The organism is Ensifer sp. GW101-20A05 (assembly GCF_059424735.1).
The window spans coordinates 115,128-230,470 of record NZ_JBWKZT010000005.1 but is presented as its reverse complement, the minus strand read 5'-3'; the positions used below and the strand labels follow the sequence as shown (position 1 = coordinate 230,470).

Here is a 115,343-nt window from a genome sequence, read left to right as displayed (position 1 = left end):
GAGGAGAAGCTGAAAAGCGCATCCTATCGTTCGCTGCCCGATTTCGGCGTTTCGGCGGAAGAGAAACTGCGCGTCAACGATATCATGAGCGTGCGTGCGACGGCACCGCAGATGGTCAAGCATATCGACGGCCACGTGCGCGCCTTCATCCAGGTCCAGAACGGCTGCGATCATCGCTGCACCTTCTGCATCATCCCCTATGGCCGCGGCAATTCCCGCTCCGTGCCGATGGGTGCAGTGGTCGACCAGGCGCGCAAGCTCGTTGAAACAGGCTACTGCGAGATCGTGCTCACCGGCGTCGACGCGACCAGCTACGGCGCCGACCTACCGGGTGCCCCGACGCTCGGCCTGCTTGCCAAGACGCTTTTGAAGCAGGTGCCGGAGATCCTCCGCCTGCGCCTTTCCTCGATCGACGGCATCGAGGCCGACAAACATCTCTTCGACCTGATCGCCGACGAGGCGCGCTTCATGCCGCATCTGCACCTGTCGCTGCAGCATGGCGACGACCTGATCCTGAAGCGCATGAAACGCCGCCACTCAAGCGCCGACGCCCGCGCCTTTACGGATGAAGTCCGCCGGCTGCGGCCCGAGATCAGTCTTGGCGCCGACATGATCGCCGGTTTCCCGACGGAGACCGAGGAGATGTTTGAGAATGCGACGAAGCTCGCCGAGGATTGCGGCATCGCCCATCTGCACGTCTTTCCCTATAGCCCGCGTCCTGGAACGCCGGCAGCACGTATGCCACAGCTCGATCGGGCGCTCGTCAAGGATCGCGCCGCGCGTCTGCGCGCGGTTGGCGCAACGCTCTACGCCCGCCACCTCGCAGGCATGGTCGGCAGCGAGCAGACGATCCTGGTCGAAAACAACGGGCTCGCCCACACACAAAACTTCACGCTCGTCGATGCCGCCGGCCTGAAGGCCCGCGCGCTTGTCCCGGTCTTAATCACCGGCCACAATGGCAAGCATCTGACGATGCAGGTAAAACAGATGGCTGCGGCCTGATTTATGCGGAATTCCTGAATGGCAATGGGTTTCATCAAGAGGATCTTCACCTTCGGCAAGGGCGCGGTGGAGGAAACGAAGCCGCCGGAAGGTGTGCCCGAGGAGACGATTGTCTCTTCGCCAGAGGTGGAGCCAAGTGTCGAGGCGGTGGAACCGTCTGCGCCTGTCGCCGCGGCTGAAATTGCCGAAGAGACCCCGGACGCCGCCTTCGAGCCGCCTGTCGATATCGAGACGCTGCCGCTCTCCGAGGACGATCCGGTGCTCGAAGCCGAGATCGAGACTGCGGGCGGTCCGGCTTCCGACGATGCCGAAGAGCTGACGCGTGACGAGGCCGGGGCCACACCGTTTGAGGACAGCGTTGCGATACCCCCTTCTGTCCCTTCGGGACATCTCCCCCAAAAGGAGGGAGATCAGACGGAGACCAAGGCAGCCATCGACGATGCGTCTCTAACCACCGAGACCGCGGAAGCTGTTGCCGACGAGAAGCCAGCGGATTCCCCAGCGGATTCCATTGAGATCGTCGTAACCTCCCACGTGGCCGAGACCATCGAGGGCACCGCAGAAGCCTTGCCAACTGCGGACGATGCCGAAGCGGAACTACGCGACATCACGACAGCCGAAACGCCCGTAGCTGACGCCGTGGGCGAGCCCAGCGCAATCTCCCCCCCTGTGGGGGAGATGCCCGGCAGGGCAGAGAGGGGTGAAGCCGCAGCCCTCCCCAAAAGCTTCGAAACCACAGAGAGCGACGCTGCAGAAGCAGTGGCCGAAGTCGCGCCGACCGAGGCCGGCGAAGCAGAGGTAGCCGCCGCAGCCCCTGCCCTTCCCAAGGGCTTCGCGACCACCGACAACAAGCCCAAGGACGAGCCCCTCGCCGCGCCGAAGGAAAAGCTCACCTGGTACCAGCGCCTGCGCCGCGGCCTTGCCCGCACCTCGTCGCAACTGACCGGCCAGATCGCCAGTCTCTTCACCAAGCGCAAGCTCGATGAAGCAACGCTGCAGGACCTTGAAGACCTGCTGATCCAGGCCGACCTCGGCGTCGAAACCGCGATGCGCATCACCGACACGCTCGCCTCCGAGCGCTATGGCAAGGATGTCTCCGGCGAGGACGTCTCGCGCATCATGGCCGGCGAGATCACCAAGGTGCTCGCTCCCGTCGCCAAGCCGCTGGAGCTCGACCTCAGCCACAAGCCGCATGTCATTCTGGTAGTCGGCGTCAACGGCACCGGCAAGACCACGACGATCGGCAAGCTCGCCGCCAAGCTTTCGGGCGCAGGCCTCAAGGTCATGCTTGCCGCCGGCGACACCTTCCGCGCCGCGGCGATCGAGCAGCTGAAGATCTGGGCGGAGCGCACCAAGTCCGACATCGTTTCCTCCAAGCTCGGCGCCGATGCCGCCGGTCTCGCCTATGAAGCGTTCCAGCAGGCGCGCGAGAAGAAGTCCGACGTGCTGATCATCGACACCGCCGGCCGCCTGCAGAACAAGGCGGAGCTGATGGCCGAACTTGAGAAGATCGTGCGCGTGCTCGGCAAGCTCGATCCGGATGCACCGCACACGGTGCTCCAAACGCTCGATGCCACGACCGGACAGAACGCGCTGCAGCAGGTGGAGATCTTCCGCAATATCGCCGGCGTCAGCGGTCTGATCATGACCAAGCTCGACGGCACGGCGCGCGGCGGCATCCTCGTTGCCATCTCCGCCAAGCACAAGCTGCCAGTCTATTTTATCGGCGTCGGTGAAGGCATCGACGATCTGGAGCCTTTCGAGGCCAAGGATTTCGCCGAAGCGATCGCCGGCGTTGCCGCCTGACGAGGCCGTTCTGCGCCCGCGCATTTGCGCGGGGCCGTTGCCTTGATATGGTTTTGCCGCAAAGCTGGTGTTATGAGCAGCAGGCACATGCAGAAACAGGACCCGGAAATGTCGTCGATCGAGGCTACCAAGCCGCAGAAGGAAGTCAGCCCCTTGCTCAAGATGGTGCTGGAGCTTGGACCGCTGATGGTCTTCTTCTTCGCCAATTCGCGCGGCGAATGGCTGGCCGGGCATTTCCCGGCGCTCGCCGAGCTCGGCGGTCCGATCTTCATCGCCACCGGCCTGTTCATGGCCGCGACCGCGATCGCGCTCGCCGTCTCCTGGATGCTGACCCGCACCCTGCCGATGATGCCGCTGATCTCAGGCATCGTCGTCTTCGTCTTCGGTGCGCTGACGCTGTGGCTGCAGAACGACACCTTCATCAAGATGAAGCCGACGATCGTCAACACGCTGTTCGGCGCGATCCTGCTCGGCGGTCTTCTCTTCGGTAAGTCGCTGCTCGGCTACGTCTTTCACTCCGCCTTCAAGCTCGACGAGGACGGCTGGCGCAAGCTCACGCTGCGCTGGGGTGTGTTCTTTGTGTTCCTGGCCGTGCTCAACGAAGTGGTCTGGCGTTCGTTCTCGACCGATTTCTGGGTCGCCTTCAAGGTCTGGGGCACGATGCCGATCACCATCCTCTTCACGCTCGCCCAGATGCCCTTGATCATGAAACATTCGCTTGACCAGGAGAACGCCGAGTGAGCACCGCGCTTGAGGAGAATGACAGCCGCAACCGGCACGCACTCCTCTGGCTCGCCGCCTGTTTCGCGGTTCTGCTGATACAGATCGTCACCCAGCATCTGATGGGTCGCATCTGGATCTGCGACTGCGGCTACGTCAAACTCTTCGAACCCGTCGTCAAATCCAGCGGCAACTCGCAGCACATCGCCGACTGGTACACACCCTCCCACATCATCCACGGCTTCCTGTTCTACGGCCTCGGCCACCTGCTTTTGCGCCGCAAGCCGCTGACGGCAAAGCTCTTCCTGGCGATGGCGATCGAATCCGCCTGGGAAATCGCCGAAAACACCCCCATGGTGATCAACCGCTACCGATCGGCGACGATCTCGCTCGACTATTTCGGCGACAGCATCCTGAATTCGACCATGGACACCCTGGCGATGGTCGCGGGCTTTATGTTCGCGGCCCGCATGCCCGTCTGGCTGACGGTCACGATCGCCATCGTCTTCGAGCTTTTCACTGGTTGGCTGATCCGCGACAACCTCACTTTGAACGTGCTGATGCTGGTCTGGCCGCTCGATGCCGTCAGGGATTGGCAGGCGGGGATTTAGTCGGGCTCGGCGTATAGGCCAACCTTTCACATCCAGATATCTATCGGAAGCGAACCGTTCCCTCAGCCTCCCTCATCCCTGTGCTTGTCACAGGGATCCAGCAGCGCCGCGTCCGCGGCGCTGGGGAGCTCTGTTCCGACTGGAAAGTTCCGGCCGGAAGCGAACTTTTCAGAAATGTGCCGCTAGGCGAGCTGTGGCTGCTTCTGGTCGGGATGTCATTCACGGTGCAGACGCACCGTGGCTGGATCCCTGTGACAAGCACAGGGATGAGGTGGGTGAAGTAGCCCCCGGCGAAAAACTGCCCCGGTTCTCGGTCAGGTTTTACAGCCCCAACTGCTCTCGAAATGGCCCGAACCACTCACGAGCCGGCGGTAGCCTTCTCGATGGCCGGCAGCAGTCCATTCTTGACGCTGTTCTCGTCGAACGGGCCGACACGCTTGTAGAGGATCGTGCCATCGGCGCCGACCAGATAGGATTCCGGAATACCGTAGACACCCCAATCGATCGCCGCCTTGCCGCGGGGATCGACGCCGACGGCGGAAAATGGATTGCCGAGCTCGCCGAGGAAACGCAGCGCGTTTTCGTTCTGGTCCTTGTAATTGATGCCGACGACGGTGAGCCGCGGGTCCTTCGACAGTTCCAGAATGAAGGGATGCTCCTGACGGCAGGGCACGCACCAGGAGGCCCAGACGTTGACGAGCGTCAGCTTGCCTTTGATCGCCACGTCGGTCAGCGCCGGCATCGGCTGGCCATCGCGGGTCGCCCCTTCGAGTGCAGGAAGGTCGAGTTTCGGCGCCTTCGTGCCGATCAGTGCGGACGGGATCTCGCTCACGTCCTTGCCGGAATTGAGTTGGCTCCAGAAGATCGCCGCAAGCCCGGCGAAAATGATGAGCGGCAGTGCCGCGAGCACGAAACGCATCGGCCCCGGTTTGCGCTCGTCGCTGCCGGGCGCAGGAGTGCTGGTCATCGTGTCTCTCCCGACGCCGGTTCGGCCGAGCGCCTGCGGATGCCGGATGCTTCGAGCTCGGCAAGTTCGCGCCGGCGCGCGCGCCCATCCAGAACCACCCAGCCGATCAGGCCGAGGACGGTCAGCGTCGCTATTCCATAACTCGTGAAGACGTAAGCGGCGTGGCTCATCATTTCGTGCGCGCTCCCCGGCCAGCGCTGCGCGCCGCCAGACGGCGCAGCGCAGTGACCCGCCGGCGCAGGATTTCGTTGCGCATGGCGGCGATGTGCAGCGTGAAGAACAGAAGCGTGAAGGCAACCGCCATCACGATCAGCGGCCACAGGAACTCGGGATCGATCGTCGGCCCGTCGAGCCGCATGACGCTCGCCGGTTGATGCAGCGTGTTCCACCATTCGACCGAGAACTTGATGATCGGGATATTGACGAAACCGACCAGCACCAGCACTGCGGAAACCTTGGAAGACCGTGCGGGGTCGTCGATCGCGCGGTTGAGCGCCATCAGTCCCAGATACATGAGGAACAGCACAAAGACCGACGTCAGCCGCGCGTCCCAGACCCACCAGGTGCCCCACATCGGCTTGCCCCAAAGCGAGCCGGTGACGAGCGCCAGGAAAGTGAAACAGGCGCCAATCGGCGCGGCCGCGCGCGAAGAAACATCTGCCAGCGGATGGCGCCAAACGAGCGTGCCAAGCGCTGCCAGCGCCATCACCGAATAACACATCATCGACAGCCAGGCAGCGGGCACGTGCACATACATGATGCGCACCGTCTCGCCCTGCTGGTAGTCGCCTTCTGTGGCGAAGGACAGCCAGAGGCCGACGGCGAAGAACAGCGCGGTCAGGCCGGCAAGCCACGGCAGCAGACGGTCGGCCAGCGCCAGGAACCGTGTCGGGTTGGCGAGGTCGCTGAATTTGCGGATGGCCAGGCTGTTTTCGCTCATGATGGCTCTTTAACGCTTAAGTCCCCCTGCTGCAATTGATCCGCGTCAATCGACCGATCACGATCAGTTTGGGCCGCCAATCATAAACGTGATCGATCTGAAGGACTTAGCGACGGCTGCGACGGAAAACCGCAAACTGTTTCAGCCGTTCCGCTCTCATTGCGTCAATCGGACGCGTGCCGAAGTGCTGCGGCGGCGGCAACCGGCCCGATGACGGCAAAGAACAGGGTGATCGCCGCGAGGATCATCAGGGGCGGCAGGAACGGCGCCGGGTCCTCGATCGCCGCATAGACGGCGCTGACGCCGAAGATCAGCACCGGGATCGCAAGCGGCAGCACCAGGATCGACACCAGCAGCCCGCCCCGTGGCAACGACACGGCGACGGCAGCGCCGACCGCACCGATGAAGGTGATCGCCGGCGTGCCGATCAGAAGCGTCAGCATGGTGGCGCCGATCGCGATCTCGCGCATGTTCATGAAGAGACCGAGCAAGGGCGAGGCGATCACCAGCGGCAGGCCGGTCGCTGCCCAATGGGCCGCGCATTTGACGAAGACGGTGAAAAGCAGCGGCGTCTCCTGCATCAGCATCAGGTCGAGCGAACCGTCGTCCCGCTCCGCCTGGAACAGGCGGTCGAGACCGAGTAGCGAGGCGAGCAGCGCGCCGATCCACAGGATCGCCGGGCCGATGCGCGAAAGCAGGTTCAGATCCGGGCCGACGCCGAAGGGAATGACCGCGACCACGGTCATGAAGAAGAGCACGCCGATCATCGCGCCGCCGCCGGCGCGTATCGACAGCTTCAGATCGCGGAAGAAGAGCGCGATCATGCCGGCACTCTCCCGGCAGCGAGCACGGACGCGCTTTTACGCATCATGCCAGAGCCCTCCCGCGAAATGCTCGAAGCCCTTCATGTGCAATTCCCTCGTTTGATCGAGCCCCAGCGGTTGATGCGTCGCTGCGATCACGATGCCGCCCTTCCCGAGATGCGCCTTTACCAGGTCGGCAAACAGCCGATCGGCGCCGGCGTCGAGTGCCGCGGTCGGCTCGTCGAGAATCCAGATCGGACGATGGGCGACGAGCAGCTTCGCCATCGCCATGCGGCGCTGCTGGCCGGCCGAGAGATATCCGAAGGGCAGATGCGCGATATCAGGCAGGCCGACCGCTTCGACCGCCTCGGTAAGAGCGATTCCGACGCCGCCGGGCGAATCGCCCATGAAACGCTGCCAGAAGGAAAGATTTTCTGCGACGGTCAATTCGCGCTTCATCGCGTTGCGATGCCCGAGATAGTGGCTGAGCTCCGATGGGTGAGCTATTTCTGGGGGGGCGTTCTCAAGTTTCAAATGTCCGCTTTCGGGGCTCAGCAACCCGGCCAGAACCCGCAGCAAAGTCGACTTTCCCGAGCCGTTCGGACCCGTCACCACAAGGGCCTCACCGGTATCGAGCGCAAAGGAAATATCGTTAAAAATCAGATCCTCGCCGCGCTTCGCACTCAAACCTTCAGCCAGCAGGCGCATGAATATTAGACTTCCCTTCGCGTGTCTTCCGCAGAGCAAAAAAAGTTCCAATTGGACCTTCGTTGCTCTGGCACGTTTTGGAGAAATTATCTATAAGGCGGCCAACACGCCAGCGGTCGGCGTGAATTTCATCCTAGCGCCGAACATGGAATGAATTTCCACGTACGGACAGCGGAAATGGCCGCACCCGCATCCCAATTCGCGCTTCATTGCGCTCGGGCGTTCGTACGTCAGTTTTTGGCGATCAGACGGAACGGGGTATTATCCAGTGTCCAAATCCCTAGACAGCTTCAATTGTCGCTCCACGCTCACCGTCAACGGTGTGGACTACGTCTATTACAGCCTGCCGAAGGCGGAGGCGAACGGTCTCGCCGGCGTTTCCAAGCTGCCCTACTCGATGAAGGTTCTGCTCGAGAACCTGCTGCGCAATGAAGACGGCCGCTCCGTCACCAAGAAGGACATCGAGAACGTTGCCGCCTGGCTCAACGACAAGGGCACGGCTGAAAACGAAATCGCCTACCGCCCGGCCCGCGTGCTGATGCAGGACTTCACCGGCGTTCCCGCCGTGGTCGACCTCGCTGCAATGCGCGACGCCATGGTCTCGCTCGGCGGCGACCCGGAAAAGATCAACCCGCTCGTTCCCGTCGACCTCGTCATCGACCACTCCGTCATCGTCGACGAATTCGGCACGCCGAACGCCTTTGCCCGCAACGTCGAGCTCGAATACCAGCGCAACGGCGAGCGCTACCGCTTCCTGAAGTGGGGCCAGCAGGCGTTCAAGAACTTCCGCGTCGTCCCGCCCGGCACCGGCATCTGTCACCAGGTCAATCTGGAGTATCTGGGCCAGACCGTCTGGACCCGTGAAGAAGATGGCGAAATCACCGCCTACCCGGATACCTGCGTCGGCACCGACAGCCACACCACCATGATCAACGGCCTTGGCGTTCTCGGCTGGGGCGTTGGCGGTATCGAAGCTGAAGCCGCGATGCTCGGCCAGCCGGTCTCCATGCTTCTGCCTGAAGTCATCGGCTTCAAGCTGACGGGCAAGCTGAAAGAGGGCGTCACCGCGACCGACCTCGTGCTCATGGTCGTTCAGATGCTGCGCAAGAAGGGCGTCGTTTCGAAGTTCGTCGAATTCTTCGGCCCGGGCCTCGACAACATGACGCTCGCTGACCGTGCGACCATCGGCAACATGGGTCCGGAATACGGCGCCACCTGCGGCTTCTTCCCGGTCGACAGCGAGACCATCAACTACCTCACCATGTCCGGCCGCGAAGAGCAGCGCATTTCGCTCGTCGAAGCCTATTCCAGGGCGCAAGGCATGTGGCGCGACGGTGACGGCTCGGAGCTTGTCTTTACCGACACGCTGGAACTCGACCTCGGCGACGTCGTTCCCGCTATGGCTGGTCCGAAGCGTCCAGAAGGCCGCATCCCGCTCGAAAGCATCGCGTCGGGCTTCGCAACCGCGCTCGAAGGCGACTACAAGAAGCCGGGCCAGCTTTCGAACCGCTACGCCGTAGAAGGCACCGATTTCGATCTCGGCCATGGCGACGTTGCCATCGCTGCGATCACGTCGTGCACCAACACCTCCAACCCGTCGGTTCTGATCGCCGCCGGCCTGCTCGCCCGCAACGCCGTTGCCAAGGGCCTGAAGTCCAAGCCCTGGGTCAAGACCTCGCTCGCACCGGGATCGCAGGTCGTCGGTGAGTACCTGGCCAAGTCCGGCCTGCAGAAGGACCTCGACGCGCTCGGCTTCAACCTCGTCGGCTTTGGCTGCACCACCTGCATCGGCAACTCCGGTCCGCTGCCGGCGCCGATCTCGAAGACGATCAACGACAAGGGCCTGATCGCCGCCGGCGTTCTCTCCGGCAACCGCAACTTCGAAGGCCGTATCTCGCCGGACGTCCAGGCAAACTACCTCGCCTCGCCGCCGCTCGTCGTCGCCTATGCACTCGCCGGTACGGTCCAGAAGGACCTGACCAACGAACCGCTCGGCGAAGACAAGGACGGCAACCCGGTCTTCCTCAAGGACATCTGGCCGACCTCCAAGGAAATCCAGGAGTTCATCTTCAAGTACGTCACCCGCGAACTCTACGCGACCAAGTACGCGGACGTCTTCAAGGGCGACGAAAACTGGCAGGCCGTTCAGGTTCCTCCGGGCCAGACCTACGCCTGGGACGATGGCTCGACCTACGTGCAGAACCCACCCTACTTCGTCGGCATGGGCAAGTCCGGCTCGGGCATCTCCGACATCAAGGGCGCGCGCGTCCTCGGCCTATTCGGCGACAAGATCACCACCGACCACATCTCGCCGGCCGGTTCGATCAAGGCTGCCTCGCCGGCTGGTGCCTACCTCATCGGTCATGGCGTCGGCGTTGCCGACTTCAACCAGTACGGTACGCGTCGCGGCAACCATGAGGTGATGATGCGCGGCACGTTTGCCAACATCCGCATCCGCAACCACATGCTCGGCCCGAACGGCAAGGAAGGTGGCTACACCATCCACTATCCGTCGAAGGAAGAGATGTCGATCTACGACGCCGCCATGCAATACAAGGAAGAGGGCGTTCCGCTCGTCATCTTCGCCGGCGTCGAATACGGCAACGGTTCGTCGCGCGACTGGGCTGCGAAGGGCACCAATCTGCTCGGCGTCAAGGCCGTCATCGCGCAGTCGTTCGAGCGTATCCACCGCTCGAACCTGGTCGGCATGGGCGTCATCCCCTTCGTCTTCGAAGAAGGCACGACCTGGGAATCGCTGGGCCTCAAGGGCGATGAAATCGTCACCATCGACAACCTCGCCAATGTCCAGCCTCGCGAAAAGCGCGTTGCCAAGGTCACCTATGGCGACGGCAGCGCGAAGGAAATTCCGCTGATCTGCCGGATCGATACGCTGGACGAAGTGACCTACGTCAACAACGGCGGCATCCTGCAGACGGTTCTGCGCGACCTCGCCGCCTGATCGCCAGACCATCGCGAAGCATTGGAGCCGGGACGCCGAGAGGCGACCCGGCTCTTTCTTTGGTTGTCAAATCCCAAAACGTCCCAACACAAGCCTGTGCTCACCCGCCACCTCACTCCAACGTGACTTCCCGTTGATGCGTGGCCGGCGTATGTAATGAACTCCCCCATAAGGAGTAGGCCGACGGCCCCCAACGAAGTGACGCCATGACATCCGCAGACCGTTCTTTCATTCGCCCTTTTGCACTGGCTTTCGGGCTGTTCGCAGCCGCTGGTGCACCGGCCGGGGCACAGGACGGACAGGTGATCAAAGGCGTCGTGGAACTGTTCACCAGCCAGGGCTGTTCCTCCTGCCCGCCGGCCGATGCGGCGCTGAAGGCGCTTGTCGATGGCGGTGATGTCGTGGCGCTCGCCTACCATGTCGACTACTGGAACTATCTCGGTTGGGCCGACACACTGGCCTCCAAGGAAAATACCGAACGGCAATATGCCTATGCCCGGATGCTCGGTCGCAATGGCGTCTATACGCCCCAGGCGATCCTGAACGGGCGCGACCATGTCAACGGCGGCAATCTTCAGGCGATCAAAACGCGGCTGGAGACAATGAAGGCCGAAGGCAAGGGGCTTGCCGTTCCCGTCGAGGCGAAGATCCAGGGCGAAGAAATCCAGATCAACGTCGGTAGCGGCATCGGCAAGGCGAACGTCGTCGTCGTCTATTTCGACCGCGCGAAAGTGGTGAAGATGGAGAAGGGGGAGAACAGCGGCAAGGAAATCCCCTACTGGCATGCCGTGCGCGACATTCAGACGATCGGCATGTGGGACGGAAAGCCGGCAACCTTCACCCTTCCCGCAACAGTTCTGACCGAGCGCCCCGGCAACAGTGGCTGTGCCGTTCTCTTGCAATCGATGAAGGACAAGGAAACGCCGGGCGCGATCATCGGCGCCACGGCGGTGCTCGCCGGCCCGCAAGGCAAGTTGTAAGCGGGCGCGGCGCAAGGGGGTGGTTCGGCCCGGCAGCATCGAGGGGCTGGGGCTGAGGGTTCGAAGTTACCGGACCGAACCGGCCATGGCTGCGTTCGGTGAACTCCCGCAGCATGACGACCTGACCGGACATACGGTGGCAACGACTCTGTCCGTCAGCGCTCGCGAGTTTTGCGGTGAATTGGGGCGGCGATTTGACTGAAATGGGGCAGAGGTAAGAAATGCCCTCTTCGTCCAACGGCTTCCGGCTTGCTTTTCGGCTCACGTCAGGCACACTGTTATCGTTCTGTCACAACAGAAGGCCGGATTGCCGATGACCGATGAGCCGGATTTGCCGCAAGGCGAGGCGCGCCATCAGCGCGAGACCACTTCCGAAGTGGTCGTCCATCTTCACGAATACAAGAACGCCAAGAACCCTCCCCCCATCACTTTCCATCGCCGCGAGTTGGACCAGATCCTTTGGGTCTACGGTCGAATGGTCGGCGAAGGCGAATGGCGGGACTACGCCATCGACCACCTGAAGGACCGCGCGGTCTTCTCGGTGTTCAAGCGTTCGGGAGAAATGCCGCTCTACCGGATCGAGAAGAACCCGAAGCTGTCGACGAAACAGGGCGCCTATAGCGTGCTGAACATTCACGGCACGATCCTGAAACGCGGCCACGAGCTCGCCCAGGTGCTCAAGGTGTTCGACAAGGTCCTGAAGCTGGTGGAAACCTGAAGCAGGTCGCGCAAAACTGCGCAGCGGTTTTGCAATAACGACCTGCGAAATATCAGAAGCTTGAAGCGCTGGGAGCGGACCTGCAAGATCGCGACGCGCCTTAAGACCTGATCCGCACCGGCGTCCCGGTGAGATGCGCGGCGACCTCTTCCGACGCAGGGCTTTGACCCGCCCCGGGACGGCCGACTGCAATCAGCGCATGTCGGGCGTCCGCGAGGCGACGATCAGTTCTGATAGAGCGTGTCTGGATAGACGTCTTCCGGCGGATCGCTCTTCTGGCCCTCGCCAAGCGCGAGCTGCATGATCGCCGTGTCGAGCCAACGGCCATGCTTGAAGCCGGTCGCTTTCATCGTGCCCTGATGCTCGAAGCCGAGCGAACTGTGTACGGCGATCGATGCCGGGTGGGCACCGCCGATCACCGCAACCATCTGCCGGAAGCCGAGCTCGGTGCAACGACGAATGAGTTCGACGAGCAGCGCCTTGCCAGCACCCTTGCCGCGCGCTTCCGGCGCCAGGTAGATCGAATCCTCGACCAGAAAGCGATAGGCCGTGCGCGTCCGGAAGGCGGACGCATAGGCATAGCCGACGATCGATCCGCTGCCATCGCATGCGACCACATAGGGGTAGCCGTTGCCGATGATCGTCTCGAAGCGGTTTCGCATCTCCGCTTCGGAAGGAGGTTCGATCTCATAGGTGGCGACGCCGTTCAGTACGGATTCGCGATAGATCGCTGCGATGGCAGGAAGGTCGGCCAAGGTGGCGTCACGCAGACTCAGGGACATGGCGGTAAACTGCATCTCGAGGTTTCGTCGTCCTTTACTCCCATGGGGGCCGGGACGCGATCAACTATTTCCGGCAACAAAAAAGGCGGCCGAGGCCGCCTTTTCCGCTATTCGTTTCAAGCTTAGTTGTTCCGGTTGCCCATGAACTGCAGCAGGAACATGAACAGGTTGATGAAGTCGAGGTAGAGCGTCAGCGCGCCCATGATCGCCTTGCGGCCGGCAACGGTGCTGTCATCGGCTTCGTAGTACATTTCCTTGATCTTCTGCGTGTCGTAGGCGGTGAGGCCAGCGAAGATCAGAACACCGATCACGGAGATCGCGAAGCCGAGGGCCGACGAAGCAAGGAAGATGTTGACGATCGACGCGATGATCAGGCCGAAGAGGCCCATGATCAGGAACGTGCCGAAGCCCGACAGGTCCTTCTTGGTCGTGTAGCCGTAGAGCGACAGAGCGCCGAACGAAGCGGCCGTGACGAAGAACGTCTGCACGATGCTCTGGCCGGTGAAGACCAGGAAGATCGACGACAGAGACAGGCCCATCAGGGCGGCATAGATCCAGAACGTCGTCTGTGCTGCGGAGACGCTCATCGAATTAATGCGGAAGCTCATGAAGAAGACCATCGCCAGCGGCGCCAGCATCACGACCCACTTCAGGGGCGAAGCGTAGATGAGCTGGGCGAATGCCGGATTGGAGGCGGCAAGCGCATAGGTTCCGTAAGCTGCCACGCCGGTGATCGCCAGGCCCAGGGCCATCAGGTTGTAGACCTTCAGCATGTACGCGCGAAGGCCCTCATCGATCACGGCACCCGCCTGAGCGCCGGCGGGCGACATTCGGGTTTGGTAGTTTCTCAGATCAGCCATTGTTTCCTCATTTAAGCTCCGGTGGAAGTTACGGTGTCGGGCGGCGAACAGTCTCGCTTTGGAAGGCTGGCTTCCACGCCCAGGCGCCGCTGCGGAGCTCCAGCATGCCTGTGGATAAATATGATGCCGAAACCCGTTGCGTACAAGACCCGAAGCCCCTGGATTCGAACGCATCCGGCCGTTTCCGGCATGCACGACAGGGATTTACGGTTAACTTCACCGCTCAAAGCTCCCGCAGGACCGGCGCCGCCTTCTGCCCGAGAATACGCCAGGTACCGGCAAGACCGATGCCGACGGTCATCACCAGCGCCCCGACGACGGTCAGGATCGCGACATCCGGCAGGAAGTCTGACGGCAACTTCATGATGCGGCTGACGACGAACCAGGCGGCAACTCCGCCGGCAAACAGGGCGAAAACCGCCGTTGCGAGGCCGAGAATGGCATATTCGTAGCTGAACGCCCGGATAAGGGTCGCGCGCGTCGCACCCAGCGTTTTCAGCACCACGGCGTCGTGGACGCGCGCCCGGTTGCCAGCGGCGAGCGCACCGGCAAGCACCAGGACGGAGGCGACGAGCGCCACTGCGGCCGCCGCCCGGATGGCGGTTGCCAACTGTCCAAGCAGCCCGTTCACGATGTCGAGAGCATCCTTCACCCGCACGCTTGTGATCGTCGGATAGGCGTTGGTGACGGCCTTCAGCACCGCCGCCTCCTCTTCCGGCGTCGCTGCCGGATCGATGACGGTTGCCAACCACGCATGCGGCGCACCGGCGAAGGTGTTCGGCGAAAACACCATGACGAAGTTGATCGAAAGCGATTCCCACTCGACGTTGCGGAAATTGGCGATCTTGGCGGTGATGTTGCGGCCAAGCACGTTGACGGTCACGGTGTCGCCGATCTTCAGGCCGAGTTCGCCGGCCTCTTCCGCCGAGAAGGAAACCAAGGGCTCGCCGCTATAGTCGGCCGGCCACCACGCGCCCGCGGAAAGCGTCGAGTTCTCCGGCTTGTTCTTGGCATAGGTGATGCCGCGGTCGCCGCGCAGCACCCATTGGCCGCCGGGCGGCACGTTGCGGCTGTTCACGTCCTCACCGTTGAAGGCAATGATCCGGCCGCGCAGCATCGGCACCTCGATGACCTTGCCCTTCGGGATCGTCCGGTTGAGCACCGAGCGGAAGCCTTCGATCTCGTTGCCCTGAATATCGACGAAGAAGAAGTTCGGCGCGCGCTCCGCCATGCTGCCGGTAAGCTCGCGGCGCAGATTGCCGTCGATCAGAGCCAGCGTCACAAGCAATGCCAGCCCAAGACCCAGCGACAACACGACCGAGGACGTGAGGGCGCCGGGGCGGTGGATGTTGCCGATCGCCAGTCTGAGGGCCGGCGAGTTGACCCGCGGGCTGCGGCGCGCAAGCCAGGCGATCAGCAGCGCGACGACGCGCAGGACAATGAAGGCAAAGGCGATCGCGCCCAGGAACACCAGCGAAATATAGCGGTCGTAGGCCGTCCAGATCGCAAGCCCCGCAAGTGCAGCAAGACAAGCGACGGCGCCCAGCAAATAGGGCCATGCCGGAAAGCCGGAGGGGTCGAAGCCCTGCTGGCGGAAGAGCGCGATTGCCGGAATGGCCCGTGCCCGGCCAAGTGGCAGAATGGCGAAGGTCAGCGCCGTCAGCACGCCGAAGAGCGCGGCAAGACCGAGCGCACCCGGATAGAGATGAAACTCCGTCGAGATCGGCAATAGATCTGCCAGGAACTGCGCCGCGATGAAGGGGATCAGCATGCCAAGCAACAGGCCGATCACGATGCCGATCAAGGCGATCATCAGGATCTGCGCGAGATAGATCATCGCCACCAGCGAGGCAGGAGCGCCCAGGCATTTGAAGGTCGCGATCACGCTGCGCTTCTGGTCGAGATAGGCGCGCACCGCGTTGGCGACGCCGACGCCGCCGACGATCAGCGCCGTCAGCCCGACAAGAGTCAGGAACTGCGAGAAGCGGGTGATGTTCGCCGTCAGCGACGGCGCGGCGTTGGCGCTGGTGCGGATCGACCAGCCGGCCGCCGGAAAGCGCTTCTCGGCATCCGTGCGAATGGCCGCGAGCTGCGTCGGGTCGGCGACCTTCACCTTGTAGCTATGCTCAACAAGGCTTCCTGTCTGCACCAGGCCGCTCACGGCCAGCGCCTCGGCCGAGACCATCAGGCGGGGAGCAAAGCCGAAGCCGTCGGACAAGGCGTCCGGCTCGCGCACGATCGTGCCGGCGATCCGGATCCTGGCGTTGCCGAGAAGGATCTCATCTCCCACCTGCACGCCAAGACGGTCGAGCAGCAGCGGTGCCACGACGGCGCCAAAGGTCTCGCCATCGCGCGCCAGCAGCTCATGCAGCGGACGGTTCGGCTCGCTTTCCAGCGCGCCGTAGAGCGGGTAGGCGACATCGATCGCCTTCAGTTCGACCAGCGCCTGGTTGGATCCGTCGGGCAACCGCGCCATCGAGCGCAAGCCGGCGGAAACCGCGACGGTTCCGAGACTGTCGAGATAGGCCCGCTCGTCGGACGTCGCGACGCGATTGTTAAGCTCAAAGCGGATGTCGCCGGCGAGCAGTTCCTGCCCCTGCGTGGCGATCGTCGCGGTGATCGATTGCGACAGCGAATTGACGCCGGCAATCGCCGCGGTCCCGAGCGCGATGCAGGCGAGGAAAATGTAGAAACCTCTAAGCCCGCCACGCATTTCGCGCAGTGCCAGGCGAAGGGCAAGCAGCGGCCGCAGCCGAACCGATGACGCGCCGCTCATGCCGAGGCCGCCTCCTGGCGCGGCGTCACTGCAAGCGGCCCCGCCTCGCCGCCGGCGACGATCTCGCCGGAGCGGACGCGGACCTGCCGCACGCAACGCGCGGCAAGTGCCGCATCATGCGTCACGAGCACGAGTGTCATGCCGCGGTCACGCTGTTCGGCGAAAAGCAGATCGGCGATCTGGCGTCCGGTGTCGGCGTCGAGGTTGCCGGTCGGCTCGTCGGCGATCAGCAGTTTCGGCGAAGGCGCCAAGGCGCGAGCGATCGCCACACGCTGCTGTTCGCCGCCGGAAAGCTGGCCGGGATAGTGGCTGAGCCGCTCGCCGAGACCGACGGCGACGAGTTCCTTGCGCGCGATCTCGAAGGCGCCGGCCACATTGGCGAGTTCGAGCGGCACCGCGACGTTTTCGAGCGCGGTCATGTTGGGGATGAGGTGGAAGGACTGAAAGACGATGCCGATGTTGCGCCCGCGGAAGTCCGCCACCCGGTCCTCGTCAAGCCGATGCAACGGCGTACCGTCGATGACGATCTCACCGCTATCCAGCCGCTCGAGCCCGGCAAGCACCATCAACAACGTCGACTTCCCCGAACCCGACGGACCGACGATGCCGACGGACTCGCCGGCATCGATCGTGAGGCTCATGCCCTTCAGCACGTGCACCGAGGCCGCCGCCTCCCCGAGGGTCAGATCCGCGTTTTTGAGTTCGATGATGGTGCTGGCCAAGCGAAACAACCCTATATGAACGAAATGGGGAACAGAAACGGCATTCGGGATTTAGGAACAGGCCCATGGCATTAAAAGGATTTCAACGGGTTTTCTTGGCACTGACGATGACAATTGCGTTATCATCGGCAGCACGCGCCGAGACGATCAGCCTCGTGGGGTTCGGCGACAGCCTGATGGCGGGCTATCAGCTCCCGCCGCAGGACGCCTTCCCCGCTCGGCTCGAAAAGGCGCTGAAGGAAAAGGGCCTGGACGTGACGATCGCGAACGCCGGCGTTTCCGGCGACACCTCATCCGGCGGTCTTGCCCGCATCGACTGGTCCGTGCCCGATGGCACAAAGGGCGTGATCCTCGAGCTTGGCGCCAACGATGCGCTGCGCGGTATCCCGCCGGAAGAGACCCGCAAGAACATCGAGGCGATGATTACGCGCCTCAAGGACCGTGGCATTCCGGTGCTGCTCGCGGGCATGATGGCACCGCCGAACATGGGCGCCGACTATGCCGCCCGCTTCAACCCGATCTTCCCGGAGCTCGCCGAAAAATATGGGCTGGAACTCTACCCGTTCTTCCTCGACGGCGTGGTGACCGAGGCGAAGCTCAAGCTCGAAGACGGCATGCATCCCAATGGCGACGGCGTCGGCGTAATGGTCGAGAAGGCACTGCCTATCGTCGAACGCTTTCTGGCAACCTTGAATAAGACGGAGTGATGACATCGTCCACAGTTAAGGGAACGTTAATATTCGTAAGTGTCAAATACTAGTTGCGTGCAGACTCGATGCGTGATTCGCTGAGACATCTGCAAGAGATTCGGGGAGCTCGCCATGCCGAGACTATTCACCGCCCTCGAAATTCCGCGCAATGCAGCAATGAGTCTTTCGTTGCTGCGCGGAGGACTTCCCGGAGCTCGCTGGATAGATGTGGAGAACTACCACATCACCTTGCGCTTCATCGGTGACGTCGACTGGCGCACCGCCGACGAGATCATCGACAAGCTCGATCGGATCGAAAGACCGGAATTCCAACTGCAGCTGACCGGCACCGGCGCTTTCGGCTCGAAGAAGCCGCATTCCGTCTGGGCCGGCGTCAGCAACCACCCGGAAATGTACGCCCTTCAGGCCGAGATCGAGCGCATCTGCCAGCGGCTCGGGCTCGGGCCGGATCCGCGAAAATTCACGCCGCATGTGACGCTCGCCCGGCTGCGCTCAAGCCGCGTCGAGGATGTGGTCGAGTACCTCTCCGGACGCGGTAATTTCATGACTTCGCTCTTCACCGTCTCGCGCTTCGTGCTTCTGTCATCGCGCGACTCGGTCGGTGGCGGGCCATACCTCACGGAAGAGGTCTTCCCGCTTCACGAGGCGCGGTCACCGAACCTTTCGAGCAACGACGAGCACCCGGCTTCGAGCATCTGGTAGAGCGCCTCGAAGGCTTCTGGCCCTTCGTAATAGGGGTCCGGGACATCCTGATTGCGGGCGGACGCATAGTCGAGGAAGAGATGCACCTTCTCGGCCGCATCGGCGGGCGCCAAGCGCTTGAGCGTGCGGACATTGTTTTCGTCCATGCCGAGGATCAGGTCGAAATCCCGGAAATCGTCCGGCCGAACCTGGCGCCCGCGCAGCGCAGAGATGTCGATCCCGCGCCGCCGCGCCGCCTGGATCGAGCGGTTGTCGGGCGGATCGCCGATGTGCCAGGCACCGGTTCCGGCCGAATCCACCTGCAGCGCTGGTGCCAATCCCTTTTGCTCGGCCAATGCGCGCAGCACACCCTCGGCCAGCGGCGACCGGCAGATATTGCCGAGACAAACGAAAAGAACTCTGACCGGTTTCATGCTATTCAATTTCGACAGGACTGGAGATTGATGCGCATTTATACGCAGCAGCTCGGCCTTCGAACAGGTCGATGTGTGGGAGAGAGACGATGACTGCGGAAAAGCTCGACGAGGCAACGATTGCCGAAAACCTGCACAAGATGGAAGGCTGGGTGCGAGCCGAAGACGGCAACTCGATCTGGAAGGCGTTCCGCTTCAAGAACTTCGTCGAAGCCTTCGGTTTCATGACCGAGTGCGCGATCGTCGCCGAAAAATTCAACCATCATCCCGAATGGTTCAACGTCTACAATCGCGTCGACGTAACCCTGACCACCCATGATGCCGGTGGGCTGACGGAACTCGACTTCAAATTGGCGGCGCGCATGGACAAGGCGGCGGCCGGCCGGATGCCGGATCATTTGAAATAGCACGGCCGATCCCCATATTGAGAAACGCCAGAGCATCCCGCTTTCAAGCGGAAAGCGGATAAGATGCTCTGGAATCAAAATGCTAGAGCGCCGGAAGCGGGACGATGGACGACATCAAGATCGGTGAAATTCTCTTGCCAGGCGAAGAATCCGAGCAGGAGCGCCGGGAAAAGCGCGTGAAGCGACGCTTCTGGCCGACCTTTCGGCGCGCTGCCCGGCAGATCCCGTTCAGCCGCGATCTCGTCGCCGCCTATTACTGCGCGATTGACCCGAAGACGCCGACACGCACCCGCGGCATTCTGCTCGCAGCGCTCGCTTATTTCGTGCTGCCGCTCGACTTCCTGCCCGACGTGCTGGCAGTGGTCGGTTTCTCCGACGACGTGGCGGTGCTGACCGCGGCCTTCGCCGCCATCAGCGGACAGATCAAGGAAACGCACTATACCAAGGCCGACGAGACGCTGGCCGACACGCCCGAGGGCTGATGTTGAAAGCCGGCCGCCAGGTTGTGGCGCCCCATTCCTGCCCGAAAGTCAAACTCTTGCCCGAATCTTTGTGGCATAGACTTGCAAATGACGCTGGTCGCACGGTTAGGCGCGGCTGGCGCCATGTAATGGCTTGGGGCAGGAAACCTTCTGGAACAGCATTCCGAGGCGACGCGCATCCGGCATCGACCCTTGGTTCGCTCACCGCGAATCATCGGGTGAAAGACGCTGGGGCAGATGGGGCAAACCGCCCCATTTCGGGGCTAAACCCGCGGTTTTCAGCCTTCGTTGACGGTTTGGTAACCTGAATTAAGTCAAAACAAATCAAATCATGACTACGCGTCGCCCGTCTGACCTGTTTCGGGTGATCGAAAAGCAAGAAAAGCGGCAGGACCTCATGTTTGTAAGAAAGATCGCAACCGCAATCGCACTCGTTCTGGCAACCGCCAGCATGGCTGCCGCTCAGTCTCCGACGCGCATCCAGCAGTTCAACGCCTGGGGCGCCTATTCCTACAACGCCGGCGGCGGCAAGGTCTGCTACGTCCTCTCGGTTCCGAAGGAAAAGAGCCCGGCCGGCGTCGACCACGGCGACATCTTCTTCCTCGTATCCCAGCGCCCGGGCCAGAACATCAGCTATGAGCCGCAGGCGATGATGGGCTACCCCCTTCAGGAAAACTCCAAGGTCAACGTCGTCATCGACGGCCGCACCTTCGTGATGTTTACCAAGGGCAACTCCGCCTGGGTGGAAAACGCGGCGGAAGAACCGGCGCTCGTCGCCGCGATGAAGACCGGCAAGGCCATGTCGGTCAACGCCAAGTCGCGCAAGGGCACGGCCACCTCCTACTCCTATTCGCTCTCGGGCATCTCGGCTGCGCTGAAGCAGATCGAAGCCTGCAAGTAATCCAGGCATGTCACGCAGTGTGCAGCGGTCTTGCGGCACAACAGGCGTGAAAGCCATGGCGAAGAACCAGACATTGGGCCGGCTGCGAAGCCGGCCTTTTGCATTCAAAGGGTCTGCCTCGTGACTCCGGGCCAAAACAATGCTAAAGCCCGGCCCAACTTGAGAGCCTCCGCGCCCTGATTGGCCGCTTTCGATGGCTCGACCGATTTCAATTCGCGCATCAGGACGAATTCCGGACCCGCTCTCCGGACGGCCTCACGCTGTACGACAGGACATCAAGAGCATGGCAGCCACTGAAATTCTGAACCGGGTGGAGATCGCTAGGGCACCGCAGGTGCGCGCAGCGCCCGAAGCGGAGAAGCCGTCGCTGATCGGCCTCCTGCGCGAGGACATGGCGAAGGCCCTCGTCGAAAAGGGCGTGCCGGAGCGCCAGGTCAAGATGCGCGTCAGTCAGCTCTGGCACTGGCTCTACGTGCGCGGCGTCTCCGACTTCGACCACATGACGAACGTGTCGAAGGACATGCGCGAGATGCTGAAGCAGCATTTCACCATTGCCCGGCCCGAAATCGTCGAGGAGCAGATCTCCGGCGACGGCACCCGCAAGTGGCTGCTGCGCTTCCCGGCACGCGGTGCCGGCCGCCCGGTCGAGATCGAGACCGTTTACATCCCCGAAGAAGGCCGCGGCACGCTCTGCATTTCGAGCCAGGTCGGCTGCACACTCACCTGTTCCTTCTGTCACACGGGCACGCAGAAGCTGGTGCGCAATCTGACGGCCGAAGAAATCCTGGCGCAGCTGCTGCTTGCCCGCGACCGGCTCGGCGATTTCCCGGAGCGCGACACGCCACAGGGCGCGATCGTGCCGGCCGAGGGCCGCAAGATCACCAACATCGTGATGATGGGCATGGGCGAGCCGCTCTACAATTTCGAACACGTCAAGACCGCACTGCTGATCGCGTCTGACGGCGAGGGCCTGTCGCTCTCCAAGCGCCGCATCACGCTCTCGACCTCCGGCATCGTGCCGGAAATCTACCGCACCGGCGAAGAGATCGGCGTCATGCTGGCGATCTCGCTGCACGCGGTGCGCGACGACCTGCGCGACATGCTGGTGCCGATCAACAAGAAGTACCCCCTGAAGGAACTGATGGACGCCTGCCGCGCCTATCCGGGTCTCTCGAACGCCCGCCGCATCACCTTCGAATATGTGATGCTGAAGGATGTCAACGACAGCCTCGAAGACGCCAAGCAACTGGTGAAGCTCCTGAAGGGGGTACCGGCGAAGATCAACCTCATCCCCTTCAACCCGTGGCCTGGCACCAACTACCAGTGCTCCGACTGGGAACACATCGAGAAGTTTGCTGACTTCATCAACCAGGCCGGTTATGCCTCTCCGATCCGCACGCCGCGCGGTCGCGACATTCTCGCCGCCTGCGGCCAGCTGAAGTCGGAATCCGAGCGCATGCGCAAGGTCGACCGCCTTGCCTTCGAGGCGATGATGATCGCCAATCACGGCGAGGACTGAGACGAACCGCCTGCCCCGCGGCGGTTTTCCGGTCCCGGCTCGCCGGGATCGATGAAGAACTTTGATGGGTGATGCAGTTCCTATCGATTGATTTCATTCTCCCGGTTTCCTAAGAAAGCGGGAAATCAATTCAGGAGGACAACCCATGCGCTCACTTCTCATCGCCCTTGCCGCCACGGTGGCATTCACTCTGCCGGCCCGTGCCGATGAGGTGACCGTCGCCGTGACCGCGATCGTCGAGCATCCGGCGCTCGATGCCGCCCGCGACGGCGTGAAGGATGCGCTGGCTGCCGCCGGCTACAAGGAAGGCGAGAACCTCAAGTTCATCTACGAGTCGGCCCAGGGCAACCCGGCAACCGCCGCCCAGATCGCCCGCCAGTTCGCCGGCGAGGCACCGAATGTGATCGTGCCGATCTCGACGCCGTCGGCCCAGGCCGTCGTCTCCTCGACCCGCGACATTCCGGTTGTCTTCACCGCCGTTTCCGATCCGCTCGGCGCGCAGCTCGTCAAGGACATGGACAAGCCCGGCGGCAACGTCACCGGCCTCTCCGACATGTCGCCGGTTGCCGAACACGTCGCGCTGATCAAGGAAATCCTGCCGAACGCCAAGTCGATCGGCTATCTCTACAATTCCGGTGAAGCCAACTCCGTTTCGCTGCTTGCAGTTCTCAAGACCGAAGCCGAAAAGGCCGGCCTGACCGTCGTCGAATCCGCCGCCACCAAGTCGGCTGAAGTTCAGGGTGCGGCCCGCGCCCTCGTCGGTCGCGCCGATGCGATCTACGTGCCCACCGACAACACGATCATCTCCGCGCTGGAAGGCGCCGTCGCTGTCGCTGAAGAAGCCAAGCTGCCGCTCTTCACCGCCGACACGGATTCGGTTGCCCGCGGCTCGCTCGCAGCCCTCGGCTTCAACTACTACGACGTCGGCAAGCAGACCGGCGAAGTCGTCGTGCGCATCCTCAAGGGCGAAAACCCCGGCGACATCGCCGTGAAGGTCGCCGCCGGTTCCGACCTGGTGATCAACAAGAAGGCCGCCGAGAAAATGGGCGTCACCCTTCCGGAAAGTGTCGTAAAGCGCGCAACGCGCGTCGTTGAATAAGGCTTTCTGCCTTTTCAGGTTCAAGTTTGTTGCGTTTTGCCCGCCTCCGTTCCATACGGGGGCGGTTCGCTATGAGGGGCCTGCATCCTTGGGATTGAGGGGCCGCTCCGAAGTTCTAAGCCGCACATGCGCCCGGCCACAGATGGCCCCATGTGCCAGGCGGGAGCGTCGCATAAGGACAACCACGCGCGACACGTAGAAAAGAGGGTCTGGGGTTGAGTCTAATCGCTTTCTGGGGAGCCGTGGAACTGGGGCTGGTCTACGCCTTTGTTGCCGTCGGCGTCTTTCTTGCATTCCGGGTACTCGATTTCCCCGACCTGACCGTCGACGGATCGTTTCCGCTGGGCGCCGCCGTCACCGCCGTTCTGATCATTGCCGGCGTCAACCCATGGCTTGCCGCCTGCGTGGCGATGGTCGCGGGGGCTGCCGCCGGTATCGTCACGGCGATGCTCAACGTGCGCTTCAAGATCCTCAACCTGCTCGCCTCGATCCTGACGATGATCGCGCTGTTCTCGGTCAACCTGCGCGTCATGGGCAAGCCGAACGTCGCGCTGATCAATGCCGACACGATGCTGTCGCCCTTCTACGGTCTCGGTCTTCGTGATTTCTACGTCCGGCCGCTGTTCATCGGCGTGCTCGTCGTCATCGCCGTCATCATCGTCTGGCGCTTCCTTGAGAGCGATGCCGGTCTCGCGATGCGCGCCACCGGCGCCAATGCCCGCATGGCTCGCGCGCAAGGGGTCGACACCAACCGCCAGATCTATCTGGGCATGGCGATCTCCAACGCGCTCGTCGCCTTCGGCGGCGCGCTCTTTGCCCAGACCAACGGTTTCGCCGATGTCACCTCGGGCGTCGGAACCATCGTCGTCGGCCTTGCCGCCGTCATTATCGGCGAGACGCTGCTCGGCGCGCGCGGCATCCTGATCGCACTGATCGGCTGCGTGCTCGGCTCGATCCTCTACCGCATCGCCATTCAGTTGGCGCTGTCGACCGACATGCTCGGGCTGCAGGCCTCCGACCTTAACTTCGTCACCGCCGCGCTCGTCACCTTCGCCCTCGTCCTTCCCCGCCTGCGTCGTGGAGGTGCGGCATGATCAGCGTCAACAACATCCAGGTCGTCTTCGGCAAGGGTACGCCGCTGCAGAAGCAGGCGCTGAATGGCGTTAGCCTGACGATCGAACAAGGCTCCTTCGTCACCGTCATCGGCTCCAATGGCGCCGGCAAATCGACACTTCTCGGCGTGCTCGCCGGCGATGTGCTGCCGAGCGAAGGCCAGGTGATGATCGGCAAGACCGATGTCAGCCGCAAGGGCACCGCCGCCCGCGCCGGCCTCGTCGCCCGTGTCTTTCAGGATCCGCTGACCGGCAGCTGCGGCGCTCTCTCCATCGAGGAGAACCTGGCACTTGCCGCCAAGCGCGGCGAGGCGCGCGGCCTGACTGCCGCGCTCGGCCCCAAGCGCCGCGAGCATTTCCGCGAGCGCATCGCCGAACTCAACCTCGGCCTTGAAAACCGCATGGGCGATCGCATGGATCTGCTCTCCGGCGGCCAGCGCCAGGCGGTTTCGCTGGTCATGGCGACGCTCGCGGGTTCCGAAGTGCTGCTGCTCGATGAGCACACCGCAGCGCTCGACCCGGGCATGGCCGAGTTCGTGATGAACCTCACCCAGAAGATCGTCTCGGAGCGCAAGCTGACGACGATGATGGTCACCCATTCGATGCGCCAGGCGCTCGATTACGGCCACCGCACCATCATGCTGCACGGCGGCGAGATCGTACTCGACGTCGCCGGCGACAGCCGCAAGGAATTGCAGGTCGAGGACCTGATCGCCATGTTCCGCCGCATCCGCGGCCAGACGCTCGACGACGACGCCCTGCTGATCGGCTGATCCGGTCTGCCTGTCTCGCGGTCACAGCCGGCCCCTCATCTGCCTGCCGGCATCTTCTCCCCGTTGCCACGGGGAGAAGAGACAAGTGGCAGTCTCTCAGTCCTTTTTCGGCAGATGGCGTGGGTTGCAACCTATGACCGCTTTACACTTCGCCTGAAAGCACCCCCAACAATCACCGTTTCCGCCGAACAGTGCGGCACGTGTTCTTCTCCCCGCAAGCGGGGAGAAGATGCCGGCAGGCAGATGAGGGGCGAAACTGTCCGCTTACCGCGCCGTCGTCATGAAGATCTTGACCGCAAACACCGAAAAGACCCCGGCGAAGCTGTAATCGAGCGCTCGCATCACGCCCCTGTTGCGCTGCAGCCAGGAGGCCAGCCAATCGGCGGTGAACACCACCAGCATATTGACCGGCATGCCGATCAGGATGAACAGCAGGCCGAGGAACAAAAGCTTGCCGGTGACCGAAGGATCGTCGGCGCTGACGAACTGCGGCAGGAAGGTCATGAAGAAGATGATGACCTTGGGATTGAGCAGGTTCACCCAGAAGCCGGCCGAAATGTTGGCAAGCGCGGTGCCCTCCGTGACCTCGACCTTCTGAACGGAAATGCTCGAACCAAAGCGGATCGCCTGCACCGCAAGCCACAGAAGATAGGCGGCACCACCGGTCTTGAGGATGGTGAAGGCGGTGGGCGAAGCGGTGATCAGCGCCGAAATGCCGAAGGCGACGAGAAGCGTATGCACGACGATGCCGAAGCTGGTGCCGAGCACCACGAAGAGTGCCGCCTTCTTGCCCTGAGCCAGAGCCCGGCTGATCGAAAGCGTCATGTCCGGGCCGGGCGTCGCCGCCAGAAGCAGCGTTGCGGCGGCGAAGGTGGCGAGGGTCGGCAGGCCAGGAATGAAGTCCATCGTCAGTCACCTCGGGGCAAGATCGCCCCCTCTAACGCCACGCCTTCGCTTTTGCCAGCGGATTCGCGCCATGGCGCGTTCTAGCGCTTGTATCGCCGCAGGTTCTGGCTAAAGTGCCGCAGATTTGCACGCGGCATCGCCGCCCTCCCCAAGACCAGACGGACGGAAACCATGGCATCGCATAAAGACGTGAAAAAGGTCGTTCTCGCCTATTCGGGCGGTCTCGACACCTCGATTATCCTGAAGTGGCTGCAGACCGAACTCGGCGCGGAAGTCGTCACCTTCACCGCTGACCTCGGCCAAGGCGAAGAGCTCGAGCCGGCGCGCAAGAAGGCCGAAATGCTCGGCATCAAGGAGATCTACATCGAGGACGTCCGCGAGGAATTCGTCAAGGATTTCGTCTTCCCGATGTTCCGCGCAAATGCCGTCTATGAAGGCGTCTACCTGCTCGGCACCTCGATCGCACGCCCGCTGATTTCCAAGCACCTGATCGACATCGCCAAGAAGACCGGTGCCGACGCCATCGCCCATGGCGCCACCGGCAAGGGCAATGACCAGGTTCGCTTCGAGCTTTCGGCCTATGCTCTGAACCCGGATATCAAGATCATCGCTCCCTGGCGCGACTGGTCGTTCAAAAGCCGCACCGACCTGCTCGAATTCGCCGAGAAGCACCAGATCCCGGTTGCCAAGGACAAGAAGGGCGAGGCGCCGTTCTCCGTCGACGCCAACCTGCTGCACTCCTCCTCCGAGGGCAAGGTTCTCGAAGATCCGGCCCAGGAAGCCCCGGAATACGTGCATATGCGCACGATCTCGCCGGAAGCCGCTCCGGACCAGGCGACCGTCATCAAGATCGGCTTCGAGCGTGGTGACGCCGTCTCGATCAACGGCGTGCGCCTGTCGCCCGCCTCTCTGCTTGCCAAGCTTAACGAGTACGGCCGCGACAACGGCATCGGCCGTCTCGATCTCGTCGAGAACCGCTTCGTCGGCATGAAGTCGCGCGGCGTCTATGAGACCCCCGGCGGCACGATCCTGCTCGCCGCGCACCGCGCGATCGAATCGATCACGCTCGACCGGGGTGCCGCACACCTCAAGGACGAGCTGATGCCGCGTTACGCCGAGCTGATCTACTACGGCTTCTGGTTCTCGCCGGAGCGCGAAATGCTGCAGGCAGCGATCGACAAGAGCCAGGAGCATGTCGAGGGCGAAGTGACGCTGAAGCTCTACAAGGGCAACGTTATGACCATCGGCCGCGAAAGCGACAAGTCGCTCTATTCCGACAAACTCGTCACCTTCGAGGACGACCAGGGCGCCTACGACCAAAAGGATGCCGCCGGCTTCATCAAGCTCAACGCGCTGCGCCTGCGCACGCTGGCTGCGCGCAACCGCTAAGTCGGTAAGCGCTGAAAGACAAAGCCTCCGCGATCCGTTCGCGGAGGCTTTTTTGTTTCCGCTACTCCGCCGCCTCCAGCAGCGGATCCTCGCGGTCAACGGCCGCCGCCAGCGGCTTCAGCCGAACCGTCCGGCGATACCAGACATAGCTGAGGATAGAGACGAGGCCGAAGCTCGGAATGATCGTGCCGAGTGCCAGCACCGGGACCCCCACCGCAGCGGCGATCGCGCCACCGAGCAGGCCTGAGCCCATCTGGACGAAGCCCATCATCGCGGATGCCGTGCCGGCGATATCGGGAAAGGGCGCCATCGCCGCCGTCATCATGTAGGGCATGACGAAGGCGATGCCGAAGGCATAGACGCCGATCGGCAGCATGACCGAAAGGAAGCTCGGCGACAGCGCGTGCATGCTGTAGGCGAGGATCAGGCTGGCGAGACCGATGAAGACGAGGCCTGCCGGTACCAGCGCCTGCGGCGTGAACCGGCGCATCAGCAGCCGTACCACCACCGTTCCCGAAAAGAACAGCCCCGACTGCATCAGCATGCCGACACCGAACTCGGTCGGCGTCAGGCCGACTTCGTTGATCAGCACAAAAGGCAGCATCGTCGCCCAGGCATAGAGCGCGCCGACAGCTCCGCCGATGACGAGCGTCGAGGAGACGAAGCGGCTGTCGCTCACCAACCTGCGATAGGCCGCCAAGATCGGCCTTAGGTGTCCCTTGCTCGGATCGGGCGTCGCGGTCTCGGCCATAAAGAACTGCACGGTGATGCAAGCCATGGCGGCAAAGCCGACCATCAGCAAGAAGATCGACTGCCAGCCGAAAAGGCCGAGCGCCAGACCGCCGAGCGTCGGCGATAAGGCTGGCCCCAGCGCCAGCATCATGCCGATCATGTTCATGATCCGCGCCGCTTCGGTCCCGGTGAACTGGTCCCGCACGATCGCCCGCGCCACCGTCATACCGACGGAAGCACCGATACCCTGAACCAGGCGCCCGGCAAGCAGCTCCGCAACCGACGGCGCAAAGGCAGACATCAGGCTGCCGACGAGATAGATCGCCATGAAGATCAGCGTCGCGCGGCGGCGCCCGATGACGTCGGATAGCGTGCCGGAAACGAGCTGGGCAAAGGCGAAGCCGGCGAAATAGAGCGACAGCGTCATCTTGATCGCCGCTTCGCTCGACGAAAACGCCCGCACCAGCTCCGGCATCGCCGGCGTATAGAGCGCCATGGAAACTGGCCCGAGCGCCACCAGGAACGCCCCGATGATGCTGGTGCGCCGCTCGCTCATGCGACGCGTCATTGCGAGGCTCCAGGCTGGTCCTCGGACTTCTCCGCTGTCTCCTTGCCGGCAAGGCACGGGTCAAGCTCACGCAAGTTGTCGCGCAGGATGCGCAGATTGGCGCAGAGAACCTCGCGCGTCGCCTCGTCGAGCCCGGCAGTATAGGCGTTCATCATCTCCCTGAGCCCCGTCATCAGCTCGGTGAGCAGCGGACCGGCCTTCTCGGTGATGGCGACGTTCTTGGCGCGGCGATCCGCCGGATCCGGTACGCGGGCAACAAGGCCCATCGCCTCCAGCCGATCGAGATAGGCCGAAAGCGTCATCGGCTCGATGCCCATGCGGGTGGCGATCTCGGCCTGCTTGATGCCCTCTTTCAGCGCCACCTGGATCAGCGTGCGCGCCTCGCCGGGGGTGATGCCCAGGTCCATGGCATTGACCTTGCGGTCGAAAGCCCCGCGCAAAAGGCGCGAGACGTCCGTGAGCAGCATTCCGATGGTTTCGGATTCAAGTTTGAAGGGCATCAGGATCATTCACAAATGATATAATAAGTTTTTCTTATCATATCTCCTGACGCTGTTCAACGCGCCACTGGTTGCGGCTAGCCTTCGAGCTCCTCGCGCAGCATTTCGAGCTCCAGCCATTCCTCCTCCATGCGGGCGAGATCCGCACGTAGCTTCTCCAGTTCCTGCGCGAGCTTCGCAAAGGCGTTTGGATCTTTTGTGAAAAGCTTGGGATCAGCCATCTTTTCTTCGCGCTTGGCGGCCTCGGCCTCTGCCTTGGCGATCTCCTTCGGCAGGTTTTCGAGCGCGAATTTCTGCTTGTAGGAAAGCTTGCCCTTGGCGGCCTTCGGCGCATCGGCGGAGGGTGCAGCGGCGTCGGCTTTGGCCTTTTCCGCCTTCTCTGCCTTGCGCTTTTCTTCAATCGCGCCCTTGCGCTGCGCCATCATGTCGGAATAGCCGCCAGCATATTCGATCCAGCGGCCATCCGGCTCCTCCGGGTTTGCCGGCGCGATCGTCGAGGTGACGGTGCGATCGAGAAAGTCACGGTCGTGGCTGACGAGAATGACCGTTCCGGCAAAGCCGGCGACGATCTCCTGCAACAGGTCCAGCGTCTCGATGTCGAGGTCGTTGGTCGGCTCGTCGAGGATCAGAAGATTGGTCGCCCGCGAAAGAATGCGCGCCAGCATCAGCCGAGCGCGCTCGCCACCCGAGAGCTCGCGGATCGGCGTGCGCGCCTGTTCCGGCTGGAACAGGAAATCCTTCATGTAGCCGGTAACGTGGCGCTGCTCACCGTTGACAAGCAGGTTGTCGCCGCGCCCGTCGGTCAGGTAATGGGCCAGCGTGTCGTCCAGGTTGAGGTCTTCGCGCTTCTGGTCGAGCGTCGCCATTTCGAGGTTGGTGCCGAGCTTGACCGTGCCTGTGTCCGGCTCGATCTGACCGGTCAACATCTTGAGGAGCGTCGTCTTGCCGGCACCGTTCGGACCGACGAGACCGATGCGGTCACCGCGATGGACGCGGATCGAGAAGGGCGCGACGATGGTGCGGTCACCATAGGCCTTGCTGACCTTTTCGGCCTCGATCACCAGCTTGCCGGACTCCTTGGCGTCAGCTGCCGTTGCCTGCACGGTGCCTTGAGGCCCCTTGTGGCCGCGATAGACCGCGCGCATGGTCTGCAACTCGCCGAGGCGGCGCATGTTGCGCTTGCGCCGCGCCGTCACGCCGTAGCGCAGCCAGTGCTCCTCGCGCTCGATCGCCTTGCCGAGCTTGTGCTGCTCCAGTTCCTCGGCCTCCAGCACCTCGTCGCGCCAGGCTTCGAAATGGCCAAAGCCGCGATCGAGCCGGCGCGACTGGCCACGGTCGAGCCAAACGGTCGCCGTCGAGACCTTCTCCAGGAAGCGCCGGTCGTGCGAGATCAACACCAGCGCCGAACGGCTGCGGGTAAGCTCCTCTTCCAGCCATTCGATCGTCGGCAGGTCGAGATGGTTGGTCGGTTCGTCAAGCAGCAAGATGTCAGGTTCCGGCGCCATGACGCGCGCCAGTGCGGCACGGCGCGCCTCACCGCCCGAAAGGCGCGTCGGGTCTTCTTCGCCGGTCAGGCCCAGATGCTGCAGCAGGTAGGCGACGCGATAGGGATCGTCGCTCGGTCCGAGGCCGGCTTCGGCATAGGCCTGCACCGTGTCGTAGCCGTCGAAATCCGGCGCCTGGTGGAGATAGCGGATGGTCGCTGAGGGATGGCGGAACACCTCGCCCGACTGTGCCTCTGAAAGGCCCGCGGCGATCTTCATCAAGGTCGACTTGCCCGAGCCATTGCGCCCGACAAGGCAGATGCGATCGCCCGGTTCCACTTGCAGATTGGCACCGGCAAGCAGCGGCGCGCCGCCGAAGGTCAAGAAGATATCGTCGAGTTTCAGAATTGGGGGCGCCAAGGCTCAGGCTCCGGAAAGATCATAGGGGCGGGCAAGCACGATGGCGCGTCCGCTCTTGAGGCTGAAGCGAAGGGGACCCTCCGCGACGTTGGAAACGGTTCGGGACGATCCGAACGGCAGGGTGAAATCGTCAAGCGGATAGCGCGCATTGACGATCGAAAGGCCGGTCAGCTCGGTCAATCCCAGCACGGAAAAGAGACAACCTTTCGGCAGGTCGAGATCGAGCGTGCCTGCCAGCAGCGGGTAGGCTTCTTCCTCGCCCGAGGTCATCAGCACCGAAAGCCCGCGCTCGGCAAGCGCTGCGGCCTGCAGCAGGTGCAGGAAGGCATGGTCGCTGCGGCTGCCGCCAAGCGCGCCGGCAAAGATCAGCCGATCAGCGCCGCGGGACAACGCAGCCTCGACCGCGATCTCGCCATCCGTCGCAGCCTTTGCCGCCGGGTAGGGCTCGCGTGGAACGGAGGCGAACTCGGACAGCAGGGCGTCTTCGGTCGAATCGAAATCGCCGACCCAGACATCCGGCACGACGCCGAGCAAGCGGGCATGGCGCATGCCGCCGTCAGCGGCAACGAAGCGGCTGCCGCTGAGCTGCTCTGTCAGCCGGCTGGTCACCGAGAGGGCGCCGCCAAGCAATATGGTGAAGGTCGATCGAGCCATGGCAATGCCCATAGCGCAAAGGATCGCGGAAGGAAAACGAAGAAAACCGCAAACCGCTGCGATCGCAGCAATTTGCCGAAGCCGTCAGTGTCCTTCCGGCACCGGTTCCGGGAATAGCATGCCGGCATAGATCCCGGGTGTTGAATCGGGAATTTCGATCGCGCCGGCCACGCGCTCGTAGAACTTCGCCGGGCCGACGCCACCGATGACCGCATAGCCGTAGCCCGCCTCGCGCATCGCCGTCAGGCTTGCAAGCAGCAGCGCCTCGCCGATGCCCTGCCCACGCATACCTTCATCGACGCCGGTTGGGCCGAAGAAGCCGAGCGCTGTCACGTCGTGGCAGGCAAAGCCGACGATCTTTTCGTCGTGCACCGCGACGTGCATGCGTGTCGGGGTCGAGGAGAAGGCAGCTTCCGCTTCGCCTGCCCAGCCGGCGCCAAACGTCTTTTCGATCCAGGAGACCACCAGACGGCGTTCCGGCGCCATGGCGCGACGGATGCTGATGCCTGAACCAAGCCGCGACTGGGGCTCTGCCGGAAGGGCATAAAGGCGAACTAGCATATCTGGCATGGGATTTCCTCCTTGCGGCCAAGCGTGATGGTGTCATAGCGCAGTTGCCGGTTGGCGAAAACGCCCGACAGAAAATGGGCTCGCCCCATGCGTCGCCCATTCCAAACACCGCTTGCCATGAAGCCGCCGCAGCGGTAAATCTCTTGCCGCTCTAACGGGGTGCCTCCCGACCGCATGGCGGCCGGAGGCTGAGAGGCGTCAAAACGCCAACCCGCGGAACCTGATCCGGCTCATACCGGCGGAGGGATTAGACGCGATCGCACCGATACGCCCTTTTCCCGTGCAACAACGAACTTTGGGAGAGGTGCTTCGCATGTCCAATTCATCACAGCTCAAAATACTTAGCCGGCTAGCGCTGGCCGCAAGCGCAAGCCTTGTTTTCACCGGTTATGCCGCCGCTGCCGACAAGACGCTGACCGTCTACACCTATGAAAGCTTCATCACCGAATGGGGGCCGGGCGCCAAGGTGGCGGAAGCCTTCGAAAAGACCTGCGAATGCAAGGTCAACTATGTCGGTGTTGCCGATGGCGTCGAACTCTTGACGCGCCTAAAGCTCGAGGGTGCTGCCTCGAAGGCCGACATCGTGCTCGGTCTCGACACCAACCTCGTGGCGGAAGCAAAGGCAACGGGCTTCTTCGCACCGCATGGCATCGAAGCGAAGGACCTGAAGGTGCCCGGCAACTTCTCCGACGACACCTTCCTGCCCTATGACTACGGCCATTTCGCCGTCGTCTACGACACCGAGACCCTGAAGACACCGCCGAAGAGCCTCAAGGAACTGGTCGAAGGCGACGCGTCGCAGAAGATCGTCATCGAGGACCCGCGCACCTCGACGCCGGGCCTCGGATTGCTGCTTTGGGTCAAGGCGGTCTATGGCGACGAGGCGGGTGCTGCCTGGGCGAAGCTCAAGGACCGTGTTCTGACCGTCACCCCCGGCTGGTCGGAAGCCTATGGCCTCTTCACCAAGGGCGAAGCGCCGATGGTGCTCTCCTACACCACCTCGCCCGCCTACCACATGGTCGCTGAGAACACCGAGCGCTACCAGGCGGCCACCTTCTCGGAAGGTCACTACATCCAGATCGAAGTCGCCGGCATGACCAAGAGTGCCAAGGAGCCGGAACTGGCAAAGCAGTTCCTCGCGTTCATGACCGGTCCGGAATTCCAGTCGATCATTCCGACAACCAACTGGATGATGCCGGTCGCAGCAACCAAGGAGCCGCTGCCGGACGCCTTCAACAAGCTGGTCAACCCGGAGAAGACCTTCCTGCTGCCATCGGAAGAGGTCGCGAAGAACCGCAAGGCCTGGATCGACGAGTGGCTTGCTGCCATGAGCAAGAACTGAGGCCGGATTGTTCGCACTTCGCGAAAACCGCATGACTGTTGTCGCCGGGGCGATTTGCCTCGGCGCCTTCCTGCTCTTCGTCGGCCTGGCGATCGCCGCCTTGCTCGCCCAAACCGGCGGCACGGACGAAGGCACTCTGTTCGACGCCTATATCTGGCGCGTCACCCGCTTCACGCTGCTGCAGGCAAGCCTTTCCACTCTGCTGTCTGTGCTCTTCGCGATACCGGTGGCGCGGGCGCTGGCGCGGCGGCCGCGTTTCTTCGGCCGGATCTGGCTGTTGCGGCTGATGGCGCTGCCGCTCGGCCTGCCCGTTCTCGTCGGCGCACTCGGGCTGATCGAGATCTGGGGACGCCAGGGCTTCCTCAATTCCGGCCTGCGCTGGCTCGGCCTCGAGCAACCGATCAGCATCTATGGCCTGTTCGGCATCCTGCTTGCCCATGTCTTCTTCAACATGCCGCTTGCGGCGCGCCTGTTCCTGGCCGACCTCGAGCGCATTCCCGCCGAATACTGGCGCAGCGCTGCCAATCTCGGCATGCCCTCCCGAGCGCTCTTCCGCTTCATCGAATGGCCCGTCCTGCGCGGCCTGTTGCCAGGCGCGGCCGGCCTCGTCTTCATGCTCTGCGCCACCAGCTTCACGCTCGTGCTGACGCTTGGCGGCGGGCCCGCTGCCAGCACCATCGAGGTCGCGATCTATCAGGCGCTGCGCTTCGATTTCGATCCGCCACGCGCCATCGCGCTGTCCGGCCTGCAGATCGCCATGACCGGCGTCCTGCTTCTCATCCTCAGACGTCTGGCAACGGATCCGGAAGAGGGCATGACCGGCGGCCGAACCGTTCGACGCTTCGATGGCACAACCACAGCGGCGCTGTTCAACGATGGCGCCTGGATCATCCTGGCATTGCTCTTTCTCATCGCCCCGTTGATTGCGGTGGTCGTCTCCGGCCTGCAGGCCGATCTTCTGAAGCTCGCGCGCGATCCGAGCGTGCACCGGGCACTGATGACGAGTGCGGCGATCGCGCTCGCCTCGGCACTCGCCTCCGTCGCCATGGCGGCCGTGATGATCCGCGCCGCGGCGACGGTCACCGCGCCACGCCATGCGGGCGCGCCGGCACACGGCCTTGCCGGTGCGATCGGCGCCAGTACCTCGCTGATCCTGCTGGTGCCGCCTGTCGTGCTCGGCGCCGGCTGGTTTCTGCTCCTTCGCCCCTTCGGCGATGTCGCGCGCTTTGCGCCTGCCATCGTCGTGGCAATCAACGCCCTGATGGCGCTTCCTTTCGTCCACCGCATCCTGGCGCCGGCCATGGCGACGCACGCGGCGCGTTCCGAGCGGCTGACCGCGAGCCTCGGCATCCGCGGTTTTCATCGCCTGCGATGGATCGACCTTCCGGCGCTCCGAAGGCCACTGCTGATGGCGCTCTCCTTCGCCATGGCGCTATCGCTCGGCGATCTCGGCGCCGTCGCCCTGTTCGGCTCGCAGGACATGGTGACGCTTCCCTGGCTGCTCTATAGCCGCATGGGCAGCTACCGCACCGCCGATGCGGCCGGCCTCGCCCTCTTCCTCGGGCTTCTCTGCCTGATCTTCACCATCCTCGGCACAACGGAAGACGTCCGCCGGCGGGAAGGACGCAAAGCATGACCGAGCCCAACGCTGCCATAGAACTGCGCAATGTCGAGATTCGTTTCGAAACGACCACGCTGCACTTCGATTGCACTATCGCTGCCGGCGGCATCGTCGCCGTTGCCGGCGCCTCCGGTTCCGGCAAGTCGACGCTCTTTCACCTCATCGCAGGCTTTGAAGATGCCGACCACGGCGAGATCCGTGTCCTCGGCCAGAACGCTGCCAACCAGGCACCTTCGGAGCGTCCGGTCTCGATGATCTTCCAGGACAACAATCTCTTCGCCCATCTCGATGTCGCGACCAATGTCGGCCTCGGTATCGACCCGGCACTTCGCCTGACGGACGAAGATCGGAAGAGGATCGAGGACGCGCTTCGCCGCGTTGGGCTTGAAGGCTTCGGACGAAGGCTGCCGCCTACGCTTTCCGGCGGCGAACGCCAGCGGGTCGCGCTCGCCCGCGCACTTGTGCGGCACCGCCCCCTGCTCTTGCTGGATGAACCATTTGCGGCCCTCGACCCCGGGATGCGCACCGGCATGCGCACGCTTCTTGGCGAACTGCACGCGGAAGAAGGCAACACCATTCTGATGATCACGCACCATCCCGAAGACGTGAAGGCGTTGGCCGATAGCGTGCTTTTTCTCGACCAGGGGCGTATCATTGCACACGATACGCTCGACCGCTTCCTGGAGCGGCGCGACAATGCGGCAATCGACCGCTTTCTTGGCAACGCGTGACGGTGGGGCCGGTTTCTCCTCGCCCTCAGCCGATCGCCACAATTTGACCGCGGCGCCGTGCGACGCGCGAAATATCCGGCCGGGAGCGCGAATATTCGCGCATCCGTTGCCGTGATACCACGGGGCAACTATTTCTACCGAGACAAACTAGGCAGGTGGCGCTGAAATCAGATACAGCAAGACCAGGGCTGAACAGTCGCGGCGGAGCAACGCTGCCGGACTGAAAAAGTAGGACTTTCAACGCTGTCGTTCCATTGCCCCGCTGCATGCGGGTGGAGCGACAGACGGGAAACGGGCTGAGGCATGGAGAGGCATACAGTCACACACGACCGGTTCCCGCCGAAACGCGGACGGCTGCGTGCACGCGCCGTGGTTGCACTGATCGCGACCGCGCTTCTCTCCGCATGCCAGTCGGTGATCGAGCAATCCTACGAGCCGACAGTTTCGCCCTCGTCCAATCCGCAGATTGTCGACGAGGTCCAGAAGAACGATCCGCGCGCGAAGATGGGCGCACGCGAACATCCGCGCATCGTCGCAAGCTATGGCGGCGAATACAAGGACGCGAAGACCGAACGGCTGGTCGCCCGCATCGCCGGAGCGCTGACCGCCGTCTCGGAGAACCCGCAGCAGTCCTACCGCATCACCATCCTCAATTCGCCGGCGATCAACGCCTTTGCACTGCCGGGCGGCTATCTCTATGTCACCCGCGGCCTGCTGGCCCTTGCCAATGATGCCTCCGAAGTCGCCGCCGTACTCTCGCACGAGATGGCGCACGTCACCGCCAACCACGGCATCGAACGTCAGCAACGCGAGGAAGCGGAAGTCATCGCCAGCCGCGTGGTCTCCGAGGTGCTGTCGTCCGATCTCGCCGGCAAGCAGGCGCTCGCCCGCGGCAAGCTGCGGCTTGCGGCCTTCTCGCGCAACCAGGAGCTCCAGGCCGACGTCATCGGTGTGCGCATGCTCGGCGAAGCCGGCTACGATCCTTACGCCGCCGCACGCTTCCTGGACTCGATGGCAGCCTATAGCCGCTTTACCGCCGTCGATCCGGAATCCGACCAGAGCCTCGACTTCCTGTCGAGCCACCCGAATGCACCGCAGCGTGTGGACCTTGCGCGCAGGCATGCCCGCGCCTTCGGGCCGGAAGGCACCAGCGGCGATCGCGGCCGGGACTATTACCTCGCCGGTATCGACGGCCTGCTCTACGGCGACAGCCCCCAGGAAGGCTATGTCCGCGGCCAGACCTTCCTGCACGGCCAGCTCGGAATCCGTTTCGACGTGCCGACCGGCTTCCAGATCGACAACAAGGCAGAAGCGGTCCTTGCGACCGGACCCGGTGACATCGCTGTGCGCTTCGACGGCGTGGCGGATACGGGCGGTCGCAGCCTGACCGACTATATCGCCAGCGGCTGGGTCACCGGCCTGCAGCCCGACACGATCAGGCCGATCAACATCAACGGTCTGGAAGCCGCGACCGCGCGTGCCTCGGCCGATCGCTGGGATTTCGATGTCACGGTCATCCGCATCGACACCCGCATCTACCGCTTCCTGACCGCCGTTCCCAAGGGTTCGAACGCGCTCGAGCCGACAGCGAACCAGCTGCGCAGCTCGTTCCGCCGCATGACGCAGGGCGAGGCCCAATCGCTGAAGCCGCTGCGCATCCGCGTCGTAACGGTAAGGCCCGGCGAGACGATCGCAACGCTTTCCGCCCGCATGATGGGGACGGATCGCAAGCTGGACCTGTTCCGGGTGATCAATGCGATGCAGGTCACCTCGACAGTGAAGCCGGGCGACAAGGTCAAGATCGTTTCCGAGTAAGCACGGCAGCCTCACCGCACCTGCACCAAGGCGCATATGCTGCTGAAGGCTCCGGCCTTCGCTGCTGCGCCAGACCTCGATGTTCGAACACAGGGCAGTGCCTCAGATTGAGGTCCGAGCCCGTACGACTATGCCCCTGAGGCCTACAGCGCCGCGCGTCCTGTCAGACACGCAAAGGCACTTTGAAGTGCTGCATGGTTTTGTCCTTTGACCGGCTACGGCCAAAGAAAACATGCACGGCTAAAGCGCGTCGCGATCTTTCAGATTCACTCCTTGCGCTTTAAGCCCTCGACATTTCGCAGGTCGTTATCACAAAACCGCTGCGCACTTTTGCGCGACAAGCTTTAGTGAATGCCCGCAGTCAGGGCCGGCGCTTTGGTCGCGAGCGCCACTCTGAGCTTTTCGAGCGCCCGAGTTTCGATCTGTCGCACCCGTTCCTTGGAAATGCCGAGATCGAGGCCGAGCTCTTCCAGCGTCGCACCGTCCTCCGACAGTCGTCGTGCACGGATGATCCGCATCTCCCTTTCGGTCAAGGCACCCAGCGCATCGCGGAGCCACACACGGGCCCGCTCGCCGTCGATCATGTCGCTGACCTGTTCGTCCGGAAGCGGCGCATCGCTGGCCAGGAAATCCAGCCGCTCGCCGCCATCGGAATCGGCGCCGCCAACGGGGGCCTGCAAGGAAGTGTCGCTGCCGGAAAGCCGCGCATCCATGGTCTGCACATCGGCGATGCTGACGCCGAGCGCCGCGGCAATTTCCTCATGCATAGCCTGCGATGTAAGTTGCCTGTCGCCTTGCGCCAGACGTGCACGCAACCGCCGCAGATTGAAGAACAGCGCCTTCTGAGCCGAACTCGTGCCGCCCCGGACGATCGACCAATTGCGCAGGACATAGTCCTGCATCGATGCCCGGATCCACCAGGTCGCATAGGTCGAAAACCTGACCTCACGGCTGGGTTCGAAGCGGGCCGCCGCTTCCAGGAGGCCGATATGGCCTTCCTGCACCAAGTCGCCCATGGGCAGGCCGAAGTTGCGGAACTTCGCTGCCATCGAGATCACGAGCCGCATATGCGACATGGCGATCTTGTTGCGGGCTTCCTGATCATGGTCGTTCCGCCAGGCCTGTGCCAGCGCGTGCTCCTCGTCGCGCTCGAGATAAGGCGCCTCCATTGCGATCTTGATCATCCGCCGGTCTGCAGTGAGAGTTTTCATCGATCACTCCGTGACTGGCGCCCGGGCGCCATTGCGTGTGAAGTCTAAAAGGCCGGACAGATGGCGCGTCCGGCAGCAGGGGCGTCTAGATCACGATGATTTGGATCGGATCGATCCAAATCATCGTGATCGGTTCTTTTAAGTCAGAGCGGGATGGGCGCGGAAAACCGCATGATCTTTTCCTTCCCCGCTCAAGAGCCCCGGCGCCGAACTTGAAGAAACGACGCGGCGCCCTAACTTCAAAATCACGAACCTGAACGGTGACGGATCACAGAACCAAGATCGCCCGGCGCGAAAGCGGCGCGTTCCTGCCGGCTAATGTAAATGCGCGTGGCGGGCAAAAGTTCCATCAGATCAAAGAAAAAGCCCGGCGCGATGGCCGGGCTTTTTTGCAGTCTCACTGCGGGTTGGAAGCTTATGCTGCTTCGTCCTGGGCGTCGTCTTCGTCGATCGCCTTGCCGCGCTTCGGGCCCTTGCTGAGGTTGGCCTCGACGAGGCGCACAGCTTCGGTCTCCGACATTTTGTTCACGGCAGCGATTTCGCGCGCCATGCGGTCGAGGGCAGCTTCATAGAGCTGGCGTTCGGAATAGGACTGTTCCGGCTGGTTTTCGGCGCGATAGAGATCGCGAACGACTTCCGCGATGGAAATCAGGTCGCCGGAGTTGATCTTGGCATCGTATTCCTGGGCGCGGCGCGACCACATGGTGCGCTTCACGCGAGCCTTGCCCTGCACAACCTTCAACGCACGATCGACGAAATCGGTTTCAGACAGCTTGCGCATGCCGATGCTGACAGCCTTGGCCACCGGCACCTTCAACCGCATCTTGTCCTTCTCGAAATCGATGACAAAAAGCTCAAGCTTCATGCCCGCGACTTCCTGCTCTTCGATCGCCACGATCTGGCCAACGCCGTGGGCCGGATAGACGATCGATTCACCGGTCTTGAAGCCCTGGCGTGTCGAAGATTTTTTCTGCTGGGTCGTCATTCGTTTCAAAAACTCCCTGTTTCGCGCCGGCCATTCTGGCCGGGGCCGGGTCAGTGAGGCCCGGGATAGACGGGGATACCGCCGGGTGGGTACATCCTGGTCCGTCCACGGAACGCAAACAGCCTCATGAAATGCGGTCGCAACAGAGCAAAGCCATGTTGCGTAATAGGGAGAAACCGCCTTTTGGAGATCGTTTGCTTTCGTGATGGTTTTCGGGCGCGCAAAAACACCCTCTGTGGATCAGTAGAAGGAACCTATCACAAAAAAGTGCCGAAATCAATAATTTGCTGCATGGCAGCCATCAAGCCACCATTCTCGCACCTGCGAGCGCAGTGCGGGTTTTTCCCCAGGTTTGGCGCGCTGGGTCGCGCTCGCTGCGTCAGCCTCGACGAACGATAGAGATCGTCCGTCTCAGTCGCCCTGTCCCGGCTCGGCGGAGAAGAACTTCTCGTACTTGCCTTCGACGCCGTCCATCTCCTTGGCTTCCGGCATCGGGTCGCGCTTGACCGTGACGTTCGGCCACTTCGTGGCAAAATCAGCGTTCACTTTCAACCACATATCAAGGCCCGGCTCGGTGTCCGGCTTGATCGCCTCGGCAGGACATTCCGGCTCGCAAACGCCGCAATCGATGCACTCGTCGGGATGGATGACGAGGAAATTCTCGCCCTCATAGAAGCAGTCCACGGGGCAGACTTCGACACAGTCCATATACTTGCAGCGAATGCAATTGTCGGTCACGACATACGTCATGAGGTACTCCAGCCAATGCTCACGTTTGATGGCAGACGGCAATCAATGGTGATGCTCATCGTCCGCGCATGCTAGGAATGTCCGGCGCGCATAGCTGCCGAAGCAAGACCGATGCACCCAACGTGGGTCTGTCAGGTAAAGGCTTTATGGACCCTTTGCAAGAATATTCAATGCGCGAAACGCCGCGGCAAAGGCAGAGTTTTCTAATCCTCGCGCGGATCGAAATCGGGTTTTAGCCGATCGGTATCCCGCCGCTCTTTCTTGGTCGGGCGTCCCGCCCCACGGTCGCGTGTGGCGAGATCAAATGCCGAGAGTTTCTCCTTAGGCAATTCCGGCGTGAGATCATCATAAAGAAGCCGCGCTTCCTCGTAGGGGCCACGTCGTTCCCCTGGAGCAAGCACGCGCACGGTCACGCTGCGGCGGTCGAGGACGAGCTCAAGCAGGTCCCCCGTCTTGACCTGAAACGACGACTGCGTCACGCGCTGCTCGTTGACGGCCACGCGGCCGTCCTCGATCGCTTTTTGCGCAAGCGAGCGCGATTTGATCAGCCGCGTGAAAAACAGCCACTTGTCGAGACGCTGGCGCGATGCCGGGTTGGACGTGGGCTGTTTTTCCATGACCTGCCTTACTTCTTCATCTGCTCCTTGAGCGCCGCGAGCTTGGCGAAGGGCGAATCCGGATCCACCGGCTTCTCGCGACGCGGCGGGCGCGCCTCGAACTTGCCCTGGCCGGGCTTGCCGCCGCGGTCGTGGCGATCATGGCGGTCACCACGGTCCTGGCGCGGACCGCCTTCCGACTTGCCGCCGTCATGGCGCTTGCCGCGCACCGGCTGGCCGCCCTTGCGTCCGCCCTCACGTCCCTCGCCCTGGCCTTGGCCTTGGCCATGTCCATGGCGCTGGCCGCCGCGACGCTGGTCGCCCTGGTGGCGACCGCCGCCCTGGCGCTGGTTATCCTGGCGGGTGCCGGGACGCCACAGCAGCACGGGCTTGGCTTCGACCGGTTCTCCGGTCTCGGCGACTTGAGCTTCGGCTGGTTGCACGTCGCTGGTGGCGACTTTGCCCTCAGCGTTCTCGGCCTCGGCGGCAGGTGCCTCAATGGCTGCGGTCTCGGCATCCGTCGCGCTGTCAGCAGCGTCCGCGTCATCGACGGCGGCAACCGGCTCGGAGGCGGCGGCAGCAGAGGCGGGCGCACCGTCCTGGCTGGCGAGGAAGGCCGCAGCCTCCTCGGCCTTGACGCTGTCGGCCCGATAGCCAAGGCCCTTCAGGATCTCTTCCATATCATCAGGCGTTGCGCCGAGGATCGAAAGCATCGAGGTGGTGGCGGTGAAACGACGGCCGTCATAGGCGCCTTCAGGACGCGGCTGCGCGCCGGGCTTCCACTGCAGCAGCGGCCGGATGAGATCGGCCAGGCGCTCGAGGATGTCGATGCGCACGGCGCGCTTTCCGAGGAAGCGGAAGCCGGCAAGCTTGTAGAAGGTGCGCTCGAAGGACGGATCGGTGACGACCGACGTACGGCCGGCAGCGAGCATCGGGATGAGGTCGCCATAGCCGGGCTTGTCGAGGCCGTCGTTCTTCAGCGCCCAGAGCAGCGTGATCAGCTCGGCCGGAGCCGGCTTCAAGAGCGCCGGAAGGAAGATGTGGTAGGCGCCGAAGCGAACGCCGTATTTGCGGATCGACGCGCGACCGTCCTGGTCCAGCGACTTCACGTCGTCGGCGACATCGCGGCGGAAGAGCACGCCGAGGTTCTCGACGAGCTGGAAGGCAAGGCCCTTGGCGAGGCCTTCGAGGTCTTCAGCGCGCGAGATATCGTCGAGCGGCTTCAGCACCGTACCGATGTGATGGTTCACGAAACGCTCGATGCGCGCCACGACATGCTCGCGGGCGTTCGCCTGCAGCTGATCGTCGGCAAGCAGGATGACGCGCGGACGCATGACATGGTCGCTCGCTGCCAGACGGGCGACGGGATCGCCGAGCCAGCGCACGAGACCATCCGACGAAAGCGCCAGGTCGTTGTTGCCCGAGGCGTGCAGACGTGCGGCCCGCGCCTCGAACTCGAGCGCCAGCGCCTTCTGGGCAGCGCCCTGCACGGCCTTGGCATCCGGGCCGTCGCCGCCGGTCGCCAGCGTAAACCGGAAACCGGTTAGTTGTCCTACGTGGTGTCCTTCGACGAAGACATCACCATTCACACTGATTTCAGCTTCCAGCATAGCATTCTCTCTCAGGCGCTTCATGAGCACAGATGTCCTGCGATCAACAAAGCGTTTCGTCAACCGTTCATGTAGTGCGTCGGATAATCGATCTTCAATTTCCCGCGTCTTTTCTTGCCAGTGTGTCGGATCGGCCAGCCATCCCGGCCGGTTCGACACATAGGTCCAGGTTCTGATCTGCGCGATTCGCGCCGAAAGTGTGTCGATCTCACCGTCGGTGTGATCGGCACGCCTGACCTGTTCGGCCATGAAGTCCTCGTTCACCGTACCCCGGCGAACGAGATCCGCGTAGATCGTCGAGATCAGATCGGCGTGCTGGGCGGGCGTGATGCGCCGATAGTCCGGCAGCGCGCAGGCTTCCCATAGTTTTTCGACGCGCTCGGCATTGGTCGTAATGTCGACGACCTCCGGGTAGCGGGCCAGATGCTCGAACGCCTGCTGGTCTACCGCAGGTAGCGCCCGGGCAAGGCCGGGAACTTTCGGCGCGGCATCGAGGCTCTTCTTCAAGGCGGTAAGCGAGGAATAGTCGAACGCCTTCGAGCGCCATTGCAGCACCTTGACCGCATCGAACTCGTGCGACTCGATGCGATGGACGAGCTCGTTGTCGAAAGGATCGACGCGACCCGTGACGCCGAACGTTCCGTCACGCAGATGTCGCCCGGCGCGCCCGGCGACCTGCGCCAGTTCCGCCGGGTTCAGGTTGCGAAACTGGTAGCCGTCGAACTTGCGGTCCTGCGCGAAGGCGACGTGATCGACGTCGAGGTTGAGACCCATGCCGATCGCGTCGGTCGCCACCATATATTCGACGTCGCCTTCCTGATAGAGCGCCACCTGCGCATTGCGCGTGCGCGGCGAAAGCGCGCCGAGCACGACGGCGGCACCGCCGCGCTGGCGACGGATCAGTTCGGCGATCGCATAGACTTCGTCGGCCGAGAAGGCGACGATCGCCGAGCGATGCGGCAGGCGGGTGATTTTCTTCGAACCGGCATAGAGCAGTTGCGACATGCGCGGCCGCTCGACGACGGTAATGCCGGGCAGGAGGTGCTCCAGGATCGGCCGCATCGTTGCAGCCCCCAGAAGCAGCGTCTCGCCACGCCCCCTCAGATGCAGGATCCGGTCGGTGAAGATGTGACCGCGCTCGAGATCGCCGGCAAGCTGCACTTCGTCGATCGCCACGAAGGACGCGGTCGTCTCGCGCGGCATCGCTTCGACGGTGCAGACCGAATAGCGGGCGCGATGCGGAGTGATCTTCTCCTCGCCAGTGATCAGCGCGACATTGTGATGGCCGACCCTTTCGACCAGGCGCGTATAGACCTCGCGCGCCAGGAGGCGCAGCGGCAGGCCTATGACGCCGCTATCATGCGCGATCATGCGCTCGATCGCGTAGTGCGTCTTGCCGGTATTGGTTGGCCCGAGCACCGCGGTTACGCCGCGGCCGCTCAGGATCATGGGGTGAACGGACACGTCATCGATCCCGGGCATTCAGAAATTACGACAGCGTCTTTTCACGCTGGCGGCAAACACATGCCCACGCACCGAGCCAAACGCAAGGGGCGCCGACAACTAAAACCATGTTCGGCGTCTCCCAGCCCATTGCACCACCTGTTGTGGTTGGCGCAATCGAGAACAGGAACAGCCATGGAACGAATCGGCGACGAATCGAAGACTCATCGCGATTCACTGTATGTTCACGACTACATATAGATTTCAACACCGAACGTTGCACCACATGCTGAATCTGACGCCGCGCGCTTGTGTTAGAGCCCACGACTCGCCTCAATTCTGGCTGTCCCATTGCCAGACAGGTCAAAGGATTCCGAATCCAAGACTCTGGAAAGCCTAGAAAATTTTTAACGAAATTCATCGCAGATTCGCTGGGCAGAGAGAATGAGAATCGCACCGAGCACCCTCGACCAATACGGGAGGATCCGATGGCGACTCGTGATACGCGCATCATTCCGCTTTTGTTCTCCACAAGATATAGTGTCTGCGCCGCGCGCCGGCAACAGAATCACGGGCGCAGCTTCGGGTCCAAATGCCGGGGGAACAGCCGTTTCTTCTCTCCGCCCTACACAAAAACGGCGCCCCGAAGGGCGCCGTTCAAAAGCAATGATGAGATCAAAAGGTCAGACGAAGAACTGTCCGCCATTCGCCGAAATCGTCGAGCCGGTGATGAAGCCGGCGTCGTCGGAGGCCAGGAACACAACGCAGCGGGCGATTTCTTCCGGCTCGCCGAGGCGGCCAACCGGGATCTGCGGGATGATCCGCTCGTTCAGCACCTTCTCCGGCACCGCCCGCACCATTTCCGTGCCGATATAGCCCGGGCAGATGGCGTTGACCGTGATCCCCTTCGCCGCACCTTCCTGGGCGAGCGCCTTGGTGAAGCCGAGATCACCGGCCTTGGCCGCCGAATAGTTGGCCTGGCCCATCTGGCCCTTCTGGCCGTTGATCGACGAGATGTTGATGACGCGGCCGAAACCGCGGTCGCGCATGGCGGACCAGATCGGATGCGTCATGTTGAAGAGACCGGTGAGGTTGGTGCCGACCACCTCGCCCCATTGCTCGGGCGTCATCTTGTGGAACATCGCGTCGCGGGTGATGCCCGCATTGTTGACCAGCACTTCGACCGGGCCGAGATCCGCCTCGACCTTGGCGATGCCTTCGGCGCAGGACTGATAGCTGGAAACATCCCACTTGTAGACCGGGATGCCGGTTTCCTGCTTGAAGGCCTCAGCCTTTTCGTCATTGCCGGCATAGTTTGCGGCCACCTTGTAGCCGGCATTCTTGAGTGCGATGGAGATTGCCGCGCCGATGCCGCGCGACCCACCTGTGACCAATGCTACCCTGCTCATGCACGCCTCCCACTTGATCAGTTCAGTTTCTCAAAGGCCTTCTTCATCAGCTTTTCGCCGACCTGTCGTCCGTAGAGCTCGGCGGCAGCCTGGAACTGAGGCGTCGCGAGCATTGACATACCCACCTCGCACTTGGTGAGCGCGAGGTTCATCATCAGACTGGAGAGCTGAACGAGCGACGCTTTCAAAGCGCCACTGTCATCGTTCGGGGCCGCAACCATCATGTCCTTGAAAACGGCCTCGTCGTCCGAGGTCGTATGTTCCAGCATGCACTGAACCAACCGCGCCTCGTCGAGAGGCGCGGGATTGGCATGTGCGGAAACGATCGGCGAACCGGCCAGAAGAAGGGAAAACGGAACCCACCTGGCGCTGTTCATGCCGCCAAACCGATTAGAGCCGTTCGACGCACATGGCGACGCCCATGCCGCCGCCGATGCAGAGCGTTGCAAGCCCCTTGGAAACGCCGCGGCGCTTCATTTCGAAGAGCAGCGTGTTGAGCACGCGGGCGCCGGAAGCGCCGATCGGATGGCCGATGGCGATCGCGCCGCCATTGACGTTGACGATCGACGGATCCCAGCCGAGGTCCTTGTTGACCGCGCATGCCTGTGCCGCGAAAGCCTCGTTGGCCTCGACCAGTTCGACGTCGCCGATCGCCCAGCCGGCTTTCGCCAACGCCTTGCGCGAAGCCGGGATCGGGCCGGTGCCCATGACCTGCGGATCGACGCCGGCCGTTGCCCAGGAAACGATACGGGCGAGCGGCTGGATGCCGCGCTTGGAAGCCTGCGCTTCGGTCATCAGCAGAGTGGCCGCGGCGCCGTCATTGAGGCCAGAGGCGTTGCCGGCGGTGACCGTGCCTTCCTTGTCGAAGGCCGGACGCAGCTTCGTCATCTGGTCGAGCGTTGCGCCATGGCGGATATATTCGTCCTGGTCGACGGTGACGTCGCCCTTGCGGCCTTTGACGATGAAGGGAATGATCTCGTCGGCGAACCGCCCGGCCTTCTGGGCCGCTTCGGCCTTGTTCTGCGAGGCGAGCGCGAAGGCGTCCTGCTCTTCACGGCTGAGCTGCCACTGGCGGGCGACGTTTTCGGCGGTGATGCCCATGTGATAGCCGTAGAAGGCGTCGGTCAGACCGTCCTTGATCATCGTGTCGATCATCTTGAAATCGCCCATCTTCACGCCGCCGCGAAGATGCGAGCAATGCGGCGCCATCGACATGGACTCCATGCCGCCGGCGACGATGATATCCGCATCACCGGTTGCAATCTGCTGCATGCCGAGCGCCACGGCACGAAGACCGGAACCGCAGAGCTGGTTCATGCCCCAGGCGGTTTTCTCCTGCGGAAGACCCGCCTTCATCGCCGCCTGGCGCGCCGGGTTCTGGCCCTCGCCGGCCTGCAGGACCTGGCCGAGGATCACCTCGTCGACCTCGCCTGCCTCGACGCCTGCGCGCTCGAGCACGCCCTTGATGACGGCGGCGCCGAGTTCGTGCGCCGGTGTGTTGGCGAATGCACCGTTGAAGGATCCGACCGCGGTACGGGCGGCGCTGGCGATCACGATGGAGGGATTGCTCATGGGACGTTTCCTCAGATCTTTCTTGCCTAATGGAAGCAGACTGGCAAAGCGCGCGGCGCAAGTCAAACGCCTTGATGCGGTGCCACAAAACCGTCACCCAAGACGCAACCGCAAGATTTCGCACTTGCGTCGCCGCAACGCACAAAGACATTGTCAGCGGCGCTCTTTTGCGGATACTCTGAAAAACGCAATAAAGACGGGATGATGGGTGAGAGGAGACCCTGATGGCGAAGCACGAAGGCCAGATCGTTATAAAAAAATATGCGAACCGGCGGCTCTACAACACCGGGACCAGCACCTATGTCACGCTCGACGACCTGGCTGTCATGGTGAAGAAGGGCGACGATTTCATCGTCCAGGACGCAAAGTCCGGAGAGGACATCACCCATTCCGTGCTGACGCAGATCATCTTCGAGCAGGAGTCCAAGACCGGCAACACGCTGCTGCCGATCTCCTTCCTGCGCCAGCTGATCTCGTTCTACGGCGATCAGATGCAGATGGTGGTGCCGAGCTATCTCGAGCATTCGATGCAGGCTTTCACCGAGCAGCAGTCGCAGATGCGCGAGCAGATCAACAAGGCCTTCGGTGACACGCCGCTCGGCAAGAACCTGCAGGTTCCGCTGCAACTTGTCGAAGAGCAGGTCCGCCGCAATACCGAGATGTTCCATCAGGCGATGCAGATGTTCTCGCCCTTCATCACCGCCCCGCCGGTGAAGGAAACCAAGAAGGCCGAAGCCAAGGATATCGACGAGCTCAAGGAACAGCTTCGCGCGCTCCAGACCAAGCTCGACAATCTCGGCTGAGCGCATTCTCCTTGCAAAGGCGGGTGTGAGTCACCCGCCCAATTCCCGTCCAGCAAACCATGTTTTGAATTGGGCCAACGCCCCGGGATCGATCGTGACCTAAAGCGCGTCGCGATCTTTCAGATTCGCGCCTTGCGCTTTAAGTTCTTGATATTTCGCATGTCGTTGTCGCAAAACCGCTGCGCACTTTTGCGCGACAGGCTTTAAAGGCCGATCGACACGTCCCGTCCGGCCGAGCGCATCGAGACGGCGAAGCCGGCGATGACGTCGATGAAGCTGATCGTCATCAGGATGAAGAAGAGCTGGGTTGCCGCCGGCGCCAGCAGCAGGAATTCGATCAGGAAGGCGATGAACAGAATCATCGACAACAGGTGATCCATCAGCGCACGCGTGCTCGTGCGGGTCGCCTTCAGCAATTCGACGAAGAGCAACAGCAGTGCGACGACGATCAGGAGGTCGCCGAAGCGCATCGTCCAGGTCGCGCCCGACAGCATGGACAGCGACAGCATCTCGGCGCTCAAGCCGGCAATACCGCCGAACATTCCGATCATCGCGAGATTGTAGACAACGAACGGCAGGATCAGCAGCGGAACGGCAGCGAGCATCGGGCACGAACTCCTTTGCCGCGTCTTGCGGCGTCTTCAGGCCTACTGCATGTTTCCTTTAATCGTAGCCGGTTAAAGGACAAAAACATGCAGCAATTCAAAGTGCTACAGCGACCTTTGCGCGTCTGATAAGACGCGCGGCGCTGTAGAGCGCTGTGCGTTCGCATGAACGCACCAAGGACGCTCCAGCACTTAGGGTCTAGAGCATCTCTCCGCTTCCAGTGACTTCACCTTGGCGCGTGATGCTCTAGCTCCTGCGGATAACACAGGGTCCAAGCGAGAAAATGTCAGACGCAAAACAAAAGGGCCGGCAGAGCCAGCCCTTTGAACCATTCCACGAACGGAAACGCTTATGCGTTTTCCTTCGGGGTCAGAACCTGACGGCCACGGTACATGCCGGTCTTCAGGTCGATGTGGTGCGGGCGACGCAGTTCGCCGGAGTTCTTGTCTTCGACGTAGGTCGGCGTCTTGAGAGCGTCAGCGGAACGGCGCATGCCACGCTTGGACGGGCTCGTTTTTCTTTTAGGTACAGCCATTTCATTCTCCACTTATCGGGCAAACACTGTTCAGCAGCCGAAATGGCCGTGTTAAACAGATGTCAATCACGGAAATTTGGCGCGCTTATACATGGGCAACTGCTGTTTGACCAGTCCCCAGCCGCAATTTTTCGACTCAAGATCTGGCGGCGCCGATTCAGACCTCGTCATCGGGAACGACCCACGGCTCGGCGCGGGCAGCCTCTTCCCACTTCCGGAAAGCGAAATGTGCCTTCACCCGTTGCATGTAGCCGAGCGTTTCTTGATCCGCAACGAGATCGTAGACGTCGAAGCGGTTGACCACAGGCGCGTACATTGCATCGGCCGCGCTGAAGGATCCGAAGAGGAACGGCCCGCCGGAGTGGGCAAGCGCCTCCTTCCAGATCTGCTCGATGCGCACGACATCAGCGCGAACGTCGGCATCCACCTGAAGCGCCCGCCTCTCCCGGCGGATGTTCATCGGGCAGGCACCGCGCAGCGCCCTGAAACCGGAGAGCATCTCCATGGAATAGCTGCGGGCCCGGGCGCGGGCCTGGCGATCGGACGGCCAAAGCCCGGCGTCGGGAAAGAGCTCGGCGACATATTCGATGATCGCCAGCGATTCCCAGACGAGCAGATCGCCGTGGCGCAGCAGCGGCACCTTTCCGGTCGGCGAGATCGCGCGGATATCAGGATTGCCGGCCGCGAAATCGAAGGGAATGACCACGTCCTCGAAGGCGATGCCCGCGGCGGTCATCGCCATCCAGGGCCGCATCGACCAGGACGAATAGTTCTTGTTGCCGACGTAAAGGGTAAGTCCGGTCATCTACATTCCTTGATGCTGGCCTTAATTGCTGGCCGTGATTGCTGATCTGTCCGAGAAAACGATCAGTTCCTCGAAATGGTTCATGTCCTCGAACGAGCAGAAGGCCGGCGGATCGAGCTCGATCACGGGCGCCCGCTCCCTGAGGCAGGCGAGTTGTTCGCTCAACATTTCCTGCCAGCGCGGCAGTGCCGCGTCATCGAGCCAGTCGATGACATAGGCGAAGGTGATGTGAAACGCATAGTCGTCATGATCAGGATGGCGATAGCCGAAGACTTCGGCGAAAGCATCGCGCCAGGCCTTGAGGCAAGCCCGATCGGCGACGCTGTCGCCTTCAAGCGCGAGACCGGTTGGCGTGATCTCGGTCACGCGGGCACGGAAGGGCTGCAACGGCGCAAAGTGCCTCAGCCGCGCACAGTAGTGTTCGGTCATCACATCGATCGGTGTATCGAGCGCCATATCGACGGGCCAATAGGGTAGCCTGCGACGATATTCGATGATGCCCTGGAAGATCGTCATGTGCAGGCTGGACGGATGCGTGAAGGCGAACTGCCCCGCCTCGGGCATCGCCATCAGACGCTCGCGCACGGCAAGCACGGCCGTCTCGGACGGCGATCCGGCGGTGACGTGGGAGACGACCGTGTTGCCCGGCTCACGCAGGAAGCGGCCGTCCGTGGCGTAGCGGGTTCCGAGATGCTTCGGCGGAATGGTGTCCGCGTTGCGGCCAAAGGCGAGAAGCGAAGGGGAAATCGAGGTCATGGGAGCGATCGGGCCTTTTGAATGGAGAGAGGGCCCAGATGGCAGAACTCTACGAAGCCAGGATGACATCCCCCGGCAACCGCATCCAATGAAAAGGTCTGATCTCAATCATAAAGGCAGGTGATGTAGCCGCCGGAGCGGCTGGCGCGACGCTCGATCAAATTCGCCAGACGCTTGAGCCCACGGCCGGGTTTGCCGGCATTGCGCTCTTTCGGGTTGGGCAGCGAAACCGCAAGCAGTGCGGCCTGCCGGCGCGAGAGCTTCGCCGCGGAAACGCCGAAATGGTGGCGGGCCGCCGCCTCGATACCGTAGATCCCATCACCCCATTCGGCGACGTTCAAATAGATCTCCATCATCCGCCGCTTGCTCCAGACGAAATCGGCAGCGACCGCCAGCGGCAGCTCCATGCCCTTGCGCAGGAAGGAGCGGCCGTTCCAGAGGTAGAGGTTCTTGACGGTCTGCATCGGGATGGTGCTGGCGCCACGGGTCGATTCCCCTTCAAGCGCATCCTCGACCACGCCGCGCATCTGGCCCCAGTCGACGCCGTCATGGGCGCAGAACTGACCGTCCTCTGACATCATCACCGATTGGACGAGCACCGGCGAGATGTTTTCGAAATCGACCCATTGGCGGTCGTAGCCGCGAAGTAGAACGAGATCGCGCAGCATCAAGGTGGAGACCGGGTGGACGAACTCGAAGAGATAGAGAACGATCAGCACATAGGGCAGGGCAACGAAACCCAGGACAGCCAGGATGATCTGGCGGCGTTTCGTGCGCAACGTCCGGCGAAGCGACGACCAGCGACTGGAAGGCACTTCGCCCTCCTCGCGCGCTTCCGGAACGACGTTCACGGCCTGACTGTTCACCTCGCTGTCCATCCGCTTCTCTTAGTGTATGGTCCGGCAAAGTTGAACGGGCTTTCTGGTAAAAGGCAAGGCGCCCAGGCGGCTGTCCCAGGGAAAGCGCGCCGCTGCGACACGAATCCCCGTTGAAAGCCCTCTTCGCCCGTGCCAAAGAGCGCGCATGAGCCAGGACACATCGCCCTTCACCCGCCGCCTCACCGGCAATGCCCGCGCCGTCGAAGCTCTGCTCGAGCGCCTGCTCGGCTCGGCGACGGCGGTCGACGAGATCACGCGACCGACAAACCTGCTCGCGGCCATGCGGCACGGCGTGCTGAACGGCGGCAAGCGTCTGCGCCCCTTCCTGGTGATCGAATGTGCGGATCTTCTCGGCGGCGGCCTCGATGCATCCTTGCGCGTCGGCGCGGCACTCGAATGCGTACATTGCTATTCCCTCGTCCATGACGACCTGCCGGCGATGGATGACGACGATATCAGGCGCGGCCAGCCGACGGTGCACAGGGCCTTCGACGAGGCAACCGCGATCCTCGCCGGCGACAGCCTGCTGACCTTCGCCTTCGACATCATCGCGGCCCCCGAAACGCTGTTGACGGACGGCCAGAAAGTGGAGCTGATCCTGGCGCTCGGACGCGCCGCCGGCCACGGCGGCATGGCTGGCGGACAGGCGCTCGATCTGGCAGCAGAGAAGTCGCCGCCCGACGAGGCCGGCATCGTGACGCTGCAGGCCATGAAAACCGGCGCCCTCATCCGCTTCGCCTGCGAAGCGGGCGCCATCGTCGCCGGCGCATCGGAAAACGACCGCGCCCGGCTTCGCCACTTCGGCGAAAAGATCGGCCTTGCCTTCCAGCTCGCCGACGACCTGCTCGACCTCACCGCTGACGCAGAGACCATGGGCAAGGCGACCGGCAAGGACGCCGCTCGCGGCAAAGGCACGCTCGTCGCGCTGCACGGCCAGGTCTGGGCAGAGGAGCGGCTGGAGCAACTGGTCGCAGAAGCCGAAGCCCTGCTCGCGCCCTATGGCGAGCGCTCTGCCATTCTCGTCGATACCGCCCGCTTCGTCGCCAACCGCAGGAACTAGCCCCGTGAGCAAATTCTGGTCGCCGATCGTCTCCAAGCTCAAGCCCTACGTCCCGGGCGAGCAGCCGCGCATCGCCAATCTGGTGAAGCTCAACACCAACGAATGCCCCTACGGTCCCTCGCAAAACGTGCTCGACGCGATCGGTGCTGCAGCAAGCAGCGATCTCCGCCTTTATCCCGACCCGCTGGCGCTGAAGCTTCGCCAGGCGATCGCCGCGCGCTATGGCGTGACGGCGGAAGAAGTCTTCGTCGGCAACGGCTCGGACGAGGTGCTGGCCCATATCTTCGCCGGCCTCCTGAAGCACGACTCTCCGCTGCTCTATCCGGATATTTCCTACAGCTTCTATTCGACCTACGCTCGGCTTTTCGAGATCGACACGGTCGAGGTCCCGCTCAACGACGCCTTCGAGATCGACATCGCCGACTATGATCGCCCCTGCGGCGCGATCATCCTGCCGAACCCGAACGCTCCGACCGGCATCGGCCTGCCGCTCGCCGAAATCGAGCGGCTCGTCGCAAGCCACCCGGACCAGCCCGTCGTCATCGACGAGGCCTATGTCGACTTCGGCGGCCAGTCGGCAGCAGAACTCGTTTCGAAATACGAGAACCTGCTGGTCGTCCAGACCTTCTCCAAGTCGCGCGCGCTTGCAGGCCTTCGTGTCGGCTTCGCCATCGGCCAGCGGCCGCTGATCGAGGCGCTGGAGCGGGTGAAGGACAGCTTCAACTCCTATCCGCTCGGCCGTCCGGCGCAGGCAGGCGCCATCGCCGCGATCGAGGACGAAACCTGGTTCGAGGAAACGCGCGCAAAAATCATCGGCTCCCGCGAACAGCTTGCGGCGGACCTCGCTCAACGCGGCTTCGAGGTATTGCCATCTCAGGCCAACTTTGTGTTCGCCCGGCATCCGGGCCATGACGGCGAGGCATTGATGAAGGCGCTGCGCGAACGGGCCGTGCTGGTCCGCCATTTCGCCAAGCCCCGCATTTCCGATTTCCTACGCATCACGATCGGCACCGATCAGGAATGCGCGCGACTGATCGAAGCGCTGGACGAGATCCTCTAGAGCGTCTTTCCGCTTCGAGTGATTCCACCTGAGAGCGGGCTGACGTCGCGGCGATAGGCCCCAAGCCGCGCGCTTCCGGGCGGCAGGAGCCTTGTACGTCGCTTGGAACTGCCCGGAAGAAACCGCCTATTCGGCAGCCGCCTGGCCGCGGCCATAACGCTTCTCGATATAATCGGAAACCAGCGTCTCGAAGTCCGCGGCGATGTTCGGGCCGCGCAGGGTCATCGCCTTCTGGCCGTCAACGAAAACTGGGGCGGCCGGCATTTCACCGGTGCCCGGAAGCGAGATGCCGATGTCCGCATGTTTGCTTTCGCCCGGGCCGTTGACGATGCAGCCCATCACCGCGACCTTCAGGCCTTCGACACCGGGATATTTCTCGCGCCAGACCGGCATGTTGCGGCGGATGTCGTCCTGGATCTTCTGCGCGAGCTCCTGGAACACGGTGGACGTCGTGCGCCCGCAGCCGGGACACGCTGCAACCACCGGAATGAACTGGCGGAAGCCCATGACCTGTAGCAGTTCCTGCGCCACCTGCACCTCGCGGGTGCGGTCGCCACCGGGCTCCGGCGTCAGCGAAATGCGGATCGTGTCGCCGATGCCCTGCTGCATCAGGATGCCGAGCGAGGCCGAGGAGGCGACGATGCCCTTGGTGCCCATGCCGGCTTCCGTCAGCCCGAGATGCAGCGCATGGTCGGAGCGTGCCGACAGCATGGCGTAGACGGCGATCAGGTCCTGGACACCCGAAACCTTGGCGGAGAGAATGATGCGGTTGCGTGGCAGGCCGATCTCTTCTGCGAGATCCGCCGACAAGAGCGCCGACTGCACGATGGTCTCGCGCGTCACCTGCTGGGCCGTCAGCGGAAAGCCGTTCGCCTGGTTCTCGTCCATCAGCCGCGTCAGCAGTTCCTGGTCGAGCGAGCCCCAATTGACGCCGATGCGCACCGGCTTGTCGTAGCGGATCGCCATTTCGACGATCTCGGCGAACTGCTTGTCCTTCTTGTCCTTGAAGCCGACATTGCCCGGGTTGATGCGGTACTTGGCGAGCGCTTCGGCGCAGGCCGGATGATCGGCGAGCAGCTTGTGGCCGATATAGTGGAAGTCGCCGACGAGCGGCACATCCAGACCGAGGCGCTCGAGGCGCTCGCGGATCTTCGGCACGGCGGCGGCACTTTCGTCGCGGTCGACGGTGATGCGCACCAGTTCCGAGCCGGCCTTGTGGAGGGCCGCCACCTGGGCCACCGTTCCGTCGATATCAGCGGTATCGGTGTTGGTCATCGACTGGACGACCACCGGCGCGCCACCGCCCACTATGACCCCGCCGACATCGACGGCGACGGACGCGCGGCGGGGCTGCGGATCAAAATCGAAGGCGGCAGACATGAAGGCCTCTTGGTCCCCAGGTCACGCCAGTGACCTGGTCTCATCGTTTCAGCGCGGGATGCGGGCGGAAAACCACATGGACTTCTGCCCGTCCCGCTCTTGCTTTTCGTCCATCAGGTGGATGAGGAAAGCACCGTTGTCAACGGCGACATCATGCCCTGACGGCGATTTGATGGCAGGCGGCCGCCGTCAGTGTCCCTTTGCGTGGTCGGCATGATGAGCATGATGCGACAGCATCAGCACGACGATGAACAGCACCGGCACCGAGGCAAAGACGATGGCAAAGCCCGTATGCTCGGCGACGAAACCGATCACCGATGGCGCAAACAGCATGCCCGAATAGCCCATGAAGGTCGCGACCGAAAGGCCGATGCCAGGCTGCAGGCCCGGCATGTTGCCAGCCGCCGAAAAAGCGATCGGCACCATGTTGGAGATGCCGACGCCGGCAATCGCAAAGCCGAGGATGGCGATATAGGCATTCGGCGCCGTGCCCGCGATGATCATGCCGATAAGCGCAGTGACCGTGCAGATGCGCAGCGTCTTCTTGGCGCCGAAGCGGTCGCGCACGAGGTCGCCAGCAAAGCGCATGGTCGCCATGGTGGCGGAGAAGGCGGCGAAGCCGAAGCCGGACAGTTCCACCGAGGCACCAAGCTCGTTGCGCAGGTAGAGCGCGCCCCAATCGAGCACCGTGCCCTCCGGCACCATCGAAAACAGCGCCATGATGCCGATCAGCCAGGGAAGCGGCGTCATCGGCAGGCGGAGCTTTTCCTTGGCGGCGGCCGGATGCGGCTTGTCGGCAAGGATCATCGGCCAGGCAATCGCAATCAACGTCAGGCAGATCACGGTGACGACGAAGACATGTGGCAGCACGCCGACGCGCGCCATGAGGAACCCGCCGATGCCGGCGCCGATCAGGCCGCCGAGGCTCCAATAGGCGTGGCAGGAGGACATGATTGCCCGCCGCATCGATTTCTCGACCTCGACCGCATTGGCGTTCATGGCGACATCCATCGCGCCGACGAAACCGCCGAGCACGAACATGCCGATCGCCGCCGCCCAGACGTTTGGCACCAAGGTCAAAAGCAGAAGCAGCGGCGACAGGATGATGGCCGTGACCTTGACGACCTTCTGCGAGCCGATGCGGGCGATGTAGCCGCCGGCAATCGGCATCAGCACCAGCGAGCCGATGCCAAACATCAGGATCAGGAGGCCGAGTACGCTTTCGCTGATGCCGAGCCGGTCCTTGAACTCGGGGATCTTCGGCGCCCAGCTGCCGGTGACGAAGCCATTCATCAGAAAGAGCAGGGAAACCGCCAGCCGGTTGCGGGTCATATAGCCCTGGCGGACGGTTGCAGTGGGAGAACGTTGGTCCATGGTATTGCCTCTGTGCCGGATCGGGCCGGCTCAAACAGTGATTTCGATCAGATTTCCATCGGGGTCGCGCAGCACCGCCTCGTAGAAGCCGTCGCCGGTCCAGCGCGCCTTCGCGACCAGGATGCCCTCGGCCTCGGCGCGCACAGCAATGGCATCGACCGCCTGTTCGCTGCCGAGCGACAGCGCGACATGGGCAAAGCCTGCGCGCTCGAGCTCGGCCGGATCACCCGGAGCGACCCAGGGACCTTCCATGATCTCGATCGCCGGTCCTTTGCCGAGTGTCAGGAAGCGCGAACGGAAGCCAGGCCGCCGCCGGCTTTCGTAAACGTCGCCGACCTCCGCACCGAAGAACGCCGACCAGAATCCGGCAATCTTATCGAGGTCGTGGGTCCAGAGAGCCACATGGGTTATCGTCATTGTTCCACCCCTCCCGCAATCAGGATGTCTGCACCCGCTGCCTCGAATGCCGCGCGATGCTCAGCAGGCGCGTCTGCCTCGAGAAGCAGCGTCGCCTTGTCGTCGATATCGACGATCCCATGAGCGGCAGCCGTCCCGAGTTTGTCGCTGGTGATGGCAACGACCAGACGGCGGCTGCGCAAGGCGACGAGCCGCTTGAATTCGGCGTCCTCGAAATAGATCGCCGTCAGGCCCGCTTCGGCATCGGCGCCGCAGGTGCCGAGAAAGCAGAGATCGGGCCTGAGCAGTTCGGCGTCGCGCTGCGCCCGCGCGCTGATGGCCGCACCGACCGCACGGTTGAGTGGCCCGCCAAGCAGGATGAGATCGACGCCAGGCTTCTCCATCAGCGCTGCAGCGATCAGCGGCGTATTGGTGACAATCGTGACCTGGAGCTCCGGCTCGATCAATTGCGCGATGGCGAGGTTTGTGGAACCGGCATCGAGGAACACGGTCATGCCCGGCTTGATCAATCCGACCGCCGTGCGGGCAAGTGCTGCCTTGCGCTCCGGCGCCATCGCCGCCCGCTCGCTCAAACTGCTGTGTGCAGCAGGAACGACCGGGAGCGCGCCACCATAGACCCGCTCGCAAAGCCCCGCTGCCGCCATTTCGCGCAGGTCACGGCGGATCGTGTCTTCGGAAACATTGAGCTCGGCAGCAAGATCCGCAGCCAGCACCCGGCCCTTGGCCTTCAGCCGCTCCTGGATCAGCGTCTTTCGTTCACGAAGAAGGAGTTCACCGGACATTTTTACCAATCGTGCATAAACGTGCATGAATCGCCATAAATGTGCATAGCGAATTTTGAAACCGATTTCAAGTCGCGGAGTCAGCCAAATCACCGCGGGCCAGCAATTCGAGCAAACCGTGCCTTTTGCGCGTGGTCGACGCCATTTCGAGGAAAATTCTTCATCAAAACGCTCGGGAATTGGTGTTTTATACGCTCAGATCGCCAATCTTTTGTGCGATTGTCCGCTCAATCCGGACGACGGGCCGGACCACAAAGAAGATGGAAATCACGATGAAGCTCCTCCCCACGCTGTTCGCCGCCGCTCTGATGCAGGTTGCCGCCCTCGCCTCCGCTGAAGCCGGCGAGAATCTCGACGCGGTCAAATCCGCCGGCGTCCTGAAGATCGGCACCGAGGGCACCTATGCGCCCTTCACCTATCACGATGCCTCCGGCGCTCTTGTCGGCTTCGACGTTGAGATCGGCCAGGCCGTCGCCGAGAAGCTCGGCGTCAAGGCCGAATTCCTCGAAGGCAAGTGGGACGGCCTGATCGCCGGCCTCGACGCCAACCGCTACGACACGGTCATCAACCAGGTCGGCATCACCGAAGAGCGCAAGAAGAAGTACGACTTCTCCGAGCCCTACATCGCCTCGAAGGCCGTGCTGATCGTCAAGACCGACAACGAGGAGATCAAGGGCTTCGCCGATCTCAAGGGCAAGAAGTCGGCTCAGTCGCTGACCAGCAACTTCGGCAAGCTCGCAACCGCCTCCGGCGCCGAACTCGTCGGCACCGACGGCTTCGACCAGTCGATCCAGCTCGTGCTCACCGGCCGCGCCGATGCCACGATAAACGACAGCCTCTCCTTCCTCGATTTCAAGAAGAAGAAGCCCGACGCGCCGGTAAAGATCGCGGCCGAACAGGCTGACGCCGACTTCTCCGGCATCATCATCCGCAAGGACGAGCCGGAACTCTTGGAAGCGATCAACAAGGCGCTCGGCGAGATCAAGGCCGACGGTACCTACGACAAGATCTCGCGGAAGTACTTCGGCGCCGACGTCTCGAAGTAACCCCTGTCCCGAGCGCCGGGTCGGTTTCTCCGCCGGCCATTCTCGGTTATGAATCGCGATCCGTTCCGGACACCGGGGCGGATCGCGCTTTTTGAAAGGCCCGCCCCTTGCCCACCTGGCTCCAACTGATGCTGGATTCGCTGCCGTCCCTGCTCTGGGCCGGCCTCACCTTCACCATCCCGCTGACGCTGCTTTCCTTCATTTTCGGCCTGATCCTCGGGCTCGCAACCGCCGTCGCCCGCCTGTTCGGACCGGCGCCGGTCGTCGCGATCGCGCGATTTTACGTCTGGGTGATCCGCGGCACGCCGCTGCTCGTCCAGCTCTTCGTGATCTTCTACGGGCTGCCGAGCGCCGGCATCCTGCTCGACGCCTTCACCGCCGCGCTCATCGGCTTCTCGCTGAACGTCGGCGCCTATACCTCCGAGATCATCCGCGCCGTCATCTCGTCAGTGCCACGCGGACAGTGGGAAGCGGCCTACTCCATCGGCATGAGCTGGAGCCAGGCGATGCGTCGCACCATCCTGCCGCAGGCGACCCGCGTCGCCGTGCCGCCGCTGTCGAACACTTTCATCTCGCTGGTGAAGGACACCTCGCTGGCCGCCGCCATCACCGTGCCGGAGATGTTCCAGACCGCGCAGCGCATCGTCGCCACCACCTACGAGCCGCTGATCCTCTATATCCTGGCGGCGCTGATCTATCTCGCCATGAGCTCCGTGCTCTCGGCCCTGCAAGTGCGGCTGGAGCGGCGCTTTGCCCGCTATGGCGGCTTCCTGGAGGCACGTGCATGATCGAGCTCTCCCACATCGAAAAGCGCTTCGGCGACAATCTCGTGCTGAAGGATATTTCCGTAACACTCGCCGAAGGCACGGTGACGGCGCTTGTCGGCCCATCCGGCGGCGGCAAGAGCACGCTGCTGCGCTGCATCAATCTGCTGGAAATCCCAACGTCCGGCGCAATCCGGCTTGGGGACGAGACGCTCGAATTTTCGCCCGGCCGCAAGGTCGGCTGGGCGGCGATCCAGCGCCTGCGCCGGCAGACCGGAATGGTGTTCCAGAACTTCCAGCTCTTCCCCCACCAGACCGCGCTCGGCAACGTCATGGAAGGCCTCGTCACGGTGCTGAAGTGGCCGGCCGACAGGGCGAAGACGCGCGCGATGGAACTCTTGGAAAAGGTCGGCATGGCGCACAAGGCCGACGCCTGGCCGGCGACCCTTTCCGGCGGCCAGCAACAGCGCGTGGCGATCGCCCGCGCGCTTGCCCCGTCGCCCCGCGTGCTTCTCTGCGACGAGCCGACCTCTGCCCTCGACCCGGAACTGGCGGAGGAAGTGGTCGAAGTCCTGAGCCGGCTTGCCCGTGAAGGCACGACCATGGTCATGGCGACCCATGACCTGCGCCTCGCCTCCCGCGTCGCCGACAAGGTGATCTTCCTCGATGGTGGTGTCATCGTCGAAAGCGGTGCCCCGAAGACGATCTTCTCGGCGCCCGAGCGTGAGCGTACCAAGAAGTTCATCGCCTCGCTGAGCGCCCCGCACGACTACGAAATCTGAGCGGAGGGGACGACGGATCACAGGACGATCCGGCGGGTGTGGGTCGGGCACCCTTTGCGCCAGCCTTGTCTATCTCTACCGTCATCCTCGGGCTTGATGTTCAGTCCGGGGAGCAGGACGGACGACCCCAGCAGGCTAGACGCCCCCTCTACTTCCAGAAAACAAAACGGCCGGATTCGCATCCGGCCGTTTCTGTTTGTTTGAACTTACCCTCAGGCGCCGAAGACCATCAGCAGATCCTTGGCGTCGATCTGGTCGCCGGCGCGCACCAGCACTTCGGCAATCGTGCCGTCCTTCTCCGCATGCAGCGCCGTTTCCATCTTCATCGCCTCGATCGAAAGCAGCACGTCGCCCGCCTTGACCGCCTGTCCTGGCGAGACAAAGACCGTCGAGATGACACCCGGCATCGGCGCGCCGAGATGGGCGGCGTTACCGACCTCGGCCTTGCGGCGCACCGCGCTCTGAGCGCTGCGGTTGCGGTCCGGCACTTTGATCAGGCGCGGCTGGCCGTTGAGCTCAAAGAACACCTTGACCATGCCCTTCTCGTCCGGCTCGCTCTTGGCCTGGTGCAGGATCACGAGCGACTTGCCCCGCTCGATCTCCGGCTGCAGCTCCTCGCCCGGCGCAAGCCCGTAGAAATAGGCCGGCGTCGGCAAGACGCTGACCGGGCCATAGGTGTCGGCAGCAACCGCATAGTCGGTGAAGACCTTCGGATACATCAGATAGGAGGCGAACTCGAAGTCGTCGACCTTGCGCTCAAGCTTGTCCTCGATTGCCTTGCGCTCAGCATCGAGGTCGGCCGGCGGCAGCAGCGAGCCCGGAACGGCGGTATAGGCCTTTTCGCCCTTCAGCGCCTTCTTCTGCAGCGCTTCCGGCCAGCCGCCCGGGGGCTGGCCGAGATCGCCCTTGAGCATCGAGACGACCGAATCCGGGAAAGCGATGTCCTTCGCAGGATTTTCGACGTCGGCGACGGTCAGGTCCTGGCTCACCATCATCAGCGCCATGTCGCCGACGACCTTGGACGATGGCGTCACCTTGACGATATCGCCGAATATCTGGTTGGCGTCGGCATAGGCCTGGGCGACGCGGTGCCACTTGGTTTCGAGACCGAGCGAACGCGCCTGTTCCTTAAGGTTTGTGAACTGTCCGCCCGGCATTTCGTGCAGGTAGACTTCGGACGCCGGTCCCTTGAGGTCGCTTTCGAAGGCGGCATACTGGTGGCGCACCGCTTCCCAATAGAAGGAGATGCGACGAATCCACTCGGGATCGAGACCCGGATCGCGGTCCGACCCCCGGAGCGCCTCGACGATCGAGCCGAGGCAGGGCTGCGAGGTATTGCCGGAAAGCGCGTCCATCGCCGCATCGACGACATCGACGCCGGTCTCCACGGCGGCAAGCACGGTCGCGGCCGCAATGCCCGAGGTGTCGTGGGTGTGGAAATGGATCGGCAAGTCGGTCGCCTCACGCAGCGCCTTGAACAACACGCGTGCGGCCGCCGGCTTCAACAGGCCCGCCATGTCCTTGACGGCGATCATGTGCGCGCCGGCCTTTTCGAGGTCGGCGGCAAGGGCTGTGTAGTATTTGAGATCGTATTTCGGCCGGGCCGAATTCAGGATGTCGCCGGTATAGCAGATCGCCGCCTCGCAGATGCGATTCTCCTCGGCAACGGCCTCCATCGACACCCGCATGTTGTCGACCCAATTGAGGCAGTCGAAGACGCGGAACACGTCGATGCCGCCTTTTGCCGCCTGGCGCACGAAGTATTTGACCACGTTGTCGGGGTAGTTTTTGTAGCCGACGCCATTGGCGCCGCGCAGAAGCATCTGCAGCAGCAGGTTCGGGGCATCTTCGCGAATGCGGGCCAGGCGATCCCACGGGTCTTCGGTGAGGAAGCGCATGGACACGTCGAAGGTCGCGCCACCCCAGCATTCGAGCGAGAAGAGCTGGGGAAGCGCGCGGGCATAGGTGCCGGCGACGCGGGCGATATCATGGGTGCGCATGCGGGTCGCAAGCAGCGACTGATGGCCGTCGCGCATCGTCGTATCGGTCAGGAACACTTGGCGTTCGCCACGCACCCACTCGGCGAACTTCTTCGGGCCGAGTTCGTCGAGCTTCTGCTTGGTACCGGATTTGATGTCGCCGTCGATGAACGGGACGACGGGCTTTGCCGCATCCGCCGGCGGCTTCGGGCGGCCCTTCGTCTCCGGGTGGCCATTGACCGTGACGTCGGCGAGATAGGTGAGGAGCTTCGTCGCGCGGTCCAGGCGCTTCACCTGCTGGAACAGTTCCGGAGTCGTGTCGATGAAGCGCGTCGTATAGCTGTTATCCTGGAACTTCGGATGGCTGATGATCGCCTCGAGAAAGGTCAGGTTGGTTGCCACACCGCGGATGCGGAACTCCCGCAGCGCGCGGTCCATGCGGCTGATCGCTTCGAGGGGGTTCGGCGCCCAGGCGGTAACCTTGACGAGCAGTGGGTCGTAGAAGCGGGTAATGACTGCACCCGGATAGGCGGTGCCGCCATCGAGACGGATGCCGAAGCCGGACGCCGAGCGATAACCGGTGATGCGGCCATAGTCCGGAATGAAGTTCTGCTCCGGGTCTTCGGTGGTGATGCGGCACTGCAGCGCGTGACCGTTGAGGCGGATGTCCTCCTGCTTCGGCACGCCCGATTCCGGCGTGCCGATCGCCTCGCCGTCGAGGATGTGGATCTGCGCCTTGACGATGTCGATGCCAGTCACGACTTCCGTGACGGTGTGCTCCACCTGAATGCGCGGGTTGACCTCGATGAAGTAGAACTTGCCGGTGTTGGCATCCATCAGATACTCGACCGTGCCGGCGCCGACATAGCTCGTCGCACGGGCGATCATCAGCGAATAGTCGGCAAGCTCCTGGCGCTGCGCATCCGAGAGGTAGGGCGCCGGCGCGCGCTCGACGACCTTCTGGTTGCGGCGCTGGATCGAGCAGTCGCGCTCGAAGAGATGCACGACATTGCCGTGGGTATCGCCGAGGATCTGGCTTTCGACGTGGCGGGCGCGCTCAACCAGCTTTTCAAGATAAACCTCATCCTTGCCGAAGGCGGCCTTGGCTTCGCGCTTGCCTTCCGTCACCTCACGGATCAGGTCCTTCGGGTCGCGAATGGCGCGCATGCCGCGTCCGCCGCCGCCCCAGGAGGCCTTGAGCATGACCGGATAGCCGATCTCGGCCGCAAGGCGGTGGATTTCCTTTTCGTCGTCCGGCAGAGGATCGGTGGCCGGAACGACCGGCACGCCGACGGAAATCGCGAGGTTGCGCGCGGCAACCTTGTTGCCGAGCTGGCGCATCGTCGCCGGCCGCGGACCGATGAAGATGATGCCGGCGGCATCACAGGCATCGACGAATTCAGGGCTTTCCGAAAGCAGGCCGTAGCCCGGATGGATCGCGTCGGCGCCCGAAAGCTTGGCGACGCGGATCACCTCTTCGATCGACAGGTAGCTCTCGATCGGACCGAGGTCGCGGGCAAGGTGCTGCCCGCGGCCGATCTGATAACTTTCGTCCGCCTTGAAGCGGTGCAGCGCCAGTTTGTCCTCTTCAGCCCATATCGCGACCGTTTTCAGACCGAGTTCGTTTGCAGCGCGGAAAACGCGGATGGCAATTTCAGAACGGTTGGCAACAAGGATCTTCGAGATAGGCAAGTCGGTCTCCTCAATGACTTGATATTGCGGGAAATGCTGCACCCGCGAAATAAAGTATTAGCGAGTCACCGAGCAGAGCGCAATTTCAGATGCGACAGGAAACCGAAAGCCTTCGACTCTAGGAGATCAGCCCGAGCCGGAAGGCGATCGCCACGACGTGATGGCGGTTCTTGCCCTTCAATTTCTCCTGGATGCCGTTCATATACCAGTCGACCGTATGGCTCGAGATATCGAGCACCTTGCCTATGTCGTTCGAAGTCATGCCGTCGGCGAGATAGTTGAGCGCTTCCATTTCGCGCCGCGTCATCTGCACCTCGACGCGCGAGCCGAGTTCGGCCGAAACCTCGGGATCGGTCAGCTCCAGAAGCTTCCAGAACAGCCGCTTGGCGATGGCGTCGAAGAGGCTGATCTCGACCGGGCTCAAGTCGACGACGCGACCGCCGACCGTCAGGTTGCCGAGCAGGCCGCGCCGGCCGTGCACCGGAAAGATGTAGCCATCGTAGAGACCGTGGTTTCTGGCCTCGATCATCATGCTTTCCATGCGCTTGCGATGTGGATCGGAGCGGAAGGCAAACAGCGTGTCACGCCAGCGGAAGCCGCGCTGCGCATGGCCGAGATAGCGGATGGTCGGATCGATCACCACGAACTTCTTGCGGATGTAGATCTGCGGCCAGCCTTCCGGCCAGCGGCCGGCGAGCAGCAGCCGCAGCGGATTGTCATGCGGTTTCGGCTGCCGAACGACACCGTAGAAGTCGAAGCCGCAGCGATCGAGCAGGCGCTCGAATTCCGGGACGATTTCCTCGCGTGTCTTCATCTCCTCCAGAAGCGCGAGAAACTGTACGAGCAGCGTAATGTTCATGGATCACCTTCCAGGTAGATGCATATGGTCGCATTTCCGAATCCGGACATAAAGGCACCGTTCAGCGACCATTCATGTTGCACCCGCGATAATCCCTCATACCACGCCCGGTCTTATGCGAAATATGCAAGAAATCGGAGTTGGCACGACAGATAGCAGACTATGAATATTCTCGCCAAGCTCGCATGCGAGCGAAACGGGAAAACGAGTGGCTGTCCATGCGTCCGGCTACGGCTTCCCTTTGCCGCAAAAGACCGTCTCAGCGCGGCCCCGAGTGTATAGGGGCGGAGCCCAAGCCCGCCAACCGTAGCTCGAGGACGCGGGTGCATCCGCCGCAGAAGGACTGCGGCGCGTCAAATCCGGTACCCGGAAGGGGTGAGACAGTGTCATTGTTCCAAGTGTATGCAAGAGCGCTCCAGTATCTTGCGGTTCACAAGTTTCGTGTCTCGGCGATCGTCCTCGCCAACGTCGTTCTGGCAGCCATCTCGATTGCCGAACCGATCCTGTTCGGGCGCATCATCGACGCCATCTCGTCAAAGGGCGAGGTCACGCCGATGCTTTTGATGTGGGCTGGCCTCGGCGTCTTCAACACCGTCGCCTTCGTGCTCGTTGCCCGCGAGGCGGACCGGCTGGCCCATGGCCGCCGCGCCACGCTCCTGACGGAAGCCTTTGGACGGATCGTTTCCATGCCGCTCGCCTGGCATAGCCAGCGCGGCACGTCCAACGCGCTGCACACGCTGTTGCGCGCCTGCGAAACCCTATTCGGTCTCTGGCTCGAATTCATGCGCCAGCACCTGGCTACGGCCGTCGCGCTGATGCTGCTCATTCCGACCGCCTTTGCCATGGACGTGCGCCTCTCGCTCGTCCTTCTCGTGCTCGGCGCGGCCTATGTCATGATCAGCAAGGCGGTGATGAGCCGCACCAAGGAAGGTCAGGCCTCGGTCGAGAACCACTATCATACGGTTTTCTCCCACGTTTCCGACGCCATCAGCAACGTCTCGGTCGTGCACAGCTACAACCGCATCGAGGCTGAAACCCGCGAGCTGAAGAAGTTCACCGAGCGGCTGATCTCCGCCCAGTTCCCGGTGCTCGACTGGTGGGCACTGGCGAGCGCGCTGAACCGCGTCGCCTCCACCATTTCGATGATGGCGATCCTCGTCATCGGCACCGTGCTGGTGCAGCGCGGCGAGCTCGGCGTCGGCGAAGTCATCGCCTTCATCGGTTTTGCCAACCTGCTGATCGGCCGTCTCGACCAGATGAAGGCCTTCGTGACGCAGATTTTCGAAGCCCGTGCCAAGCTCGAAGACTTCTTCCAGCTCGAAGACGCCGTGCGCGAACGTGACGAGCCGGCAGGCGCGACTGAACTGCCGCCAGCTGTCGGCGAAGTCGAGTTCCGCAACGTCTCCTTCGACTTTGCCAACACGAACCAGGGCGTGCACAACGTCTCGTTCACGGCCAAGGCCGGCCAGACGATCGCGATCGTCGGCCCGACGGGTGCCGGCAAGACGACGCTCGTCAACCTGCTGCAGCGTGTTCACGATCCGCGTGATGGCCAGATCCTGATCGATGGCAACGATATCTCGAAGGTAACGCGCAAGTCGCTGCGCCGCTCGATCGCCACCGTCTTCCAGGACGCGGGCCTGATGAACCGTTCGATCTCAGACAACATCCGCCTCGGCCGTGACGATGCGACGATCGAGGAAGTCATGGCTGCCGCCGAAGCGGCCGCCGCCTGCGACTTCATCGAGGGCCGGACGGGCGGCTACGACACGGTGGTCGGCGAACGCGGCAACCGTCTGTCGGGCGGCGAACGCCAGCGTGTGGCCATCGCCCGCGCCATCCTCAAGAACGCGCCGATCCTGGTGCTCGACGAGGCGACCAGCGCGCTCGACGTCGAAACCGAGGCCCGCGTGAAGGATGCGATCGATGCCCTGCGCAAGAACCGCACGACCTTCATCATCGCACACCGCCTGTCGACGGTGCGCGAGGCCGACCTGGTAATCTTCATGGATCAGGGCCGCGTCGTCGAAATGGGCGGTTTCAACGAGCTCAGCCAGAGCAATGGCCGCTTCGCAGCCCTCTTGCGCGCCAGCGGCATCCTGACGGACGAAGACGTCCGCATGAGCCACACGGCGGCATAAGACACGCGCTTGAAGTCAAGCGAACGAACCGAACCACCCGCGGTCAAACGCGGGTGGTTTTTTGCTTTTCGGCTTTCTGACAACGTCGCGTCGACCAGCCTTGCCATTCTCGAGATTGTTGGTAGACGGGAATTCCGGCCCCAATTCCAAAGGAATCATCATGCCGGACATCTCCACAATCGCAGTTTTCGCCACAGCAAGCCTCGTGCTCACCGCCACGCCCGGCCCTGACATGCTGCTCATCGCTTCTCGGAGCGTGAGCCAGGGGCGCGCAGCCGGGTTCCTCACCTATGCCGGGATCGCAGTCGGCACCTATTGCCACGCGCTGGCCGCAGCACTCGGTCTTTCCCAGCTCTTCGTCACCTTGCCGGTTGCCTATGAGATCGTGCGCTGGGCGGGCTGCGCCTATCTGCTGTACCTCGCCTACAAGACAGTCCGCTCGAACGCATCGAGCGCGTCACCGGTTTCGACGCTCAAGCGACTTTCGAACTGGCGGATCTTCGGCGAGGGGCTGATGACGAACCTGCTCAATCCGAAGATGGCGCTCTTCGTACTGGCGCTGCTCCCACAGTTCGTAGACCCAAAGAGCGGGTCGATGGTCACGCAGATGCTTCTGCTGGCGACCGTGTTGAACGGGGTCGGCTTCCTCGTGAACGGCTCGGTCATCCTGGTCGGCAGCCATCTGCGCGCGCGGCTCGCTGGCATCAGGCGTTTCCCGAAGCTGCCGCAGTATCTTCTCGCCGGCGTATTCACGGGGCTCGCCTGCCGCCTTGCCCTTGGTTCCAGAAATTAGTCGCCCAGCAGGGGCGGCGTTCTGTTACGCCGCCCGCAGCGGCTTTGCAGTAGCAATGCCGCGCAACCATTCGAGATAATAGGCATAGGCGAAATGCAGCCCGATGCCGACGAGCACGAAGAGGCTGCCGAAGATCGGGTTTCTCCCGGTGACGAACAGCAGCACCTGGCCGGACATCGCCAGGATCGTGCCGAAGATGAAGATCGGCAGCGAGTGTCGCCCGACAACCGCGAGCGGATGATCGCTGTCGAGTTTGGCGAGGTTGCTGATGCGAGGCGTCACGGCGACGATGTAGGCAAGCGCCAGCACATGGAGCAGCCGGGGGCCCGACAGGAAGGTCTTGTCAAAGCCGGTCAAGACCGCTGGAAGACCGAAGGAAAGGTCGATGCTCCAGAAGGAGAAGAGCACCCAGACAGCGGAGACCGCAAGATAAGCGCCCGACAGGACGATCAGCCAGGGCCATCGGGGGAGTGATCCACCATTGCGAACGAAGGTCATCATGACGATGCCGATGACGAACAGGAACTGCCAGGACCAGGGATTGAGGAACCAATAGCCCTCGTCGAGGAAATTCGACGGCACGAACTTGAAGATGCCTGCGGCGAGCCACAGGGCGGCCGACAGCGACAGCAGCAGTTTCTTGCTGACGCCGTTCAGCCAGAGAATACCCGGCAGCATCAGGAACAGCGCCGCATACATCGACAGGATGTTGTTGTAGCCGAGCTGATACCCCAGAAGCACCATGGCGACGATGCCCTGTTCCGTCTGTTCCACCATCGGCCGAATGTTGATCTCGCCGATCAGATCCTGCCGGCCGAAATAGATCGCCCCGGCCGCAAAAATCGCCAGCGTCACGATGCTGGTCATGATGTGGGCGACATAAAGCGCCAGCGCCCGGCGCCAGATTTTCAGCGTCATCGCCAGCCGTTCTCCGGCGGCGAACTTGCCGCCATAGGCGATCCCGACCGACAGGCCGGAGATCAGCACGAAGGCTTCGGCGGAATCGGAAAAGCCGAAGTTCTTGTGCGTCAGATATTCGAGGTACTGTCCCGGAACGTGGTTGACGAAGATCGTCAGCAGGCACAGCGCCCTGAACACGTCGAGGCGTGTGTCACGCTCGTTGGGAACCATTCGGGCGGACGTCGGGTTGACACCACCCTGAAAAGTCTTTTGCAGCATGCGGTCCGTTTTCCAGGATTTGGCGCCCCTGCCCCATCCCTGTTGAAACGGGCACCGACAGCCCGCGCCGTCATTCAAACGCGCGAGATGCCCGGCACCATGAACTAGGTGGGATGAGGAACATGTTGCAGTTCTCCGCCCCATCCCGCTCCGATGATCTAGAGCATCCCGCTTTCAAGTGAAGTCACTGGAAGCGGATAAGATGCTCTGGCTTCAAAGTGTTAGAGCGCCCTTTGCGCGTTCGTCTGAACGCCTGGCGCTCCAAGACACGACACCCGGCCGTCGGGGTCATGCCGCCCGCATTTCCGCAAAGAAAAACCGGCCTTGCCCTTGCGGGAACAAAGCCGGTCTCATCCTGTCTTCAATGCCGGCCGTTACAGCAAAATGCCTTCATGCGCGTTTTTTGTGACACTATTGTTTATGCTGACAATCGGCTCGCCACTTTTCTGGTCGCGCTGCACCGAAATCTTGTGCCGCGCGCCGTTGAGCGTCACTTCTGCGGAGTAGCCGTCCCAGGCCGCCGGCAGCACCGGCCGAATGACCAGCTTGTCGCCCTGTCTGCGGATCCCGAGAATACCTTCGACGCCGACGCGGTAGAGCCAGCCAGCCGAACCGGTGTACCAGGTCCAGCCGCCGCGTCCCGCCAGATCGCCTTCGCCATAGATATCGGCGGCGACGACATAGGGCTCGACGCGGTAGTGTTCCGCCGCCTCGCGGCTCTGCGCATGCGAGACCGGGTTCAGCATCTGGAAGACGCGCCAGGCTTCTTCCGCCCTGCCCTGTTCGGCGAAGGCCAGCGCCACCCAGGTGGCCGCATGGGTATATTGCCCGCCATTTTCGCGCACGCCGGGCGGATAGGCCTTGATGTAGCCTGGATCCTGCGACGTCCGCTCGAGCGGCGGCGTGAACAGCCGCACGATGTGCTGGTCCGGATCGACCAGTTCGGCCATGACCGCATCCATCGCCTTGAGCGAACGCTGCTCGTCGCCTTCGCCTGAGAGGACGCTCCAGGACTGGCCGATCGAATCGATCCGGCACTCGAGCGCCTCGCTGGTGCCGAGCGGCGTGCCGTCGTCGTAATAGCCGCGACGATAGTAGTCGCCGTCCCAGCCGGCGGTGTCGAGCGCCTTCTTCAGGGCTTCGAGATGCGCCTCCCAACGGGTGACGCGTGCCTGGTCCTTACGCTCGCGAGCGTAAGGCAGGAAGCCGCGGAGCGTGCCTGCGAGGAACCATCCAAGCCAGGTGCTGGTGCCCTTTCCGGCAGCACCGACACGGTTCATGCCATCGTTCCAGTCACCGCCGAGGATCAACGGCAGGCCGTTCTCGCCGGTCCGCTTGATCGCGAGGTCGAGCGCACGGGCGCAATGCTCGTAGACGTCGCCGACCTCCTCGGAAATCTCAGGCTTGTAGAAGGCGTCGTGCTGGCCCTCTTCGAGAGCCGGACCGCTGATGAAGGCGATCTGTTCTCTCAGGATGTCGGAGGTACCGGTCACCGAGCAGTAATGCGTAACGGCATGGGCGAGCCAGACGACGTCGTCGGATATCATCGTGCGCACGCCGGCGCCGGTTCCCGGCAGCCACCAGTGCTGCACGTCGCCCTCGACGAACTGACGAGCCGCAGCATTCAGGATCTGCGCCCGGGCAAGCTCCGGCCTGTGGATCAGGAAAGCCAGCGTGTCCTGCAGCTGGTCGCGGAAGCCGAAGGCACCGCTCGCCTGGTAGAAGGCGGAGCGGGCCATGATGCGGCAGCCGAGGCTCTGGTAGGGCAGCCAGTTGTTGATCATGGCGTCGAAGGCCGGATCCGGCGTTTCCACCTTCACGATATCGGTGAAATCGCGCCAGAACGTCTTGGCCGCCCCGAGCACCGTGTCGAATGCAGTCTCACGCAACTCACCGAGTACGGCACGAAGCTGATCCTCATTGTCGGCATCGCCGAGAATGAAGGTGACCTGCTGCTCGGCACCGGGTTCGATGGTCAGATCGGACGCAATGACCGCGCAAGGGTCGCCGTCTACGTCGACCGAACCCGAGAGATCGGCACCCGAAAGCACCGCCTGCGGCACGAGGATGCCGCCGAGCGAGCCCAGGAACTCCCGCCGGCTCGCGGTGTAACCGGCAGCCTGGCCGCCATCGGCGGTGAAGAACGCCGAACGACCGGCATAGTCGATGCTGTAAGGGTTGGTCGCAACCAGCGCCGCGGTCTCCTCATCCCACTTCGAGAGGATGAAGGGCGCCGAGCGGGCGCGGTTGTTACCGAGTACCCACTCGTTATAGCCGTAGAGCCTCAACCGCCGCGCCGTCTTCGCGCGGTTGCGGATCGAGACGCGGACGAGCTTTGCCGGCAAGCTGCGGTGCACCGTATGGGTCGCCTCGATCTCGAGGTCGTCCTGGGTGCTGCGGAAGCGCGAATAGCCGAGCCCATGCGCCGTTTCGAAGACGACGGAGCGGCGACGCGAGAGCGACGCATAGGGCGTCGATACCGAACCACTCTCCATGTCGCGGATGAAGATCGCCTCGCCCGGACGGTTGATGACCGTGTCATTGGTCCACGGCGTCAACTGGTAGTCGCGCGAATTGCGGCTCCAGGAGAAGGCCGCGCCTTCCGCCGAAACGTGGAAGCCGAACTGCTCGTTGGAGATGACGTTGATCCAGGGCTGCGGCGTCGCTTCGCCGCCACGAAGGCGCACGACATATTCGCGACCGCCTTCGGCAAAACCACCGAAGCCGTTCCAGAAGGAAAGGCCATCGCCCTTGATCTCGGCCGGGGCAACGTCTGCCTTCTCCTGCGGCGCCGCCAAAAGCGGTCCCACGAACTCGCCGCTCTTCTCCGCACCCTTCGCCGGCGCCGGCGAATAGAGCGAGTTGGCGCGGGCGATCTGGTCGGAGATCGTGCCGTTGCGGGCATGGAACACGGCGCGCGAGGCCGACAGCAGGGTCGACCAGGTCTCCGGTTCCATCAGGTCGCGGCGCACCGAGAAGATATGCTGGCGCGGGCCGTCCGAAAGGCCGCGAAGCCTCAGGTTCTCGCACATGGAATCCAGCGCATGCTGCATATCCTGCGCATAGGACGAGGCCCGCTCGTTGATGATGACGAGGTCGGCGGTGATGCCGCGGGCGCGCATATATTCCTGGGCGCGCAGCGCTTCACGTGCGATGCCGAGATCGCCGTCGTCGTTGATGCGGAGGCAGAAGATCGGGTAGTCGCCCGAGATCGCCAGCGGCCAGAGCTTCGACTGGGAGTCGAGGCCTGCCTGCACCGTCGCCGTGTCGGCACGCAGATGCATGTCCGGATAGACGAGGTAGCGGCCGAGCATCTGGAAGCTCGCGGCCTCCTGCGATGTCACGCCGACATGGCGCATCTGCACCTGGCTGCGGGTCCAGGCGTGGATGAGTTCCTGGTTGAAGGTCTCCGGATGGCGATAGCGGTCGATCGCGCGATCGACCTCCTCGCGGCTCGGCGCAGCGATTGTCCAGAAGACGACGCTGACCTTCTTGCCGGCGGGCACGCGAACGACGCGGCGCAGCGACATGATCGGATCGAGCGTAAAGCCGTCCGTGCCCGAAAGCACTGCGTCCGTGTCGAACGCGGCAGCTTCGGCAAGCGTCCGGCCCGGGCCGATGAAGCGGCGACGGTCGGTCTCCGCTTCCGTATGGCGATCGCTGCCGGCATTGTCGGTGACGAGATGCGCCACTTCCATGTCCGGGTCGCTGGAGCTGCGCTTGTTGCGGCTGACGCGAATGACGTCGCCGCGGCGGCTGATTTCCGTGCGCACGAACATCTTCGAAAAGGCCGGGTGCGCGCTGTCGGCCTCGTCGATCGAAAGCACCGGCTCGGCATAGGAGGTCACTTCGATGAAGCGATCCTGGGTGCCGGTGTTGAGCAGGATGACCCGGCGCCCTTCGGCGTCGTGTTCGGTGGCGACGATGCACTCGACCTCGCTGGTGAGGTCGCCGACGGTCTTGACGAATTCGGCCTTGTCGTCGCCGAAGCGGGTCAGCACCTTCTCGCCGGCCGCACGGCGCGGCTCCGATGTCGCGGACCACCAATCGCCGGTCGTCGTGTCGCGCAGGAAGATGAAGGTGCCGGTGCGGTCCTCGACCGGATCCGGCTTCCAGCGGGTGACGGACTGGCCGTTCCAGCGGGCATAGCCGGCGCCGTTGGCCGTCAGCATGACTGAGTAATGGCCGTTGGAGAGAAACACGGTCTCCCGGTCCTGTGCCAGCGGGTTCTCGATGATGCGGACTTCCGGACGCAGGAGATCGTCCTGACCCTTGCCGACCGATTCCGGCTCGCGCTTGGCATTCATGATCGGGATGTCGCGCGGCGCCTTTTCCTGCAGCAGCAGTTCGGCGGCCTCGATCACCGGATCGGCGTGGAACCACTCGCGCAGACGGCCATTGAAGACGACATTGGCGACAGCCGCGATCGACATGCCATGGTGGTGCGCATAGTAGTTGCGCACGACCGCACACTTCTGGCCCTCGGGCACACGCGTCGGCGTGAAGTCGACGGCATCATGGAAGCCGTAGACACCGAGTGCGCCGACCTCGCGCAGACGTCCGAGGTTGGCGAGCGCCGATTTCGGATCGTACATGCAGGCGAGGATCGAGGCGTAGGGCGCGATGACCGCGTTCTGGCCGAGGCCGCGCTTGAGCCCGAGCGTCGGCACGCCGAAGTTGGTGTACTGGTAGGTGAGCTCGTGGTCGCGCGCGTTGAACGCGGCTTCCGAAATGCCCCAGGGCGTGCCCAGACGGCGGCCGTGGTTGATCTGCTCCTTCACAATCAGATTGTTGGTCTGGTTGAGGATACCGCCCTGCCGCTCCTGCATCACCAGCGGCGGCATGAGATATTCGAACATCGAGCCCGACCAGGAGATCAGCGCGCCGCGCGCGCCGATCGGCACGATCGGACGGCCGAGCTTGTACCAGTGCTCCGTCGGCAAGTCGCCCTTGGCGATGGCAAACAGGCTGGTGAGACGTGCTTCCGAAGCGAGAAGGTCGTAGCAGGCCTCGTCGAGCTCGTTGGCGTTGACCCGGAAGCCGATCGACAGCAGGCGCCGCTCCGGCCGGAACAGGAAGCCGAAATCCATCGAGAAGGCGATGTCGCGGGCGCGATCCTTCAGCACCAGCAGGCGCTGGCGCAACGATTCGATCGCACCGAGATCGAAGACACCGTCGGAAATATGGGCTTCGCAGGTGCTGACGAGCGCATTTGCCCACTTCGTCACTTCGGTGCTCTGCGGCGTGCGCACCTCGTGGTCGAGGTTGACGGTGAGCTTGTGCATGTCGCGCGCCAGCACCGCGAGGTTGATCACCCGGATCGACGCGAACTCGCGCTCGCGCTTGACCGCGGCAAGCGCGTTCTGGAAGCCGACGATGCGTTCCTCGATCAGGCGACGCAGCGGCCGGACCGTCTTGCGGTCGTCGGGCAGATCGCGCAACACCTCCTGGAGGATCGCCACCACGTCGCCGATGCCGTCCAGGCTGCCCTGGACATGCGCCGACGGCGCCTCGGCCCAGTCGCGGCACATCGACGATACGGCAATCAGGTGACCGGCAAGGTTGCCGCTGTCGACCGACGAGATGTAGCGCGGCTCCATGGTGTCGAGCGTGTTCGTCCGATACCAGTTGAACAGGTGGCCGCGATACTTCGGCAGGCGGTCGATGGTGGCGATCGTCTGCTCCAGCCGGTTGATCGTCTCCTCGAAGCCGATCCAGCCGAAATCGCGTGCCGACATCACCGACAGCAGGTAGACGCCGATATTCGTCGGCGAGGTGCGCTCGGCCAGGACCGGCTGCGGCGTTTCCTGGAAGTTGTCCGGCGGCAGGAAGTGCTGCTCGGCGGTCACGAAGGTCTCGAAATAGCGCCAGGTGCGCCGGGCAATCAGGCGCATCTCGTCGATCGCTTCATCGGAGACGACGAGCTGGTCCTCGGTTTCGGCCGACTGGCTGACGAACCAGGCGACCGCAGGCGAAAGCGCCCAGAGCAACGCGAAGGGAATGCCGATGAACGGCAGGCCGGTGTCGGAGATCGCGGCAAGCGCCAGCGAAAGCGCCGAAAGCGCCGGCGCGATCCACATCGCGCGGTAGTAATCGCCAATCGTGCCGTGGCCGGCACTCTGCACCTGCGCGGCCGTGCGCCATTCGAGCATCAGCTTGCGGCTGACGAAGGTGCGGTAGAGCGAGCGCGCGATCGCGTCGCCCATCATCGCCGCATTGTGGGCGATGAAGACGATGCGGAGCGCCACTTGTGCATTGGCAGCGCGGACTTCCGTCAGCACCGCGTGAAGGTGGGCGCGGGCGACGATGTCGTTGCGGCGCGGCAGGAGGCCGTTGATCAGCGACAGGGTCGGGGCCACGAACAAGCTGAAGATCAGGACAATCTGCCAGATCAGCGCCTCGGTCGGCTCCATGTAGTACCAGCCCATCACCGAGGCGACGAGCCAGGCAAGCGGGATCAGCGAGCGACGCAGGTTGTCGTACATCTTCCAGCGCCCGAGCATCGACAGCCCGTTCGAGAAATTGAAGATGTAGGGCAGCAGCTGCCAGTCGCCACGCGCCCAGCGATGCTGGCGCGACATCTCGACCTCGTAGCGGGTCGGGAAGTCCTCGACGAGCTCGACGTCGGTTACCAGCGCGCAACGCACATAGGAACCTTCGAGCAGATCGTGGCTGAGAACGGCATTTTCCTGGATCCGGCCCTTCAGCGCCGCCTCGAAGGCGTCGACATGGTAGAGGCCCTTGCCGGTGAAGCTGCCTTCGCCGGCGATGTCCTGGTAGACGTCGGAAACGGTGAAGACATAGGGGTCGATGCCGCGGTTGGCCGAGAAGATACGCTGGAAGGCGGAAGCTTCGCTGCCCGTTGTCAGCGACGGCGTCACGCGGGGCTGCAGCAGGCTGTAGCCGGCGATCACGTCCTGTGTCTTAGGGTCGACCACCGGACGGTTGATCGGATGGTAGATCTTGCCGACGAGCTTCGTCACCGCATCGCGCATCAGGCGCGTGTCGGAATCGAGCGTCATCACGTACTGCACGTTGTCCGGCACCGTGTTGGCGCCCTGCAGGAACGAGGTGTCGCGGTCGCCGCGAAGCAGCATGTTCAGTTCGTGCAGCTTGCCGCGCTTGCGCTCCCAACCCATCCACACGCCTTCCTGCTCGTTGAACAGGCGGCGGCGATGCAGGAGATGGAAGCGCGTCTTGCCATCATAGGCGTAGCGCGCCGAAAGCTGAGCGATCTCGCGCTTGGCGTAGTCGAGCACATCGGAATCGGTGCTCGACTCCTCAACCTTGCTATCGGCCCAGTCGCTGAGCAGCGCGAAATAAATCTCGCCGCGCGGGTTGGCGAGGTAGTGCACCTCGAGATTGCGCACGAGTTCGTCGACATGGTCGCGCTTGGCAATCAGGCAAGGTACGACGACGAGGGTGCGGGCATGCTCGGGAATTCCGTCGAGGAATTCATAGCCGACAAGTCGCGATGGTCTGACGAACAGCGTCACCAGCGTGTTGAACAGGCCCATCGCGCCTTCGGACGCCGGCAGCGCGAACAGAAGCAGCATGATCAGCTTCGCGCCGTTCGGAATATCCATCGGACTGACGAAGGAATAGACGGCGATCATCGCCAGGATCGTCAAGAGGATGTTCGGGCCGGCGATCGCGAACCAGTCGAGCTTGCGGCTGATACGGATGATGGTCTGCAGCAGCGACGGTCGATAGCCGATCTTCTTCTCGAGCACCTTGCGCTGCTTGCCGACGAGGAAGGATCCGACGTTCGGCTCCTGCAGCGGCACTTCGGTCTCGGCCGCAGTCTCCGCCTCGCGCACCATCTCGATGGCGATCTGCGTCACCTCGTATTCGCTGTGACCGGAACGACGCGCGAGCTTCTCGATCGTGTCGCGATACTTGTTGCGCGAGCCGAAATCGAGCGCCGCATAGTCGGAGCCCTCGCGTAGCGCCGCGTCGATCTTGCTGACGCTTTCGAACCAGACAGCCCAGTCGGTATCGTCGATCTCGCGCAGGCTGCGGATGATGTTGCTCATCGTCGCATTGCCGGACGACAGGCGGTTCTGTTCGGCGACCAGCGCGTTTTCGACGTCGCTGCCGCGCCTCTCAAGCTGTTCCTCGATCCAGCCGATGACGGCACCGGAGGTCTGCGAGCCGTCACGCGTGCGGTAGAGCAGTTGCGCGACGAAGGTGTTGTCGGCAGCCAGCGCTTCCGATTCCGCAAGCAGCGCCCGATATTTCTCCGGATCGTTCAGGCGGATGATCTGGTCGGCAATGTCGTTCGCCTTTCGGCGCATGCCGCGCGAGCGCTCGACGCGGATGGCGATCCGGCGGAGGTTCTCGATCAGCACGAAGCGCAGGATCGACGGCAGCGCCCAGAGTTCGCCGATCTTGAAGGTGTCGTGCTTCTGGAAGCCTTCGACCATCGCCGTGATGCTATCGCGCGTCACCGTGCTGTGGGTGTGGGCGACATAGAGCCAGGCGAGCGCCATGGTGCGCGGGATCACCGTACCGGAAACCGAAAGCGTCGGCAGCTGGCGATAGAACCGACGCGGGAAATCGCGCCGGACCTCCTGGATCGCCTCTTCGACGACGTGGTGGTTGTCGAGCAGCCATTCGGCGGCCGGCGTGATCGTCGCCCCGGCTTCCACGTCCGCAGCGGTCGCGCGGTAGACGCGCAGGATCTCGCTCTCGTTTTCGCGATGCCGCGGCCGGAACTCGAACGGGAAGAATCCCGGCAGCGAGGAGGCACCCTTCACTGCGAGATCCTCGCCGCATTGCCGGAGGTCCTCCATCGAGAAGAAGGTGGCGCGGATCGAATCGTTGTAATCGATCTGCTTTGCTTCCGGTTCGCGCGGAGAGGTGGGCGGCGTTGTTTGAAGCTGCATGGGTACGGGTTCTGAATCCAACCGGGGTTGATCGGCCCGGTCCTCTTGGGGTTGCCGGGTTGGCTGCGGACCTGAGAAGTCAGGCTGAGCCGGCGCATTGCTAGACACGGTCATGTGTCCTCCCATCCACCGTCAATTCCCGCATGTGGGGAATTGGCGGTAACAGGCACCGCCCTCGACTGGGCATCGGAGATCGCAAAGCCGGCGGCGCATTGGTTTTCAAGGCCGCGGTGATGCATGAAAATGGCATTTTTTAGCCGTGGTGCCAACAGCTTGCAAGGATTGCTCATACAAGTTCGGACGATTTGCGCACAAACGAATCAAGCCGAAACCGGCCGCTGTGCGCGCCCCCAATGGCACTTCGATACAGCTCTCTCAATTGCCCTCTTCTCAAGCTTCATCGCGAATGGCAGACGAGGCGAAACGTGAAGCGGCGAGGAAGGTTCCCTCGATTCGTAGAAAAGCGTCGATCCGCTCAGCCCACTTGCTCGGTGATCCACTCCCGGAAGGCCAGGCTGATGGGGTTTTCGAGCTTACCCTCGGGCACGGCCAGATAATAGCTGTTTTCCGTCTTCATCGGCCGGTCGAGCACGATGCTGAGCGTGCCGGCGGCGATTTCCTGCTCGATCAGGTAACGTGGCAGCAGCGCGAAACCGAGCCCCGCCGTCGCCGCTTCGATCACCATGGAGAACTGGTCGAAACGGTTGCCGCGATAGGCGCCGCGGCCGTCCATGTCGTTGGCCTCGAACCATTGCGCCCAGAGCTTCGGCCGCGTGGCGAGATGCAGCAATGGGCCGGCGACGAGATCCTCGGGGGTCTCGATCGAATGGTTCGCCAACAGGGCAGGACTCGCTGCCGGCACGATGATCTCGCTGCACAGATAGCTGCAGGTGGCGCGCGCCCAGACCGGTTGGCCGTAATGAATGGCGAGATCGAAGTTCTGCTCGTCGAAATCGAAGGGCGCGGAACGGGAGGCGATGTTCAGCACCGTATCCGGATGGCGCTTGAGGAAATCGGGAAGGCGCGGCACCAGCCAGCGGCTGCCGAAAGTCGGGAGCGACGCGATCGAGAGCGTCGAGTCTGCCCGCGCCGAAGCCATGGCGCGCACCATCAGTTCCTCCGTCTGATTGAGGAGACGGCGAACCTCGGGCAGGAACTTCTGGCCGGCATCCGACAGGATCACCCGCTGGCGCACGCGCTCGAACAAAAGCACGCCGAGCTGATTTTCGAGATCCTTGATCTGCCGGCTGACGGCGCTTTGGGTAAGGTTCAGCTCGGCGGCGGCCTGCGTGAAGCTGCCGTGTCGCGCCGCGCATTCGAACGCCTGCAGCGTCGTCACGTCGGGAACCAGCCTGCGGCTTAACTTCATTCCAGCCTCGCATCAACATAGTCAGAAGCAACGCGATCAATGGCCAGTTCGATCGGATATGATCCGAAATGAGAATGACCTTGTCCTTCACCCATAGCGCGAGGCGAGCCCCAGTGAAAGAGAATAGTTTCGTATCGGCCGACGACATCCGTTCGTCCTTTTCCGCAGCCATGTCGGTCATGTACCGCGAAGAGGTGCCGGCCTACGGCACGCTGATGGAACTGGTCGCCAAGGTAAACGACGATACGCTCGCCGCCGACCCGGTCCTGAAGGAGCGTCTGGACGCCACGGATTCGCTCGACCGCATCTCCGAGGAACGCCACGGCGCAATCCGTCTCGGCACACCCGCCGAGCTATCGATGATGCGTCGCGTCTTCGCCGTCATGGGCATGTACCCGGTCGGCTACTACGACCTGTCGACTGCCGGTGTCCCGGTGCACTCGACGGCCTTCCGCCCCGTTGGTGACGCCGCTCTGAAGCGCAATCCCTTCCGCGTTTTCACCTCGCTTCTGCGCCTGGACTTGATCGCTGACGAGAGCCTGCGCGCCGAATCACAGGCGATCCTCGCCGAGCGCCGGATCTTTACGCCCGTCGCTGTCGAACTGACCGAAAAGGCTGAACGTGACGGCGGTCTCGACAAAGCCGACGCTGAGCGTTTCGTCTCAGAAGTGCTCGAAACCTTCCGCTGGCACGACAAGGCCAATGTCAGCGCCGACATGTACAAGCGCCTGCACGACGCCCATCGTCTGATCGCCGACGTCGTCTCCTTCAAGGGTCCGCACATCAACCACCTGACGCCGCGCACGCTCGACATCGACAAGGTGCAGGCGCTGATGCCGGAATACGAAATCGCGCCGAAGGCCGTCGTCGAGGGCCCGCCGACCCGCAAGTGCCCGATCCTTTTGCGCCAGACCTCGTTCAAGGCATTGGAAGAGCCTGTTTCCTTCAAGGATGCCGACGGCGCCTGGAAGGCCGGCTCCCACACCGCCCGTTTCGGCGAGATCGAACAGCGCGGCATCGCGCTGACCCCGAAAGGCCGCGCGCTCTACGACGACCTGCTCGACGCCTCGCGCAAGATCGTCCGCCCGGCCGCCGACGGCTCCAATGCCCGCGAATACGAAGCAGCCCTCGCCAAGGCTTTTGAGCCCTTCCCGGACACTTGGGCAGGCATCCGCGAAGCCGGCCTCGGCTATTTCAGCTACTCGCTGACGGAGAAGGGCCGCAAGGCCGGCGTCTCCCCGGCGCGTGACATCGAAGCGCTGATCGCGAGCGGTCTCGTCCAGTTCGACGCGATCGTCTACGAAGACTTCCTGCCGGTCAGCGCCGCGGGTATCTTCCAGTCGAACCTCGGCGACGGCGCCCAGCAGGACTTCGTCGCCAGCCCGAACCAGAAGCGCTTCGAAAGCGATCTCGGCGCCACCGTGCTCAACGAATTCGACCACTATGCCGGCATCGAGCAGGCTTCGATCGAAAGCTGCATCCGGGCCTTGACCGGCGCGATCGCTGCGGAATGATGCTTTTCTGATGATCGACAAACGGCACATCGACGCGCTCGCCGACATCCTTGGAAACAAGGGTGTCGTTACGCGTCCTGAAGACCTGGAAGCCTACGAGACCGGCGCGCGCTACGATCGCGGCCGGACTTCGCTCGTGCTGCGGCCGGCAACGACGGAAGAAGTCTCTGCTGCGGTCGCCTATTGCGTCACGAACGGCATCGCGCTGATCCCGCAATCCGGCAACACGGGCCTCGTTTCCGGCTCGACCCCGGATCAGTCGGGCGACGAGGCCGTGCTCAGCCTCGACCGGCTGGCGAAGCGCTTCGAGCTCGACCTCGACAATCGCTCGGTGCGGCTCGACGCCGGCTTTCGGCTGTCCGATCTCAACCGGCGCCTGGAAGAGCACGGCCTGTTCTTCCCGATCGATCTCGGCGCCGACCCGCGTATCGGTGGCATGATCGCCACCAATACCGGCGGTTCGCGCTTTCTGAAATATGGCGACGTGCGCCGCAACACCCTCGGGCTCAAGGTCGTTCTCGCAGACGAGGACGGCACCGTGCTCGACCTGCAATGCGACCTGCGCAAGAACAACACCGGCGTTGACTGGAAGCAGCTCTTTATCGGCACTTCGGGCGCCTTCGGCATCGTCACCGAATGCGTGCTGAACCTAGAACGCCTGCCGCAACAGACGGCAACCGCGCTGCTCGTTCCGGCAAGCGGCGCCCATGTACTGCCGTTGCTCCGAGCCATGGAAGAGCGGCTCGGCGCCTATCTCTCGGCCTTCGAGGGCATGTCGAAGAACGCCGTCACGGCCGCCTTCGCCCATGTGCCGTCGCTGAAGAACCCCTTCCAGGGCGGCAACGTTCCCGACTATGTCATCCTCGCCGAGATCAGCCGCACCTGGGCACCCCGCGACGGCGAACAGTCGCTCGACGCCGTGCTGGAATCGGCGCTCGCCGAGATCTGGGAAATGGAAGAGGCACCGCTCGCCGATGCCTTCGTCGGCCCGCCGCACGAGATCTGGGCGCTGCGCCACGCGCTGTCCGAGGGCGTCAAGCATCTCGGCAAGCTGATCGCCTTCGACGTCTCCTTCCGCAGGGGTGACATCATGGCCTTCTGCGACCATATGAAGGCAGAAATGCCGGCGAAATTCCCTGATGTGACCGTCTGCGACTTCGGCCATATCGGCGACGGCGGCGTGCACTTCAACCTCGTCGTGCCGAAGGACAGCGACCTTCTCAAGGACGAGACCTTCGAATCCCGGCTTCGCGAATGGGTTTTCGCCGTCGCCGTTGAGGAGTATCACGGCAGCTTCAGCGCGGAACATGCGATCGGCCGCCGCAACCAGGCCTATTACGACTTTTATACACCAGACAAACTCAAGGACATGGCCGCGGGCCTGAAGTCGCTCACCTCGCCGGGAAAGCTCGGCAGCGTGCGCTTCGGATAGGTCAAGCCAGGAAAACGGGAGTCAGACCATGAACATCGCAACCAAAAAAGTCGACGTGACCAAGGAAGCCGCAGCGCTTCTCGAAAAGATGGGCGTCGCCAAGGAACTCTACACCGGCGGCGACATGCCGTCCTACAGCCCGGTCACCGGCGAAAAGATCGGCAACCTCAAGACGGTTTCGGCCGCGGAAGCCGCTGCCAAGATCGAAAAGGCTCATGAAGCCTTCAAGGCCTGGCGCCTGGTTCCGGCACCGAAGCGCGGCGAACTGATCCGCCTGCTCGGCGAAGAACTGCGCGCCTTCAAGGCCGACCTCGGCCGCCTGGTTTCGATCGAAGCCGGCAAGATCACCTCCGAAGGCCTCGGCGAAGTCCAGGAAATGATCGACATCTGCGATTTCGCCGTCGGTCTTTCCCGCCAGCTATACGGCCTGACGATCGCCACCGAGCGCCCCGGCCACCGCATGATGGAAACCTGGCATCCGCTCGGCGTCGTCGGCGTCATCTCGGCCTTCAACTTCCCGGTCGCCGTCTGGTCGTGGAACACGGCGCTGGCGCTCGTCTGCGGCAACTCCGTCGTCTGGAAGCCGTCGGAAAAGACCCCGCTCACGGCGCTTGCCTCGCAGGCAATCTTCGAGCGTGCACTCGCCCGCTTCGGCGATGCGCCGGAAGGCCTGTCGCAGGTTCTCATCGGCGACCGCACCGTCGGCGAAGTCCTCGTCGACAACCCGAAGGTTCCGCTCGTTTCGGCGACCGGTTCCACCCGCATGGGCCGCGACGTCGGCCCGCGCCTTGCCAAGCGTTTTGCCCGCGCCATCCTCGAACTCGGCGGCAACAATGCCGGCATCGTCTGCCCCTCGGCCGATCTCGACATGGCCTTGCGCGCCATCGCCTTCGGCGCCATGGGCACCGCCGGCCAGCGTTGCACCACCATGCGTCGTCTCTTCGTGCACGAGAGCGTCTATGACCAGCTCGTTCCGCGTCTGAAGAAGGCCTATGGCTCGGTCTCGGTCGGCAACCCGCTGGAATCGACCGCCCTCGTCGGCCCGCTCGTCGACAAGGCTGCTTTCGACAGCATGCAGAAGGCAATCGGCGAAGCCAAGACCCATGGCGGCACCGTCACCGGCGGCGAACGCGTCGAACTCGGCTATGATAACGGCTACTATGCCAAGCCGGCCCTCGTCGAAATGCCGAAGCAGGCTGGCCCGGTGCTCGAAGAGACCTTCGCGCCGATCCTCTACGTCATGAAGTACAGCGACTTCGACGCCGTCGTTGCCGACCACAATGCGGTCGCGGCCGGCCTGTCGTCCTCGATCTTCACCCGCGACATGCAGGAATCCGAACGCTTCCTGGCGGTCGACGGCTCGGATTGCGGCATCGCCAACGTCAACATCGGCACCTCGGGTGCTGAAATCGGCGGCGCCTTCGGTGGCGAAAAGGAAACCGGCGGCGGTCGCGAATCCGGCTCGGACTCGTGGAAGGCCTATATGCGCCGCGCCACCAACACGGTGAACTATTCGAAGGCTCTGCCGCTGGCGCAGGGCGTGTCGTTCGACATCGAATAATCGGCGCACCCAGGTAGGATTCGATCATGACCATCAATCAAACGGTCAAGGAGGCGGGCTTTCAGCCCGCCTCGCGGATCTCCTCGATCGGAGTCTCCGAAATCCTGAAAATCGGCGCCCGCGCGCAAGCGATGAAGCGCGAAGGCAAGCCGGTCATCATCCTCGGTGCGGGCGAGCCCGACTTCGACACGCCCGACTACGTCAAGGATGCCGCCTGCGAGGCGATCAAGCGCGGCGACACCAAGTACACCGCGCTCGACGGCACGCCGGACCTGAAGAAGGCAATCCGCGAAAAGTTCCAGCGTGAAAACGGCCTTGCCTACGAGCAGGACGAGATCACGGTGGCAACGGGCGCCAAGCAGATCCTGTTCAACGCCATGATGGCGTCGATCAATCCCGGCGACGAAGTGATCATCCCGACGCCCTACTGGACCTCCTATTCGGATATCGTCCAGATCTGCGAAGGCAAGCCGGTTCTGATCCCCTGCGACGCCTCCTCCGGTTTCCGCCTGACTGCCGACAAGCTCGAAGCTGCAATTACGCCGAAGACGCGTTGGGTGCTGCTCAACTCGCCGTCGAACCCGTCGGGCGCCGCCTACAGCGCTGCCGACTATCGTCCGCTGCTCGACGTGCTCCTGAAGCATCCGCATGTGTGGCTGCTGGTCGACGACATGTATGAGCACATCGTCTATGACGGCTTCCGCTTCGTCACCCCGGCCCAGCTTGAGCCTCGGCTCAAGGACCGGACGCTCACGGTCAACGGTGTCTCCAAGGCCTATGCCATGACCGGCTGGCGCATCGGTTATGCCGGTGGCCCGCGCGACCTGATCAAGGCTATGGCCGTGGTCCAGAGCCAGGCAACTTCCTGCCCTTCGTCTGTCAGCCAGGCCGCCTCGGTGGCAGCGCTGACCGGCCCGCAGGAATTCCTGAAGGAACGCACTGCCAGCTTCCAGCATCGCCGCGATCTCGTCGTGGCCGCCCTCAACGCCATCGACGGTCTTGACTGCCGCGTTCCGGAAGGTGCCTTCTATACCTTCTCCGGCTGCGCCGGCATGCTCGGCAAGGTGACGCCATCGGGCAAAAAGATCGAGACGGACACGGACTTCTGCGCCTACCTGCTCGACGATGCCCACGTGGCCGTCGTTCCAGGCTCGGCCTTCGGTCTCTCGCCGTTCTTCCGCATCTCCTACGCGACGTCGGAAGCGGAACTGCAGGAAGCACTGAAACGCATCGCCGACGCCTGCGCGCGGCTTTCGTAACCGGCTGATCGGCCCCTCACCCTAGCCCTCTCCCCGCTTGCGGGGAGAGGGGACGGTCGAGTGTGCAGCATCGGCCCCACTTGCCAGGCAGGTCTTCGCATCCGCGCCGGAATTGCTACCTCCCGACAAAGCTTGAGAGCGATTGGGAGGTAGACCGCATATCCCTTCGCCCCGCCTGCGGGGAGAAGGTCGCGGCAGCGGGATGAGGGGCTTTCCGATCTCAACCCTGCCCCTCAAAACGTCGGCGGCGTACAAGCGCTGATCACCTCGCAAGGCACCGGCCCAACACAGCGAAAGCGATGCGGCCGCCGGCTCTCAAAGTAATACGCATCCCCCGGCCCCAGTATCCGCCGCTCGTCATCGACGGTCACCTCGATGCGGCCCGAGAGTACGATGCCTCCCTCCTCGCCATCATGCACCAGCGGCACCTTTCCGGTGTCGGCGCCCGGCTGGTAACATTCCTTCAGGATCTGCAGGCTGCGGCCAAAGAGGTTCTCGCCGATCTGCCGGTAGGAAATCGGCCCCTTGCCGATTTCGACCAGTTCCTCCGCCGCATAAAACGCCTTGCGCGGCTTCTCCGGCTCGAAGGAGAAGAACTCCGCAAGCCCGATCGGAATACCGTCGAGGATGCGCTTCAGAGCCCCGACGGACGGATTGGAGGCGTTCGATTCGATCAGCGAGATCGTCGAGTTGGTGACGCCGGCGCGCTTGGCGAGTTCGCGTTGCGACAGATTGTGCATCAGCCTCAGATGACGAAGCCGGTTTCCGATGTCGACTGTCATGCAGATCAAACCTTGGTGTTCAGGTTGTTCGAAATAGCGCAAACACACTGCATCGACCCGATGAAATTCAATGAGTTAAGTGACAGCAGAAAAGGACTTGTTTGGCAAATCAAATCATGGCGTCAATCGCCGACCTTAGGAGGATGCCATGAACCAGCACACCAAACCCAACGCTCCCATACTCGACAGCTATTGGATGCCGTTTACCGCCAACCGGCAGTTTAAACAGGCACCGCGCCTGCTCGCGTCCGCCGAGGGCATGCACTACACCAGCACCGATGGCCGCACGATCCTCGACGGCACCGCCGGCCTCTGGTGCGTCAACGCCGGCCATGGTCGCCGCCAAATCGCAGCCGCGGTTGAGCGCCAGCTATCAACCATGGATTTCGCCCCCTCCTTCCAGATGGGCCACCCGATCGCCTTCGACTTCGCCGAACGCCTTGCGGAGATCGCCCCCGGCCCCGAGGGACAGAAGCTTGATCGCGTGTTCTTCACCGGCTCCGGTTCCGAATCGGTCGACACGGCGCTGAAAATCGCGATCGCCTACCAGCGCGCGATTGGCCAGGGCACCCGCACCCGCCTGATCGGCCGCGAGCGCGGCTATCACGGTGTCGGCTTTGGCGGCATTTCGGTCGGCGGCATCCTCAACAACCGCCGCGTCTTCCCGCAGCTTCCCGGTTCGGACCACCTTCGCCACACCCACGACCTCGCCAAGAACGCCTTCGTCAAGGGCCAGCCGGAGCACGGCGCCGAACTTGCCGATGATCTCGAGCGGCTGGTGGCGCTGCACGGCGCCGAAACCATCGCCGCCTGCATCGTCGAACCGGTCGCCGGCTCGACCGGCGTGCTCATCCCGCCGAAGGGTTACCTGGAACGCCTGCGCGCCATCTGCGACAAGCACGGCATCCTCCTCATCTTCGACGAAGTCATCACCGGCTTCGGCCGCTTGGGCGCCCCCTTTGCGACGGATTTCTTCGGCGTCACGCCCGATCTGGTGACGACCGCCAAGGGGCTTACCAACGGCGCGATCCCGATGGGCGCTGTCTTTGCCAGCCGCAAGGTGCACGATGCTCTGATGCATGGTCCGGAAAACGCGATCGAGCTCTTCCACGGCTACACGTACTCCGGCCACCCGGCCGCTTGCGCCGCCGGCATCGCCACGCTCGACATCTACCGCGACGAGGGCCTGATGACCCGCGCTGTCGAGCTGCAGGACGCCTGGCACGATGCCATGCATTCCATGAAGGGCCTGCCAAACGTCATCGACATCCGCACGATCGGCCTGATTGCCGGCATCGAGCTGCAGTCGCGCGACGGCGCTGTCGGCGCCCGCGCCTATGACGTCTTCGTCGATTGCTTCGAAAAGGGTCTGCTGATCCGCGTCACCGGCGACATCATCGCCTTCTCGCCGCCGCTGATCGCCGAAGAGAAGCATTTCGCCGAGATCGTATCGATCCTTGGCGATGCGCTGAAGCGCGCCAAGTAAGTCAAAGCGAAGCAAGTCAAAACAGCGCCGCCGCCGCGGATATCGGCGGCGGCGTTTGCATTTCACATGCGGCGCCGAATCCGGCTAACATCTCTGCGAGAAAGCCGCGTCCTAGCGGATCAGCAGCGCCCGGAAATCGTTGACGTTCGTTCCGGTCGGTCCGGGCGCGAAGAGATCACCACTCGCGGCAAAGGCCGACCAGGCATCATGGCGGGCGAGGTGCAGGCGCGGATCGATGCCGGCCGCCCGCATGCGGGTTATGCTCTCACCGTCGGCAAAGGCGCCGGCATTGTCCTCGGAACCGTCGATGCCATCCGTATCCGCCGCAAGCGCATCAATGCCCGCAACGCCATCGATATCGAGCGACAGCGACAGCAGCAATTCGCTGTTGCGCCCACCCTTGCCGTAGTCCTTGCCTGAGATCGTCACCGTCGTCTCGCCGCCGGAAAGCAGCACCACCGGCTTCTCGAAGGGGCGGCTCCTGAGCGCCACTTCACGAGCGAGCGCCGCATGCATGCGGCCGATATCACGCGCCTCTCCCTCGATCGCATCGGATAGAATGCGCGCCTCGATACCGAGTTCGCGCGCCTTAGCCGCGGCCGCTTCGAGCGACACGCTCGCCGAGGCGATCACGTGGCATTCATGTCCGGCAAAACGCAGATCGTCCGGATCGGGCGCTCTTGCCGCTTCCGAGCGCAGATGCGCCATCACCCCATCGGGCAGCGCCATGCGGTAACGAGCAACGATATCAAGTGCCTCCGCCGGCGTGCTGCGATCCGGAACGGTTGGACCCGAGGCGACGAAGGCCGGATTGTCGCCGGGCACGTCGGAGACCACCAGGGTGACGACACGCGCCGGGAAAGCCGCCGCAGCGAGCCGACCGCCCTTGATGCGCGACACGTGCTTGCGGACCACATTCATCGCTGAGATCGGTGCACCGGAAGCAAGGAGCGCTTTGTTGACCGCAATCTCGTCGGCAAGCGTCAAGCCTTCAGGCGGCGCCGGCAGCAGGGCCGAGCCGCCGCCGGAAACCAGCGCAACCACGAGATCGTCGGCTGTCAGGTTGGAGACGGCGTAAAGCAGCACGCTCGAGGCCGCGAGGCCGGCTTCGTCCGGCACAGGGTGGGCCGATTGCAGCACCGTGATCCGCTCGCAATGTTCGATCGGGCCGTGTCGTGCCACCACCGTCCCGCGCAACGGATGCTTCCAGAGCCGCTCAAAGGCGGCCGCCATCTGGCTCGCCGCCTTGCCGGCGCCGACGACCACGGTCCGCCCCTTTGGCGGATCGGGCAGATGCGCCTTGATTGCCTCATAGGGGTCGGCGGCTCTTACGGCTTCCTCGAATAGCCGGGTCAGGAACGGGCGCGCTTCGAGCATGATCGTCACTCAATCGGCAATTTCGAGGTCGTAGACGAAGATACCGGCAACGCCGCCTTCGGCCGCAGCGACGATCTTGGCGCCGGTCTTGCGGTGCGCCTCGTCTTCCAGGTAGGCGTCGCGGGCCGCCGCATCGGTGAAGTCGACGATGAAACCTAGGCCATGGCCCTTGTCCATGCCCACTTCCGGGCTGACATTGCCACCGATATGGGCTGCCATGAAACCCGGCAACCGTGATTTCAGCGCGACGATCTCGTCGAAGATCGTTGCTTTCTCCTCCTCGGAGATTTCGGGGCGGAAGCGGATGAAGACGCAATGGCGGATCATGGGGACCTCAACGGATATCGGCGCGGGCGCGCGGGCGGCTGTCGTTACGTTCGTGGGCAAAGATGGCAGGCGGCAGGGGCTGGCGCTCGCGAATGATGTCGGCGCCCTTCTCCCCCATCATGATCGTCGGCCCGTTGGTGTTGCAAGAGGGAACGCGCGGCATCACCGAGCTGTCGCAGACGCGCAGTCCCTCCAGCCCCCGCACCTTGAGATCGAGGTCGACCACCGCCATGGCGTCCGTCCCCATCTTGCAGGTCCCAACCGGGTGGTGATCCGTCTTGGCATTGGCGCAGCCGTAGTCGAAGAACTGTTCATCGCTGATGACCGAATTGCCGGGAAGACGTTCCGCCATCACGAAAGGCTTCAGCGCCGCCTGCTGCATGATCTCGCGGGCGATCTTCAACCCCTCGATCGACATCTTGCGATCGTGCGGATCCTCCCAATAGTTGGGGTCGATGAGAGGCGCTGCCGCCGGATCGGAGGACGAAAGCCGGACCGTGCCGCGTGAGCGCGGATGCAAATAGGCGGAATTGAGCGTCACGCCGGCGTTCTTCAGCTTTTCGACGCCCGCCTCGATGCCGGAGCCAAGCCCCAGATGGAACTGGATATCCGGCGAGCGCGCATTGGGATCGGCATACCAGAAGCCCCCGGTTTCAAAGAGCGAGGACGCCACCGGTCCGGAACGGAACAGCACATATTGCAGTCCGGCCCATAGCGTACGATGAAGTTTCGCCACACCGTCATAGGTGTGGTCGCCGGTGCATTCGGAAATGACGAAGAGATCGAGGTGGTCCTGCAGGTTGCCGCCAACGCCGGGCAGGTCGTGCTTCACCGAGACGCCGACCGACTTCAGGTGATCGGCCGGGCCGATGCCGGACTGTAGCAAGAGCTTTGGCGAACCGATGGCGCCGGAGGAAACAAGCACTTCCCGCTCCGCCCGGATGATCTCGCTGCCCTTGCCCGTGACGACTTCGACGCCGACGGCGCGGGTGCCCTCAAGCACGATACGGGCGACGCGCGCGCTGGTGCGGACCGTCAGATTACGTCGATCCTTGATCGGCGAGAGATAGGCAAGCGACGCGCTCGACCGGCGACGGTTGCGCTGGGTAAGCTGGTAGAAGCCGACGCCCGCCTGCTGGCGGCCGTTGAAATCGTGGTTGTAGGGAATGCCGAGTTCCTGGCCGGCCCGAATATAGGCGTCGCAGATCGGCAGGGCAGAGACCGGCATTGAGACGCCGAGCGGGCCGCCATAGGCGTGATAGTCGTCGGCAAAGCGCTGGTTGTCTTCGCAGCGTTTGAAATAGGGAAGTACGCTGCGATAGTCCCAGCCGGTGCAGCCGTCCTCGGAAGCCCAGAGATCGTAGTCGGCGGCATTGCCGCGGGTATAGAGCTGGGCATTGATCGAGGAGCCGCCGCCGATGACCTTGGCCTGGGTATATCGCAGCACCCTGCCCTTCATGTGCTTCTGCGGCACGGTCTCCCAGCCCCAGCTGGCCACCCCCTTGGTCATCTTGGCAAAGCCGGCCGGCATGTGGAACAGCGGATTCCAGTCGCCGCCGCCGGCCTCCAGCAGCAGGACGCGCACCGACGGATCCTCGGAGAGGCGGTTGGCAAGAACGCAGCCGGCCGGGCCGGCACCGGTGATGATGTAGTCGTAGCTCATTCCCTGTTTTCCTCCGCCGCCGCCATTTGGAACGTTCCAAGTTTTCGACGTGATAACTCCAAACCCTGCCCGCTTGCGAGCGTCTGTAAGTCCTGCCTGTTTCCTAGAGTCGGCCGATCGAAAGGCCGCCATCCGCCTGGATGACAGAACCCGTGGCAAAGCCGAATTTGCCACCGGCGAGACCGGCCACCATGTTGCCGATATCCGCCGGCTCGCCCCAACGGCGCATCGGCACCAGCCCGCCATCGATCAGAGTGTCGTATTTCGCCGAGACGCCCGCGGTCATGTCGGAGCGGATGATGCCCGGCCGGATCTCGAAGACCGAGATTCCGGTATTGGCGAGCCGTAGCGCCAGCCCCTGGCTGAAGGCGGCAAGCCCGGCCTTGGTCATGCAATAGTCGAGCCGCTCCGGCGAACTCATCGTCGCCGAAACCGAGGTGATGTTGATGATCGACCGCGGCGTCACATCGGCCGGATCGGTCAGCATCGACACCAGAACGGCCTGGGTGAAAAACACCGTGCCGCGCAGGTTGGTGGCGACGATCGTGTCGAAATTCTCCGGCAGCAGGTCGAGAAAGTCACCCCTGACGACCGAGGCGATGCCGGCATTGTTGACGAGGCAGCGGATCGGGCCGAGCTCGGCGCGAACGCGCTCAACGGTGGCGCCATGCCCGCCGACATCGGCAAGATTGGCCTCGATGTAGATGGCCCGGCCGCTGTCGCCCGCAAGTTCGGCAAGCGTCTGGTCCGTGGCAGTGTCTGGAGCGCCGAGACCGGTGATGGCGATGTCGAAACCGTCGCGCGCAAGCGCGCGGGCAACGCCGAGCCCGATGCCGCGGCGGCCGCCGGTGACGATGGCGACGGGACGCGTCGATGACGTCATGATCGGAACTCCTTCGCAACGATATGGTCGGCGACGCGCAGCGCCTGGGCGGCAACCGTCAGCGCCGGATTGACGGCGGCGGACGTGGGCAGAAAGGCGGCGTCGACGACGAAGAGATTGGGGTGGTCGAAGGCACGGCAATAGACGTCGAGCGGCGCGTCCTTCGGGTCGGTGCCGATTCGCACCGTGCCGCATTGGTGCGACGGCGTGCGCTTGTCGAAGGCCTGGGAAAGCACGATCGGATAGCCGGCGGCCTTGAAGTGCGCGCGCATCTTCGCTTCGAGCCCGGAAAGTGCCTCCATGTTCGAGCGCCGCCACTGCATGATGATGCCCTTGCCGTCGACCATGATACGACTTTCCGGGTTCGGCAGGTCCTCGGTCATCATGTACCAGTCGACCGCATGACCGGCCATGAAGTCGAAGGCGAAGCGTGGCCCCCAGATCGGCGCATTGGCCTTGAGGATGTCGGCATTGATCTTGCCGAGCAGCTGGACATTGCCGAGTGGCAGGCCATCCCTACCGCCGGTCAGGTAATAGTCGTTCAGCATCAGCGTCTTCTGGTAGATGCTGTCGTTGCGCCTGAACGGATTGATCGCCAGCATGGCGCTGCAATTGTGGTTCATGAAGTTGCGGCCGACCTGGTCGGAAGCGTTTGCCAGCCCCTTGCCGTCGCCGGAGCGCAGCAGGATGGCCGCCGAATTGATCGCGCCCGCCGCCAGGATCACCAGCTTCGGCGACAGCTTCTTCTTCTCGCCCCTGTGGGTATAGTGGATCGCCTCGATCCGGCCGCCCGGCCCCGCCTCCAACGTGTCGACATGGGCTGAGGTGATCAGCTCGATATTGGGGTCCTTCAGGGCGGCCGCAAGCGATGCGGTCTCGGCATCCTTCTTGCCCTTGCCGGTGTTGGGAAATCCGTCCCATGGCGTGCGCCCGCCGGCGAGCCACGTCTCGATATCGACACCGAGCGGCAGCGTCGCCGGGTGCAGTCCCTGCGCCTTCAACTCGGCGCGCGCGCGGGCAATCGCCGGCTCGTCCGGTACCGGGCCGTGAGGATAGGGCGAGGCATGAAACGGCTCCGTCGGGTCCTGGCCCAGCTCGCCGCGCACCTCGAACAATTGCTCGGCCTTGCCGTACCACGGCTCCAGCTCTTCATAGGCAAAGGGCCAGGCCGGCGAGACGCCGCCAAGGTGCTGCATCTCGGTGAAATCCTCGGCACGGTAGCGCAGGAGCACCGCGCCGAACAGCTTGGAATTGCCGCCGACGAAGTAGAAATTTCCCGGATTGAACTCGGCACCATCGGGCTCGCGCCACATCTCCTTTGGCCGGAAATGGCCCTTGACGAAGATCGAGCTGTAGCTGCGCGCCTCCGGCGTATCGGGCAGGCGCTCGCCGCGCTCGAGGATGGCGATGCGGGCACCGGAGCCGGCAAGCCCCGCCGCAAGGGTGGAGCCGCCGATACCCGACCCGATGATGACGATGTCCGGCTGCTCCTGCATCGTTCGTTACACGATCCGCTGCTGGCTCTGCGGGTCGAAGAACACCGCCTTGTCGAGGTTGAAGGCAAGGCGCGAGGTCTGGCCGGGGGCGATGCGCGCATCGGCGCGCAGGCGAGCAACGACCTCCTTGCCGCCGAGACGGGTCACCGCGAAAGTGTCCGAACCCGCGGGCTCAACCACCTCGATCAGGCATTCACCTTCGACGATCGCCTTGGCATTGCGGTCGGCCCCGTCAGGATCGGTCAGCGCTTCCGGACGGATGCCGAAGACGACGTCCTTGCCGGCATAGGCGGCGAGTGCGCCGTTATGCGGCACCGCCAGCTTCATCGGCTCGGCGTTCGGGCGCGCGAGCGTGACGGCAACGTCGGAACCGCTCTTTTCGATGCGCGCCGTCAACAGGTTCATGGCCGGCGAGCCCATGAAGTCGGCGACGAACATGTTGGCCGGATTGTTGTAGATCTCCGCCGGCGTTCCGAACTGCTGCAGCACGCCGTCCTTCAAGACCGCGATCTTGGTCGCCAGCGTCATCGCCTCGATCTGGTCGTGCGTGACGTAGACGATCGTCGTCTTCATGCGATGGTGCAGGCGCTTGATCTCGGTGCGCATGTCGACGCGCAGCTTGGCGTCGAGGTTGGACAGCGGCTCGTCGAACAGGAAGACCTGCGGGTTGCGCACCAGCGCACGGCCCATGGCGACGCGCTGGCGCTGACCGCCGGAAAGCTGGCTCGGCTTGCGGTCGAGCAGATGGCCGATCTGCAGCATGTCGGCGACCTGCTTGATCGCCTTTTCGCGCTCGTCCTTCGGCACGCCGCGGATTTCCATGCCGAAGGCGATGTTTCCGGCGACCGTCATGTTCGGATAGAGCGCGTAGGACTGGAACACCATGGCGATGTCGCGCTTCGACGGATGCAGATCGGCGACCGAGCGGCCATTGATGGCGATCTCCCCCGACGTGATCGGCTCCAGCCCGGCAATCGTGTTGAGCAGCGTGGACTTGCCGCAGCCCGAGGGGCCGACGAGCACGAGGAAACCACCCTTTTCAATCTCCAGGTTGATGTCCTTCAGGATCTCGAGCGAGCCATAGGATTTGCGCAGGTTGCTGATTTTCAAGAAAGACATGAGCTTATCCTTTCACGGCGCCCGACATCAGCCCGCGAACGAAGTAGCGGCCGGACACGATGTAGACGATGAGCGTTGGCAGGGCGGCAAGGATCGCGCCTGCGAAGTGAACGTTGTATTCCTTGACCCCGGTCGACGACGAAACGAGGTTGTTGAGCGCGACCGTCATCGGCGTCGAATAGGGGCCGGAGAAAGACGCACCGAACAGGAAGTCGTTCCAGATGTTGGTGAACTGCCAGATGACCGAAACGACGATGATTGGGCCGGACGACGGCAGGAGGATGCGCCAGAAGATCTGGAAGAAGCTGGCGCCATCGATCTGCGCCGCGCGCACCAGTTCCGTCGGAAACGCCTCGTAGTAGTTGCGGAAGTAAAGCGTCGTGAAGCCCAGGCCGTAGATCACATGGACGAAGATCAGGCCCCAGATCGAACCGGCGAGCCCCAGGATACCGAGGATGCGCGCCATCGGGATCAGCACGATCTGGAACGGGATGAAGCAGGACAAGAGCAGCATGCCGAAGAAGATGTTGGCACCGGGAAAGCGCCACTTCGTCAGCACGTAGCCATTGAGCGCGCCGATGATCGTCGAGATCGCCACGGCCGGCACCACCATCAGGATCGAGTTGATGAAGAAGGGTTTCAGGCCGGTCGGCTGCACACCGATCTGCGCCGTCGACCAGGCCTGAAGCCAGGGCTCGATGGTAAAGGTTTGCGGCAGGTTGAGCATGCCGCCCTGGCGGATCTCATCGAGCGGCTTCACCGAATTCACCAGCATCACATAGAGCGGCAGCAGCGAATAGAGCGCGAAAAGGATCAGTGCGGTATAGATCAGCGCACGGGTGAGGCGGTTGTGCGAGATGATGTTGTCTGGGCTCGGAGCGCTCATCAGCGTTTTGCTCCCCGGATTTCGGAATAGAGGTACGGCACGATGATCGAGAAGATCATCACCAGCATGATGATCGCCGAGGACGCGCCGATGCCCATCTGGTTGCGGGTGAAGGTGTAGGAATACATGAAGGTCGCCGGCAGTTCGGTCGCCTGCCCCGGGCCGCCGCCGGTCAAGGCGATGATCAGGTCGTAGGCCTTGATCGCCAGGTGCGCGAGCACCACGAAGGCCGACAGGAACACCGGCCGCATCAAGGGAATGATGATCCGGCGATAGATCGTCGAGGTCTTGGCGCCGTCGATCTGTGCTGCCTTGATAATCTCGTTGTCGACGCCGCGAAGGCCGGCCAGGAACATCGCCATGATGAAGCCGGTCGACTGCCAGACCGCGGCAATCACGACGCAGTAGATCGCGTAGTTGCGGTCCTTGATCCAGTTGAAGGAGAAGCTCTCCCAGCCCCAGAGATGCATGGTGTTTTCAAGACCGATGCCAGGATCGAGGAACCACTTCCAGGCCGTTCCCGTCACGATGAACGAGAGCGCCATCGGATAGAGGTAGATCGGCCGCAGGAAACCTTCGGCCCGGATCTTCTGGTCGAGCAGGATTGCCAGCCCGAGACCGAGCACGGAGCAGATGGCGATATAGAGCGCGGCGAAGATCGCCAGGTTGCTCACCGCCCGCCACCAGTGCGGCAGCGCCCACAGTTTCGCGTAATTGCTGAACCCGACGAAATTGTAGGACGGCAGCATCTTGCTGTCCGTCATCGACAAGAAGCCGGTATAGGCAATGAAGCCATAGACAAAGATCAGGACGATAAGGAAGCTCGGGGCAAGGACCAGCTTCGGTATCAGGTCCTGCAGGCGGCTGCGGCTATCCATGAACGTTCACCACTTCTGGCGCGGCCGTCGGGAAATCCCTGATATCGGCATCCGCGCGAGGTTCTGGGTATCGAAGCGCCCTTCCCCGCGTCCTATTGGCCACGGCGGTACGACGACGCTTGCATGTCGGAATGGGTGTCCGGGGCGCTTTGAGCGCCCCGGAACGAGCCCGTTACTTCGCGGCCTCGACCGCTGTGACCAGTTCCTTGACGGCCTCTTCGGACGTCAGTTCGCCGTTGAACTCACGCGTCACGACGTCGTAGATCGCGTTCTTGACGGCAGCCGGGTTGGCATGGCCATGCGCCATGGAACCGAAAAGCTTGCCGTTGCTGTTGGCTTCGGCGAGGTCCTTGATGCCCTTCTTGCCGCAAGCGTCGAAGTCCGTGTCCGGAACGTCGGTGCGGGCCGGGACCGAACCCTTGACGACGTTGAAGGCCGACTGGAAGGTCGGGCTTTCGATGGCCGAAGCCATGGCGAGCTGCGCCGGAACCTTGTCGTCAGCAACCTTGAACATCGCGAACTGGTCGGAGTTGAAGGTGACCGAGCCTTGCGTGCCCGGGAAGCGCATGCAGACGAAATCGGTGCCAGGCACCTTCTTGGCCTTCAGGAACTCGCCCTTCGCCCAGTCGCCCATGAACTGCAGGCCGGCCTTGTTCTCGATGACCATGGCGGAAGCGAGGTTCCAGTCGCGACCGGAGAAGTTGTCGTCGACATAGGAGCGCAGCTTCGTCATGCGATCGAAGGCTTCCTTCATCTTGTCGCCGCCGAGCGCTGCCGGGTCGAGATCGATGAAGGCCTGCTTGTAGAAGTCGGTGCCGAGCGAAAGCACGACGGCGTCGAAAATCGTCGCATCCTGCCAGGGCTGGCCGCCATGAGCAATCGGGGTGATCCCTTGAGCCTTGAAGTTGTCGAGCAGAGCGATCAGCTCGTCCCAATTGGCCGGCTCCTTGCCGCCAGCCTTGTCGAGTGCGGCCTTGTTGATCCAGACCCAGTTGGTCGAATGCACGTTGACCGGAGCTGCGATCCAGTGGCCGTCATACTTCGAGAACTGCTGCAGGGCGGTCGGAACGACCTTGTCCCAGCCTTCCTTGGCAGCCGTCTCGTCGAGGTTGCCGAGCGCGCCTTCCTTGGCCCAGTCGAGAATGTCGAAGCCGAGCATCTGCACGGCGGTCGGAGCGTTGCCCGCGGTGACGCGAGCGCGCAGGACGGTCATGGCTTCCGTGCCGCCACCGCCGGCAACCGGCATGTCGGTCCAGGTGATGCCCTTGCTTTCCAGATCCTTCTTCAGAACGTCGAGCGCGGCAGCTTCGCCACCGGATGTCCACCAGTGCAGAACTTCCACATTCTCGGCTGCGCGCGCGGCGGTGGCCGCCATCATCAGCGCCACAACGGCCGTCGTCGTCATCAACTTGCGCATCGTTATCCTCCCGTTTGCAAGTTTTCGAAGTGGAACCTCCTTCCACCCCGGAATTCGCGCCGCTCTAGCCAGCGGCTGGCCATTTAAAACGTTATAAATTCAGCAAGTCAAGCATTCCGCCATTTTGTATTTTAGCACCTTCGGAACCTTTTGAATTTGCTGAATTATATAGCACGCATTAGCTATTGCAGTGCAGCAAATCATGCCGCGATGCGAGATTTAAAACGTTTTCATGATTCGATTGCCTAAGCGTTCGCACCACGTTACAAAACCCGCTCTCGCCCGCTCTCAGGATGACTTGCATTGGCCGATCCCTCCAAGCCCGCCCATCGCGAAGACGGTGGCTCCACCGCCAAGCGCGGCAAGCCGACCCTTCGCACGATCGCGGAAATCACCGGCCTTGCGGTCACCACCGTATCCCGCGCGCTTTCCGATGCGCCGCAGATTTCGCTCGATACCCGCAAGCGGGTGCGCGAGGTCGCCGATGAGATCGGCTACTCGCCCGACCGCGCCGCCCAGCGCCTGAAGACCGGCCGCACCAATGTCATCGGCGTGCTGCTCGACCCGCATGAGGAAATCCTGGGCTACGGCACGTCGATCATGAGCGGCATCGCCAAGGCGCTGCAGGGCACGGCGTTTCACCTGATCGTCATGCCGAACTTCCTGAATTCGACCAATGTCGAGGCGGTCAACTACATCACCCGCAACGGCATGGCCGACGGCCTGATCTTCTCGCGCACGGAACCGCTCGATCCCCGCGTCCGGCTGCTGTCGGATCTCGGCTTTCCCTTCGTCACCCATGGGCGCACTGAGCTTTCCACCCCGCATCCCTATGTCGACTACGACAACTTCACCTTTTCCTACCAGGCGACGAAACGCCTGATCGCCAAGGGCAGGCGCAAGCCGGCTCTCATCAGCGGTCCCGCCGGTTTCACCTTCGCCGGTCATCTGCAGCATGGCTTCATGACCGCCGTGCGCGAGGCCGGCTGCGCCTATGAGATCCTCACCGGCATCGACCTTGATAGCCCCGCCGGCGCGATCCGCGACCGTATCCGGCAGCGCTACGCCGAGCCCGGTCCGCCGGACAGTTTCATGTGCGGCGGGGAGGTCTGCGCGCTCGCAACCATCACCGGCATGAGCGATTGCGGGCTGACGCTTGGCCGCGAATACGACATCGTGGCCAAGCAGACCTCGCATCTGCTGAGCGCCATCCAGCCGCAGGTCGAGACGATCTACGAAGACCTGACGGCAACCGGCGAGGATATGGGCCGGGTGCTCCTGCAGAAGATCGGCGGCGAAAGCGACGTCAGCAAGCTGCAACTGTTGCTCTGTCCGCAGATCCCCGCGAGTTTCAGCACGGCGGGCTGAGCGGGCGGAAAAGATGCGCAAGGCCGCGTCGCGTGACGCTGCCTCCTGCCGCCTCTGATCTCCGCCCTCGATCCGCATGTCTTCTCCTCCCTCGCCCTAGCCTTAACGCGGCATCCACCAGCCGGTGCGCGGCCCCATATGCATGTTGAGCGTCTTGGTCTCAGTGTAATCCTCGACCGAATGTCGGCCGAGCTCGCGGCCGAGGCCGGACTGGCGGTAGCCGCCGAAGGGCAGCTCCGACGCACCATCCATGAAGGTGTTCATCCAGATGGTGCCGGCGCGCACGCGGCGGCCGATCGTCAGGCAGGTGTCGAAGTCGCGGCTCCAGACGCCGGCCGAAAGACCGTAGTCGATCGCATTGGCTATGCTGATCGCTTCCTCGGTCGACTCGAAGGTCAATACCGAGAGAACCGGGCCGAACACCTCTTCGCGCGCCACCGCCATGTCGGGGCGCACGGCCGAGAGGATCGTCGGCGCCATGAACTGGCCCATGCCGAGATCGAGCGCCGTGCCGCCATGCGCGACCGCCGCCCCCTCCTTCGACGCAGCAGAAACATAGCCGGCAATTTTTTCCAGATGCTGCGGCGTGATGATCGCGCCGACCTGGGTTTCCGGATCGAGCGGATCGCCGACCTTGACCTTGGCCGAAAGCTCAGCGATCCGCCGCGTCACCTCGTCGGCGATATCGCGATGCAGGATCAGGCGCGAACCGGCATTGCAGCATTCACCGGCGTTGAAATAGGCGCCGAAGACGGCGGCATCGATGAATTCGTCGAGATTGGCGTCCGGGAACACGATCTGCGGGTTCTTGCCGCCGAGTTCCAACGACACCTTCTTCAGCGTCTGTGCGGCATTGGCCATGGTCAGGCGACCAACACCGGTCGAACCGGTGAAAGAGACCATGTCGACATCCGGATGCGTCGTCATCGGCGCACCGACCTCCGGCCCCGTGCCGGTGATGATGTTAACGACTCCAGCGGGAACGCCGGCCGCTTCGAGGATTTCGCCGAGCAGCAGGGTCGAGGCCGAGGTCAGTTCCGACGGTTTGACGACCGTGGTGCAGCCCGCAGCCAAGGCAAACGGCAGCTTCTGGCTGACGATCAGGAAGGGGAAGTTCCAGGGGGTGATGATCGACACGACGCCGATCGCCTCGCGCAGCACGACACCGAGTGTGCCATCCCCGAGCGTGTTGTAGCTCTCGCCATGCAGATCGCGGGCAAGGGCCGCGGCATAGCGCCAGATATCGGCGGCACCGCCAAGTTCGCCCTTAGCCTGGCTGATCGGCTTGCCGGATTCGATCGCGTCGAGATAGGCCAACTCATCGGCCCGTTCCGCGATGATGTCGGCGGCACGAAGCAGCACAAGCGAACGCTGCGACGCGGTCATGCGCGGCCAGCTGCCCTCGTCGAAGGCGCGACGTGCGGCGGCGATCGCCTTTTCGGCGTCTGCCTTCGTGCCCGCCTGGTAGCGGCTGACGACGACGCCATGGCCCGGCGACACGCGCTCGATGATGCGCCCCTCGGCGCTGTCCACCCATTTGCCGTCGATCAGCATCTGGAAGGCGCGGACCTTGTGGTCGCCAAGCGCCTTGGGTTTCACGAGCACGGTCATTACCATTCTCCCTTGAATTGGGCTTCACGCTTTTCGGAAAAGGCGGCAACGCCTTCCTTGAGGTCGCCGGTCTTGGCGACCAGGATCGAACCGAGAGCCTCGACCGCCGAGCCATTGTCTTCGCCATTCGCCGAAGCGATCATCAGTTTCGAGATTTCGAGTGCCGCCGGGCCGCGCTTCGCAACACGCGCCGCGTAGTCGCGGGCGGCAGCAAGGACCGTGCCGGTCTCGACGACGGCATCGACCAAACCTTCCTTGAGCGCAGTCTCGGCAGTGAACATCTCGCCACCCAGCACCATGCGCCGCACGATCTGGGCACCGAAGCGCGAGACCAGGCGCTGCGTGCCCGACCAACCGGGAACCATGCCGAGGCTCGTTTCCGGCAGACCGATCTTGATCTGCGCCTCGGCCAGGCGGATGTCGGCCGCGGCCGCAAGCTCCAGCCCGCCTCCGAGCGCGTGGCCGTTGAGCGCGGCGATCACAGGCATGCGCAACGTCGCCAGCCGCTCGAACACACGATGGCCGAAGCGCACCCAGTCATGACCGAATGCGGGCGCATCCATGCCGCCCCAGGCCTTGATGTCGCCGCCGGCCGAAAACGCCTTGCCCTCACCGGTGAGGATGACAACGCGGATGTTGCGGTCGGCCTCTACCGTATCGCAGGCGGCGGCCAGGGCCTTCAGCATGTCGATGTCGAAGGCGTTGAGCTTTTCCGGGCGGGCGACCGTCATGGTCGCGATCGCGCCTTCTATCTCAATTCGGATGCGCCCCTCAGCCATGGTGGCCTCCGTCGAGCCGACGCTGCGCCTTTTTCGGCAGCTCAAGCCCGATCAGTGCGTCCTGGAAGAGGGCAGCATCCATCGTTTTCAGCTGATTGGACACGATCAGCGGAAACTCCGACTGATCAAGAATATGGGTCTGCAGATCGACGCCCGGCGCGATCTCCGTCAGCATGACGCCCTCAGGCGTCAGCTTCATCACGCAGCGCTCGGTCACATAGGTGATGTCCTGGCCTTGCTCGATGCCGCGACGGCCGGAGAAGGTGACGTGTTCGACCTCGTTGACCAGCTTCTTCAGCTTGCCTTCCTTCTCGATCACCAGCTTGCCATCGCCGATCGAAAGCTTGGCGCCGGCATTGAACATGCCGGAAAAGACGATCTTCTTCGCCCGCGCCGTGATGTCGACGAAGCCGCCGGCGCCGGCCGTCACATGCGGACGGAACGAGAGCTTTGAGACATTGACCGAGCCGTGACGGTCGATCTCGAGGAACGAAAGCAGCGACGCGTCGAAGCCGGCACCCTGGAAATAGGTGAACTGGTAGGGCGAAGGCATGAAGGCATCAGCGTTCGAGGCGCAGCCGAAAGCGAAATCGAGAAGCGGCACGCCGCCGACGGCGCCCTGCTCGATCACCCAGGTGACCGCGCCATGCAGGCCTTCTTCGAGCAGGATGCGCGGCACGTTGGCCGAGATGCCGAAGCCGAGATTGACGGCGCTGCCAGCCTCAAGCTCCTGCGCCACACGGCGGGCAATGACCTTCTGGATGTTGAATTCCGGCACGCGGAAGCTCTCGAGCGGTCGGAAGATTTCGCCTGAGATCGCCGGATCGTAGAGCGTCTGGGTCGTCTGCTTCTGGTCGGGATCGACGATGACATAGTCGACAAGCACGCCCGGCACCCGCACGTCGTGCGGCTTCAACGAGCCTTCCTTGGTGATGCGCTTGACCTGGGCAATGACGATGCCGCCGTTGTTGCGAGCGGCGAGCGCCTGGTCGAGACCGCCGAGATAAGCGCCCTCGTGTTCATAGGTGAGGTTGCCGCGCTCGTCCGCGGTGGTGGCGCGGATGATGGCCACCTGCGGCGCGATCGCCTTGAAATACAGCCAGTCCTCGCCCTCGAACGAGACCTTCTTGACCACCGGCTCGGCGGCGGCCGAAGCATTCATCGCGCAGCCTTCGCGCGACGGGTCGACAAAGGTGTCGAGGCCGACCTTGGTCATCACGCCCGGCCGCTTGGCCGCGGCTTCGCGGTGCATATCGAAGAGGATGCCGGACGGGACGTTGTAGGCGGCAACCTCGTTGGCGCCGATCATCTGCCAGATCAGCGGCGGTTCCGCACTCGACGGGCCCGAGGGATAGGAGCCGCCGATGATCTTCTTCAGGAGGCCCTTCTTCGCGATGTAGTCGACACCTTTGATGCCGCTCATGTCGCCGGCGGCGATCGGGTGCAGTGTCGTGAGATCGCGCGGATGACCGGTCGCCTCGAAGCGCTCACCGATCGCCTTCAGCATCAGGTCGGGGCAGCCGAGTCCGCTGGACGACGAGACGGAAACCACCGCACCATCCGGGATCAGGGCAGCCGCTTCGGCCGGCGAGATATGCTTGTTCATCGACATCGTTCAAAGTCCCGTTTCGATCGCCACGGCCTGGCCGGTCGCAGCCGCCTTGGCCACGGCAAGACCCGTCGCCAGCGACCAGACGCCATCTTCGCCCGTCGCCGAAGGACGGCCTTCGCCTCTGACGGCAGCATGGAAGGCGGAAAGTGCGGTTTCGTAGAGATTGCGATGGTCGAGCGATAGCTCGGTCTCACCATCGGCATTGCGCAGCGTCACGGTCCCGACCGGTCGCTGCGTCATGACCTTTCGGCCGATCAGCGAACCGTCGGTGCCATGCACCTCAAGGCCGGTATCGGCAAACCTGGTGGTAAAGGCGTCATGGAACTGGGCGATGACGCCAGAGCGGAAGTGGAGCACGCCCATGACGCCGTCTTCCAGACCTTCCTTGCCCATGCCGGCGCTATGGCTGATGGCGACCGCTTCGATCGGGTCGTCATTGAGAATGAAGCGCAGCGTATCGGCATCGTGCACGGTGATGTCGAGGATCACGCCGCCGCCGGCATCCGGCCGCTCCAGCCGCCAGCCCTGGAGATGCGGAGGCAGATAGACCGCATGGAAGACGCGTGCGGCAATCGGCCGACCGATCTTACCCTCGGCGATCGCGTTGCGCATGGCACGATGGGTGGCGGCATTGCGCAGGTGGTGGTTGGTGGCGAGCACCACGCCCGCCTCACACGCCTTCAGCACCATCTCGCAGCCATCATTGAGGTTCATCGCCAGCGGCTTCTCGCAAAGCACATGTTTGCCGGCGGCGATCGCCGCCAGCGTCTGTTCGCGATGCAATTCGTTGGTGGTCGAGACATAGACCGCATCGACGTCGGGATCGCCGACAAGTTCGGCAACTGACGTCACCGACTTCGGAATGCCGTTTTCTTCGGCATAGGCAGCGCCTCGCTCGGCGTTGGTGCTCATGACCGAGACGACCTCACCGCCGGCGGCGCGGATCGCGCCAATCACCCATTCACGCGCAATCGTGCTTGCGCCGATCAGACCCCACCGCGTCATGCCAAAACCTCCCTTTTCCTCTCGACCGCAGCGCCGCAGCTCTGGCGAACGACGAGGCGCACCGAACCGACGATCGCTTCGGGTTCCGCCTTGCCGGCCTTGATCTGCTTCAACAGCAATTCGGCAGCCCGCTGACCCATGCCCTGCGGATCGACGGAAACCGTCGTCAGTGCCGGCACGGCGGTCTTCGCCTCGATCACGTCGTCGAAGCCGATGACGGCGAAATCGGCGCCTGGCTCCAGCCGCCGCGCCCTGAGGCCATCGCAGACGCCGAAGGCGACCGCATCGTTGAAGCACAGCGCCGCCGTCGGCCGGTCGGCGAGCATCATCGCCTGTTCCACCGCCGTTACCCCGCCGGCGCGCGACGGCGCCGAACCGATGATCAGCGCCTCCGACACCGGCATCCCGGCCTCGATAAGGGCGTCGCAGTAGCCGCGCATGCGCGCCTCGAACACGGCAGTATCGGAAAAGCCGCCGAGGAAGGCGATGCGCTGGTGGCCACGCTCGATCAGGTGACGCACGGCCGCCATGGCGCCGGCGTGGTTGTCGGATATCAGTGAAGAAACGTCGGCGCCGGCAATGTCGCGCACGACAAGCACGACGGGAATGCCGCTATCGACCAGAGGCGCGAGATCGGCAACTTCCGTGCCGCGCGCCGGAGAGACGATCAGGCCGGAGACGCCGTGCTCACGCATCGACGCCACCACTTCGCGCTGACGCTCGATCTTTTCACCGGTGTTGGCGAGGAACTGCACGAAGCCAGCCGACTGAACGACCGCATCGACGCCGACAGCGAGTTCGGCAAAGAAGCTGTTGGTGAGATCGTTGACGACGATGCCGATGATCTTGGATTTCGACTGGCGAAGATTGGCAGCTCCACGGTTGTAGACATAGCCGAGATCGCGGATGGCCGCATTCACCTTGGCGCGGGTCGCCTCGTTGACGAGCGAACTGCCCTGAAGGACGAGCGACACGGTCGACTTCGACACGCCGGCGGCGTGCGCAATATCGATGACCGTCACCCGTTCCTTGACCACAGCATCCTCCCGAATTCTCGTACCTGCTTTTCTCTTTCATAATTGGAACGTTCCAATTTCGTCAAGAGAGCCTTGATCACTTTTTTCCGTTTTGCTCGCTCACTGCAGGATTGGTCAGCCTGGTTGACCGATGCCACGTGTGACCATCGTGAACTTTAAACCAATGAAAAGAAATAATATTTTCTCTGTCGCGGCACCAACGATCAGGCGCATGCCATACACCCGAAAACATTGCCGCTTGCCATTTGGAACGATCCAAAGTATTTCAAGACAAACTTCCGCGGAGGAGACCAACCCCGATGACAAGCCTGACGCTGCCGCGCCAAGACGGCTCGCTCGAACACTACCGCCTGACGGGAACGCCAATCGCGCGGCCGCAGACGCCGCCGACCTTCAACCGCATCGCCTATGCGGCCGCCCATGTGGTCTCGGATCCTCTCCGGGATCTCGATCCCTGGGGCAATCCGGCGATCGACTGGGAGGCGACGCTGGCGTTTCGCCACCATCTCTGGAGCCTTGGCTTCAAGATCGCCGAGGCGATGGACACCGCCCAACGCGGTATGGGTCTTGCCTGGCCCGGCGCGCAGGAACTGATCCGCCGCTCGCTCGCCGAAGCGCGGCAGGTTCCGGGCGCCGATCTTGCCTGCGGTGCCGGCACCGACCACCTGGCGCCGACCGATGCGCGATCGCTGGACGACGTGATTGCCGCCTACGAAGAGCAGGTCGGCTTCGTCGAAGGCGAGGGCGGCAGGGCGATCATGATGGCAAGCCGCGCACTCGCCCGCGTTGCCCGCTCCGCCGACGACTATCGCCATGTCTATGGGCGCATCCTCGGCCAGACCCGACACAAGGTCGTGCTGCACTGGCTCGGCGACATGTTCGACCCGCAACTTCGGGGTTACTGGGGCTCTGAGGACTTCGACCAGGCGCTCGATACCGTGCTCTCGATCATCGAAGCCAACCGCGACAAGGTCGAAGGCATCAAGATCTCGCTGCTCGACAACGCCAGGGAAGTGGCGCTACGCAACCGCCTGCCGGACGGCGTGCTCTGCTTTACCGGCGACGATTTCAACTATGCGGAACTGATCGAAGGCGACGGCACGAAGTTTAGCCACGCCCTGCTCGGCATTTTCGATGCGGTGGCACCCTCCGCCTCCAAGGCGCTCGCAGCACTCGCCAAGAGTGACCTCGCCACCTTCCGCGGCGTGATCGAGCCGACCGTGCCGTTGTCACGCAAGATCTTCGAGGCGCCTACGCAATACTACAAGGCCGGGGTCGTTTTCCTTGCCTGGCTGAACGGGCACCAGCGCCACTTCACCATGCCCGCCGGCATGCAGTCCGCCCGCGGGGCGCTGCACTATGCCGACATCTTCCGTCTCGCCGACCGCGCCAATGTGCTCGACCGGCCGGAACTGGCGGCGCAACGGATGCAAAGCCTGCTATCGACATTTGGCGTCGAGCAGAGCGCTTGAGCAGAATGCTAAAACGGCGCCCGAGGGCGCCGTTCCATATCCAGCCAACCGGGCAGGTTTCAGGACACCTCAGGCCGCCAGGCCCTTCTTTGCCAGCATCGCATCCGGGCTCGGCAGCTTGCCGCGGAACGCCTTGTAAGCATCCTCCGGATCGATCGAGCCGCCGACCGAATAGATATTGTCCTTGAGGCGGGCGGCCATCGCCGGATCGAAGGCATTGCCGGTTTCCTCGAAGGCCGCGAAGGCGTCGGCGTCGAGCACTTCCGACCACATGTAGGAATAGTAGCCTGCCGAATAGCCGTCGCCCGAGAAGACGTGCAGGAAATGTGGGCTGCGGTGGCGCATGACGATGGATTTCGGCATGCCGATCTCATCGAGCTTCTTTGCTTCGAGCGCCATCGGCTCCGCCGTCTCCTCGGCCGTGTGGTAGGCCATGTCGACCAGAGCAGAAGAAGTGAACTCGACGGTGGCGAAGCCGGAGTTAAACGTCCGGGCGGCGAGCACCTTGTCAAGCAGCGCCTGCGGCATCGGCTCGCCGGTCTGGTAATGCACTGCGTAGCGCTTGAGGATCTCCGGCACCGTCAGCCAATGTTCGTAGAGCTGCGACGGCAGCTCTACGAAATCGCGCGACACACCGGTACCCGAAACGGACGGATAGGTGACGTTGGATAGCATGCCATGCAAGGCATGGCCAAACTCGTGGAAGAGCGTGCGGGCATCGTCGAGCGACAGCAGTGCCGGCTTGCCCTCGGCGGGTTTGGCAAAATTGCAGACGTTATAAATGATCGGCAGTTCGCCTTCGGCGCCGTTCTTCAGTTTCAGCTTGTGCTGCGACTGGAACGAGCTCATCCAGGCGCCGGAACGCTTCGACGACCGGGCGAAATAATCGCCGAGGAAGAGGGCCACCAGCTTGCCGGACGCGTCCTTGATCTCGAAGACCCGCACGTCAGGATGATAGGCGGCGATGCCTTTCTTCTCCGTCGCGGTGATGCCGAACAGGCGCTTGGCAACGTCGAAGCAAGCTTCGATGATCTTTTCGAGCTGCAGGTAAGGCTTGAGCTCGCCTTCGGAGAAATTGAACTTCTCGGCCCGGAGCTTTTCGGCATAATGGCGCCAGTCCCAGGGCATGACGTCGTGATTGCGACCCTCGCCGGCAACGAGCCGGGCAAGCTCCGCCTCTTCCTCGTGGGCGCGGGCAACGGCCTTTTCCCAGACCTGCATCAGGAGACCGTTCACTGCGGCCGGCGTCTTCGCCATGGTGTCGTCGAGCTTCAGCGACGCGAAGTTTTCATAGCCGAGCAGCTTCGCCTTTTCCGCGCGCAGCGCCAGCATCTCGGCGATCAGCCCGCGATTGTCGGTGTCGCCGCCGTTTTCGCCTCGCGCGACCCAGGCGCGGAAGGCCTGTTCACGGAGCTCGCGATTTTCCGAGAAGGTCAGGAACGGTTCGATGATCGAGCGCGACAGGGTAACCGCGTATTTTCCCTTCTGGCCACGGTCCTCGGCCACTGCCGCCATGGCGTCGCGAAGGAAGTCCGGCACACCGGCGAGCTGTTCCTCGCTTTCGAGGAACAGAACCCAGTTCTTCTCGTCGGCAAGCACGTTCTGCCCGAACTTCGCGCCGATGCCGGCGAGCTTTTCGTTGATCGCGGCCAGCCGCTCCTGCTCGGGTTTTGCGAGCTTGGCGCCGGATTTGACGAAACCCTTCCAGTGCCGCTCGAGCACACGGGTCGCTTCAAGATCAAGCCCCAGGGACTGGCGGCCTTCCCACAGCGTGTCGATGCGCTTGAACAGCGCGGCATTCATGCCGATCTTGGAATAGTGCCGCGACATCTTCGGGGCGATATCGCGCTCCAGCGCCTGAACCGTTTCGTTCGTGTCGGCCCCGGCCTTATTCCAGAAGATGGAGGACACGCGCGAAAGTGCATCGCCGGCGATTTCGAGAGCAACGATAGTATTTCCGAAGGTCGGACCGGCGGAATTATCGGCAATCGCGTCAATCTCCGCTTCGTGCTCCCGGAAGGCCGCTTCGAACGCCGGCGCGAAATCCTCGTCCTTTACCAGATCGAAACGCGGCAGGCCCTCGTGGCCTGTCCATGACGTGAGCGCGGGATTGAGCGGGGTGCTGGTGGTCATCAGAAATCCTTTCGCATGCGGTCCGGCTTAGGTCCGGGGAGGGGGGCCGGCGACCTCTGACATGAGGAAGCGGCGAAAATGAAGGTGGTTGCCGGCAGGGATACCGTCAAGGCTTGCGCAGGCCGAGAAGCCCCGGCGCGGCGTGCCAGATCGCCTGGACGGCAAAGCCCATGAACAGGAGACCGGAGAGCCTGACGATTGCCAGTTCGTGGCGTCGGTAGAAACGCCGCACCACAGAGGTGCCGATGATGACGATCAGGATCAGGTCGGCAACGAGAAAGCCGATGAGCGAGACGCCAAGCAGCGCCGGAAGCGTATTGAACTCAAGCGCGTTCGCCGAGCTGGCAAGCAGCGCCGTGAAGGTTGCGAGCGCCACCGGATATCCCTTGGGATTGGTGAGCCCAAAGATCAGGCCGCGCCGCAGCGGACGCTCGACGGTCAGGAGTGCCCGGTTCTCGCCCGCCGGCCTCGCACGGAGTGCCGTCCAGCCGATCCAGCCGAGATAGGCGCCGCAAAACAGCCCGAGAATATCGAAGATCGTGGTGCCGACCGAGCGCGCGCCAACGATGGCAACCAGCGCCAGGGTCGACCAGAGAACGTCACCCGCCAGGTGCCCGCCCATGAACAAGGCGCCTGCCTTGCGCCCCTGGCCGGCGCCGATGCCGAGCAACGCCAGAAACGCCGGTCCGGGAATGAGGACATAGGAAAGGGCGGCGAGAAAGGCTCCGATCAGCAGCGTCTCGGACATGGCGGGTTCCCGGTTGTGTTGCCCGCATTCGATCCGGAGGCACCGATTCAGTCAAGAGGAAAGCTAAGCCAGCTATATGACGACGCAGGTGACCGCTTGCCAGCAAAGGTTAGATTCTTGGCCGTGGCGCGGATATGTGTGGCGACTGCATAGACGAACTTGCGCATGTTTTTCTCCTCGGAGAATCGATGGCCGGGCAAGATGCGCGGCCTCGAAAAGAGCATCCCACTTCCTCGGTAGAGCAGCTGTTCCGCCGGGAACGTGCCGCTCGCAGCCGCGCACAAATCTTTCGTCGCGGCGATTTCCCTCGACACGAAGTTGCGCTAGAACGCGGCCGAGTTTTCCCCCGCGAGAAGGACTATCCATGACTGTGCGCAACCTCTTCCTTCTGCCCGGCGACGGCATCGGCCCGGAAGCCATGGCGGAAGTCCGCAAAATCATCGCCTACATGAATGCCGAGCTTTCAGCCGGCTTCGTGACCGACGAGGGCCTGGTCGGCGGTTCGGCCTATGATGCCCATGGCCAGGCGATCTCGGAAGCGGACATGAAGAAGGCGCTGGCCGCCGATGCGGTGCTGTTTGGCGCCGTCGGCGGTCCGAAGTGGGATGCGGTGCCCTATGAAGTGCGTCCGGAAGCCGGTCTGCTGCGCCTGCGCAAGGATCTCGAACTGTTCGCCAACCTGCGTCCGGCGATCTGCTACCCGGCGCTGGCTGCCGCCTCGTCGCTGAAACCCGAACTCGTCGAAGGCCTCGACATCCTGATCGTGCGCGAACTGACCGGCGGCGTCTATTTCGGCGAGCCGAAGGAAATCATCGATCTCGGCAACGGCCAGAAGCGTGGCATCGACACCCAGGTCTACGACACCTACGAGATCGAGCGCATCGCCGGCGTCGCGTTCGAGCTTGCCCGCACGAGGCAGAACCGCGTCTGCTCGATGGAAAAGCGCAACGTCATGAAGTCGGGCGTGCTCTGGAACCAGGTGGTGACCGAGACCCACAAGGCAAAATACTCCGACGTCCAGCTCGAGCACATGCTGGCCGATGCCGGCGGCATGCAGCTGGTGCGCCAGCCCAAGCAGTTCGACGTCATCGTCACCGACAACCTGTTCGGCGACATGCTGTCGGACGTCGCGGCGATGCTGACCGGTTCGCTCGGCATGCTGCCGTCGGCCTCGCTCGGCGCCCCGGATGCGGTGACCGGCAAGCGCAAGGCGCTCTACGAGCCGGTGCACGGCTCGGCCCCTGACATTGCCGGCAAGGGCATTGCCAACCCGATCGCGATGATCGCCTCCTTTGCCATGTGCCTGCGCTATTCCTTCAACCTGGTGACGGAAGCCGACAATCTGGAGAAGGCGATCGCCGCCGTGCTCGACCAGGGCATCCGCACCGGCGACATCATGGCCGAGGGCGCGAAGAAGGTCGGCACGACGGAAATGGGCGATGCCATCCTCGCCGCGTTCAAGGCGCTGTCGGCCTGAGCCACCAACGATTCCAGTCGGCGTGATCTGACGCCTTCAGGCATAGCGAAAACAGACACCTCCGGAGCGCATCCGGAGGTGTTTTGCGTTTCATGGCCTTGAATTTGCCAAAAGAACCGACACATCGGGGAACTAGACGCCATGAGAAGAACGAACGCTGCGCAGACATGCGACGCGGCGGCAGGACGGAGATTCATGAACGGACCACTTGCGACCACCGGATGGATTGCACTGACTACCCTCGTCCTCGTGCTCGCACTCATTCCATTGGATCCGTATCTGTCGCAAAGCGCGCAGGCGCTGCCGGAAAGCATCGTCGATTTCAATCGGATGATCACGGACTTTGGGACGTTCGCCTGGATGATCTACCTTTCAGCTGGGGTCCTGGCAGCGACGTTCATCCTGCACCGCGCGGCAAACCAGGGGCCGCTTCAGCGCAGGGCAAGTGCCGCCCGCGATCTTGCGGCCTATTTCCTCCTGACGATCGGCACAGCCAGCGCGCTGGTCCACACACTGAAAATTATCGTCGGCCGGGCCCGGCCGGAACTCTTCACCGAGCTCGGCGCCTACAGCCTGACGCCGTTTGCCAACAGCGGTCTGTACGAAAGTTTCCCCTCCGGCCATTCGACCGCGGCCGGCGCCTTCTTCGGTGTCTTCGCCATGCTGATGCCGAAGCTGAGGCCACTCTTTCTGATCCTGGCGCTGACGATCGGCGTTTCCCGCGTCATCGTCGGCGCACACTACCCAAGCGACGTCGCAGCCGGGCTGCTGCTCGGTCTCTGGACATCCGTGATGGTGGCGTTTCTCTTCGCACGGCAGAACCGGCTGTTTCATCTGAGCGAGGGTGGATGGCCGCTCGTGGGGCGCAGCGATCCGCGCCCATAAAAAAGCCGGCGCGGAAGGCCGCGCCGGAGTCAGGAGAGCCATAGTAGCTCGGGGAAGATTTGGCGCGCTCCCGGGAAATGGTTCTCCCGGGAGCGCGTGACTGCAGACTTAGTCCATCGCGTGAATGTCGCGGTCCTTCGTTTCCGGCAGGAACAGGAGGCCAATGACCAGCGTGATGCCTGCGAAGACGATCGGGTACCAGAGGCCGTAGTAGATATCGCCCTGGGCAGCACTCATCGCGAAGGCCGTTGCCGGAAGCAGGCCACCGAACCAGCCGTTGCCGATGTGGTAGGGCAGCGACATGCCGGTGTAGCGGATGCGGGTCGGGAAGAGTTCGACCAGCAGCGCAGCGATCGGGCCGTAGACCATGGTCACGTAGATGACGAGCACGGTCAGAACGGCGATGATCGTCGTCCAGTTGACATTGGCGGGATCCGCCACCATCGCGTAGGTGCCGCCGCCCGCGATCGTGTAGACGGCCATTTCGGTGGCAGTGCCGACTTCATCCTTCGTCAACAGCTTGTCGGCGACGAGCTTGTCGGCCGGAACCATGGTCTTCTCGCCGCCGCGAACGGCAGCCGGATCAAGCGCCAGTTCCGGGTTGGCGGCGACAAAGCCGTCAAGCTTGGATTCCGGAACCTTTGCCGCACCACGAACCAGCGGGTAGCCGGCATTGTGAAGCGCCGTGTTGGTTTGCTTTTCGAAGGCGGCATTGGCAGCCTTGGCGCCATCGCCTGCGGCGACCGCGTCGTAGCTGTTGATCGTGGTTTCGCCGACCTTGACCGTTGCGGCCGTACCCGCGGCGGCCGTCGTTACCACGTCGTAGGGCACCGAGTTCTTGGTGAGGAATGCGGTTGCGATGTCGCACGAGGTGGTGAACTTCGCCGTGCCCGTCGGGTTGAACTGGAATTTGCAATCGCCGGGGGCCGCGGTCACCGTCGCGCGGACGGTTGCCTGGGCTTGAGCGAGTGCCGGGTTACCAGCCCAGGTCAGCGCCTTGAACAGCGGGAAGTAGGTGAGCATGGCAAGCAGCAGGCCGGCCATGATGATCGGCTTGCGGCCGATCTTGTCGGAGAGCCAGCCGAAGAGCACGAAGAAGCCCGTACCGATCAAGAGCGAAGCGGCGACCATGATATTTGCCGACTGGCCGTCCACCTTGAGCACGCCCGTCAGGAAGAACAGCGCGTAGAACTGACCGGAGTACCAGACGACGGCCTGGCCGACGACGGCACCAAACAGTGCCAGAAGCGCGATCTTGGCATTCTTCCACTGACCGAAAGCTTCCGACAACGGTGCCTTGGAGCCCTTGCCCTCTTCCTTCATCTTCTTGAAGGCCGGCGATTCGTTCATCTTCAGGCGGATCCAGACGGAAACGCCGAGAAGCACGACGGAGACGAGGAACGGAATGCGCCAACCCCAGGCAGCAAAGGCTTCCTTGCCGACCAGGAACTGGACGAGGAGGATCACCACCAACGACAGGAACAGACCGAGCGTCGCTGTCGTCTGGATCCAGGAGGTGAAGTAACCGCGGCGCCCGTGCGGCGCATGCTCGGCCACATAAGTGGCGGCACCGCCATATTCACCGCCGAGCGCCAGGCCCTGCAGCATGCGCAGCGCGATCAGCAGGATCGGTGCGGCAATGCCGATCGAGGCAGCGCCGGGCAGGATGCCGACCAGGAAGGTCGACAGACCCATGATCAGGATCGTCACGAGGAAGGTGTACTTGCGGCCGACGAGGTCACCGAGGCGACCGAAGACCAGGGCGCCGAACGGGCGAACGAGGAAGCCCGCGGCAAAGGCCAGAAGCGCGAAAATGTTACGCGTCGTTTCCGGATAGGAACTGAAGAAGGTCGCGCCGATATAGACGGCAAGCGAGCCGTAAAGATAGAAATCGTACCATTCGAACACGGTACCAAGCGACGAGGCGAAGATGACCTTCTTCTCCTCGCCGGTCATTGGACGCGTTTTTGCGTCGTCCACTGTCGCGACATTTGCCATTTCGTTTATCCTCCACTCCAAAACAGCTTGTTGGAGCGCCCATTGGCTGGTCCGGCATTCCTCCCTAGAACCGCCGGACGTGGTGCGCCTGTTGAAGAGGATGTCAGAAAACCTGCGGCGCAGGCAGAGATGCTTTCGGCTTATGACTTTCGTCTAATGCGGCGATCGACCGCGGACCACGCCGGGGAAGCCACCACGATGCAACGGCGTCTTGACTCTTCCCCAAAACCGCGTAAGAGCAGCGACGAACGAGGAAATCACCACCATGCGACCGATCGGTCCAGCCATCGCTGCTTTGATCCTGCCGGCCCTTGCCGCGGGGCAGGATGTCGATTTTTCGTTCGCTTGCAAAACAACGGCCAAAACGACGACGAAAACCGTCTGACGTCTCTGGCCCTCCGCTCTCTCCCCGGTAAGGCCGGGGACCGGAACCTTCGTGGCAACGCGCGCGGTTCCCCCTCCACCCGACGAGGAGAGACAGAAAGAGAGCTTAGATCATGGGTTTCAAGATTGCAGTCGCAGGCGCCACCGGCAATGTCGGCCGGGAGATGCTGAACATCCTTTCCGAACGCGGCTTTCCCGCGGATGAAGTGGTCGCGCTTGCTTCCGCCCGCTCCCAGGGCACGGAAGTTTCCTTTGGCGACAAGACCCTCAAGGTCAGGAACCTCGAAAACTACGATTTTTCCGATACCGATATCTGCCTGATGTCGGCCGGCGGCGCTGTTTCTCTCAAGTATTCGCCGAAGATCGGCCAGCAGGGCTGCGTCGTCATCGACAACTCTTCGGCCTGGCGCTACGACGCCGAAGTGCCGCTGATCGTGCCGGAAGTGAACCCGGACGCGATCTCGCTCTTCACCAAGAAGAACATCATCGCCAACCCGAATTGCTCGACGGCCCAGCTCGTCGTGGCGCTGAAGCCGCTGCACGACCATGCCAAGATCAAGCGCGTCGTCGTCTCGACCTACCAGTCGGTTTCCGGCGCCGGCAAGGACGGCATGGACGAACTCTTCAACCAGACCCGCGCCGTCTTCGTCGCTGATCCGATCGAATCGAAGAAGTTCACCAAGCGCATCGCCTTCAACGTCATCCCGCACATCGACGTGTTCATGGAAGACGGCTACACGAAGGAAGAGTGGAAGGTCCTGGCCGAAACCAAGAAGATGCTCGATCCGAAGATCAAGGTGACCTGCACGGCTGTGCGCGTTCCCGTCTTCATCGGCCATTCGGAATCGGTCAACATCGAGTTCGAGAACGAGATCACCGCAGACGAGGCCCGCGACATCCTGCGCGAAGCACCGGGTTGCCTGGTCGTCGACAAGCACGAAAACGGTGGCTACGTCACGCCTTACGAATGCGCCGGCGAAGATGCGACCTACATCTCGCGCATCCGCGAGGACGCAACCGTCGAAA

95 protein-coding genes and 1 riboswitch (2 of these 96 cut by a window edge) are annotated in these 115,343 nt (G+C 63.0%); of the genes, 39 read left to right on the top strand and 56 right to left on the bottom strand.

Annotated elements, in window-relative coordinates; translation table 11 throughout:
* From mtaB to AC070A_RS15450, 4 genes are all read left to right on the top strand, one after another.
* Positions 1-1,002: the 3' portion of a tRNA (N(6)-L-threonylcarbamoyladenosine(37)-C(2))-methylthiotransferase MtaB gene (gene mtaB, locus AC070A_RS15465; protein ID WP_112995654.1), read on the top strand. It extends 273 nt beyond the left edge of the window; the window shows 1,002 of its 1,275 coding nt (coding positions 274-1,275); its start codon lies off the left edge, out of view; it ends in the stop codon at positions 1,000-1,002.
* Positions 1,003-1,020: 18 nt separating this feature from the next.
* The gene (gene ftsY, locus AC070A_RS15460) at positions 1,021-2,808 is read left to right on the top strand and encodes a signal recognition particle-docking protein FtsY (RefSeq protein WP_112995653.1); all 1,788 of its coding nucleotides are present in this window, start codon (positions 1,021-1,023) and stop codon (positions 2,806-2,808) included.
* 108 nt (positions 2,809-2,916) lie between these two features.
* A complete protein-coding gene (locus tag AC070A_RS15455; protein WP_112995713.1) occupies positions 2,917-3,549 on the top strand; it encodes a septation protein A in 633 nt (210 codons plus the stop codon).
* Positions 3,546-4,139: a DUF2585 domain-containing protein gene (locus AC070A_RS15450; protein ID WP_057254915.1), complete on the top strand. Its 594-nt coding sequence runs from the start codon at positions 3,546-3,548 to the stop codon at positions 4,137-4,139. The genes AC070A_RS15455 and AC070A_RS15450 overlap by 4 nt, the downstream gene beginning before the upstream one ends.
* 358 nt (positions 4,140-4,497) lie before the next feature.
* Here the strand turns inward: AC070A_RS15450 and AC070A_RS15445 are convergent, their stop codons facing one another.
* From AC070A_RS15445 to ccmA, 5 genes are all read right to left on the bottom strand, one after another.
* The gene (locus AC070A_RS15445; RefSeq protein ID WP_057254914.1) at positions 4,498-5,106 is read right to left on the bottom strand and encodes a DsbE family thiol:disulfide interchange protein; all 609 of its coding nucleotides are present in this window, start codon (positions 5,104-5,106) and stop codon (positions 4,498-4,500) included.
* Entirely contained in the window at positions 5,103-5,279 is a 177-nt protein-coding gene (gene ccmD, locus AC070A_RS15440) for a heme exporter protein CcmD (RefSeq protein ID WP_082616171.1), read from the bottom strand. The genes AC070A_RS15445 and ccmD overlap by 4 nt, the downstream gene beginning before the upstream one ends.
* Positions 5,276-6,046 (bottom strand): heme ABC transporter permease, encoded by a 771-nt coding sequence (locus AC070A_RS15435; protein ID WP_112995651.1) that lies wholly within the window; start codon positions 6,044-6,046, stop codon positions 5,276-5,278. Before AC070A_RS15435 ends, ccmD begins: the two co-directional genes overlap by 4 nt.
* 164 nt (positions 6,047-6,210) lie before the next feature.
* Positions 6,211-6,870 carry a heme exporter protein CcmB gene (gene ccmB / locus AC070A_RS15430; RefSeq protein WP_112995650.1) on the bottom strand — a complete coding sequence of 220 codons (660 nt, stop codon included), beginning with the start codon at positions 6,868-6,870 and terminating at the stop codon, positions 6,211-6,213.
* Between the two features lie 36 nt (positions 6,871-6,906).
* Positions 6,907-7,557: a heme ABC exporter ATP-binding protein CcmA gene (gene ccmA, locus AC070A_RS15425; protein ID WP_057254912.1), complete on the bottom strand. Its 651-nt coding sequence runs from the start codon at positions 7,555-7,557 to the stop codon at positions 6,907-6,909.
* Positions 7,558-7,825: 268 nt separating this feature from the next.
* Here ccmA and acnA point away from each other — a divergent pair, with 268 nt between their 5' ends.
* The 3 genes from acnA (at position 7,826) to AC070A_RS15410 (ending at position 12,214) form a co-directional block, all read left to right on the top strand.
* The gene (acnA, locus tag AC070A_RS15420; protein WP_112995649.1) at positions 7,826-10,516 is read left to right on the top strand and encodes an aconitate hydratase AcnA; all 2,691 of its coding nucleotides are present in this window, start codon (positions 7,826-7,828) and stop codon (positions 10,514-10,516) included.
* Between the two features lie 206 nt (positions 10,517-10,722).
* Positions 10,723-11,496 carry a DUF1223 domain-containing protein gene (locus tag AC070A_RS15415; protein WP_112995648.1) on the top strand — a complete coding sequence of 258 codons (774 nt, stop codon included), beginning with the start codon at positions 10,723-10,725 and terminating at the stop codon, positions 11,494-11,496.
* Positions 11,497-11,809: 313 nt separating this feature from the next.
* On the top strand, positions 11,810-12,214 hold the full coding sequence (locus AC070A_RS15410; RefSeq protein WP_058325742.1) for a DUF2794 domain-containing protein: 405 nt from the start codon (positions 11,810-11,812) through the stop codon (positions 12,212-12,214).
* Between the two features lie 224 nt (positions 12,215-12,438).
* Here the strand turns inward: AC070A_RS15410 and AC070A_RS15405 are convergent, their stop codons facing one another.
* The 4 genes from AC070A_RS15405 to AC070A_RS15390 form a co-directional block, all read right to left on the bottom strand.
* Positions 12,439-12,996: a GNAT family N-acetyltransferase gene (locus AC070A_RS15405; RefSeq protein WP_058321793.1), complete on the bottom strand. Its 558-nt coding sequence runs from the start codon at positions 12,994-12,996 to the stop codon at positions 12,439-12,441.
* 122 nt (positions 12,997-13,118) lie between these two features.
* Complete coding sequence (locus AC070A_RS15400; RefSeq protein ID WP_057254909.1) at positions 13,119-13,856, bottom strand: Bax inhibitor-1/YccA family protein; 738 nt, start codon at positions 13,854-13,856, stop codon at positions 13,119-13,121.
* Positions 13,857-14,079: 223 nt separating this feature from the next.
* Positions 14,080-16,632, bottom strand: a complete 2,553-nt coding sequence (locus AC070A_RS15395; protein WP_113736956.1) for an ABC transporter permease — start codon at positions 16,630-16,632, stop codon at positions 14,080-14,082.
* Entirely contained in the window at positions 16,629-17,354 is a 726-nt protein-coding gene (locus tag AC070A_RS15390) for an ABC transporter ATP-binding protein (RefSeq protein WP_112995711.1), read from the bottom strand. The genes AC070A_RS15395 and AC070A_RS15390 overlap by 4 nt, the downstream gene beginning before the upstream one ends.
* Before the next feature lie 65 nt (positions 17,355-17,419).
* On the opposite strand from AC070A_RS15390, the gene AC070A_RS15385 reads away from it, so the two are divergent.
* Complete coding sequence (locus AC070A_RS15385) at positions 17,420-18,061, top strand: arylesterase (protein ID WP_057254907.1); 642 nt, start codon at positions 17,420-17,422, stop codon at positions 18,059-18,061.
* A 114-nt stretch (positions 18,062-18,175) separates the two neighbouring features.
* Positions 18,176-18,766, top strand: coding sequence for an RNA 2',3'-cyclic phosphodiesterase (gene thpR / locus AC070A_RS15380; RefSeq protein ID WP_057254906.1), 591 nt, complete (start codon positions 18,176-18,178; stop codon positions 18,764-18,766).
* On the opposite strand, the gene AC070A_RS15375 is transcribed toward thpR, so the two are convergent.
* On the bottom strand, positions 18,703-19,179 hold the full coding sequence (locus AC070A_RS15375) for a low molecular weight protein-tyrosine-phosphatase (protein WP_057254905.1): 477 nt from the start codon (positions 19,177-19,179) through the stop codon (positions 18,703-18,705). The genes thpR and AC070A_RS15375 overlap by 64 nt on opposite strands.
* Positions 19,180-19,268: 89 nt before the next feature.
* Between AC070A_RS15375 and AC070A_RS15370 the strand changes: the two genes are divergently transcribed.
* From AC070A_RS15370 to AC070A_RS15340, 7 genes are all read left to right on the top strand, one after another.
* Positions 19,269-19,586: a 4a-hydroxytetrahydrobiopterin dehydratase gene (locus AC070A_RS15370; RefSeq protein WP_057254904.1), complete on the top strand. Its 318-nt coding sequence runs from the start codon at positions 19,269-19,271 to the stop codon at positions 19,584-19,586.
* 104 nt (positions 19,587-19,690) lie between these two features.
* Positions 19,691-20,068, top strand: coding sequence for a YkvA family protein (locus AC070A_RS15365; protein WP_057254903.1), 378 nt, complete (start codon positions 19,691-19,693; stop codon positions 20,066-20,068).
* Positions 20,069-20,465: 397 nt separating this feature from the next.
* Positions 20,466-20,969: an invasion associated locus B family protein gene (locus AC070A_RS15360; RefSeq protein ID WP_057255088.1), complete on the top strand. Its 504-nt coding sequence runs from the start codon at positions 20,466-20,468 to the stop codon at positions 20,967-20,969.
* Positions 20,970-21,252: 283 nt separating this feature from the next.
* Entirely contained in the window at positions 21,253-22,488 is a 1,236-nt protein-coding gene (gene rlmN / locus AC070A_RS15355) for a dual-specificity RNA methyltransferase RlmN (RefSeq protein WP_057254902.1), read from the top strand.
* A 145-nt stretch (positions 22,489-22,633) separates the two neighbouring features.
* The gene (locus tag AC070A_RS15350) at positions 22,634-23,587 is read left to right on the top strand and encodes an ABC transporter substrate-binding protein (protein WP_112995646.1); all 954 of its coding nucleotides are present in this window, start codon (positions 22,634-22,636) and stop codon (positions 23,585-23,587) included.
* A gap of 215 nt (positions 23,588-23,802) precedes the next feature.
* Positions 23,803-24,681 (top strand): ABC transporter permease, encoded by an 879-nt coding sequence (locus tag AC070A_RS15345; protein ID WP_113132349.1) that lies wholly within the window; start codon positions 23,803-23,805, stop codon positions 24,679-24,681.
* On the top strand, positions 24,678-25,472 hold the full coding sequence (locus AC070A_RS15340; RefSeq protein WP_058321678.1) for an ABC transporter ATP-binding protein: 795 nt from the start codon (positions 24,678-24,680) through the stop codon (positions 25,470-25,472). The genes AC070A_RS15345 and AC070A_RS15340 overlap by 4 nt, the downstream gene beginning before the upstream one ends.
* A gap of 264 nt (positions 25,473-25,736) precedes the next feature.
* Here AC070A_RS15340 and AC070A_RS15335 read toward each other — a convergent pair whose 3' ends face one another.
* The gene (locus AC070A_RS15335) at positions 25,737-26,378 is read right to left on the bottom strand and encodes a LysE family translocator (RefSeq protein WP_058321677.1); all 642 of its coding nucleotides are present in this window, start codon (positions 26,376-26,378) and stop codon (positions 25,737-25,739) included.
* Positions 26,379-26,549: 171 nt separating this feature from the next.
* On the opposite strand from AC070A_RS15335, the gene AC070A_RS15330 reads away from it, so the two are divergent.
* Positions 26,550-27,767: an argininosuccinate synthase gene (locus AC070A_RS15330; protein WP_057254897.1), complete on the top strand. Its 1,218-nt coding sequence runs from the start codon at positions 26,550-26,552 to the stop codon at positions 27,765-27,767.
* A gap of 61 nt (positions 27,768-27,828) precedes the next feature.
* Here AC070A_RS15330 and AC070A_RS15325 read toward each other — a convergent pair whose 3' ends face one another.
* The 5 genes from AC070A_RS15325 to AC070A_RS15305 all read right to left on the bottom strand — a co-directional run bounded on the left by AC070A_RS15325 (position 27,829) and on the right by AC070A_RS15305 (position 32,695).
* The gene (locus AC070A_RS15325; protein ID WP_112995644.1) at positions 27,829-29,067 is read right to left on the bottom strand and encodes a multidrug effflux MFS transporter; all 1,239 of its coding nucleotides are present in this window, start codon (positions 29,065-29,067) and stop codon (positions 27,829-27,831) included.
* Positions 29,064-29,567 carry a MarR family winged helix-turn-helix transcriptional regulator gene (locus AC070A_RS15320; protein ID WP_112995710.1) on the bottom strand — a complete coding sequence of 168 codons (504 nt, stop codon included), beginning with the start codon at positions 29,565-29,567 and terminating at the stop codon, positions 29,064-29,066. The genes AC070A_RS15325 and AC070A_RS15320 overlap by 4 nt, the downstream gene beginning before the upstream one ends.
* Positions 29,568-29,644: 77 nt before the next feature.
* Positions 29,645-31,471 (bottom strand): ABC-F family ATP-binding cassette domain-containing protein, encoded by a 1,827-nt coding sequence (locus tag AC070A_RS15315; RefSeq protein WP_112995643.1) that lies wholly within the window; start codon positions 31,469-31,471, stop codon positions 29,645-29,647.
* A gap of 3 nt (positions 31,472-31,474) precedes the next feature.
* The gene (locus AC070A_RS15310) at positions 31,475-32,125 is read right to left on the bottom strand and encodes a thiamine diphosphokinase (RefSeq protein ID WP_057255087.1); all 651 of its coding nucleotides are present in this window, start codon (positions 32,123-32,125) and stop codon (positions 31,475-31,477) included.
* Between the two features lie 84 nt (positions 32,126-32,209).
* A complete protein-coding gene (locus AC070A_RS15305; RefSeq protein ID WP_057254893.1) occupies positions 32,210-32,695 on the bottom strand; it encodes a GNAT family N-acetyltransferase in 486 nt (161 codons plus the stop codon).
* A gap of 145 nt (positions 32,696-32,840) precedes the next feature.
* Positions 32,841-32,959, top strand: a riboswitch (TPP riboswitch).
* A gap of 49 nt (positions 32,960-33,008) precedes the next feature.
* Between AC070A_RS15305 and thiB the strand changes: the two genes are divergently transcribed.
* From thiB to AC070A_RS15285, 4 genes are all read left to right on the top strand, one after another.
* Positions 33,009-34,037, top strand: coding sequence for a thiamine ABC transporter substrate binding subunit (gene thiB / locus AC070A_RS15300; RefSeq protein WP_058321672.1), 1,029 nt, complete (start codon positions 33,009-33,011; stop codon positions 34,035-34,037).
* Between the two features lie 7 nt (positions 34,038-34,044).
* Positions 34,045-35,673, top strand: a complete 1,629-nt coding sequence (gene thiP / locus AC070A_RS15295; RefSeq protein ID WP_255571350.1) for a thiamine/thiamine pyrophosphate ABC transporter permease ThiP — start codon at positions 34,045-34,047, stop codon at positions 35,671-35,673.
* A complete protein-coding gene (gene thiQ, locus AC070A_RS15290) occupies positions 35,670-36,389 on the top strand; it encodes a thiamine ABC transporter ATP-binding protein (RefSeq protein WP_057254891.1) in 720 nt (239 codons plus the stop codon). The genes thiP and thiQ overlap by 4 nt, the downstream gene beginning before the upstream one ends.
* A 303-nt stretch (positions 36,390-36,692) precedes the next feature.
* On the top strand, positions 36,693-38,204 hold the full coding sequence (locus AC070A_RS15285) for a M48 family metalloprotease (RefSeq protein WP_057254890.1): 1,512 nt from the start codon (positions 36,693-36,695) through the stop codon (positions 38,202-38,204).
* 344 nt (positions 38,205-38,548) lie between these two features.
* On the opposite strand, the gene AC070A_RS15280 is transcribed toward AC070A_RS15285, so the two are convergent.
* The 8 genes from AC070A_RS15280 to AC070A_RS15245 all read right to left on the bottom strand — a co-directional run bounded on the left by AC070A_RS15280 (position 38,549) and on the right by AC070A_RS15245 (position 47,780).
* On the bottom strand, positions 38,549-39,415 hold the full coding sequence (locus tag AC070A_RS15280; protein ID WP_057254889.1) for an RNA polymerase factor sigma-32: 867 nt from the start codon (positions 39,413-39,415) through the stop codon (positions 38,549-38,551).
* A gap of 415 nt (positions 39,416-39,830) precedes the next feature.
* Complete coding sequence (locus AC070A_RS15275; RefSeq protein ID WP_034802893.1) at positions 39,831-40,400, bottom strand: CarD family transcriptional regulator; 570 nt, start codon at positions 40,398-40,400, stop codon at positions 39,831-39,833.
* 411 nt (positions 40,401-40,811) lie between these two features.
* On the bottom strand, positions 40,812-41,150 hold the full coding sequence (gene fdxA, locus AC070A_RS15270; protein ID WP_057254888.1) for a ferredoxin FdxA: 339 nt from the start codon (positions 41,148-41,150) through the stop codon (positions 40,812-40,814).
* Positions 41,151-41,353: 203 nt separating this feature from the next.
* Positions 41,354-41,767: an RNA-binding S4 domain-containing protein gene (locus tag AC070A_RS15265; protein ID WP_057254887.1), complete on the bottom strand. Its 414-nt coding sequence runs from the start codon at positions 41,765-41,767 to the stop codon at positions 41,354-41,356.
* Between the two features lie 8 nt (positions 41,768-41,775).
* Complete coding sequence (locus tag AC070A_RS15260) at positions 41,776-44,805, bottom strand: helicase-related protein (protein WP_112995709.1); 3,030 nt, start codon at positions 44,803-44,805, stop codon at positions 41,776-41,778.
* A gap of 677 nt (positions 44,806-45,482) precedes the next feature.
* Positions 45,483-46,208, bottom strand: coding sequence for a beta-ketoacyl-ACP reductase (locus AC070A_RS15255; RefSeq protein ID WP_058321668.1), 726 nt, complete (start codon positions 46,206-46,208; stop codon positions 45,483-45,485).
* 17 nt (positions 46,209-46,225) lie between these two features.
* The gene (locus tag AC070A_RS15250) at positions 46,226-46,585 is read right to left on the bottom strand and encodes a hypothetical protein (protein ID WP_057254885.1); all 360 of its coding nucleotides are present in this window, start codon (positions 46,583-46,585) and stop codon (positions 46,226-46,228) included.
* Between the two features lie 13 nt (positions 46,586-46,598).
* Positions 46,599-47,780, bottom strand: a complete 1,182-nt coding sequence (locus AC070A_RS15245) for an acetyl-CoA C-acetyltransferase (protein WP_058321666.1) — start codon at positions 47,778-47,780, stop codon at positions 46,599-46,601.
* A 224-nt stretch (positions 47,781-48,004) separates the two neighbouring features.
* On the opposite strand from AC070A_RS15245, the gene phaR reads away from it, so the two are divergent.
* Positions 48,005-48,583, top strand: coding sequence for a polyhydroxyalkanoate synthesis repressor PhaR (gene phaR, locus AC070A_RS15240; protein WP_057254883.1), 579 nt, complete (start codon positions 48,005-48,007; stop codon positions 48,581-48,583).
* A 203-nt stretch (positions 48,584-48,786) separates the two neighbouring features.
* Here the strand turns inward: phaR and AC070A_RS15235 are convergent, their stop codons facing one another.
* From AC070A_RS15235 to mtgA, 5 genes are all read right to left on the bottom strand, one after another.
* Positions 48,787-49,188 carry a hypothetical protein gene (locus AC070A_RS15235; protein ID WP_112995641.1) on the bottom strand — a complete coding sequence of 134 codons (402 nt, stop codon included), beginning with the start codon at positions 49,186-49,188 and terminating at the stop codon, positions 48,787-48,789.
* Positions 49,189-49,538: 350 nt separating this feature from the next.
* A complete protein-coding gene (gene rpmF / locus AC070A_RS15230) occupies positions 49,539-49,724 on the bottom strand; it encodes a 50S ribosomal protein L32 (RefSeq protein ID WP_057254881.1) in 186 nt (61 codons plus the stop codon).
* 157 nt (positions 49,725-49,881) lie between these two features.
* Positions 49,882-50,529 carry a glutathione S-transferase family protein gene (locus AC070A_RS15225; protein ID WP_057254880.1) on the bottom strand — a complete coding sequence of 216 codons (648 nt, stop codon included), beginning with the start codon at positions 50,527-50,529 and terminating at the stop codon, positions 49,882-49,884.
* 21 nt (positions 50,530-50,550) lie between these two features.
* Positions 50,551-51,285, bottom strand: coding sequence for a DUF1868 domain-containing protein (locus AC070A_RS15220; RefSeq protein ID WP_058321665.1), 735 nt, complete (start codon positions 51,283-51,285; stop codon positions 50,551-50,553).
* Positions 51,286-51,389: 104 nt separating this feature from the next.
* The gene (mtgA, locus tag AC070A_RS15215) at positions 51,390-52,163 is read right to left on the bottom strand and encodes a monofunctional biosynthetic peptidoglycan transglycosylase (RefSeq protein ID WP_112995639.1); all 774 of its coding nucleotides are present in this window, start codon (positions 52,161-52,163) and stop codon (positions 51,390-51,392) included.
* Between the two features lie 145 nt (positions 52,164-52,308).
* Between mtgA and AC070A_RS15210 the strand changes: the two genes are divergently transcribed.
* Positions 52,309-53,223 carry a polyprenyl synthetase family protein gene (locus AC070A_RS15210; RefSeq protein WP_112995638.1) on the top strand — a complete coding sequence of 305 codons (915 nt, stop codon included), beginning with the start codon at positions 52,309-52,311 and terminating at the stop codon, positions 53,221-53,223.
* 4 nt (positions 53,224-53,227) lie between these two features.
* On the top strand, positions 53,228-54,283 hold the full coding sequence (hisC, locus tag AC070A_RS15205) for a histidinol-phosphate transaminase (RefSeq protein WP_112995637.1): 1,056 nt from the start codon (positions 53,228-53,230) through the stop codon (positions 54,281-54,283).
* 126 nt (positions 54,284-54,409) lie between these two features.
* Here hisC and ispG read toward each other — a convergent pair whose 3' ends face one another.
* The 4 genes from ispG to AC070A_RS15185 all read right to left on the bottom strand — a co-directional run bounded on the left by ispG (position 54,410) and on the right by AC070A_RS15185 (position 58,236).
* Positions 54,410-55,663, bottom strand: coding sequence for a flavodoxin-dependent (E)-4-hydroxy-3-methylbut-2-enyl-diphosphate synthase (gene ispG / locus AC070A_RS15200; protein WP_057254876.1), 1,254 nt, complete (start codon positions 55,661-55,663; stop codon positions 54,410-54,412).
* 189 nt (positions 55,664-55,852) lie between these two features.
* Entirely contained in the window at positions 55,853-57,037 is a 1,185-nt protein-coding gene (locus tag AC070A_RS15195) for an MFS transporter (protein ID WP_058328023.1), read from the bottom strand.
* Positions 57,038-57,067: 30 nt separating this feature from the next.
* On the bottom strand, positions 57,068-57,454 hold the full coding sequence (locus AC070A_RS15190; RefSeq protein ID WP_058328024.1) for a glyoxalase/bleomycin resistance/extradiol dioxygenase family protein: 387 nt from the start codon (positions 57,452-57,454) through the stop codon (positions 57,068-57,070).
* Complete coding sequence (locus AC070A_RS15185; protein ID WP_093233449.1) at positions 57,451-58,236, bottom strand: DeoR/GlpR family DNA-binding transcription regulator; 786 nt, start codon at positions 58,234-58,236, stop codon at positions 57,451-57,453. Before AC070A_RS15185 ends, AC070A_RS15190 begins: the two co-directional genes overlap by 4 nt.
* Positions 58,237-58,508: 272 nt before the next feature.
* Between AC070A_RS15185 and AC070A_RS15180 the strand changes: the two genes are divergently transcribed.
* From AC070A_RS15180 to AC070A_RS15170, 3 genes are all read left to right on the top strand, one after another.
* Positions 58,509-59,282 (top strand): amino acid ABC transporter substrate-binding protein, encoded by a 774-nt coding sequence (locus AC070A_RS15180; protein WP_492384756.1) that lies wholly within the window; start codon positions 58,509-58,511, stop codon positions 59,280-59,282.
* 107 nt (positions 59,283-59,389) lie between these two features.
* The gene (locus AC070A_RS15175; protein ID WP_082616163.1) at positions 59,390-60,070 is read left to right on the top strand and encodes an amino acid ABC transporter permease; all 681 of its coding nucleotides are present in this window, start codon (positions 59,390-59,392) and stop codon (positions 60,068-60,070) included.
* Positions 60,067-60,828 (top strand): amino acid ABC transporter ATP-binding protein, encoded by a 762-nt coding sequence (locus AC070A_RS15170; protein ID WP_058328026.1) that lies wholly within the window; start codon positions 60,067-60,069, stop codon positions 60,826-60,828. The genes AC070A_RS15175 and AC070A_RS15170 overlap by 4 nt, the downstream gene beginning before the upstream one ends.
* A gap of 212 nt (positions 60,829-61,040) precedes the next feature.
* Here the strand turns inward: AC070A_RS15170 and pyc are convergent, their stop codons facing one another.
* Together pyc and AC070A_RS15160 are read right to left on the bottom strand one after the other, a co-directional pair.
* Positions 61,041-64,499, bottom strand: coding sequence for a pyruvate carboxylase (gene pyc / locus AC070A_RS15165; RefSeq protein WP_112995636.1), 3,459 nt, complete (start codon positions 64,497-64,499; stop codon positions 61,041-61,043).
* 118 nt (positions 64,500-64,617) lie between these two features.
* Entirely contained in the window at positions 64,618-65,358 is a 741-nt protein-coding gene (locus AC070A_RS15160; protein WP_057254868.1) for a helix-turn-helix transcriptional regulator, read from the bottom strand.
* Between the two features lie 383 nt (positions 65,359-65,741).
* Between AC070A_RS15160 and AC070A_RS15155 the strand changes: the two genes are divergently transcribed.
* Entirely contained in the window at positions 65,742-67,499 is a 1,758-nt protein-coding gene (locus tag AC070A_RS15155) for a glucan ABC transporter ATP-binding protein/ permease (RefSeq protein ID WP_057254867.1), read from the top strand.
* A 160-nt stretch (positions 67,500-67,659) separates the two neighbouring features.
* Entirely contained in the window at positions 67,660-68,292 is a 633-nt protein-coding gene (locus AC070A_RS15150) for a LysE family translocator (protein ID WP_058321656.1), read from the top strand.
* 24 nt (positions 68,293-68,316) lie between these two features.
* Here the strand turns inward: AC070A_RS15150 and AC070A_RS15145 are convergent, their stop codons facing one another.
* The 3 genes from AC070A_RS15145 to AC070A_RS15135 form a co-directional block, all read right to left on the bottom strand.
* Positions 68,317-69,471 carry an OpgC family protein gene (locus AC070A_RS15145; RefSeq protein ID WP_057254865.1) on the bottom strand — a complete coding sequence of 385 codons (1,155 nt, stop codon included), beginning with the start codon at positions 69,469-69,471 and terminating at the stop codon, positions 68,317-68,319.
* A 374-nt stretch (positions 69,472-69,845) separates the two neighbouring features.
* The gene (gene ndvB, locus AC070A_RS15140) at positions 69,846-78,473 is read right to left on the bottom strand and encodes a cyclic beta-(1,2)-glucan synthase (protein ID WP_112995634.1); all 8,628 of its coding nucleotides are present in this window, start codon (positions 78,471-78,473) and stop codon (positions 69,846-69,848) included.
* Between the two features lie 361 nt (positions 78,474-78,834).
* The gene (locus AC070A_RS15135) at positions 78,835-79,728 is read right to left on the bottom strand and encodes a LysR family transcriptional regulator (protein WP_112995633.1); all 894 of its coding nucleotides are present in this window, start codon (positions 79,726-79,728) and stop codon (positions 78,835-78,837) included.
* Positions 79,729-79,841: 113 nt separating this feature from the next.
* Here AC070A_RS15135 and hglS point away from each other — a divergent pair, with 113 nt between their 5' ends.
* From hglS to AC070A_RS15115, 4 genes are read left to right on the top strand one after another with little or no spacing between them, the layout of a single operon-like run.
* Entirely contained in the window at positions 79,842-81,242 is a 1,401-nt protein-coding gene (gene hglS, locus AC070A_RS15130; protein WP_112995632.1) for a 2-oxoadipate dioxygenase/decarboxylase HglS, read from the top strand.
* A gap of 10 nt (positions 81,243-81,252) precedes the next feature.
* Positions 81,253-82,674 carry an FAD-binding oxidoreductase gene (locus AC070A_RS15125; RefSeq protein WP_113132346.1) on the top strand — a complete coding sequence of 474 codons (1,422 nt, stop codon included), beginning with the start codon at positions 81,253-81,255 and terminating at the stop codon, positions 82,672-82,674.
* A 28-nt stretch (positions 82,675-82,702) separates the two neighbouring features.
* Entirely contained in the window at positions 82,703-84,235 is a 1,533-nt protein-coding gene (gene amaB, locus AC070A_RS15120) for an L-piperidine-6-carboxylate dehydrogenase (RefSeq protein WP_057254860.1), read from the top strand.
* Between the two features lie 26 nt (positions 84,236-84,261).
* Positions 84,262-85,494, top strand: a complete 1,233-nt coding sequence (locus AC070A_RS15115; protein WP_112995630.1) for a pyridoxal phosphate-dependent aminotransferase — start codon at positions 84,262-84,264, stop codon at positions 85,492-85,494.
* A gap of 233 nt (positions 85,495-85,727) precedes the next feature.
* On the opposite strand, the gene AC070A_RS15110 is transcribed toward AC070A_RS15115, so the two are convergent.
* Entirely contained in the window at positions 85,728-86,276 is a 549-nt protein-coding gene (locus tag AC070A_RS15110; protein WP_057255083.1) for a cupin domain-containing protein, read from the bottom strand.
* Positions 86,277-86,424: 148 nt separating this feature from the next.
* Here AC070A_RS15110 and aptA point away from each other — a divergent pair, with 148 nt between their 5' ends.
* Positions 86,425-87,762, top strand: coding sequence for an omega-aminotransferase AptA (aptA, locus tag AC070A_RS15105; protein ID WP_112995629.1), 1,338 nt, complete (start codon positions 86,425-86,427; stop codon positions 87,760-87,762).
* Between the two features lie 111 nt (positions 87,763-87,873).
* Here aptA and AC070A_RS15100 read toward each other — a convergent pair whose 3' ends face one another.
* The 9 genes from AC070A_RS15100 to AC070A_RS15060 form a co-directional block, all read right to left on the bottom strand.
* On the bottom strand, positions 87,874-89,139 hold the full coding sequence (locus AC070A_RS15100; protein ID WP_112995708.1) for a glycerate kinase type-2 family protein: 1,266 nt from the start codon (positions 89,137-89,139) through the stop codon (positions 87,874-87,876).
* 9 nt (positions 89,140-89,148) lie between these two features.
* A complete protein-coding gene (locus tag AC070A_RS15095) occupies positions 89,149-89,466 on the bottom strand; it encodes a Dabb family protein (protein WP_057254857.1) in 318 nt (105 codons plus the stop codon).
* A gap of 7 nt (positions 89,467-89,473) precedes the next feature.
* On the bottom strand, positions 89,474-91,129 hold the full coding sequence (locus AC070A_RS15090) for a GMC family oxidoreductase (RefSeq protein WP_112995628.1): 1,656 nt from the start codon (positions 91,127-91,129) through the stop codon (positions 89,474-89,476).
* A 103-nt stretch (positions 91,130-91,232) separates the two neighbouring features.
* Complete coding sequence (locus AC070A_RS15085; RefSeq protein ID WP_093233456.1) at positions 91,233-92,012, bottom strand: 3-ketoacyl-ACP reductase; 780 nt, start codon at positions 92,010-92,012, stop codon at positions 91,233-91,235.
* Positions 92,009-93,508: an FAD-dependent oxidoreductase gene (locus AC070A_RS15080; protein ID WP_093233457.1), complete on the bottom strand. Its 1,500-nt coding sequence runs from the start codon at positions 93,506-93,508 to the stop codon at positions 92,009-92,011. The genes AC070A_RS15085 and AC070A_RS15080 overlap by 4 nt, the downstream gene beginning before the upstream one ends.
* Positions 93,509-93,514: 6 nt before the next feature.
* Complete coding sequence (locus tag AC070A_RS15075) at positions 93,515-94,627, bottom strand: ABC transporter ATP-binding protein (protein WP_057254853.1); 1,113 nt, start codon at positions 94,625-94,627, stop codon at positions 93,515-93,517.
* Positions 94,628-94,631: 4 nt separating this feature from the next.
* The gene (locus tag AC070A_RS15070) at positions 94,632-95,513 is read right to left on the bottom strand and encodes a carbohydrate ABC transporter permease (protein WP_057254852.1); all 882 of its coding nucleotides are present in this window, start codon (positions 95,511-95,513) and stop codon (positions 94,632-94,634) included.
* Positions 95,513-96,391, bottom strand: a complete 879-nt coding sequence (locus tag AC070A_RS15065; RefSeq protein WP_057254851.1) for a carbohydrate ABC transporter permease — start codon at positions 96,389-96,391, stop codon at positions 95,513-95,515. The genes AC070A_RS15070 and AC070A_RS15065 overlap by 1 nt, the downstream gene beginning before the upstream one ends.
* A gap of 172 nt (positions 96,392-96,563) precedes the next feature.
* On the bottom strand, positions 96,564-97,796 hold the full coding sequence (locus AC070A_RS15060) for an ABC transporter substrate-binding protein (protein ID WP_373419844.1): 1,233 nt from the start codon (positions 97,794-97,796) through the stop codon (positions 96,564-96,566).
* Positions 97,797-98,111: 315 nt separating this feature from the next.
* Between AC070A_RS15060 and AC070A_RS15055 the strand changes: the two genes are divergently transcribed.
* Positions 98,112-99,176: a LacI family transcriptional regulator gene (locus AC070A_RS15055; protein WP_058328036.1), complete on the top strand. Its 1,065-nt coding sequence runs from the start codon at positions 98,112-98,114 to the stop codon at positions 99,174-99,176.
* A gap of 102 nt (positions 99,177-99,278) precedes the next feature.
* Here AC070A_RS15055 and AC070A_RS15050 read toward each other — a convergent pair whose 3' ends face one another.
* The 5 genes from AC070A_RS15050 to AC070A_RS15030 are packed head-to-tail and all read right to left on the bottom strand — an operon-like array spanning position 99,279 to position 105,220.
* Positions 99,279-100,787 carry an aldehyde dehydrogenase family protein gene (locus AC070A_RS15050; protein WP_058328037.1) on the bottom strand — a complete coding sequence of 503 codons (1,509 nt, stop codon included), beginning with the start codon at positions 100,785-100,787 and terminating at the stop codon, positions 99,279-99,281.
* The gene (locus AC070A_RS15045; RefSeq protein WP_057254847.1) at positions 100,787-101,566 is read right to left on the bottom strand and encodes an enoyl-CoA hydratase/isomerase family protein; all 780 of its coding nucleotides are present in this window, start codon (positions 101,564-101,566) and stop codon (positions 100,787-100,789) included. Before AC070A_RS15045 ends, AC070A_RS15050 begins: the two co-directional genes overlap by 1 nt.
* Positions 101,559-103,178: an acyl CoA:acetate/3-ketoacid CoA transferase gene (locus AC070A_RS15040; protein ID WP_112995627.1), complete on the bottom strand. Its 1,620-nt coding sequence runs from the start codon at positions 103,176-103,178 to the stop codon at positions 101,559-101,561. Before AC070A_RS15040 ends, AC070A_RS15045 begins: the two co-directional genes overlap by 8 nt.
* A gap of 3 nt (positions 103,179-103,181) precedes the next feature.
* Positions 103,182-104,183, bottom strand: a complete 1,002-nt coding sequence (locus AC070A_RS15035; RefSeq protein ID WP_112995626.1) for a Gfo/Idh/MocA family protein — start codon at positions 104,181-104,183, stop codon at positions 103,182-103,184.
* The gene (locus tag AC070A_RS15030; protein WP_112995625.1) at positions 104,180-105,220 is read right to left on the bottom strand and encodes a LacI family DNA-binding transcriptional regulator; all 1,041 of its coding nucleotides are present in this window, start codon (positions 105,218-105,220) and stop codon (positions 104,180-104,182) included. The genes AC070A_RS15035 and AC070A_RS15030 overlap by 4 nt, the downstream gene beginning before the upstream one ends.
* Positions 105,221-105,519: 299 nt before the next feature.
* Here AC070A_RS15030 and AC070A_RS15025 point away from each other — a divergent pair, with 299 nt between their 5' ends.
* Positions 105,520-106,692 (top strand): dihydrodipicolinate synthase family protein, encoded by a 1,173-nt coding sequence (locus AC070A_RS15025; RefSeq protein ID WP_112995624.1) that lies wholly within the window; start codon positions 105,520-105,522, stop codon positions 106,690-106,692.
* 69 nt (positions 106,693-106,761) lie between these two features.
* On the opposite strand, the gene AC070A_RS15020 is transcribed toward AC070A_RS15025, so the two are convergent.
* Both AC070A_RS15020 and AC070A_RS15015 read right to left on the bottom strand, forming a co-directional pair.
* Positions 106,762-108,825: a M3 family metallopeptidase gene (locus AC070A_RS15020; RefSeq protein WP_112995623.1), complete on the bottom strand. Its 2,064-nt coding sequence runs from the start codon at positions 108,823-108,825 to the stop codon at positions 106,762-106,764.
* Between the two features lie 106 nt (positions 108,826-108,931).
* Positions 108,932-109,573 (bottom strand): LysE family translocator, encoded by a 642-nt coding sequence (locus AC070A_RS15015; protein ID WP_112995622.1) that lies wholly within the window; start codon positions 109,571-109,573, stop codon positions 108,932-108,934.
* 364 nt (positions 109,574-109,937) lie between these two features.
* Between AC070A_RS15015 and leuB the strand changes: the two genes are divergently transcribed.
* Both leuB and AC070A_RS15005 read left to right on the top strand, forming a co-directional pair.
* On the top strand, positions 109,938-111,050 hold the full coding sequence (gene leuB, locus AC070A_RS15010) for a 3-isopropylmalate dehydrogenase (protein ID WP_425985771.1): 1,113 nt from the start codon (positions 109,938-109,940) through the stop codon (positions 111,048-111,050).
* A 195-nt stretch (positions 111,051-111,245) separates the two neighbouring features.
* Entirely contained in the window at positions 111,246-111,935 is a 690-nt protein-coding gene (locus AC070A_RS15005; RefSeq protein WP_113133127.1) for a phosphatase PAP2 family protein, read from the top strand.
* 108 nt (positions 111,936-112,043) lie between these two features.
* On the opposite strand, the gene AC070A_RS15000 is transcribed toward AC070A_RS15005, so the two are convergent.
* Entirely contained in the window at positions 112,044-113,933 is a 1,890-nt protein-coding gene (locus AC070A_RS15000) for an MFS transporter (RefSeq protein ID WP_057251995.1), read from the bottom strand.
* A 497-nt stretch (positions 113,934-114,430) separates the two neighbouring features.
* On the opposite strand from AC070A_RS15000, the gene AC070A_RS14995 reads away from it, so the two are divergent.
* Positions 114,431-115,343 carry the 5' portion of an aspartate-semialdehyde dehydrogenase gene (locus tag AC070A_RS14995; RefSeq protein ID WP_057251996.1) on the top strand. 122 nt of this gene lie beyond the right edge of the window, so 913 of the gene's 1,035 nt are visible here — the first part of the coding sequence; its start codon is at positions 114,431-114,433; its stop codon lies off the right edge, out of view.

Coding starts and splice junctions, on each gene's coding strand:
- ftsY (WP_112995653.1), top strand. CDS start 1,021: ATGGCAATGGGTTTCATCAAGAGGATCTTCACCTTCGGCAAGGGCGCG.
- AC070A_RS15455 (WP_112995713.1), top strand. CDS start 2,917: ATGTCGTCGATCGAGGCTACCAAGCCGCAGAAGGAAGTCAGCCCCTTG.
- AC070A_RS15445 (WP_057254914.1), bottom strand. CDS start 5,106: ATGACCAGCACTCCTGCGCCCGGCAGCGACGAGCGCAAACCGGGGCCG.
- ccmD (WP_082616171.1), bottom strand. CDS start 5,279: ATGATGAGCCACGCCGCTTACGTCTTCACGAGTTATGGAATAGCGACG.
- AC070A_RS15435 (WP_112995651.1), bottom strand. CDS start 6,046: ATGAGCGAAAACAGCCTGGCCATCCGCAAATTCAGCGACCTCGCCAAC.
- ccmB (WP_112995650.1), bottom strand. CDS start 6,870: ATGATCGCGCTCTTCTTCCGCGATCTGAAGCTGTCGATACGCGCCGGC.
- ccmA (WP_057254912.1), bottom strand. CDS start 7,557: ATGCGCCTGCTGGCTGAAGGTTTGAGTGCGAAGCGCGGCGAGGATCTG.
- AC070A_RS15415 (WP_112995648.1), top strand. CDS start 10,723: ATGACATCCGCAGACCGTTCTTTCATTCGCCCTTTTGCACTGGCTTTC.
- AC070A_RS15410 (WP_058325742.1), top strand. CDS start 11,810: ATGACCGATGAGCCGGATTTGCCGCAAGGCGAGGCGCGCCATCAGCGC.
- AC070A_RS15405 (WP_058321793.1), bottom strand. CDS start 12,996: ATGTCCCTGAGTCTGCGTGACGCCACCTTGGCCGACCTTCCTGCCATC.
- AC070A_RS15400 (WP_057254909.1), bottom strand. CDS start 13,856: ATGGCTGATCTGAGAAACTACCAAACCCGAATGTCGCCCGCCGGCGCT.
- AC070A_RS15395 (WP_113736956.1), bottom strand. CDS start 16,632: ATGAGCGGCGCGTCATCGGTTCGGCTGCGGCCGCTGCTTGCCCTTCGC.
- AC070A_RS15385 (WP_057254907.1), top strand. CDS start 17,420: ATGGCATTAAAAGGATTTCAACGGGTTTTCTTGGCACTGACGATGACA.
- thpR (WP_057254906.1), top strand. CDS start 18,176: ATGCCGAGACTATTCACCGCCCTCGAAATTCCGCGCAATGCAGCAATG.
- AC070A_RS15375 (WP_057254905.1), bottom strand. CDS start 19,179: ATGAAACCGGTCAGAGTTCTTTTCGTTTGTCTCGGCAATATCTGCCGG.
- AC070A_RS15370 (WP_057254904.1), top strand. CDS start 19,269: ATGACTGCGGAAAAGCTCGACGAGGCAACGATTGCCGAAAACCTGCAC.
- AC070A_RS15365 (WP_057254903.1), top strand. CDS start 19,691: ATGGACGACATCAAGATCGGTGAAATTCTCTTGCCAGGCGAAGAATCC.
- AC070A_RS15360 (WP_057255088.1), top strand. CDS start 20,466: ATGTTTGTAAGAAAGATCGCAACCGCAATCGCACTCGTTCTGGCAACC.
- rlmN (WP_057254902.1), top strand. CDS start 21,253: ATGGCAGCCACTGAAATTCTGAACCGGGTGGAGATCGCTAGGGCACCG.
- AC070A_RS15350 (WP_112995646.1), top strand. CDS start 22,634: ATGCGCTCACTTCTCATCGCCCTTGCCGCCACGGTGGCATTCACTCTG.
- AC070A_RS15340 (WP_058321678.1), top strand. CDS start 24,678: ATGATCAGCGTCAACAACATCCAGGTCGTCTTCGGCAAGGGTACGCCG.
- AC070A_RS15335 (WP_058321677.1), bottom strand. CDS start 26,378: ATGGACTTCATTCCTGGCCTGCCGACCCTCGCCACCTTCGCCGCCGCA.
- AC070A_RS15330 (WP_057254897.1), top strand. CDS start 26,550: ATGGCATCGCATAAAGACGTGAAAAAGGTCGTTCTCGCCTATTCGGGC.
- AC070A_RS15325 (WP_112995644.1), bottom strand. CDS start 29,067: ATGACGCGTCGCATGAGCGAGCGGCGCACCAGCATCATCGGGGCGTTC.
- AC070A_RS15320 (WP_112995710.1), bottom strand. CDS start 29,567: ATGCCCTTCAAACTTGAATCCGAAACCATCGGAATGCTGCTCACGGAC.
- AC070A_RS15310 (WP_057255087.1), bottom strand. CDS start 32,125: ATGGCTCGATCGACCTTCACCATATTGCTTGGCGGCGCCCTCTCGGTG.
- AC070A_RS15305 (WP_057254893.1), bottom strand. CDS start 32,695: ATGCCAGATATGCTAGTTCGCCTTTATGCCCTTCCGGCAGAGCCCCAG.
- thiB (WP_058321672.1), top strand. CDS start 33,009: ATGTCCAATTCATCACAGCTCAAAATACTTAGCCGGCTAGCGCTGGCC.
- thiQ (WP_057254891.1), top strand. CDS start 35,670: ATGACCGAGCCCAACGCTGCCATAGAACTGCGCAATGTCGAGATTCGT.
- AC070A_RS15285 (WP_057254890.1), top strand. CDS start 36,693: ATGGAGAGGCATACAGTCACACACGACCGGTTCCCGCCGAAACGCGGA.
- AC070A_RS15280 (WP_057254889.1), bottom strand. CDS start 39,415: ATGAAAACTCTCACTGCAGACCGGCGGATGATCAAGATCGCAATGGAG.
- AC070A_RS15275 (WP_034802893.1), bottom strand. CDS start 40,400: ATGACGACCCAGCAGAAAAAATCTTCGACACGCCAGGGCTTCAAGACC.
- fdxA (WP_057254888.1), bottom strand. CDS start 41,150: ATGACGTATGTCGTGACCGACAATTGCATTCGCTGCAAGTATATGGAC.
- AC070A_RS15265 (WP_057254887.1), bottom strand. CDS start 41,767: ATGGAAAAACAGCCCACGTCCAACCCGGCATCGCGCCAGCGTCTCGAC.
- AC070A_RS15260 (WP_112995709.1), bottom strand. CDS start 44,805: ATGATCCTGAGCGGCCGCGGCGTAACCGCGGTGCTCGGGCCAACCAAT.
- AC070A_RS15255 (WP_058321668.1), bottom strand. CDS start 46,208: ATGAGCAGGGTAGCATTGGTCACAGGTGGGTCGCGCGGCATCGGCGCG.
- AC070A_RS15250 (WP_057254885.1), bottom strand. CDS start 46,585: ATGAACAGCGCCAGGTGGGTTCCGTTTTCCCTTCTTCTGGCCGGTTCG.
- AC070A_RS15245 (WP_058321666.1), bottom strand. CDS start 47,780: ATGAGCAATCCCTCCATCGTGATCGCCAGCGCCGCCCGTACCGCGGTC.
- phaR (WP_057254883.1), top strand. CDS start 48,005: ATGGCGAAGCACGAAGGCCAGATCGTTATAAAAAAATATGCGAACCGG.
- AC070A_RS15235 (WP_112995641.1), bottom strand. CDS start 49,188: ATGCTCGCTGCCGTTCCGCTGCTGATCCTGCCGTTCGTTGTCTACAAT.
- rpmF (WP_057254881.1), bottom strand. CDS start 49,724: ATGGCTGTACCTAAAAGAAAAACGAGCCCGTCCAAGCGTGGCATGCGC.
- AC070A_RS15225 (WP_057254880.1), bottom strand. CDS start 50,529: ATGACCGGACTTACCCTTTACGTCGGCAACAAGAACTATTCGTCCTGG.
- AC070A_RS15220 (WP_058321665.1), bottom strand. CDS start 51,285: ATGACCTCGATTTCCCCTTCGCTTCTCGCCTTTGGCCGCAACGCGGAC.
- mtgA (WP_112995639.1), bottom strand. CDS start 52,163: ATGGACAGCGAGGTGAACAGTCAGGCCGTGAACGTCGTTCCGGAAGCG.
- AC070A_RS15210 (WP_112995638.1), top strand. CDS start 52,309: ATGAGCCAGGACACATCGCCCTTCACCCGCCGCCTCACCGGCAATGCC.
- ispG (WP_057254876.1), bottom strand. CDS start 55,663: ATGTCTGCCGCCTTCGATTTTGATCCGCAGCCCCGCCGCGCGTCCGTC.
- AC070A_RS15195 (WP_058328023.1), bottom strand. CDS start 57,037: ATGGACCAACGTTCTCCCACTGCAACCGTCCGCCAGGGCTATATGACC.
- AC070A_RS15190 (WP_058328024.1), bottom strand. CDS start 57,454: ATGACGATAACCCATGTGGCTCTCTGGACCCACGACCTCGATAAGATT.
- AC070A_RS15185 (WP_093233449.1), bottom strand. CDS start 58,236: ATGTCCGGTGAACTCCTTCTTCGTGAACGAAAGACGCTGATCCAGGAG.
- AC070A_RS15180 (WP_492384756.1), top strand. CDS start 58,509: ATGAAGCTCCTCCCCACGCTGTTCGCCGCCGCTCTGATGCAGGTTGCC.
- AC070A_RS15170 (WP_058328026.1), top strand. CDS start 60,067: ATGATCGAGCTCTCCCACATCGAAAAGCGCTTCGGCGACAATCTCGTG.
- AC070A_RS15160 (WP_057254868.1), bottom strand. CDS start 65,358: ATGAACATTACGCTGCTCGTACAGTTTCTCGCGCTTCTGGAGGAGATG.
- AC070A_RS15150 (WP_058321656.1), top strand. CDS start 67,660: ATGCCGGACATCTCCACAATCGCAGTTTTCGCCACAGCAAGCCTCGTG.
- AC070A_RS15145 (WP_057254865.1), bottom strand. CDS start 69,471: ATGCTGCAAAAGACTTTTCAGGGTGGTGTCAACCCGACGTCCGCCCGA.
- ndvB (WP_112995634.1), bottom strand. CDS start 78,473: ATGACCGTGTCTAGCAATGCGCCGGCTCAGCCTGACTTCTCAGGTCCG.
- AC070A_RS15135 (WP_112995633.1), bottom strand. CDS start 79,728: ATGAAGTTAAGCCGCAGGCTGGTTCCCGACGTGACGACGCTGCAGGCG.
- AC070A_RS15125 (WP_113132346.1), top strand. CDS start 81,253: ATGATCGACAAACGGCACATCGACGCGCTCGCCGACATCCTTGGAAAC.
- amaB (WP_057254860.1), top strand. CDS start 82,703: ATGAACATCGCAACCAAAAAAGTCGACGTGACCAAGGAAGCCGCAGCG.
- AC070A_RS15115 (WP_112995630.1), top strand. CDS start 84,262: ATGACCATCAATCAAACGGTCAAGGAGGCGGGCTTTCAGCCCGCCTCG.
- AC070A_RS15110 (WP_057255083.1), bottom strand. CDS start 86,276: ATGACAGTCGACATCGGAAACCGGCTTCGTCATCTGAGGCTGATGCAC.
- aptA (WP_112995629.1), top strand. CDS start 86,425: ATGAACCAGCACACCAAACCCAACGCTCCCATACTCGACAGCTATTGG.
- AC070A_RS15100 (WP_112995708.1), bottom strand. CDS start 89,139: ATGCTCGAAGCGCGCCCGTTCCTGACCCGGCTATTCGAGGAAGCCGTA.
- AC070A_RS15095 (WP_057254857.1), bottom strand. CDS start 89,466: ATGATCCGCCATTGCGTCTTCATCCGCTTCCGCCCCGAAATCTCCGAG.
- AC070A_RS15090 (WP_112995628.1), bottom strand. CDS start 91,129: ATGAGCTACGACTACATCATCACCGGTGCCGGCCCGGCCGGCTGCGTT.
- AC070A_RS15085 (WP_093233456.1), bottom strand. CDS start 92,012: ATGACGTCATCGACGCGTCCCGTCGCCATCGTCACCGGCGGCCGCCGC.
- AC070A_RS15080 (WP_093233457.1), bottom strand. CDS start 93,508: ATGCAGGAGCAGCCGGACATCGTCATCATCGGGTCGGGTATCGGCGGC.
- AC070A_RS15075 (WP_057254853.1), bottom strand. CDS start 94,627: ATGTCTTTCTTGAAAATCAGCAACCTGCGCAAATCCTATGGCTCGCTC.
- AC070A_RS15070 (WP_057254852.1), bottom strand. CDS start 95,513: ATGAGCGCTCCGAGCCCAGACAACATCATCTCGCACAACCGCCTCACC.
- AC070A_RS15065 (WP_057254851.1), bottom strand. CDS start 96,391: ATGGATAGCCGCAGCCGCCTGCAGGACCTGATACCGAAGCTGGTCCTT.
- AC070A_RS15060 (WP_373419844.1), bottom strand. CDS start 97,796: ATGACGACGACGGCCGTTGTGGCGCTGATGATGGCGGCCACCGCCGCG.
- AC070A_RS15050 (WP_058328037.1), bottom strand. CDS start 100,787: ATGACCGTGCTCGTGAAACCCAAGGCGCTTGGCGACCACAAGGTCCGC.
- AC070A_RS15045 (WP_057254847.1), bottom strand. CDS start 101,566: ATGGCTGAGGGGCGCATCCGAATTGAGATAGAAGGCGCGATCGCGACC.
- AC070A_RS15040 (WP_112995627.1), bottom strand. CDS start 103,178: ATGTCGATGAACAAGCATATCTCGCCGGCCGAAGCGGCTGCCCTGATC.
- AC070A_RS15035 (WP_112995626.1), bottom strand. CDS start 104,183: ATGACGCGGTGGGGTCTGATCGGCGCAAGCACGATTGCGCGTGAATGG.
- AC070A_RS15025 (WP_112995624.1), top strand. CDS start 105,520: ATGACAAGCCTGACGCTGCCGCGCCAAGACGGCTCGCTCGAACACTAC.
- AC070A_RS15020 (WP_112995623.1), bottom strand. CDS start 108,825: ATGACCACCAGCACCCCGCTCAATCCCGCGCTCACGTCATGGACAGGC.
- AC070A_RS15015 (WP_112995622.1), bottom strand. CDS start 109,573: ATGTCCGAGACGCTGCTGATCGGAGCCTTTCTCGCCGCCCTTTCCTAT.
- leuB (WP_425985771.1), top strand. CDS start 109,938: ATGACTGTGCGCAACCTCTTCCTTCTGCCCGGCGACGGCATCGGCCCG.
- AC070A_RS15005 (WP_113133127.1), top strand. CDS start 111,246: ATGAACGGACCACTTGCGACCACCGGATGGATTGCACTGACTACCCTC.
- AC070A_RS15000 (WP_057251995.1), bottom strand. CDS start 113,933: ATGGCAAATGTCGCGACAGTGGACGACGCAAAAACGCGTCCAATGACC.